Origin of the sequence: Wansuia hejianensis (assembly GCF_014337215.1) — a bacterium.
Lineage (GTDB): Bacteria > Bacillota > Clostridia > Lachnospirales > Lachnospiraceae > Scatomonas > Scatomonas hejianensis.
Genome location: NZ_CP060635.1, coordinates 1,693,319 through 1,808,661, shown reverse-complemented (window position 1 = coordinate 1,808,661; position 115,343 = coordinate 1,693,319). Strand labels below are relative to the sequence as shown.

At 44.9% G+C, this 115,343-nt stretch carries 95 protein-coding genes and 3 pseudogenes (2 of these 98 running past the window's edge); 81 read left to right on the top strand and 17 right to left on the bottom strand.

Annotation, left to right across the window (positions count from 1 at the left end):
• From H9Q79_RS08250 to H9Q79_RS08240, 3 genes are all read left to right on the top strand, one after another.
• A protein-coding gene (locus H9Q79_RS08250; RefSeq protein ID WP_249329610.1) for a peptidoglycan-binding protein crosses the window boundary here: on the top strand, positions 1-742 show its 3' portion. Its footprint begins 26 nt before the window's first position; the window shows 742 of its 768 coding nt (coding positions 27-768); the start codon falls outside the window, past its left edge; it ends in the stop codon at positions 740-742.
• A 197-nt stretch (positions 743-939) separates the two neighbouring features.
• Positions 940-1,281 (top strand): transposase, encoded by a 342-nt coding sequence (locus tag H9Q79_RS08245; RefSeq protein ID WP_118648886.1) that lies wholly within the window; start codon positions 940-942, stop codon positions 1,279-1,281.
• Positions 1,278-2,186 (top strand): IS3 family transposase, encoded by a 909-nt coding sequence (locus H9Q79_RS08240; protein WP_118648884.1) that lies wholly within the window; start codon positions 1,278-1,280, stop codon positions 2,184-2,186. Before H9Q79_RS08245 ends, H9Q79_RS08240 begins: the two co-directional genes overlap by 4 nt.
• A 1,098-nt stretch (positions 2,187-3,284) precedes the next feature.
• Here the strand turns inward: H9Q79_RS08240 and H9Q79_RS08235 are convergent.
• Positions 3,285-4,451, bottom strand: a complete 1,167-nt coding sequence (locus H9Q79_RS08235) for an IS110 family RNA-guided transposase (RefSeq protein ID WP_249329609.1) — start codon at positions 4,449-4,451, stop codon at positions 3,285-3,287.
• 739 nt (positions 4,452-5,190) lie between these two features.
• Here H9Q79_RS08235 and H9Q79_RS08230 point away from each other — a divergent pair.
• The 9 genes from H9Q79_RS08230 to H9Q79_RS08195 all read left to right on the top strand — a co-directional run bounded on the left by H9Q79_RS08230 (position 5,191) and on the right by H9Q79_RS08195 (position 13,831).
• On the top strand, positions 5,191-6,450 hold the full coding sequence (locus tag H9Q79_RS08230) for an LCP family protein (RefSeq protein WP_249329608.1): 1,260 nt from the start codon (positions 5,191-5,193) through the stop codon (positions 6,448-6,450).
• Positions 6,447-6,773 (top strand): glycosyltransferase family 2 protein, encoded by a 327-nt coding sequence (locus H9Q79_RS18370; RefSeq protein WP_330596971.1) that lies wholly within the window; start codon positions 6,447-6,449, stop codon positions 6,771-6,773. Before H9Q79_RS08230 ends, H9Q79_RS18370 begins: the two co-directional genes overlap by 4 nt.
• A 95-nt stretch (positions 6,774-6,868) precedes the next feature.
• Positions 6,869-7,069: a hypothetical protein gene (locus H9Q79_RS18365; RefSeq protein ID WP_330596970.1), complete on the top strand. Its 201-nt coding sequence runs from the start codon at positions 6,869-6,871 to the stop codon at positions 7,067-7,069.
• 178 nt (positions 7,070-7,247) lie between these two features.
• Positions 7,248-7,595, top strand: a complete 348-nt coding sequence (locus H9Q79_RS08220) for a hypothetical protein (protein WP_249329607.1) — start codon at positions 7,248-7,250, stop codon at positions 7,593-7,595.
• Positions 7,596-7,624: 29 nt separating this feature from the next.
• A complete protein-coding gene (locus H9Q79_RS08215; RefSeq protein WP_249329606.1) occupies positions 7,625-8,251 on the top strand; it encodes a hypothetical protein in 627 nt (208 codons plus the stop codon).
• A gap of 82 nt (positions 8,252-8,333) precedes the next feature.
• A complete protein-coding gene (locus H9Q79_RS08210; RefSeq protein WP_249329605.1) occupies positions 8,334-9,284 on the top strand; it encodes a glycosyltransferase family 2 protein in 951 nt (316 codons plus the stop codon).
• A 53-nt stretch (positions 9,285-9,337) separates the two neighbouring features.
• Positions 9,338-11,179 (top strand): thiamine pyrophosphate-binding protein, encoded by a 1,842-nt coding sequence (locus H9Q79_RS08205; RefSeq protein ID WP_249329604.1) that lies wholly within the window; start codon positions 9,338-9,340, stop codon positions 11,177-11,179.
• Between the two features lie 19 nt (positions 11,180-11,198).
• Positions 11,199-12,794, top strand: coding sequence for an aldolase catalytic domain-containing protein (locus tag H9Q79_RS08200; protein ID WP_118646091.1), 1,596 nt, complete (start codon positions 11,199-11,201; stop codon positions 12,792-12,794).
• Positions 12,795-12,808: 14 nt separating this feature from the next.
• Positions 12,809-13,831: a sugar kinase gene (locus H9Q79_RS08195; protein WP_249329603.1), complete on the top strand. Its 1,023-nt coding sequence runs from the start codon at positions 12,809-12,811 to the stop codon at positions 13,829-13,831.
• A gap of 41 nt (positions 13,832-13,872) precedes the next feature.
• Here H9Q79_RS08195 and H9Q79_RS08190 read toward each other — a convergent pair whose 3' ends face one another.
• A complete protein-coding gene (locus H9Q79_RS08190; RefSeq protein WP_118646087.1) occupies positions 13,873-14,778 on the bottom strand; it encodes an NAD-dependent epimerase/dehydratase family protein in 906 nt (301 codons plus the stop codon).
• 194 nt (positions 14,779-14,972) lie between these two features.
• On the opposite strand from H9Q79_RS08190, the gene H9Q79_RS08185 reads away from it, so the two are divergent.
• The 20 genes from H9Q79_RS08185 (at position 14,973) to H9Q79_RS08090 (ending at position 49,964) form a co-directional block, all read left to right on the top strand.
• Positions 14,973-17,168, top strand: coding sequence for a GBS Bsp-like repeat-containing protein (locus H9Q79_RS08185; protein WP_118646085.1), 2,196 nt, complete (start codon positions 14,973-14,975; stop codon positions 17,166-17,168).
• Between the two features lie 59 nt (positions 17,169-17,227).
• Positions 17,228-18,007, top strand: coding sequence for a glucose-1-phosphate cytidylyltransferase (gene rfbF, locus H9Q79_RS08180; protein ID WP_118646083.1), 780 nt, complete (start codon positions 17,228-17,230; stop codon positions 18,005-18,007).
• Between the two features lie 17 nt (positions 18,008-18,024).
• Positions 18,025-19,077, top strand: a complete 1,053-nt coding sequence (gene rfbG / locus H9Q79_RS08175; RefSeq protein ID WP_118646081.1) for a CDP-glucose 4,6-dehydratase — start codon at positions 18,025-18,027, stop codon at positions 19,075-19,077.
• Between the two features lie 13 nt (positions 19,078-19,090).
• On the top strand, positions 19,091-20,428 hold the full coding sequence (gene rfbH, locus H9Q79_RS08170) for a lipopolysaccharide biosynthesis protein RfbH (protein ID WP_249329602.1): 1,338 nt from the start codon (positions 19,091-19,093) through the stop codon (positions 20,426-20,428).
• Between the two features lie 10 nt (positions 20,429-20,438).
• A complete protein-coding gene (locus H9Q79_RS08165) occupies positions 20,439-20,903 on the top strand; it encodes a GtrA family protein (protein ID WP_249329601.1) in 465 nt (154 codons plus the stop codon).
• The gene (locus H9Q79_RS08160; protein ID WP_118646079.1) at positions 20,900-22,720 is read left to right on the top strand and encodes a putative hexosyltransferase; all 1,821 of its coding nucleotides are present in this window, start codon (positions 20,900-20,902) and stop codon (positions 22,718-22,720) included. The genes H9Q79_RS08165 and H9Q79_RS08160 overlap by 4 nt, the downstream gene beginning before the upstream one ends.
• Positions 22,721-22,747: 27 nt before the next feature.
• Positions 22,748-25,855: a GBS Bsp-like repeat-containing protein gene (locus H9Q79_RS08155; protein ID WP_118646077.1), complete on the top strand. Its 3,108-nt coding sequence runs from the start codon at positions 22,748-22,750 to the stop codon at positions 25,853-25,855.
• Between the two features lie 146 nt (positions 25,856-26,001).
• Positions 26,002-29,883 (top strand): GBS Bsp-like repeat-containing protein, encoded by a 3,882-nt coding sequence (locus H9Q79_RS08150; protein ID WP_249329600.1) that lies wholly within the window; start codon positions 26,002-26,004, stop codon positions 29,881-29,883.
• 78 nt (positions 29,884-29,961) lie between these two features.
• Positions 29,962-31,044 (top strand): dTDP-glucose 4,6-dehydratase, encoded by a 1,083-nt coding sequence (gene rfbB / locus H9Q79_RS08145; RefSeq protein WP_118646071.1) that lies wholly within the window; start codon positions 29,962-29,964, stop codon positions 31,042-31,044.
• A 94-nt stretch (positions 31,045-31,138) separates the two neighbouring features.
• Positions 31,139-32,008 carry a glucose-1-phosphate thymidylyltransferase RfbA gene (gene rfbA, locus H9Q79_RS08140; RefSeq protein ID WP_118646069.1) on the top strand — a complete coding sequence of 290 codons (870 nt, stop codon included), beginning with the start codon at positions 31,139-31,141 and terminating at the stop codon, positions 32,006-32,008.
• A 30-nt stretch (positions 32,009-32,038) separates the two neighbouring features.
• A complete protein-coding gene (gene rfbC / locus H9Q79_RS08135) occupies positions 32,039-32,599 on the top strand; it encodes a dTDP-4-dehydrorhamnose 3,5-epimerase (protein WP_118646067.1) in 561 nt (186 codons plus the stop codon).
• A gap of 19 nt (positions 32,600-32,618) precedes the next feature.
• Positions 32,619-34,019 carry an ABC transporter permease gene (locus tag H9Q79_RS08130; protein WP_249329599.1) on the top strand — a complete coding sequence of 467 codons (1,401 nt, stop codon included), beginning with the start codon at positions 32,619-32,621 and terminating at the stop codon, positions 34,017-34,019.
• Between the two features lie 16 nt (positions 34,020-34,035).
• A complete protein-coding gene (locus H9Q79_RS08125; RefSeq protein WP_249329598.1) occupies positions 34,036-35,295 on the top strand; it encodes an ABC transporter ATP-binding protein in 1,260 nt (419 codons plus the stop codon).
• Positions 35,296-35,315: 20 nt separating this feature from the next.
• Positions 35,316-40,913 (top strand): glycosyltransferase, encoded by a 5,598-nt coding sequence (locus H9Q79_RS08120; RefSeq protein WP_249329597.1) that lies wholly within the window; start codon positions 35,316-35,318, stop codon positions 40,911-40,913.
• A 6-nt stretch (positions 40,914-40,919) separates the two neighbouring features.
• On the top strand, positions 40,920-43,361 hold the full coding sequence (locus tag H9Q79_RS08115; RefSeq protein WP_118646059.1) for a glycosyltransferase family 2 protein: 2,442 nt from the start codon (positions 40,920-40,922) through the stop codon (positions 43,359-43,361).
• A 29-nt stretch (positions 43,362-43,390) separates the two neighbouring features.
• Positions 43,391-45,217, top strand: coding sequence for a glutamine--fructose-6-phosphate transaminase (isomerizing) (gene glmS, locus H9Q79_RS08110; RefSeq protein ID WP_249329596.1), 1,827 nt, complete (start codon positions 43,391-43,393; stop codon positions 45,215-45,217).
• A 129-nt stretch (positions 45,218-45,346) separates the two neighbouring features.
• Positions 45,347-47,095: a S1C family serine protease gene (locus tag H9Q79_RS08105; RefSeq protein ID WP_118646057.1), complete on the top strand. Its 1,749-nt coding sequence runs from the start codon at positions 45,347-45,349 to the stop codon at positions 47,093-47,095.
• Positions 47,096-47,333: 238 nt separating this feature from the next.
• The gene (gene clpX, locus H9Q79_RS08100) at positions 47,334-48,764 is read left to right on the top strand and encodes an ATP-dependent Clp protease ATP-binding subunit ClpX (protein ID WP_249329595.1); all 1,431 of its coding nucleotides are present in this window, start codon (positions 47,334-47,336) and stop codon (positions 48,762-48,764) included.
• 16 nt (positions 48,765-48,780) lie between these two features.
• Entirely contained in the window at positions 48,781-49,509 is a 729-nt protein-coding gene (locus H9Q79_RS08095; RefSeq protein WP_249329594.1) for a zinc ribbon domain-containing protein, read from the top strand.
• Positions 49,506-49,964, top strand: a complete 459-nt coding sequence (locus H9Q79_RS08090) for a signal peptidase II (protein WP_118646051.1) — start codon at positions 49,506-49,508, stop codon at positions 49,962-49,964. Before H9Q79_RS08095 ends, H9Q79_RS08090 begins: the two co-directional genes overlap by 4 nt.
• On the opposite strand, the gene H9Q79_RS08085 is transcribed toward H9Q79_RS08090, so the two are convergent.
• Positions 49,961-50,842: a LysR family transcriptional regulator gene (locus tag H9Q79_RS08085; protein ID WP_118646049.1), complete on the bottom strand. Its 882-nt coding sequence runs from the start codon at positions 50,840-50,842 to the stop codon at positions 49,961-49,963. The genes H9Q79_RS08090 and H9Q79_RS08085 overlap by 4 nt on opposite strands.
• Positions 50,843-51,006: 164 nt before the next feature.
• Here H9Q79_RS08085 and pckA point away from each other — a divergent pair, with 164 nt between their 5' ends.
• The 3 genes from pckA to H9Q79_RS08070 all read left to right on the top strand — a co-directional run bounded on the left by pckA (position 51,007) and on the right by H9Q79_RS08070 (position 54,727).
• Positions 51,007-52,605 carry a phosphoenolpyruvate carboxykinase (ATP) gene (gene pckA / locus H9Q79_RS08080; protein ID WP_118646047.1) on the top strand — a complete coding sequence of 533 codons (1,599 nt, stop codon included), beginning with the start codon at positions 51,007-51,009 and terminating at the stop codon, positions 52,603-52,605.
• Between the two features lie 293 nt (positions 52,606-52,898).
• Complete coding sequence (locus H9Q79_RS08075) at positions 52,899-53,510, top strand: TetR/AcrR family transcriptional regulator (protein WP_118646045.1); 612 nt, start codon at positions 52,899-52,901, stop codon at positions 53,508-53,510.
• Positions 53,510-54,727: a cation:proton antiporter gene (locus H9Q79_RS08070; RefSeq protein WP_249329593.1), complete on the top strand. Its 1,218-nt coding sequence runs from the start codon at positions 53,510-53,512 to the stop codon at positions 54,725-54,727. Before H9Q79_RS08075 ends, H9Q79_RS08070 begins: the two co-directional genes overlap by 1 nt.
• Before the next feature lie 55 nt (positions 54,728-54,782).
• Here H9Q79_RS08070 and mscL read toward each other — a convergent pair whose 3' ends face one another.
• The gene (mscL, locus tag H9Q79_RS08065; RefSeq protein WP_118646041.1) at positions 54,783-55,214 is read right to left on the bottom strand and encodes a large conductance mechanosensitive channel protein MscL; all 432 of its coding nucleotides are present in this window, start codon (positions 55,212-55,214) and stop codon (positions 54,783-54,785) included.
• Positions 55,215-55,336: 122 nt separating this feature from the next.
• Between mscL and H9Q79_RS08060 the strand changes: the two genes are divergently transcribed.
• The 6 genes from H9Q79_RS08060 (at position 55,337) to H9Q79_RS08035 (ending at position 65,928) form a co-directional block, all read left to right on the top strand.
• The gene (locus H9Q79_RS08060; protein ID WP_249329592.1) at positions 55,337-56,620 is read left to right on the top strand and encodes a chloride channel protein; all 1,284 of its coding nucleotides are present in this window, start codon (positions 55,337-55,339) and stop codon (positions 56,618-56,620) included.
• Positions 56,621-56,787: 167 nt separating this feature from the next.
• The gene (gene thyA / locus H9Q79_RS08055) at positions 56,788-57,636 is read left to right on the top strand and encodes a thymidylate synthase (RefSeq protein WP_118646039.1); all 849 of its coding nucleotides are present in this window, start codon (positions 56,788-56,790) and stop codon (positions 57,634-57,636) included.
• Between the two features lie 33 nt (positions 57,637-57,669).
• Positions 57,670-58,170 carry a dihydrofolate reductase gene (locus tag H9Q79_RS08050; RefSeq protein WP_118646037.1) on the top strand — a complete coding sequence of 167 codons (501 nt, stop codon included), beginning with the start codon at positions 57,670-57,672 and terminating at the stop codon, positions 58,168-58,170.
• A 174-nt stretch (positions 58,171-58,344) separates the two neighbouring features.
• On the top strand, positions 58,345-59,400 hold the full coding sequence (gene ispG, locus H9Q79_RS08045; RefSeq protein WP_249329591.1) for a flavodoxin-dependent (E)-4-hydroxy-3-methylbut-2-enyl-diphosphate synthase: 1,056 nt from the start codon (positions 58,345-58,347) through the stop codon (positions 59,398-59,400).
• A gap of 36 nt (positions 59,401-59,436) precedes the next feature.
• Positions 59,437-63,942 (top strand): PolC-type DNA polymerase III, encoded by a 4,506-nt coding sequence (locus tag H9Q79_RS08040; RefSeq protein ID WP_249329590.1) that lies wholly within the window; start codon positions 59,437-59,439, stop codon positions 63,940-63,942.
• 33 nt (positions 63,943-63,975) lie between these two features.
• The gene (locus tag H9Q79_RS08035) at positions 63,976-65,928 is read left to right on the top strand and encodes a fructose-1,6-bisphosphatase (RefSeq protein WP_118646035.1); all 1,953 of its coding nucleotides are present in this window, start codon (positions 63,976-63,978) and stop codon (positions 65,926-65,928) included.
• 71 nt (positions 65,929-65,999) lie between these two features.
• On the opposite strand, the gene H9Q79_RS08030 is transcribed toward H9Q79_RS08035, so the two are convergent.
• The 3 genes from H9Q79_RS08030 to H9Q79_RS08020 form a co-directional block, all read right to left on the bottom strand.
• Positions 66,000-66,194 carry a hypothetical protein gene (locus H9Q79_RS08030; protein ID WP_118646033.1) on the bottom strand — a complete coding sequence of 65 codons (195 nt, stop codon included), beginning with the start codon at positions 66,192-66,194 and terminating at the stop codon, positions 66,000-66,002.
• A 42-nt stretch (positions 66,195-66,236) separates the two neighbouring features.
• The gene (locus tag H9Q79_RS08025; protein WP_249329589.1) at positions 66,237-67,538 is read right to left on the bottom strand and encodes an SLC13 family permease; all 1,302 of its coding nucleotides are present in this window, start codon (positions 67,536-67,538) and stop codon (positions 66,237-66,239) included.
• A 264-nt stretch (positions 67,539-67,802) separates the two neighbouring features.
• Positions 67,803-68,531: a GntR family transcriptional regulator gene (locus H9Q79_RS08020; protein WP_118646029.1), complete on the bottom strand. Its 729-nt coding sequence runs from the start codon at positions 68,529-68,531 to the stop codon at positions 67,803-67,805.
• Between the two features lie 413 nt (positions 68,532-68,944).
• On the opposite strand from H9Q79_RS08020, the gene H9Q79_RS08015 reads away from it, so the two are divergent.
• From H9Q79_RS08015 to H9Q79_RS08000, 4 genes are all read left to right on the top strand, one after another.
• The gene (locus H9Q79_RS08015) at positions 68,945-70,018 is read left to right on the top strand and encodes a uroporphyrinogen decarboxylase family protein (protein WP_118646027.1); all 1,074 of its coding nucleotides are present in this window, start codon (positions 68,945-68,947) and stop codon (positions 70,016-70,018) included.
• Positions 70,019-70,073: 55 nt separating this feature from the next.
• Positions 70,074-71,468: an MFS transporter gene (locus H9Q79_RS08010; RefSeq protein ID WP_118646025.1), complete on the top strand. Its 1,395-nt coding sequence runs from the start codon at positions 70,074-70,076 to the stop codon at positions 71,466-71,468.
• A gap of 17 nt (positions 71,469-71,485) precedes the next feature.
• A complete protein-coding gene (locus H9Q79_RS08005; protein ID WP_147371462.1) occupies positions 71,486-72,553 on the top strand; it encodes a uroporphyrinogen decarboxylase family protein in 1,068 nt (355 codons plus the stop codon).
• A 61-nt stretch (positions 72,554-72,614) separates the two neighbouring features.
• Positions 72,615-73,400, top strand: coding sequence for an arylamine N-acetyltransferase family protein (locus H9Q79_RS08000; protein WP_249329588.1), 786 nt, complete (start codon positions 72,615-72,617; stop codon positions 73,398-73,400).
• Between the two features lie 17 nt (positions 73,401-73,417).
• Here H9Q79_RS08000 and H9Q79_RS07995 read toward each other — a convergent pair whose 3' ends face one another.
• Genes H9Q79_RS07995 through H9Q79_RS07980 form a run of 4 tightly spaced genes read right to left on the bottom strand, consistent with a single transcriptional unit; the run spans position 73,418 to position 78,684 of the window.
• Positions 73,418-74,155 (bottom strand): GntR family transcriptional regulator, encoded by a 738-nt coding sequence (locus tag H9Q79_RS07995; RefSeq protein ID WP_118646017.1) that lies wholly within the window; start codon positions 74,153-74,155, stop codon positions 73,418-73,420.
• Between the two features lie 15 nt (positions 74,156-74,170).
• A complete protein-coding gene (locus tag H9Q79_RS07990; protein WP_118646015.1) occupies positions 74,171-75,586 on the bottom strand; it encodes a sensor histidine kinase in 1,416 nt (471 codons plus the stop codon).
• On the bottom strand, positions 75,586-76,290 hold the full coding sequence (locus H9Q79_RS07985) for a response regulator (RefSeq protein ID WP_118646013.1): 705 nt from the start codon (positions 76,288-76,290) through the stop codon (positions 75,586-75,588). Before H9Q79_RS07985 ends, H9Q79_RS07990 begins: the two co-directional genes overlap by 1 nt.
• A gap of 15 nt (positions 76,291-76,305) precedes the next feature.
• Complete coding sequence (locus H9Q79_RS07980) at positions 76,306-78,684, bottom strand: endonuclease MutS2 (RefSeq protein WP_249329587.1); 2,379 nt, start codon at positions 78,682-78,684, stop codon at positions 76,306-76,308.
• Positions 78,685-78,902: 218 nt separating this feature from the next.
• Here H9Q79_RS07980 and H9Q79_RS07975 point away from each other — a divergent pair, with 218 nt between their 5' ends.
• The 3 genes from H9Q79_RS07975 to rlmD all read left to right on the top strand — a co-directional run bounded on the left by H9Q79_RS07975 (position 78,903) and on the right by rlmD (position 83,075).
• Entirely contained in the window at positions 78,903-80,192 is a 1,290-nt protein-coding gene (locus H9Q79_RS07975; protein WP_249329586.1) for a S1C family serine protease, read from the top strand.
• A gap of 20 nt (positions 80,193-80,212) precedes the next feature.
• A complete protein-coding gene (locus H9Q79_RS07970; RefSeq protein ID WP_118646007.1) occupies positions 80,213-81,160 on the top strand; it encodes a 3'-5' exoribonuclease YhaM family protein in 948 nt (315 codons plus the stop codon).
• Between the two features lie 238 nt (positions 81,161-81,398).
• Positions 81,399-83,075 carry a 23S rRNA (uracil(1939)-C(5))-methyltransferase RlmD gene (gene rlmD / locus H9Q79_RS07965; protein WP_118646005.1) on the top strand — a complete coding sequence of 559 codons (1,677 nt, stop codon included), beginning with the start codon at positions 81,399-81,401 and terminating at the stop codon, positions 83,073-83,075.
• Positions 83,076-83,212: 137 nt separating this feature from the next.
• Here the strand turns inward: rlmD and H9Q79_RS07960 are convergent, their stop codons facing one another.
• Entirely contained in the window at positions 83,213-84,121 is a 909-nt protein-coding gene (locus H9Q79_RS07960; RefSeq protein WP_118648884.1) for an IS3 family transposase, read from the bottom strand.
• A complete protein-coding gene (locus H9Q79_RS07955) occupies positions 84,118-84,459 on the bottom strand; it encodes a transposase (RefSeq protein ID WP_118648886.1) in 342 nt (113 codons plus the stop codon). Before H9Q79_RS07955 ends, H9Q79_RS07960 begins: the two co-directional genes overlap by 4 nt.
• A 79-nt stretch (positions 84,460-84,538) precedes the next feature.
• Between H9Q79_RS07955 and H9Q79_RS18485 the strand changes: the two are divergent.
• The 25 genes and pseudogenes from H9Q79_RS18485 to H9Q79_RS07835 all read left to right on the top strand — a co-directional run.
• A pseudogene (locus tag H9Q79_RS18485) lies at positions 84,539-84,676 on the top strand (HNH endonuclease); the annotation flags it as partial.
• Positions 84,677-84,783: 107 nt separating this feature from the next.
• Positions 84,784-85,224, top strand: a pseudogene (locus H9Q79_RS18480) (type IV secretory system conjugative DNA transfer family protein); the annotation flags it as partial.
• Positions 85,225-85,238: 14 nt separating this feature from the next.
• On the top strand, positions 85,239-85,595 hold the full coding sequence (locus tag H9Q79_RS07945; RefSeq protein WP_015560134.1) for a hypothetical protein: 357 nt from the start codon (positions 85,239-85,241) through the stop codon (positions 85,593-85,595).
• A gap of 95 nt (positions 85,596-85,690) precedes the next feature.
• A complete protein-coding gene (locus H9Q79_RS07940; RefSeq protein ID WP_118647774.1) occupies positions 85,691-86,527 on the top strand; it encodes a VirB6/TrbL-like conjugal transfer protein, CD1112 family in 837 nt (278 codons plus the stop codon).
• A gap of 14 nt (positions 86,528-86,541) precedes the next feature.
• A complete protein-coding gene (locus tag H9Q79_RS07935) occupies positions 86,542-86,994 on the top strand; it encodes a PrgI family protein (protein WP_118647772.1) in 453 nt (150 codons plus the stop codon).
• Positions 86,978-89,311 carry a VirB4-like conjugal transfer ATPase, CD1110 family gene (locus tag H9Q79_RS07930; RefSeq protein WP_118647770.1) on the top strand — a complete coding sequence of 778 codons (2,334 nt, stop codon included), beginning with the start codon at positions 86,978-86,980 and terminating at the stop codon, positions 89,309-89,311. Before H9Q79_RS07935 ends, H9Q79_RS07930 begins: the two co-directional genes overlap by 17 nt.
• Positions 89,312-89,326: 15 nt before the next feature.
• On the top strand, positions 89,327-89,731 hold the full coding sequence (locus tag H9Q79_RS07925; protein WP_118647768.1) for a DUF6075 family protein: 405 nt from the start codon (positions 89,327-89,329) through the stop codon (positions 89,729-89,731).
• A 14-nt stretch (positions 89,732-89,745) separates the two neighbouring features.
• Positions 89,746-90,519, top strand: coding sequence for a class B sortase (gene srtB / locus H9Q79_RS07920; RefSeq protein WP_118647766.1), 774 nt, complete (start codon positions 89,746-89,748; stop codon positions 90,517-90,519).
• 35 nt (positions 90,520-90,554) lie between these two features.
• Positions 90,555-92,330 (top strand): lysozyme family protein, encoded by a 1,776-nt coding sequence (locus H9Q79_RS07915; protein ID WP_118647764.1) that lies wholly within the window; start codon positions 90,555-90,557, stop codon positions 92,328-92,330.
• 120 nt (positions 92,331-92,450) lie between these two features.
• Positions 92,451-92,765 carry an ArsR/SmtB family transcription factor gene (locus H9Q79_RS07910; RefSeq protein ID WP_330596968.1) on the top strand — a complete coding sequence of 105 codons (315 nt, stop codon included), beginning with the start codon at positions 92,451-92,453 and terminating at the stop codon, positions 92,763-92,765.
• Positions 92,766-92,854: 89 nt separating this feature from the next.
• On the top strand, positions 92,855-93,868 hold the full coding sequence (locus H9Q79_RS07905) for a permease (RefSeq protein ID WP_249329585.1): 1,014 nt from the start codon (positions 92,855-92,857) through the stop codon (positions 93,866-93,868).
• 18 nt (positions 93,869-93,886) lie between these two features.
• Positions 93,887-94,177: a 4Fe-4S dicluster domain-containing protein gene (locus H9Q79_RS07900; protein ID WP_118647762.1), complete on the top strand. Its 291-nt coding sequence runs from the start codon at positions 93,887-93,889 to the stop codon at positions 94,175-94,177.
• A gap of 90 nt (positions 94,178-94,267) precedes the next feature.
• The gene (locus tag H9Q79_RS07895) at positions 94,268-94,645 is read left to right on the top strand and encodes a thioredoxin family protein (protein ID WP_118647760.1); all 378 of its coding nucleotides are present in this window, start codon (positions 94,268-94,270) and stop codon (positions 94,643-94,645) included.
• Between the two features lie 90 nt (positions 94,646-94,735).
• Entirely contained in the window at positions 94,736-95,092 is a 357-nt protein-coding gene (locus H9Q79_RS07890) for an ArsR/SmtB family transcription factor (protein ID WP_118647758.1), read from the top strand.
• Positions 95,085-96,131 carry an ACR3 family arsenite efflux transporter gene (gene arsB / locus H9Q79_RS07885; RefSeq protein WP_118647756.1) on the top strand — a complete coding sequence of 349 codons (1,047 nt, stop codon included), beginning with the start codon at positions 95,085-95,087 and terminating at the stop codon, positions 96,129-96,131. The genes H9Q79_RS07890 and arsB overlap by 8 nt, the downstream gene beginning before the upstream one ends.
• 27 nt (positions 96,132-96,158) lie before the next feature.
• On the top strand, positions 96,159-96,521 hold the full coding sequence (gene arsD / locus H9Q79_RS07880) for an arsenite efflux transporter metallochaperone ArsD (protein WP_118647754.1): 363 nt from the start codon (positions 96,159-96,161) through the stop codon (positions 96,519-96,521).
• Entirely contained in the window at positions 96,521-98,257 is a 1,737-nt protein-coding gene (gene arsA, locus H9Q79_RS07875) for an arsenical pump-driving ATPase (RefSeq protein WP_118647752.1), read from the top strand. Before arsD ends, arsA begins: the two co-directional genes overlap by 1 nt.
• A gap of 11 nt (positions 98,258-98,268) precedes the next feature.
• Positions 98,269-98,646, top strand: a complete 378-nt coding sequence (locus H9Q79_RS07870; RefSeq protein WP_249329584.1) for an arsenate reductase ArsC — start codon at positions 98,269-98,271, stop codon at positions 98,644-98,646.
• 54 nt (positions 98,647-98,700) lie between these two features.
• Entirely contained in the window at positions 98,701-98,823 is a 123-nt protein-coding gene (locus tag H9Q79_RS07865) for a cysteine-rich KTR domain-containing protein (protein WP_118647776.1), read from the top strand.
• Positions 98,824-99,357: 534 nt separating this feature from the next.
• The gene (locus H9Q79_RS07860) at positions 99,358-99,786 is read left to right on the top strand and encodes an RNA polymerase sigma factor (protein WP_118647748.1); all 429 of its coding nucleotides are present in this window, start codon (positions 99,358-99,360) and stop codon (positions 99,784-99,786) included.
• Positions 99,787-100,366: 580 nt separating this feature from the next.
• Positions 100,367-100,744 (top strand): type II toxin-antitoxin system PemK/MazF family toxin, encoded by a 378-nt coding sequence (locus H9Q79_RS07855; protein WP_118647746.1) that lies wholly within the window; start codon positions 100,367-100,369, stop codon positions 100,742-100,744.
• 91 nt (positions 100,745-100,835) lie between these two features.
• Complete coding sequence (locus H9Q79_RS07850; protein WP_249329583.1) at positions 100,836-100,988, top strand: hypothetical protein; 153 nt, start codon at positions 100,836-100,838, stop codon at positions 100,986-100,988.
• 51 nt (positions 100,989-101,039) lie between these two features.
• Positions 101,040-102,842 carry a recombinase family protein gene (locus H9Q79_RS07845; RefSeq protein WP_249329582.1) on the top strand — a complete coding sequence of 601 codons (1,803 nt, stop codon included), beginning with the start codon at positions 101,040-101,042 and terminating at the stop codon, positions 102,840-102,842.
• A gap of 68 nt (positions 102,843-102,910) precedes the next feature.
• Positions 102,911-103,222 carry a hypothetical protein gene (locus H9Q79_RS07840; RefSeq protein WP_330596967.1) on the top strand — a complete coding sequence of 104 codons (312 nt, stop codon included), beginning with the start codon at positions 102,911-102,913 and terminating at the stop codon, positions 103,220-103,222.
• A 255-nt stretch (positions 103,223-103,477) separates the two neighbouring features.
• On the top strand, positions 103,478-104,587 hold the full coding sequence (locus H9Q79_RS07835) for an HNH endonuclease domain-containing protein (RefSeq protein WP_249329580.1): 1,110 nt from the start codon (positions 103,478-103,480) through the stop codon (positions 104,585-104,587).
• On the opposite strand, the gene H9Q79_RS18640 is transcribed toward H9Q79_RS07835, so the two are convergent.
• Entirely contained in the window at positions 104,498-104,950 is a 453-nt protein-coding gene (locus tag H9Q79_RS18640) for a cation:proton antiporter domain-containing protein (protein ID WP_408646476.1), read from the bottom strand. The genes H9Q79_RS07835 and H9Q79_RS18640 overlap by 90 nt on opposite strands.
• A 607-nt stretch (positions 104,951-105,557) precedes the next feature.
• On the opposite strand from H9Q79_RS18640, the pseudogene H9Q79_RS18475 reads away from it, so the two are divergent.
• The 7 genes and pseudogenes from H9Q79_RS18475 to H9Q79_RS07800 all read left to right on the top strand — a co-directional run.
• Positions 105,558-105,701, top strand: a pseudogene (locus H9Q79_RS18475) (AmmeMemoRadiSam system protein A); the annotation flags it as partial.
• 146 nt (positions 105,702-105,847) lie between these two features.
• On the top strand, positions 105,848-106,513 hold the full coding sequence (locus H9Q79_RS07825) for an AMMECR1 domain-containing protein (RefSeq protein ID WP_330596966.1): 666 nt from the start codon (positions 105,848-105,850) through the stop codon (positions 106,511-106,513).
• Between the two features lie 56 nt (positions 106,514-106,569).
• Complete coding sequence (locus tag H9Q79_RS07820; RefSeq protein ID WP_249329578.1) at positions 106,570-106,887, top strand: hypothetical protein; 318 nt, start codon at positions 106,570-106,572, stop codon at positions 106,885-106,887.
• An 18-nt stretch (positions 106,888-106,905) separates the two neighbouring features.
• Positions 106,906-108,015 (top strand): Gfo/Idh/MocA family protein, encoded by a 1,110-nt coding sequence (locus H9Q79_RS07815; RefSeq protein ID WP_118647732.1) that lies wholly within the window; start codon positions 106,906-106,908, stop codon positions 108,013-108,015.
• A gap of 96 nt (positions 108,016-108,111) precedes the next feature.
• Positions 108,112-108,381 carry a helix-hairpin-helix domain-containing protein gene (locus tag H9Q79_RS07810; protein WP_118647730.1) on the top strand — a complete coding sequence of 90 codons (270 nt, stop codon included), beginning with the start codon at positions 108,112-108,114 and terminating at the stop codon, positions 108,379-108,381.
• Between the two features lie 114 nt (positions 108,382-108,495).
• Positions 108,496-109,152 carry a TetR/AcrR family transcriptional regulator gene (locus tag H9Q79_RS07805; RefSeq protein WP_118647728.1) on the top strand — a complete coding sequence of 219 codons (657 nt, stop codon included), beginning with the start codon at positions 108,496-108,498 and terminating at the stop codon, positions 109,150-109,152.
• 111 nt (positions 109,153-109,263) lie between these two features.
• Positions 109,264-110,523, top strand: a complete 1,260-nt coding sequence (locus tag H9Q79_RS07800; RefSeq protein WP_118647726.1) for an MFS transporter — start codon at positions 109,264-109,266, stop codon at positions 110,521-110,523.
• A gap of 10 nt (positions 110,524-110,533) precedes the next feature.
• Here the strand turns inward: H9Q79_RS07800 and H9Q79_RS07795 are convergent, their stop codons facing one another.
• The 3 genes from H9Q79_RS07795 to H9Q79_RS07785 are packed head-to-tail and all read right to left on the bottom strand — an operon-like array spanning position 110,534 to position 114,241.
• On the bottom strand, positions 110,534-111,853 hold the full coding sequence (locus H9Q79_RS07795; RefSeq protein WP_249329577.1) for an APC family permease: 1,320 nt from the start codon (positions 111,851-111,853) through the stop codon (positions 110,534-110,536).
• A 60-nt stretch (positions 111,854-111,913) separates the two neighbouring features.
• On the bottom strand, positions 111,914-113,119 hold the full coding sequence (locus H9Q79_RS07790) for an MFS transporter (RefSeq protein ID WP_249329576.1): 1,206 nt from the start codon (positions 113,117-113,119) through the stop codon (positions 111,914-111,916).
• 27 nt (positions 113,120-113,146) lie between these two features.
• Entirely contained in the window at positions 113,147-114,241 is a 1,095-nt protein-coding gene (locus H9Q79_RS07785) for a uroporphyrinogen decarboxylase family protein (RefSeq protein WP_118647720.1), read from the bottom strand.
• A gap of 136 nt (positions 114,242-114,377) precedes the next feature.
• On the opposite strand from H9Q79_RS07785, the gene H9Q79_RS07780 reads away from it, so the two are divergent.
• Positions 114,378-115,343, top strand: the 5' portion of a protein-coding gene (locus tag H9Q79_RS07780) for a PucR family transcriptional regulator (protein ID WP_118647718.1). Its footprint extends 276 nt past the window's final position; 966 of the gene's 1,242 nt are visible here — the first part of the coding sequence; its start codon is at positions 114,378-114,380; its stop codon lies beyond the right edge, outside the window.

The following is a 115,343-nucleotide window of genomic DNA, read 5'->3' as shown; positions in this document are numbered from 1 at the left end:
AGATAAACGGTGGGGAAGTTTCATATATGCTGGTGAACCTATGTCTGTTTCAGGATGTGGACCAACAGCATGTGCAGATATTATCGGGGTATTTCCCAATCAAACGGCGTCATGGCTTGCTAATAAAGGATATAGTGTAAATGGGCATGGCACAGAGTGGAACGGGATTGGCAAATGCCTAAACGCTTATGGCTATAATGGAAGACAACTAAATACCAGTAGTTTATATGGAATTGTGGATGGTAATGTTGAAAACGTATGGAAAGCGGCAATGCTAACAGGCAAGTGTTATGCGATATTGTTGATGGGACCAGGTACGTTTACATCTGGAGGCCATTACATATGTGTGACAGAATATGATGGTAGTGGGGCATATGTATATGACCCAGCTTGTGAATCACGTGACGGATGGCATTCATGGAGAGATTTTTCCGGTCAAATCAAAGTGTTTTACCTTATGGATAAAAATGAAAGAGTAGAAAATAATGAAGGCCCGAATAGTGAAGGAGGTGTGTATATGTTTAAAGTAAAACAAATACAAATTGGAGATGAAGGTAACGAAGTATTATTGTTAGAAGAAATATTAATGGCCCGAAAATATTATTCTGGAGGATTAGATAAGAGTTATGGCCCGCTGCTGGATAATGCGGTTAGGCAATATCAGAAGGATAGAAATGGTGCTTGTGGAGAAGTAGATGGGATTGTTGGGCCCAAAACCTGGAATGATCTTATCGCGTTATAAATCTTGAAAAAGTAGCCTGCGGAGATTGTATCTTTTGCAGGCACTTTTATAATTTTTTATTAAATATTAGCTTTTAAACCGAAACCCATTCAGGAAGAGTAATAAAAATTTATGTAAGTCTGATGTCGTATAAATAAAGTTGGCACCTTATTCTCAAAGAATTCATGTATAATAAAGAGAATAAGGAGGAACTCTCAATGTCACGTACTCAACGTAAATACGACCACGAATATAAGATCCAGGCTGTCAAACTTGCCAGAGAAATCGGCGGTGCTAAGGCAGCCAAAGAATTAGGTATTCCAGAAGGAACCATCCATACATGGCTGAAAGCAGTTAGAGCCGGTACATTGGATATTGGCGACGGTGCACATACTCCAGAAAGTGCCATGAGTCTCGCTGAGGAACTTGCTATGCTCCGCAAACGTGTTAAGGATCAGGATAAAGAAATCCGGCGTCTAAAAGAGGAAAATGAATTTCTCGAGGAAGCAAGTGCTTTTTTCGCAGCCAGCCGTCGGAAGTCAGCAAGAACCAAAGAATGATGTTCATTGCCATAAAAACGGAAGACGGCGCGATTAAGGGAAAACTCTCATTCTATTGCCGGATGCTTGGTGTCAGCCGCCAGGGGTTCTACAAATATCTTGCTAATAAAGACCGGCCCTGGAAATATCAGGATCTCGCTGATGCTATGATAGCAATCCATACTGAAGATGAATACAATGATACATATGGGCGCATTCGCATGTATCAGGCACTTCTCCTTAAGAAACCGGAAGGACTCAAGATTCCCAGTGAGCGAACCGTCTACAGGGTCATGGATGAAATAGGCCTTAGTCATCAACCAAAGCGTAAGCCGAATGGTATTACCAAGGCTGATCGGGAAGCTCGTAAGTCAGATGATCTTCTGAAGCGAGATTTCAAATCCGACAAGCCACTTGAAAAATGTGTAACTGACATTACAGAAATCAAGGCTAAAGATGGGAAACTGTATGTTTCAGCTATCTTTGACTGCTTTGATTCCGGTGTCCTTGGTCTGGCAATGGAAACCAACATGAAAGCAACGTTGTGTGAGCATACCCTGGATAATGCCTATCTGGCATATCCTGATCTGCGAGGGGCTATTGTACACTCTGACAGAGGAACACAATATACCAGTGAAACTTATCGTAAGGCTCTTGCTAAATACGGTATTATTCAAAGCATGAACAGTGCTGGTGGCAGGTGCCACGATAATGCCCGATGCGAAAGCATGTGGGCCAGAATGAAAAGTGAGCTTCTCTATGACCGCTACAATACGGAGACTATGACCATAGAGGAACTGAAGGTTCTCATTTGGAGATACTTCATCAGTTACTGGAATAACAGGAGGATCTGCTCTGCCAACGGTGGGCTTCCTCCGATAATTAAGCGACAGAGATACTACCAATCTCTGGAACAGGCTGCATAGGCAGTGATATCTTTGAGATAAATGTGTCAACCAATATTGACAATATCAGTCTTTAGAAAATGCGAGTGTAAAGGCAGCAGGTGTCCATTTATTATGTTAAAAAAGTTTGCGGTTTGAATTCAAGCGGATTACGAAATCTTGTCCAAGTTCATCAAGTTTTAGAAACATCATTGCCACGATCCATAGCAAAGGTTGCATGACCAAGCAGAGCCGTGCTTTGCTGTATACCGTCAAATGTTATGGTATTAGCAGATTTATATCTATCGGATTTTAAAACATCACTGTCATCGATGTAAACCACCGGTTCATCAGGAACCCATTTTTTAATGGTTTAAAGATAGGAAGATGAGGCATGTGAAGGGATGTCAAATCTCTGTCTGCTCCATATAATAATTACCTAGGTTTTTGAAGTGTTGGCAAACCAACTAATTTCAAATCATACTCGTAATAATACCTGGCGGAAATCGCCCGGCAGAACTTATCGAGCCAATGATCATAGTAGACTTCCTGCAGGAAAAGGTAACCTCCGTTAAAGTATCAGGTCAGTGTCTGCACAGAGTTCGATAAGAAATGTCGCATCATCATCTTTTTCAGCGTCATTCATCAAGCGGACTTGTACCTTAGCCCATGCTTTCGGATCTGTGACTCCGTATATCTCACAGATAAACCTGTCTGAACAGAAAGTTTTATGTACAGGCTTGACAGTTCTGTAAGTAGCTGAATTTTTATTTTTCGTCCATCCAAATCTCATTTTAGTTTTCCCTGACCGTTATAGGAAAAAGATTGGATGAGGTGCATCCGGACCATTAAAGATAGAGCAGCCATACTGCCATGTATTCATGTCGTTTTCGATAGCGGAACACAATAAAAACATAATCCTCTCTTGTTACCTTGCCGTGATCACACATACATTTATAAAATTTTTTTACACTTACTGCAGTGCTTTTAATAGTTCCAGTGGTGGACCACATACATTTGTGAATGAAGAAGTCGCACAGGAAATCATCAATGGATTCAGGGCCATATATCACCTTCACGAAGTAGATATGTATTGATATAAAAATCGATATTTGAAAGACTAACTATTAAAAGTCAAGTCTAAAATGAAGATTTTTTGAATGGTGTGGTATAAAAAAGTTGACAGCTTATTCTCAAGGATTTCATAATAAAACCAAGAGAATAAGCTGTCAACTTTTTTATACCACACCAGAGATAGGCAGCAAAGGTTGAATCCCAGTGACAAACATACTTGGTTGCATTGTATAGTGCGTAGCGCAGATAGCGGGAACCACGTTTTTCCATGTGGGAGCCGGATGATTCTAATTGACCTGATTGATAGGTGGACGGTGACATGCCGGCATAGGCAAGTATCTTATCATGCGTATCAAAACGGCTGAAATCACCAATCTCAGCAATCATCATGGTGCCCATGCGGTAACTGATGCCGGGGATACTGAGGATCGGAGATTTGATTTCATCCATCATAGATTGAATCTCATGTTCGATTTCATTCATCTCAGAGGTCAGTTCCTGTATAAGTCTTATGGTATGTTTCAATTCCAAAGATTTTGCAGGCATAGGAGAAGCGATAGAAGCTCTTGCGGCATCCCGAAAGAGGATAGTGGTATCTTTGGAACAGCGGCCTTTAGAAGCTGTTTCCAAAAGATGGGTAAGTCTGGTCAGATGAGCGGTTGCGATTGCTGACGCGCCCGGAAAATCAGAAAGAAGAGCATAAACAGACGCCCTATGGATAGTGGATACCAGCTGCTCGAGTTCTGGAAAAAGGATAGTAACAAGACGGGAGACCGAAGTTTTTAGTTTTGCCCGCTCTTTTACTTTATTAAAACGATAACGGGTGAGTGACTTCAGTTCCTCATTATGGTATAATGTGTCTGAGTAGGACTTTAAGTTCACGTCAGACATAAGCATTGCAGCAATCGTATGGGCATCAACTTTATCCGTTTTCGTCTTTCTAAGGCTTAGACTTTTTCTGTAAAGATTGGTATGTATCGGATTGATAACAAAGGTGGCCAGACCTTTATCAAGAAGATAACCCAGGATGTTATAACTGTAGTGTCCAGTGGCTTCAAGCCCTGCTTTCACTTTGGTTAAATCATCGGTAACGGATGTAATCTTCTGATAAAGATCATCAAAACCATCGCGGTTGTTTTGGATGGTAAATGCCTTAAACAGCACCTCGCCATCGGAGTTAGTAATAAAACAATCGTGCTTATCCTTAGCTACATCAATTCCTGCGTATATCATGGTAAATCTCCTTTAAAAGTATTTGATACTGTTTTAGAACCCACTGGTACTCTCTGCGATTGTAGCCTCGTTCGAAATAAACCGTCACGCGGTATCTAACTGATTAACAAATCTACAAAGAGACTGTGGCTGGAGCCTTTCTGAAACCATCGTGTGGTAGCTGGGGCGGGAACCAATCCACAGTATCTCCGATAGTATAGCATATAGGCATTGGAGAGGGACTATAAACACTACTACTTTATAATACTAGGTGGCGGGTAATAGTTTTTTCTGACAGACCTGATTTTTTCAGGTATTCTGCAAAGAGAGTCAGCATCTTGCTATTGTTTTTTGTATAGTGTCACAATTTTTTTGACATTGTTCAAAATCCATAAATTAGGAGTCTCTTCGTAGTGAATGGGGGCATACATGTTTATAAAACTAACAGGGGACGTTCTGATTCTATCATACAGTATCTTGAGGTAACGTGTAATGCAAAATATTGAAATTGACAAAAAATATAGACTTCATATAGCTGACAAGGATTTTTCTTTTATTTAATTGTCAAACTCCCGAGATGCTGAGGCTTACGCTTCCGGATATGAAGGTGGATATTAACCGGTACATCAGCCGGGACAGACGCACATGGGCTGCTATGTCCCGGCTGAATGTTTATGAAGACCCAGTAAGCGACAGCCTTCGTAGGCGCTGTAAACAGAAATTTGTTGCTCTTTTCCGTGAGATATAGTATTATGTGAGAGTGGGAAAGAAAAAAATCCTGTTTGTAGTTGAGATTATCGTATTGCTATTGTTGTCGTTCGTATTATTTGTATTTATCTGGGCGGCACAAAAGTTTACGCTGGTGAATCATCAGGAGCTGGATAAGGATCGGCTGTTTATGGCTGATGGTGTCAACAGCGGGGCTGCGGCAGGCGATAAGGCAGACGGGCAGCCGCAGGATACAACATCTGCCCTTACGGGAATTGACGTAATCGCACTTGTAGGATTGGATACCCGGGATGAATTGGACGGAAGAAACAGCGATACAATGATCATTGCCTGCATCAATCACAATGAAAAAAGTATTAAACTGGTTTCGTTGTATCGTGATACCTATTTGAATGTAGGCGATGATTATTATGGCAATTCAAATTATTACACAAAAGCCAACGCGGCCTACAACCTGGGCGGACCAGAACAGTTTCTTTCCATGGCCAACCTGAATCTGGATTTGAATATTACCGAATATGTAACCGTAGATTTTTCGGCTCTTTGTACGACAATTGAGCTGCTGGGCGGGCTGGACATCGATATGACCAGGGAAGAGCTGATCCATCTCAATGATTATAATGTGGAGACGTCCGAAGCCTGCAATATGGAATATGAAGAGATCGAGGTTCCTCCGGCAGATGAATTCGATGGGGCAATGACAAGAACCTTCCATTTGAATGGAAGTCAGGCAGTTTCCTATGCAAGGATCCGTTATACGGCCGGCAATGATTTCTGCCGTGCCAGCCGTCAGAGGCTGGTGCTGTCGAAGATCATGGAAAAGGCGAAGACAGTTGATCTGGGAACCCTGGATGCAGTGATGAACGCGGTGCTGCCTCTGGTAACGACTAATTTGGACAATTCAAAAATTGTTTCTATGATTCAGCCGCTGCTCACATACTCCATGCCGGAAGAGAATCAGGACGGTTTTCCGTTTGCACACATGCCGGATGACGGAAGTATTACCGGGAGCGACTGCGTGATTCCGGTAACCTTAGAATATAACGTCACGCGTCTGCATCAGTTCCTGTTTCCGAATGAAGAATATACTTCTTCACCGGTCGTGCAGGGATATAGCTATCAGATTGTCATTGACAGTGGTTATGGAGAAGAAGATATAGATACGGCGCTGGGGATGGATGAGGTGCGGAAATCCCCAAATGGACACAGGAGCTGCAAGACCAGGCGGATGTGGAAGCCAGCGGTTACAGTGATGATTATTAAAAGAATGTTGGGCATTAAGAGATTATGAAAGAGTATACGGTGGATGTTTTGATACCTGTTTATAAGCCAGGCCCGGAGCTGCCAGAGCTGCTTCGGCGCCTGGCTAAACAGGTTTATCCGATTCATAAAGTGCTTATAGTTAATATAGAAGAACAGTACTGGAATATTGCATATGAGAGAGAATATCCGGGCTGTGAAGTGACACATATTCGAAAAGAAGAGTTTGACCATGGAGGTATGTGCCATTGGATGGCAGAGAGGTCTGGTGCAGATATCATGGTTTATATGACCCAGGATGCCCTGCCGGCAGATGAAAAGTTAATTGGAAATTCTTCCGGGAATGGGAATTAAGGCATTTTTCTGTTCTATTATATGTACGGCATACGATAGAAAAACATATGTAGAACTGGGGGGGATTTCCCAGACCAGTAATATTTAATGAAGATATGATTTATGCAGGCAGGGTGATAGAGGCAGAATATACAGTTGCTTATGTTGCTGAAGCGGGGGTGATCCATTCTCAGAATTATACGAACAAACAGCAGTTCTACAGGGACTTTGATCTGGCGGTGTCTCAGGTACAGTATCCAGAATTATTTGTAAAATATCCTTCCGAAGGTGAAGGAATGTTGCTGGTAAAAAAATAGCCAGATATGTCTGCAGAGAGGGAAAACCTTGGTTGATAGCTCCACTGGTTCTCAAAAGTGCCAGTAAGTATGTGGGATATTTTCTGGGGAAGAAATATAAAAAAACACCAAATTGGATGGTGCGGAAATGTACCATGAATTCAAAATATTGGCGGAACAATAGAAGCATAGGAGTAATATGAAATTAAAACTTGTATTTTTATTATCAAGTATTTTATATGTTCTTTCGTTTAATGGGTGTGTGTTTACGGACGATTTGCAGGAAAAAGAGAGGATCGCGACTCTTTGCCAAATTACAGAGCATAAAACCACGGATTCCAAAATTATGGGAGATAAAATTATTTCCACTACAGATGGGCATTTGATTTTATTTAATTTTGATGGCAGTATTTATAAAGAGTATACAGATATTTCCGCAAACTGGATATACACTTGTGATTCTGAGAATGAAAGACTAGTTGCTGTTGGAAATTTTGATTATGAAATACGTATTATAAGCTTTAGTAAAGATTATATGGTTAGTTAAATTATTTAGTTTTTAACCAAGAAAACTTAATGATTGATCCTACCCTCGTAAAACAGGAAGACAATTATTTTCTGACATTTACGGAAATAAAGGGGAATGTGAACAATGGAGATGAGTCACAAACCAATGGATTGTATACGGTACGCTGCTTTATTTCTAAGGATCTGAAAAACTGGCAAAAGTTATCGGACATTGTATCTTATTACAATAACATAGAAGATGGGGATTTGTTTGTTTCAGATGACGGAAAAAACCTTAACTATTTGTTTGAAAAAGAGGAATATGACAAGGGCCCATCTTCCTTGAATGTTATTTCATCCTTGGATCAGGGAAAGACGTGGACAGACGAAAAGGAGATCATTCCAGCCGTTGCTGACAATGAACCTGCGTCAATTATGAAGCATGAAGATGGCTATACTCTTTATTATAGCAGCGACAAAGAACACATGGGAAGCAGTTACAATGAGGCTGCTGTATATCAGGCAGATTTAAATAAAGACTTTTCTGTGAAAAATTCGTATATCCCAGTTGAATTGAAGGAGGAAAAGGGGATCTTATTATATGATGTTTCCACAGAAGGAGGGCTGTTATTTTTGTATTCACAAAATTATTTGACGGATAATAATTTGATTTTGAAAGAAATTAGAGTTGAATGAGTTGACAGTTGGCTTTATTAGATAGGCTATTTTTATAAATTAGACTGTAATAGTATGATAAAGAATAAAAGGATTAGATGATATGGATACAAAGAAAATATCAGTTGTTATACCCTGCTATAATGAAGAGGAAAATGTAGAAGCGATTTATAAAGCGGTAAAAAAAGAGTTAGTAAATAAATGTGCTGTTTATGATTATGAAATATTGTTTATTGACAATAAATCTAAAGATCGTACCAGAGTATTGATAGAAAGAATCTGTGAATCGGACAAACATGTTAAAGCAATTTTTAATGCTAAGAATTTCGGGCAGTTTAATAGTCCATATTACGGGATGCTGCAGGCTACAGGAGATTGTGTTATTTTGTTGGCTGCTGATTTTCAGGATCCTGTAGAAATGATTCCCCAATTTATAGCAGAGTGGGAGAAGGGCTATAAAATCGTTTGTGGAATAAAAACATCGAGTAAGGAAAACGGAGTTGTTTATTTGCTGAGAAGCTTATATTATAAGGCCATTAAAAAAATGAGCAGCGTTGAACAAATTGAACATTTCACTGGATTTGGGCTTTATGACAGTGAATTTATTCAGGTATTAAGAGAATTGAAAGATCCCACCCCATTTTTGCGCGGAATTGTAGCTGAGCTTGGCTTTGAAAGGAAGGAAATTCCGTACAGCCAGCCACGGCGCCGTGCGGGAAAGACACATAATAATTGGTACAGCCTATATGATGCAGCAATGCTATCTTTTACAAGTTATACAAAAGTTGGCCTGCGTATTGCTACATTTTTTGGATTTTTAGCTTCAGGGATTAGTTTCATAATTGCTCTAGTGTATTTGATTATGAAATTGGTTTTTTGGGAACGTTTTATTGCCGGAGCGGCGCCTATGGTCATATTGACGTGTTTCCTTGGAGGAATTCAATTGTTTTTTATTGGGTTGGTTGGGGAATATATTATGAATATGAATGCTAGAATTATGAACCGTCCATTAGTGATAGAAGAAAAACGTTTAAATTTTGAGAATGATAGATAACGCATATTAGAGATTTGCGAGTATGCAATACTGGAGAAAAGGGAGGAAAACAGGTGAAACAGCGTTTAGCAGATTATGTGGCAGATTTTTTAGTGAAAAAAGGTATTAAAAATTGCTTTACTGTAACTGGGGGAGGCGCCATGCATTTAAATGATGCTTTAGGTCATAAAGAGGGCTTAAAGTGCATTTATAACCACCATGAACAGGGGAGCGCTATTGCAGCAGAAGCTTACGCGAGACTTAATAATCAGATGGCGGCGCTGTGTGTGACAACCGGGCCAGGAGGAACTAACGCAATTACTGGAGTTGTCGGAGGATGGTTAGACTCTATACCAATGTTTGTAATATCGGGGCAAGTTCGTTATGACACAACTGCAAGATATAATGGTCAGTTCACCGATGGATTACCATTGAGGGCAGTTGGCGATCAGGAATTTGATATTACAAGATCAGTTGCTTGCATGTGCAAATATGCAGTTATGCTGGAAGATCCACGACAGATTCGATATGTGTTGGAAAAGGGGTACCATCTTGCAGTTACCGGCAGGCCAGGGCCGTCATGGATTGACATACCGGTTAATTATCAAGGGTGTACAGTAGAGACAGATGATCTAGAGGGATATGATCCTGCTGAAGATGATCGATTGCTTCCGCAGCCGGTTTCTAAAGAAACTGTAAGGGAAGTTTTGGAGAAAGTTGCCCATGCGCAGAGGCCAGTTCTTTATGCAGGCAACGGTATCCGCCTGTCTGGTGGATATGATGAATTTCGCAAAGCAGTACAAATGCTGGGGATTCCTGTATGCACTTACTGGGACGCAATTGACTTAATTGAGACAGAGCATCCGTTATATTGTGGACGTGGGGGCAATATGGGAGACCGGCCGGGGAATTTTGCGGTGCAGAATGCAGATCTTATCCTTGCAGTGGGTAATCGTCTGCCAATCCGGGTGGTGGGTTATAACTGGAAAACTTGGGCTCGTGAAGCGGAAGTTATTATGGTAGACATTGATTTGGCAGAGTTGAAAAAACCTACAATTCATGTGGAATTACCAATTCATGCAGACGCCAAAGATTTTTTTGAACAAATTAATTTGGAGCTGAAGGATAAAAAAACACCTGTTTTTGAGAAAAACGAATGGATATCCATTTGCCAGAATTGGAAGAAAGAGTATCCGGTTGTTTTGAAACGCCATTGGGAAGAGAACGATGGCTTTGCTAATGCATATGCCGCTTTTGATTATATTAGCAGGCAATTGCCAGAAAACAGTCTGACTGTGACCAGCAATGGGACTTGCTGTGTAGCTGGACATCAAAGTTGGTATATCAAACCAGGCAGCCGTTTTTTTAATAATAATGCGATTGCCAGTATGGGATATGGTCTTCCGGCAGCAATAGGTGCATGTATGGCAAATGATGGAAAGATGACAGTCTGCCTGGAGGGAGACGGTAGTATTATGATGAATTTGCAGGAATTGCAGACAATAGTGACCAATCAGCTTCCAATAAAGATCTTTTTGATTAATAATGAAGGATATCACTCCATTCGTCAGACTCAGAATAATCTTTTTAAGGAGCATTCTAAGGTGGGAATTGGGCCAGAGAGTCATGATTTAGCGTTTCCTAATTTTGCAAAGCTGTCCGCTGCATTTGGTATTCCTTATTATTGTGCCCATTCAAATGTTGAGATGCGCCAGGTGGTTGATGCGGTTTTGGCGGAAGAGAATTTTGCATTATGTGAAATATTTGTTTCAACACAGCAGATATTTGAACCGAAGAGTGCTACTAAAAGGTTAGAGGATGGTACTTTGGTGAGTCCTCCGTTGGAAGATTTGGCACCCTTTTTAAGCAGGGAAGAGCTTATGAAAAACCTGTATATTGCCCCTATGGAGGAATAAGGGAGATTGGAGAGGGCTTATGAGAAATATTAGTTTGCTGGATTGTACTTTGCGTGACGGTGGCTACGTAAATGACTGGATGTTTGGTGAAGAAACCATTAAAGGCTTTAGTCAGAAGATAGCTGAAACAGGAATTGAAATATTTGAAGTTGGTTTCATTAAGGAAGATACATTTCATAAGGATCGGGCCGTATTTCCTGACATAGCTTCAATCAAAGAAATGATTGCGCCGAAGCGCCCTGGTCTCATGTATGTGGGAATGGCAGATATGAGCTCTCCAGTTCCGATAGAACGGTTTCAGCCGGTAGACCCTGCATCAGTGGACGGAATTAGAGTTATTTTTAAAAAAGAAAAAAGAGATGAGGCATATGAATACTGCAGAAAAATCAAGGACCTGGGTTATATACTGTTTGTGCAGCTGGTTGGAACAGATGCATATACAGATCAGGAGTTTATTGAGACAATAGAAAAATTTAATGCTTTGCAGCCATATGCATTATCTATTGTGGACAGTTTTGGGCTTATTAAGAGAAAACAGTTTCTGCGCTTAGTTTATCTTGCGGATCATAATCTGGATCAGAAAATCGCGCTGGGATATCATGCCCATAATAATTTGCAACAAGCATTTGGTAATGCAGAGGCTTTGGTGGATCTTGGCCTGCAGAGAGATCTTTGCATTGATGCTTGTGTGTTTGGTATGGGTAGGGGAGCCGGCAACTTGAATATGGAATTATTTGCTGAATATATGAACGAGAATCACGGTAAGAATTACCGGATTGAGCCGATGCTTGAGATAATGGATGAGTATTTAGCAGAGATATATAAAAACAAATTTTGGGGGTATTCTCTTCCTCTTTATCTATCGGCGGTGGATGGGTGCCATCCTAATTATGCTATTTATTTGGCGGAAAAAGATACATTGACAGTTAAGTCTTTTAATGAGCTGCTGCGTTCTATTCCTAAAGATGATAAAGCAAAGTTTAGCAAGGAGAATGCTGAAAAATATTATAAAAAATATCAGGAAAATTTCTATGATGATAAGGGAACGGTCAGTCAGTTGTCAGAGACCTTTAAAGATACAATAGTACTCTTACTTGCACCGGGTAAGAGTCTTAGGGATTATCATGATCAAATAAAAAGATGGCAAATAGAGAAATGCGATCAGAATGAGCCTGTCTTAGTGATTGCTGTCAATTTTACAGCAGAGGATTATCGGCCGGATTTTATATTTAGCAGTAATATGCGGCGGTATTCTAAAATTGCAGGTAAAACGGATGCCAAATGTATTATTACATCGAACATGAAAGAAGCAGGGACATTTGAGCATATGGTTAATTTTGCAAGCTATTCGTCCGAATCCCCGGAAATTATTGATAATTCTGGTCTGATGGCATTAAAGCTTCTCTTGGCTATCGGAGTAAAGCATGTATACGTAGCAGGCATGGATGGATATTCTGGTTATCAGGATGAAGATTATTATGACCGGCTGCTGTCATACGATTTTTCATCGGAAGCAGAACGCAGGAATTCGTTAATTGGGAATGAAATTAAAGAATTGGGTAAAAAGATGGATATCCAATTCCTGACCCCTTCCCGTTATCAAAATATTGAATGAGGAAGGAGGAGCGTATGCCCAGAGTGATTACATTAGGCGAGATCATGCTACGCTTGGCGCCACAAGGATACAATAGATTTGTGCAGGCAACTAGCCTGGAAGCTACCTATGGCGGCGCGGAAGCAAATGTTGCAGTCTCGTTGGCTAATTATGGAATTGCATCGTCGTTTATTACAAAATTGCCCAAACATCAGATCGGAGATGCGGCGTTGAACGAGTTGCGCAGATATGGCGTGGATGTGCAGCATATTGTCCGGGGCGGTGATAGGCTTGGGATATACTATCTGGAAAAAGGGGCGAGTCAACGCCCATCACTGGTTATTTATGATCGGGCGGGTTCTTCCATGCAAAAGGCAGAGGTGGAAGATTTTGACTGGGCCCAGATTTTTCAGGATGCGGACTGGTTTCATTTTACTGGTATTTCTCCAGCGTTGGGAGATAATGTGGCGGCGATATGTATGGAAGCATGCCGTGAAGCTAAGAAGAGGGGAATTACAGTCAGCTGTGATTTGAATTACAGAAAAAAGCTTTGGACAAAGGAGAAGGCTGCCCGGGTAATGGGGGAATTAGCTCAATATGTAGATATATGCATTGCGAATGAAGAAGATGCCAACGATATCTTTGGTATTTCCTCAGAGCATTCGGATGTTGTGGGCGGACAATTGAATTATAAAGCATATCAAAAGGTAGCGGCACAACTTTCAGAACAATGCGGTTTTAAAAAGGTGGCAATAACGCTTAGAAGCTCCATCAGCGCTTCAGACAATAAGTGGGCAGCTCTCTTGTATACGGGGCAGCAGAGTTATTTTAGTAAAGAATATAAGATCCATATTGTTGATAGAGTTGGTGGAGGAGATAGTTTTAGTGCAGGACTTATATTTGGAGAATTGATGGATTATGCACCGCAGCAGACTATTGAATTTGCGGTAGCGGCTAGTTGCCTCAAGCATAGTATAGAAGGCGACCTGAATCATGTTTCTGCTGATGAGGTGCGAAAATTAATGGATGGTGATGGATCGGGCAGAGTAAGCCGGTAAAATAACAGGGCAGATGCAAAATAGTGCATTTGCCCTGTATCTTATATATAAGGTAGAATTTGTCGAATGCCATCAGTAAAATCAGTAACTGGTCTCCAGCCAAAATCTTCTATGAGATCTGATATATCTGCTTCCAGATGCATGACTTGCCTGGGAGAGTACGGAATTGCGCCTAACTTGACCGGGGTATCAGCTGATACAATTTTACGCATATCTTCAATATAATCTGCCAGAGGGCGGACTTTGCCGCTGCCCAGAACGTAAGTCTTTCCGTCAAAGCTGCTATCTCCCATCCTGGAAAATGCGCAGGCGGCATCCTGACTAAATAGATAATCCCATAATTGTTCGCCAAGAGTGCATTGCGGGCTGATACCTTGCTTCAGTTGGGAAATGGTGGACATCACTAGACTCTGGGAACCGTCATAAGGGCCGTAAAGGCTGAGGATTCTCACCCATAAATGGCGCAGGCCTTTTTGGTGGGCATACTCCCGTGTCATCATACCGGCGGCAAGCTTTCCAATGCCATAACCGTTATCTGGAAAAGCAGGTGTTTCTGGTGTCAGTTTTCCTTCGAAACGCCCGTATTCAGCCTGTGAGCCAGAACCGATAAAGGTATGACAGCCAAAACGGGAAGCGGCGTCAACAGCATCTAAAGCATATTTTACATTTGAATTTTGTAGATACATGTCATTACGGGCGGCGCCGGTAGTACCTGCCCAGGCAAAATGATAAAATACATCCCAGTTTTGCCCGGTAGGGTTCTGGACTGAGGCCAATTGTTGGAGTGAACAGGGTATTATTGTGATATCGGGATATTGGTCAAGCCTGTTATTGCGGCTAGAATATTCATGTGACAAGACCAGAATCTGAGAGCCTTCTTGTGTTAGCTGCCTGATTAAGGCCATTCCGAGTGCGCCAGTCGCTCCGCTTATAATAACTTTTTTCATCTTAGTTTTACCTTTCTGTCTCGTTTATATTTACAAAGAAGAGACATATATTTTCTGTATATACTAAAAATAGATCTTTGTCAAGAGGCACAGCTTTCTTCAGTATCCATATACCTCCGGAAATTACAGGTTGTTTACTTGGGATTAACCTGTTATAATGTTAGCTGAAACAAAAGAGAAAGGAATAATGTAAAATGGAAGGTGTATGCCAGGGGCAAGTATATAGAGCGTTGCCTAGGTTGCCGGAAGCAAATGGGATTAAAAAAGTATTACTTAAGATTTTAAGTGTTGTATTAACTGTTTTTGCTGTGCTGCTTGGGGCGTTGGCTATCCTTATTTGCCGGAGTGTGTCTTGGGCTTTGAAAACCTGGAGTGATTTAAGTATAGAAGAAATAGTATATCATTTGAAAATGCCGCTAGAAGGTACTAATAGTGATATGATTATGGATTATGTTAAGTATTGTGTGATTCTGTCGATTTGTGTGGCTGTCGGTTTAGCTGTTGCTTTCATTTTGGTGAGAAGAAGAAAGAGAATTTATCATATTACCAGAGTTACAACTGTAGGAACCGCAGTTCTGATTGGATTTTTAGCTGTTCAATATTTTGGGAATACTCTGGATATAGCGGCTTATGTGGAAAATCAAAATACATATTCTTCTTTTATCGATGATAATTATGTGAATCCTGCGGATGTGACTTTGACATTTCCAGAAAAAAAACGAAATCTTATCTATATCTTTTTAGAGTCTATGGAGAATACTTATGCTGACACAGAGAATGGAGGCGCATTTGACGAGAATGTAATCCCTGAATTGACGGAGCTTTCAAAAGAAAATGAGAATTTTTCAGGGGATCAGGATGTTTTAAATGGCGGATATGCGCTGACGGGAGCAACCTGGACTATTGGAGCAATGTTTGCTCAGACGTCTGGACTCCCTCTGACTATTCCACTGGATAAGAACTCTATGGGTACGCAGGAGGGCTTTTTTCCAGGAATGACAGCATTAGGGGATGTTTTGGAACAGGCAGGATATCAGCAAACCCTTTTGATTGGTTCAGATGCAGCATTTGGAGGACGCAAACTATATTTTAAGCAGCATGGAGATTATGAAATAGCCGATTATAATTATGCCGTTGAACATGGAGACATTCCTTCGGATTACTATGTGTGGTGGGGATATGAAGACAAAATATTGTTTGAGAATGCGAAGAATAAATTAAATTTGTTAGCAGCATCTGATGAGCCATTTAACTTGACTATGTTGACGGTTGACACCCATTTTGAAGATGGATATCTGTGTTCTGAGTGTCCAGATTTGTATTCAGATAATCAGTATTCCAATGTTATGGCTTGCTCAAGTAAGCAGGTGACTGAGTTCATAGAGTGGATAAAGGAGCAGCCTTTTTATGAGAATACTACGATTGTAATCTCCGGGGATCATCCCACTATGGATAGTGATTATTGTGAAGCTGTGGATGCAGAGTATAGACGAACCGTATATACCACTTATATTAATTCGGCTACGGAGGTACAGGATGATGTATACAGGGAATACAGTACCTTTGATAATTTTCCCACCACTTTGGCAAGCTTGGGGGTGGAAATACCAGACAATCGTCTGGGGCTGGGAGTAAATTTGTTTTCTGATGAAAAGACTATAATTGAAGAATATGGTCTGGAAGCGGTAAATCAGGGGTTGTCACAGAAATCAGCGTTGATGGAAGGTTTGATAGCAGGGTTAAACCAAACGCTAGTAAACATTGATATAATGCCTTATAATATAGAAACAAAAGAGATAGAGATTACCTTAAGCGATATTCATTGTGGAGAAGGTATGACGGGACTCTTATGTGGAGTATGGTCAGATAAAGAACAGAAAGATATGGTATGGTATGATGCGCAGAAGCAGTCTGACGGAGTTTATACAGTAGCTGTGCCTTTTTCTGATTTTTCTTATAAAAATGGCACATATAATGTACATATCTATGCGAGGATGATTGGGAATACAAATGTGTTTTTGGGATCGCAGACTGTAAAGATGGAAGATACAATATATGAGGAGCAAAAGAATGTAAGCAATAATGCGGCCATTGTTGTGGATATTGAGGTGGAGCCGTATGATTATCATACAGGAAAATTTGATGTGTATATCCGCAACCTAGTGTCGGAGTATGAACCCATGGCATTGCAGTGTGCAGTTTGGTCAGAGGACGGCCAGGAAGATTTGTGTTGGTATGAAGGCGAGCGGGAGGCGGAAGGTTCTTATGTGATTCATGTATATGCACGTGATTTCCAATATAAGGAGGACCAGTATAATGTGCATGTTTATGGGATTGATGATGAGGGAAGCCAGGTATTACTTGGAACAACGGTTGGTGTAATTGATTGATCGAATGGTAGACTCTGTATAAACGACGAGGGTAAAGCAAAGGACGGAGGCGGAATAAAATGAAAGCAGTTATATTGGCAGGAGGGTTTGGGACCAGAATTTCTGAGGAATCGGAATTTAAGCCGAAACCAATGATTGAAATCGGAGGGAAACCGATTCTCTGGCATATTATGAAAGAGTACTCTTATTATGGGGTCAATGAATTTGTGATATGTGCAGGTTATAAGCAATATGTGATAAAAGAGTGGTTTGCTGATTATTTTATCCATAACAGTGATATAACCTTTGATTTTACGCAAGGTAATAAAATGATTGTCCATCGCGAGCATTCGGAACCTTGGAAGGTAACCGTCGTAGATACCGGGTTGAATACCATGACTGGCGGGCGAATCAAGAGAATCAGGGCGTATACCGGGAATGAACCGTTTTTTATGACATATGGCGATGGTGTTTGCGATGTTAATATTATGGATGTACTTACGTTTCATAAAGCTCACGGGAAAATAGCTACGTTAACGTCGGTAAATGTAAATCAGAGATTTGGGGTCTTGGATATTGCCTCTGATAATACCATCCGTGCATTCCGTGAAAAATCTTCAGATGATGGAAGCCAGATAAATGCAGGCTATATGATTTTAAACCCCGAGATATTTGATTATATTGAGGGAGATACAACGGTTTTTGAGCAGGAGCCTTTGCAGCGTTTGGCAGCGGAAGGTGAATTAAAATCTTATTATCATAAGGGATATTGGCAGTGCATGGACACTAAACGGGAAAAGGATAAGCTGGAAGCGATGTGGGCATCGGGGCATGCACCGTGGAAAAAATGGGTCGATTAGTGAGAATAGGAGAATATATGTTGGATTTGGAGTTTTATCGTGGGAAGCGAGTGCTGGTGACAGGCCATACCGGTTTTAAAGGAACGTGGCTATGTAAAATTCTGACCGATATGGGAGCGGAAGTAATTGGTTATGCCTTTGAACCGCCTACACAGCCGAATCTATTTTCTCTTTCCGGTATCGGAGCAAGTATTAATTCGATAAATGGGGATATCAGAGATAGGGAACATTTGCTAAGGGTCTTTGATGAGTATCAGCCAGAAATTGTGTTACATTTGGCAGCACAGCCTATAGTTAGGGAGTCTTACAAAAATCCTGTTTATACATATGAGACAAATGTTATGGGAACAGTGAATGTATGTGAGTGTGTTCGAACTCATGATAAGGTAAGATCATTTTTAAATGTAACAACTGATAAGGTATATGAAAATAAAGAATGGGTTTGGGGTTACCGTGAAAATGAGCCCTTAGACGGTTATGATCCATACTCCAACAGCAAATCTTGTTCAGAACTGGTAACTCACAGTTATGTACATTCCTTCTTCGAAAATCTAGGTGTGGCTGTTTCGACGGCCAGAGCCGGGAATGTAATAGGCGGGGGCGATTTTGCAGTTGATAGAATCATTCCGGATTGTGTGAGGGCGGCACAGGCGGGGAAAAAGATTATTGTACGTAATCCATATTCTATACGGCCTTATCAGCATGTGCTAGAACCTCTGTGCGTTTATCTGACGATAGCAGCCGAACAGTATAAGAATATAAAATATGCTGGCTGTTATAACGTTGGACCGGATGATAAAGATTGTGTAACTACAGGAGAGCTTGTACAGCTGTTTTGTGATAAATGGGGTGAAGGGCTTGAATGGGAAAATCATTATGATGGCGGGCCGCATGAAGCGGCATATCTGAAGCTGGACTGCTCAAAGCTGAAGGGAACCTTTGACTGGAAACCAAGGTGGGGGATTGAAAATGCAGTTGAACAGACAGTTGCATGGACAAAATGCTGGTTAGCGGGAGATCAGTTAGAAAACTGTATGTCAGAGCAATTACATTCTTATTTGATGAGTTAAGTGAGGAGATTTTATGTTTGAAAATAAAACAGAAGCGCAGGCAAGGACAGAAATTCTGCAGATGGTAAGAGCTTATTGTGATCGTTATCACAAGCCTGATCCCTATAAGGAGGGAGACCGGATTTCTTATGCCTCAAGGGTATATGACAGTGATGAAATGTATAATCTGGTAGATAGTTCCCTGGAATTCTGGCTCACATCAGGACGTTATACGGAAGAATTTGAAAAAAAGCTGGGAAATTATCTGGGTGTGAAATATGTAAGTCTGGTAAACAGTGGCTCATCGGCTAATTTACTCGCCTTTATGGCTTTAACGTCTCCGCTGCTGGGTGAGCGTCAGGTGCGTAAAGGCGATGAAATGATTACTGTTGCCTGTGGGTTCCCTACTACAGTAGCACCAGCCATTCAATATGGTGTTAATCCAGTTTTCGTGGATATGACAATTCCTCAGTATAATATAGATGTTTCTCAGTTGGAGAATGCTCTTTCGGATAAAACAAAAGTAGTTATGATTGCTCATACATTAGGGAATCCCTTTGATTTGAAGGCAGTAAAACAATTTTGTACAAAACACGGTCTCTGGCTGATTGAAGATAATTGCGACGCATTGGGGTCCAGGTATAACTTGGATGGAACTGAGAAACTAACCGGTACAATAGGAGATATAGGAACGTCGAGCTTCTATCCCCCGCATCATATGACCATGGGAGAGGGGGGCGCTGTTTATACGAATCATCCATTATTAAATAAATGTATCCGTTCTTTACGCGATTGGGGAAGAGACTGCATTTGTCCTTCTGGACATGACAATTTGTGCGGACATCGTTTTGACCGGCAATATGGAGAATTACCTTTGGGCTATGATCATAAATATGTATATTCACATTTTGGTTATAACTTGAAAGCTACAGATATGCAAGCGGCTATAGGGTGTGCGCAGTTAAACAAATTCCCTGGTTTTGTTGAACGAAGGCGTTATAATTTTGATAGATTGCGTGAAGGGCTTAAATGTTTGGAGTCTGATATTATTTTACCGGAAGCTTGTCCAGGTTCTAGACCGAGCTGGTTTGGATTTTTAATTACATGTAAAGAAAACGTTGATCGGAGTAAGATTGTGTCTTATGTTGAAAAACATGGTGTGCAGACTAGAATGCTATTTGCAGGAAATCTGATCAAGCATCCATGCTTTGATGAAATGAGAACGAATGGTAAGGGGTATCGGACGATTGGAGATCTGGGGAATACAAACCGTATTATGCGAGATACGTTTTGGGTTGGCGTCTATCCGGGGATGAACGATGAAATGATTGATTATATGATTAAAACAATCTGTGCTGCAGTAAAAGCATAAGGAGCAGGGTGTGAATAAATTACTAAAAAGAGTCATCATTTTCTTGCATATACCATTTTCCGAAGAAAAGTTAAAGGTGTTGTGCCAATTTATAAAATTTGGACTGGTAGGGTTAGCAAATACAGCAATTTCATATTTTACGTATGCTGCCTGCGTATATATAGGCCTGCATTATTTTGTGGCTAATGCACTGGGATTCGTTTTAAGCGTGTTGAATTCTTTCTATTGGAATAATAAATATGTATTTGCCTGTGAAGATGGAGAAAAACGTGCATGGTTTCCGTCTTTGATAAAAACATTTGCGGCGTACGGAAGTACGGGCATTGTGTTGTCTTCTGCTTTGCTGTATGTTTGGGTGGACGTATTACATGTGTCGGAATATATTGCGCCGCTGATCAATTTAATCATTACGATTCCACTCAATTTTGTGTTAAATAAACTGTGGGCGTTTAAGAAGGAAGAGAAAAACTTATGAATTTGAGCAAAAGGTTTAAAAGGGCAGAAAATTGGAAAAGTAGGCTTTGCGGCTGGGCAGACAGAGACTGGGATAAATTTGACTTAATCTTTATGGCAGTTGTATTTATGATTTGTTATGTCTCTTTTGTGCAGGGAGATATTATGGTAACGGGGAATCGCAGCTTTTTAATGCATACAAATCCGTTGAATTTTTACGATGCATGCGCTGAATGGACGAATGATTATGGGGCGAATTATTTGCCAAGTACATTTCTGATGTTTGCAATATGGAATTTGCCTCTTCGTTTATTTGGACGTGTCCCTTCAGATGTTATGACAAATTCTCTGCTCAATAATATGTGGTATAAGATGCTGCCAGTTATCTTCTTCTTTGCCAGCGCGGTGCTCATTTATAAAATATGTATCCAGGCCGGATTTGGTGAGAAAAAAGCAAGAATTTGTAAGTATGCATTTTTAATATGTCCGCTGGCTTTATTTAGTCAGATGATTTTCAGTCAATATGACATTTTTACAGTGTTTTTCATCTTGTTAGGGTATTATTACTATCTGAGGAGGGAACATTGGAAATTTGTGCTGTTTTTTGGGATAGCAGTTACCTTTAAATATCAGGCAGTTATTTATTTTTTAGTATTTTTACTTCTAAAGGAAAAAAAGATTTTCAAAATATTGCGAGACGCAGTCTTGGTTGCTTTGCCGACTGTGATTGAAATCTTAATTTATTATCCCTCAGCAAGTTTCAGAAAGTCAGTTCTGGGATTTAGTGCGCTGACGTATGTTGAGACAGGACTTGATTTAGGTGGTTTGCGTCCGATTAATGTTTTTCTTGTAGTGATATTAGTGTTACTTATTGCTGCATACTTGATAAAGATAGAGAACAAGGATAAAATTTTTGATTGGACACTGTTTCTGGCTAATGGAGTATCTTTTGCTTTTTTTGGCATGGTGGCATTTCATCCCCAATGGCTGTTATTAGCCGTACCATTTATGATTCTGGCCATTCAGCAGAATAAAAATTGTAAATTGCTGTGGATTCTGCAGAATATATTGATTATTGCGCTTTATACATTGGTGGTTCAGAACTGGGCTGGAAACGTAGATCAAAATCTGTTTAGATATTCGGTCTTTAAGGGGGTGGCTCCTTCTGGCTGGGCGATTACCATGCAGGATATCCTTAGCTACGATAACCAGATTTATTTATTTACTTGCATTTGGGTGATACTATTGTTGTATTTCGTGTTGAGCTATCCACGTTTTGTACAGAATGACCGCACTGCACTGGAAAAAGATACGTTAGTCAATATACGGATTGCATTTGCAGTCGGATTTTTGGCTTGGGCAGGCCCGGCGTTTATTTGCCTGGCTTCAGCGGCAAAAGGTGAATTTCAAATGATAGACAATATTAGTGAGGCAGAATATACTCCAATTGCGGTGACAGAAAATCAGATAGTCACACAGCAATTCAATAATACAGCAGAAGAGATTTATGATCTGGAACTGTATATTGGTAATTATGACAGGATCAATCACTCTGATTTGGAAATGGAAATTATAGAAGCTGATAGTGAAAAAACTATTTTTGAAACTAGAATACCTGTGAATACAATCAGTGAAAATAATTCCTGGTATACACTGATAAGGGAACCGGTTGATGTGATTCCAGGTAAGATTTATCTGATTAACATAAAAAGCAATGCAAATGTCAATGATTGCATTGCAGTTTATTCAGATGGGATGTATAATTCAGACAGGAGTCTGGAGATTAATGGGGAGATACAGACAGGGACTCTTGCATTTAAGATAAAAGGCAGAAAATAGAGCAGGGAAGGGAGGTAAAGTTGTCATATGACTTTATTAAAGTTGGAAAAACGCAAAACAATTGTTTCTTTAGTCATAATATGCGCACTGTGTGCTGGATTGACATTTCCAGTAGGAGCGGAGACATTTAATGAGGAGACATATTATGAACGGGTAACATCAGATCAGACGAAGAGTCCAAGTTTGCAGGTCAAAAGAGCCGATGAAAAAGGCAGATATTATCAAATACAACTTCAGAATTATACAATACCGGCAGATGGAGTAGGTGTATCCTTTGCCGTCTGGAGTGATGCCGAGGGACAGGATGACCTTGTGTGGTATAATGGTGAAAACTATGAAGCAATGGTCGATATACTGAAGCATAATATGTTGGGTGCCTATTATGTTCACTGCTATTTGGAAAAATCTGACGGGGCAAAAGAATGGGTTGGCGGAACAACTTTTGAAGTAGCAAAGCTTCCGGAATACCAGTCGGTGATCACCTCAGGTTTTACTGATGATTTCAAAACAGAATACCAGATCTGTCTATCAGATCACTATCTTCCGGATAATGCTAATCTACGAGTTGCAGTCTGGAGTGAGGAGAATGGTCAGGATGATCTAAAATGGAATGAATTTCAGGTAACAGGAGAAAATCAGTTTGATTGCAGAGTGAAAGTGGCTGATTATCGTTCGCCCGGTTGTTACTATGCTCATATTTATCAACAGAATTCGGATGGCAGTCAACAGTGGATTGGAGGAGTATCTTTTGAAGTTCCGACCGTGACGGAAGGGCTAATAGAGTTGTCAGAACAGGATTATTCTGCAGGTACAGCAACTTTAAAAATCACTGGGCTAGATTCGCCTTCAGGAATTCGGAAAGTGCTTGTTCCCATATGGAGTGCGTCGGATCAAAGCGATATTGTCTGGTACGAAGCAGAAAAAGGAAGTGTTGGAGAGTATTCTGTTGAGATGAGTATTTCTTCTCATAAAAATAACTGGGCATTGTATTATGCTCATGTTTATGTGACGGATGGAAATGGTTTCCAAAAGTTTGTGGGAGGAGTTTCAGCAGATTTTCGGCCTAAATATCAAACGCTGATGGCAGATGTGGATGCGGAGTTAAATCAGTTTCAGATAAAAATTTCTGGAGTAGAGGCGCCTGGAGAAATTGAAGAAATATCCTGCGCGGTATGGAGTGAAGCTGGTGGGCAGGACGATTTGACTTGGCATGAGCTTCAGTATAAGGCGAGTTCCGATAGTTGGGAAGGTAAAGCTGCTCTTACGGCTATAAAAAGTACAGGAAGATCTTTGGCACACGTATATCTTGTAAAAAAAGGCGGTAACAAAGTATATCTGGGTGGGAAGTCTTTTATGGTACAGGCACCGGAAGTACAGGAAGTATCAGTAACTTCAGACAATGAGGCCGGCACTTTTGAGGTGAGAATAATAGGACTTAACTCAGAGCTAGGAGTGAGTAAGGTAGAGGTGCCGATCTGGAGCCAAAGTGCTCAGCAGGATATTTGCTGGTATACGGCAGACAAACAGTCAAATGGAGAATATTTGGTAAAAGGAACAATAGCAAACCATAAATATAATGTGGGCAACTACAATATTCATGTGTATGTTTCTGATAAAAATGGCATTAAGACAGTAGTGGCCTGTACCAATGTAGCCTTTACTTATGGATGCGATAAACCGGTGACCACAGATCTACATCAGGGTGTAGTGGGTCAGGAAGAGACGGAATATCGTGTGACAATCGATCATGTAGTGGTGCCGGCTGGAGCTAAAAAGATAGAGTTTGCGGTATGGAGTGAATCAGGGGGGCAGGATGATGTAAGATGGTATACAGCTTCTAAAAATGCTGGTGGCGGTTATCAGGCTGATATTTCCATTAAAAATCATAAGACATTGGGAAAATACCTGATTCATACATATGCAACGACTTGGAGCGGAAATAAAATCTATTTAAATGGTAGCAGCGACTTGCAAATCAGCGGAACTGCTAAAGCCACGGTTCAGGTTGTCGAAAAAAATGATGCAGCAGGCATATTTACTGTCAGCATATCCGATTTGGAGGCTGCTTCTGGGATTAGTGGAGTTCGTATAGCGGCCTGGACAACAGCGAATGGAAGTGATGTGGCATGGTATACAGCTGAGCGCCAAAGTAATGGTACCTATCAGGCAGTGGTGAATGTTTCTAATCATAATTATAATTTGGGGACTTATACGATACATGCATATGTTACTATGGGAAACCAGATCCAGGTATTCGGAAATGGAGCGCAATACACGTTTAATCCCAGCAATTTTATTTATGTTCTAAAGGATCAAGGTAGTGGGAAGCGTACAGCGGTTTTGAAGAATGCATCAGGTGGTAACGTTCGGTTCGCGGTATGGAGTGAATTGAATGGACAGGATGATTTTATGTGGTACAGCGGAACGCAGAGTCAGGATGGAAGCTGGAAAACAGTGATTTCTACAATGAATCATAAGAATTCGGGGAATTTTTTGATTCATGCATATTCTGGAAATACGCCGTTGGCAGCTGCAAATTTTGTGTTTGAGGCCAGTGAGTTTTCCAAAAATGGCTGGTATTATGAGAATGGTTATAAGCTTTACTATATTAATGATGTGCTGCAGAAAGATGTGAGCGGAATTATCGGGCCGCAATCATCCTATCGTGCTGACGTGAACAGAACGACCTGTACGGTTACAATATATGCCAAGGATGGAAGTAATGGCTATATTATCCCGGTAAAAGCATTTGCCTGTTCTGTAGGCCTTCCGGGAACAGAAACTCCGTCAGGTACCTATTATACGCAGGCTAGGTATAGGTGGCATGAACTGATGGGGCCTTCGTACGGTCAATATTGTACGAGAATTGTGGGAGGCATACTGTTTCATTCAGTTGCAGGAAGTAATATGACCAGTTACAATTTATCGGCATCTGATTATAATATGCTGGGACAGCCAGCTTCACATGGTTGTGTTAGGCTTTGTGTCAGAGATGCAAAATGGATATATGATAACTGCAATTTAGGGATGGAGGTCAGAATCTATGATAGCTCCTATGCAGGCCCCTTCGGAAAACCGGACACCATAAAGATCCCAGTTGGACAGACCTGGGATCCAACGGACCCCAATATATAGAAAAGCATATTTAGAATCCAGCAAAGCACCGTCTTGTCTTTTGAGGCGGTGCTTTGCTGTGAAAATTATGTTGACCGGAAAAGAGCATCGCGTTACAATAACAACAAGTTAATTAATAAATTTATAGTAAATATGAGGGTGACTTTATGAAAAGAGGTTTACAAAACATTGCGTTAGGAATCCTGACGTGTGCTTTAATAAGTGTTAATTTGACACCGGGATTGGTAGAGGCAGCAGTGACGGACGGAGCTCCAGAAAAGGAAACACAAGTGTTACAGGAAATACAGGGTGCAATGTATGCAATTCCAGGGAAAGAAGAATTTCAGGTAGAAGCAGTAAATTCGGTAGAGGGTGGAACCTTTCAGCTACAGATTTTTCTTTCGGATATCAATAAACGAGATTGGTCGATTATTGATACCATTGTATTTGAAGTGACTGGTAATGGTGAATCCACCAAAAAAAATACATACAAAGCAGAAAAAGCTGAGGAAGGCAAGTATACGGCGGAAGTGAATCCGGATGATTGGGTGGAGAAAAATACCGGATATAAAATTCAGACATATGTTTCTTTTAATGCCGATCTAGGGTTTGAGCCACTACAACTGGACACATATGAGTATACAGTTCCGGCAGAAGGTGTTTTGCCGGATCAGGAACAATCTCAAGAACAATCTAAGGAGCTACAGTCAATTCAGAGCTATGAGTTGCCGACAGAACTGTCGGTTGCCGTTAGTGAAGATGAGAAAACAGTCATTATCCGAACGTCGGAGATAGAGGAGCTTGCAGACGGCAGCAGTCTGAAATTTGCGGTCTGGAGTAATCAGAATGGACAGGATGATCTGGAATGGTATCAAGCAGTTTATGAAGGCGGTACCTATTCAGCCCGCATTATGGTTTCGGATTTAGACAATCCGGGCAGTTATACGATCCACTGCTATGCGTTTTCTGCGGATGGTTCTGGTCAATATATATCGGGGAACAGTTTTATAATCAGTGCACCTTCAGTAGGAACGGTGAATGCAGGCAATTTGGATACTGAAAATGGAGTCTTTGACATTGAAGTGCAGAATCTTGCTGCTAAATCTGGAATCAGCCAGGTTCGGGTGGGGGTCTGGTGCAGGGATGATCAAAGCGATATGTTTTGGTATGAAGCCGAGGAGAACAATGGCGTATATTCTGCAGAGGTGAGTGCAGCAAACCACGGGTTTCATTCAGGTATTTATCAAATTCATGTATATGTTAAGGATGGAAATGGTTTCCTTACATATGTGGGAGGAACCACAAAAATAGTTCAAATCGAGAATTCTAAATTATATATTTCAACATCAAATCAAAAAGAATATAAAATTTCGATTGGGGAGTTAGAGGACTCAGCGAGTGTAACCCAGGTACGTTTTGCAGTGTGGAGCGATATAAACGGTCAGGATGATCTGCAATGGTATGTGGCAGAAACAAAAAATGGTACGTATACCCAGACATTTTTGGTTTCCGACCATAAAAGTATCGGTCGTTATACCATACATTGCTATGCGAAGTATGGTGACGGGAGTCTGCGATTTATTAATGGAGGCAGTTGCCTGGTGGGTGGCCCATCGTTAAACGGGATATCAGTGAGCGTACCAGATGCCGTATCCGGGCAGTTCAATATTCTTCTGGAAGGGCTTTCGTCACCGGCGGGAATAGAAAAAATAGAAGTGGGAGTCTGGAGTGAAAGTAATCAAAGTAATCTCATTTGGTACGAGGTTGCTGGAACAAATAAAACTGAATATCTTATAGCGGCAAATTTGGCAAATCATAAGAATAAATTAGGAACATATAATGTGCATGTATATGTGACTGACGGGAATGGAATTAAAACTTTTGCTGGAGGGACTTCTTATGTGATGCAGCTTTCCTACGACAGTTTGAAAGTATCTTCCAGCAATACAGATTCTAATGTTGTAATTAATCTGGAGGGGATGAGAACACTTGGTATTGTCGAGTCTGTACGGTTTGCTGTTTGGAGTAAAACGGGTGGGCAAAAGGATTTGATATGGTATCAGGCAGTGCGTGAGGGAATGAATTACAGTACGACAGTAGATATTTCCAGCTATTTAGCGGCGGGGGATTTTATCGTTCATGCGTACGGAGTCGATAAAGCTGGAATTATGTATTTTATCGCGGGAACGACGTTCTCTGTCAATGGTGTAGTTACTGTGGGGGCAGCAGCAGGGGGGGGATTTCCAGTAAATATCTCTAATCTAGATGCCAGCATTGTGTTTTCCACCGTACGGGTAGATGTTTGGACAAGCGCGGATAAGGGGGATATAGTGCACTATACTGCAGGACTAAAGAGCGGTAATACATACGTAGCGGATGTCAGGCTTTCTGATTTCAGCTACAATCTAGGGAAATATTACATAGCTGTTTATACGAAAACATCTAGCGGAATACAAAACCTGATTGCGGAGACGGATAAGAGTATAAGTATACAAACAGGTGCATTTGCGGAGATAGCAGCATCATCCAATGGACTTAATTATACAGCTGTGCTGGAGGGAATTGACCTTCTGGGTATCCAGAGAGAGGTGCGTTTTGGAGTTTGGAGTGATGTGAATGGACAGGATGATTTTCAATGGTATACTGCAGCGGAGAATGGTAAGTCATACAGTGTTACAATTCCGATAGGAAATCATTCCGGTGCTGGAGTATATAATGTGCATGCTTACTATGCTCTGCCCAATGGAGAACTCCGTTTTCTGAACGCAGTTACATTTCAGGTTCAGACAGTGCCAACAGGTGCCATTGAATTCTCAAATGTGAATGGTAAGGATGGAACCTTTAAAATTATTGGTGAAATAGGCCAGGTAGGGCTAGAAGTTGCGAAGGTAAAAGTTGGTGTCTGGTGTACGGAAGGAACATATTGGTATGATATGCAGGAACAAGCGGATGGTTCATATACAGCTATGGCAGATGTAAAAGATCATGGATATCGTTTTGGGGTTTATAATGCGCATATTTATGTAGAGAATTCTGAAGGGGCAATGCAATATGCTGCCGGAGGAAGTGTGACAGTGACTGCGGATAATTACATTAAAACCAGTAATCCTTCTAGCAATATTTGTGATATAACGATTTATGGTCCCAATGTGAACGGGCAGACACCAGATACCATTCGTTTCCCGTCTTGGAGTTCAGAGGGCGATCAGGATGATCTGATCTGGTATGACGGTATAAAAAACAGCGATGGCAGCTATTCGGTTAGAATTGACCGAAACGCACATAGGCGGAGTGGCGGATTTATTACGCATATATATATGTATATTGGTTCGTCAGCATATATGTGCGGGAGTGTGGAATACAGCCTGTATCGTTCAGGCGAGTTTGATGATTATGCGCAGGAGGTTATGCATAAGATTATATTTGCCGTTGAGACAGGCGGGCAAATATATGGAAACGCCAGATATGATGATTTTACACAGGCCTATAAAAATTCAGAAAAAGAAACTGCAATTACGATCGGGGCAGGCGCTTGGTTTGCTACGGAAGCAAAGCGCTTATTGAACCTAATCCGCCAGGAAAATCCCGCTGCCTTTGCGGCGTTGGATACAGCGGGAATTGCCTATGATCTGGATCATGCGAACTGGACTACCTATGGCGGCGATGGCAATGGGAATCCTACAATTCTAAAGGGTTCTGCAAAGGCTGTATGTATCCAGGCGATTATTTCAAGTGAGACTGGTATTGCGATTCAGAACCGTTTGGTAGATGAGCAGATGGTAAAATATGTGAATGAAGCAGCAGCGTTGGGTGTGATAGATCTGAAAGCTCAAATGTTCTGTGCGAATATCAGACATCTTGGCGGCTATAGTGCCATGAGTTGGGTGGTTGAATGCTGCCAGGCGGATGGCAAAGCGCTGACCATGGAAAATCTGTGGACATCTATGCGGGATCACACCCCCAACAAGGATGGAAATGGGGTGGGAGCCGATAAATATAAGAGCCGTCATGAGAAAGTTATGATGTGGTTAAATCTGTATATTGATTAATTTGCATTTTTCAGCATGTGATGATATAATAGCACAGATAATAGCCGCAGTGCGGCATGATGATGGAGGAAATAAAAGATGCGTACTTATCTGGTGACCGGTGGGGCTGGATTTATTGGTTCCAACTATATTCACTATATGTTGAAGAAATATGGCAATACTATCCGCATTATTAATGTTGACAAGCTGACTTATGCAGGCAATTTGGAGAATTTGAAGGATGTAGAGAATGAAGAAAATTACACTTTTATAAAAGCTGATATTTGTGATAGCGAGTCGATTAGCAGGATATTTGATGAGAATGATATACGAAGGGTTGTACATTTTGCGGCTGAAAGCCATGTGGACAGAAGTATTCGTAATCCAGAGGTTTTTGTGAAAACTAATGTTCTTGGTACACTAGTAATGTTAAATGCGGCCAAATCTGCATGGGAACTTCCAGATGGCACGTTTAAACCAGATCATAAGTTTTTGCATGTTTCAACAGATGAAGTGTATGGGTCTTTAGATGAGGGAGAAGGCTATTTTTATGAAACCACGCCATATGCTCCCCATAGCCCTTATTCAGCAAGCAAAGCTTCTTCAGACATGCTGGTAAAAGCTTATATGGATACGTATCATTTCCCGGCTAACATCACGAATTGCAGCAATAATTATGGGCCTTACCAGTTTCCGGAAAAATTAATCCCACTGATCATTAATAATGCGTTGCAGGGTAAGCAGCTACCGGTCTATGGAGATGGAAAGAATGTTAGAGACTGGTTGTATGTGGAGGATCACTGTAAGGGCATTGATATGGTTCAAGAAAAGGGTAAGCTGTTTGAGACTTATAATATTGGCGGGCACAATGAGAAGCAGAATATTCAGATTGTAAATATTATATTGAATACGCTGCAGGATATGCTGTCGGATAGCGACCCACGTAAAAATCTGGTCAGTGAAAAGTTGATTACTTATGTGGAGGACAGAAAAGGTCATGACCGTCGTTATGCAATAGCTCCGGATAAGATTAAAGCTGAGGTAGGCTGGTATCCTGAAACGATGTTTGAAGAAGGGATTAAAAAAACAATTGCGTGGTTTTTTGAACATGAGGAATGGATGAGTAATGTTACGAGTGGTGATTATCAGAAATATTATCAGGAGATGTATAACAATAAATAGATTCTAATGGTAACAGGGCAAATTGCAGTGGCTGTGGAGACAACACTGCTTTTTTGCATCTATAGAATACGAAATAGAAAGGAATTATAATCTTATGAAGGGAATTATTTTAGCAGGTGGAGCCGGAACAAGGTTATACCCGTTAACGAAGGCAATTTCTAAGCAGATAATGCCTGTTTATGATAAACCGATGATTTATTATCCATTATCTACGCTGATGCTGGCAGGGATACGGGAGATACTGATAATTTCCACACCCAGAGATTTGCCTGTGTTTCAGGATTTATTCGGTTGCGGTGAGCAGTTGGGGCTTTCGATGTCTTATGCTGTCCAGGAGGTGCCCAGAGGACTGGCGGATGCTTTTATTGTGGGGGAGAAGTTTATAGGAAAGGACAGAGTAGCGCTGGTTCTTGGAGATAATATCTTTTATGGGCAGAGTTTTTCGCGTGTGCTTCAGGCAGCGGCAGCAAGAGAGCAGGGAGCTACTATATTTGGATATTATGTAAAAGATCCAAGAGAGTACGGAGTCGTAGAGTTTGATGCAAATGGAAAGGCATTGTCAATAGAAGAAAAGCCGGCACATCCAAAGTCAAAGTATGCAGTGCCAGGATTGTATTTTTATGATAATGATGTGATCGATATTGCCCAGAATGTAAAACCCTCAGCGCGTGGAGAAATTGAAATTACCAGTGTAAATAACGAGTATTTACGCCGTGGAACTCTTCAGGTAGAGACTTTGGGCAGAGGTTTTGCCTGGCTGGATACAGGAAATCATGATTCTTTACTAGATGCAGCTGATTTTGTGGCTGCTTTCCAGAAAAGGCAGGGACTGTATATTTCATGTATTGAGGAAATCGCTTATAAAAGGGGATTTATTGACCGGAACCAGTTGGTGAAACTGGCTCAACCGCTATTGAAAACGGCATACGGGCAATATCTGATAGATATTGCGGAAGGATTGTAACTTTTAAATGAAGTAAGAAAGAGGAAGAAAATGGGAAGAATTATGGTTGAGACTTGTGGGATTGAAGGACTGAAGGTGATAACACCCACAGTTTTTGGCGATGAGCGCGGATATTTTATGGAAACCTATAACTATAATGATTATAAGGCGGCTGGAATGGATATGGAATTTGTACAGGATAATCAGTCGGCTTCTAAAAAAGGGGTGTTAAGAGGTCTGCATTTTCAGATACAATACCCACAGGATAAGCTGGTTCGGGTTATCAGCGGAGAGGTGTTTGATGTGGCTGTTGATTTAAGGAATGAATCTGCGACATTTGGTAAATGGTTTGGAGTATTACTGTCAGCTGAGAATAAGAAACAGTTTTATATTCCTAAGAATTTCGCGCATGGTTTTATAGTTTTGTCAGATTATGCGGAATTTGCTTATAAATGCACGGATTTTTATCATCCAAATGATGAAGGCGGTCTTTCATGGAATGATCCGGATATTGGAGTTCAGTGGCCGATGCCTTCAGGAATGACGGAGACTGATCTGATTATTTCTGAGAAAGATCATAGATGGGGCGGAATTAAGGGATATTGTAGGTGAGATTGGAGAAAATTTGTATATGTCTAAAAAAAAGAAGATATTATTGACCTTCGTTTGCCTAGCACTTGTATTGCTAAATGTGCTTATATTGAAACATCGCCTGCCTAGCGGTGGAACTATAGAATTTAAAATGGATGTATTGTCTGATGCATCTGATACATTACAAGTTTATTATAGCCCTGAAGATATTTTTAGTGAGGAATCAAGTAGCAAGGTGTATTATGAAAAATCTGAAAATGATGAGTATGCAGAGTTATCCTTTGCTATAGATACTTCTACAAAGTATCTTCGAATAGATTTGGGTACGCAGCCCGGAGAATATACACTTAAAAATTTAAGGGCAACTTATAAAAATACAGAATCAAAGATTGAATTAAAAAATCTGGAGAATGCAATTAAAAATGATGTGCAAAAAGTAGTAGTGAATCAAAATGATAATGGGCAAAAGACAGCAAGGGTAATTGTGGATGGAATGGATGCCTATTTAATATTACAGATTAATCTCCAGGCTGTACAGCAAGAATATGCACAACACGCTGAAAAGGTGAGTATATTGTTGGACGTTCTTATTATTCTTGTGATCGATATAGCGTTTTTGTTCATTTTGAAAAAATGGAATAAAGTGGTTGTTTTACCGATTGAATTAATACAAAATCGCAGGTTGATTTTTACGTTATCTAAAAATGATTTTAAGACTAAGTTTGCTGGTTCTTATTTGGGAATTACATGGGCGTTTGTACAGCCGGTAGTTACTATATTGGTCTACTGGTTTGTGTTTCAGGTAGGGTTTAGAAGCACTGAAGTTAGTGACTTTCCTTTTGTTTTATATCTTACAACTGGAATGGTTCCATGGTTCTTTTTCCAGGATGCTTTAAATGGTGGAACTAATGCATTGATTGAATATAATTATTTGGTTAAAAAAGTGGTTTTTAAGATTAGTATATTACCAATAGTAAAAATAATATCTGCTGCATTTGTCCATGGGTTTTTCTTGTGTTTTGCTATGCTTATTTCTGGGTTATATGGATATTATCCAAGTATATATAGTTTTCAACTGATTTATTACTTTATTTGTAATTTCCTGTTTGTGTTAGGTCTGGTGTATGCTACAAGTGCTATAGTAATATTCTTTCGTGATTTAACCCAGATTATAAGCATAATATTGCAAGTGGGAATTTGGATGACTCCTATTATGTGGGATTTTCAGATGTTAGCAGGTCATCCCTTATTGATGAAGCTTTTCAAATTGAATCCAATGTATTATATCGTTACAGGATACCGGGATTCCATGCTTGCGCAGGTTGCAATAAGTGAACGGTTTCTTTGGGGTGTTTATTTTTGGATATTTACAGGGATTCTATTCTTTGTAGGTTGCACTATATTTAAACGTTTGAAAGTTCACTTTGCAGATGTATTATAATATGGGAGAAAAGCAGATGAGTAATGAGGCAGTTATACAAGTGGAAAATTTAAGCAAAATGTATAAACTCTATAATAAGCCTATGGATCGAATGAAAGAGGCCTTGGGATTGTCAAGAAAAAAGAATTATGTTGAACATTTTGCGCTCAATAATGTTAGCTTTCAAGTGAATAAAGGTGAAACTGTTGGTATTATTGGAACGAATGGTTCAGGAAAATCCACGATTTTGAAGATTATTACAGGCGTTCTAAATCCTACGGCCGGGAGCGTGAAGGTTAAAGGAAGAATATCAGCACTTTTGGAATTGGGAGCAGGATTCAATGGGGAATATTCAGGCATTGAGAATGTTTATTTGAATGGCACAATGATAGGGTTTTCTAGAGAAGAGATAGATGCAAAACTTCAGGACATTTTAGATTTTGCAGATATTGGGGATTTTGTATATCAACCGGTAAAAACCTATTCTAGTGGAATGTTTGTACGGTTAGCTTTTGCTGTTGCAATTAACATAGAACCAGAGATTTTAATTGTGGATGAAGCACTTTCTGTAGGAGATGTTTTTTTTCAGAGCAAATGTTACAGAAAATTTGAAGAATTTAAAAAAAGAGGGAAAACGATTTTGTTTGTTAGCCACGATCTTAGTAGTGTTGGAAAATATTGTGATCGTGTTGTTCTGTTAAATAAAGGAGAGAAACTAGCTGAGGGTGATGCAAAGGAAATGGTCAATTTGTATCGTAGAGTGATGGTTAACCAGTTAGATGATAACCAGTCTCTTAAAGAGACTGAAAAAGAACCGGATGAATCTAGTATGAGTAATAATTTGAATTTAAATCCTGAAGTGCTGGAATATGGGAGCCGTAAGGCAGAGATTACCGATTTTGCAGTATATGATGAGGATGGTATTATCTCAAATGTGATCGAAAAAGGGAAAAAATTTCAAGTTAAAATGCGGGTAGAGTTTAGAGAAGAAGTAAATGATCCTATTTTTGCTTTTACTATAAAAGATTTGAGGGGAACTGAATTAACTGGAACTAATACTATGTATGAGAATTCTCCAGTAACACCGAAAAGGGTAGGCGATGTTCAGGAGATAATCTTTACCCAGAAAATGAGCTTAGAAGCAGGAGAATATATGTTGTGCCTTGGATGTACTGGATATGCGGAGGGTGACTTCACAGTCTTTCACCGATTATACGACATATGTAATATTACGGTTATATCTGACAAAAAAGCTGTTGGGTATTTTGACATGTTTTCTAAAGTTACTTTGGAATAATGAATAATTAGGAGATCTTTATGGCTGATTTAAATCTAAGGTATTATTCGCAACAAGACAAATATTCTGATGGAGATATTGAAGATGTTATGCTGGAAATGGCAAAAAAAGGGATATCATATGAAGATTTACCGGAAGAAGAAGTAAGCTTTCCGTTAATATATCATTTCTCAAAAATCCGGCATAATATAATTAATTGGTATCCAATGCGTGACCATGCTTCTATACTGGAGATTGGGTCAGGCTGTGGAGCAATTACAGGAGCTCTATGTGAAAAATGTGATCGGGTGGTCTCTGTTGAATTGTCAAAAAAGAGAGCCTTAATTAATTATAATCGGCATAAAGAATTTAAAAACCTTCATATCATTGTAGGTAATTTAAATGATATGATTTTTGATGAAAAGTTTGATTATATATTACTTAATGGAGTATTAGAATATGCTGCCTCCTTTACTGAGGGGGAAAAACCATATGTAGAATTTTTGAAGAATATAGCCTGTCTTTTAAAAGAAGATGGCAGAATACTAATTGCGATTGAAAATCGACTGGGATTAAAATATTTTGCAGGCGCGCCAGAAGATCATACGGATTTGTATTTTTTGGGGTTAAATAATTATAAAGACTACTCATCAGTTAGAACGTTCAGTAAGTTGGAAATGGAAAATTTATTAAAAGATAGTGGATTTGCTGGACTGCGTTTTTACTACCCTTATCCAGATTACAAATTCCCCAAAGAGATTTTTACAGATCACACTCTAGTCTCAAATGGGTACGGGAGGCCTTACGAAGATTATAAGAGTGGTAGATTCTTTTTATTTGAGGAAAGTAAAGTTGCCCATTCGTTGGCCATGGAAGGGGTTGCAGCTAATTTCTCTAATTCTTTTCTAGTGGAGGCTGGGAAGAAAGAATTGGAGGATAAGGAAGTTGTTTTGTATGCTAAGATGAATAGTGAGAGACATGAGAAATTCCAAATTGCAACAGTTATATATGATTCGGAATCAGGAAAGAAAGTGATGAAGCAGGCGATGACAGAGTCTGCTAAATCTTTCGTTAATGATATGATCAGAATTGGAAACAGCAGGCAAAATTCTATGTATAAATATCTTCCGTGCGCAGGTGGACAAGGTGTTTTAGAATATCCTTATATTCAGGGAAGTACTGTCTTAGAAGAAATTCGTTATTGTGTAAAACGAAGAGATAAAGAGAAAATAATTAAAATCCTTTTAGGATTTTATAATTCCTATTTTACGAATACCTTTTTGGAAAAAGACCTTTATACTACTGAATTTCAAGAGGTCTTTGGTTCTTTGCGGGGAAAAGAAGAATATTTATGTATTAAACCGGCTAATGTTGATTTAATTTGTGAAAATATATTTTGGGATGATAATAAAGGAATTATAATTGATTATGAGTGGGTGTTTGATTTTTCAGTTCCAGTAGCGTTTATCATGTGGCGGATGATCAATGACATGTATACGCAACTTCCGGAGTTAGAACAGGTGATTAAACGACAGAATATATATGAGATCTTTGAGATCGATTGTATTGATCAAGAAAATTTCTTGGCATGGAGTAAAAATTTTGCTTATGTTTATGTGGGATGCGATAAAATGAGCAAATATGCACAGGAGAGCATAAAGGTTAATTTAAATGAAACGGCCAATTCTTACAAACATAATATGCTTTCTAAATTGTATTTTGATAGAGGTCGAGGCCTTAATGAAGATGACAGCATGGTCGCTCAAGGAAAAATATATAAAAATAGATTTGAAATTTATTTTGATCTTTCTGCAATTACGGATATTGGTTATATGCGTTTAGATATATTGGATAACGCGTGTTGGTGTATTATTGATCGTATAGACTGCAATTGTCAGATGGGATTAATTCCTTATGGTTCACATGTATTTAAGGGGCGAAGGATATATTTTTTATCGGATTCTCCGGGATTCATTGTAGACACGTTTAAACCAGATAAAGTTCAATATATTAGAATAGAAGGGCGGATCGAACAGCTTTCAAAGAATACAATGTTAAGAATACTTAATGAAATGTCAGATGATTTGGCAGAAAAGGAGAAGGTTACCGAGAAAAATAATTTTAAAGAGTGTGAAATACAGGAACAAGATTTAGTGGAAGCAGAGGATGAAAGTATAAAACAATTACTGAAAAAGTTAATAAAAAAATTATGTAGAAAAGAAGAAAAAACGGAGCAAGTAATATTTGCATCGCGGGCGATCGGCAGTGTTGATGTCTTTAACTATGAAAATGCTATATTACATGTTGCTGGATGGGCCTTTGATATGACATATAAAATGGAGAATCCAAGGATTGTATATTACCATGGCGAAGAGGAAATAGCCACACATGGAGTTTTGGTAATTTATAGAAGTGATGTGGCAAAAGCCCTAGGAAAAGCAGAGGCAGAAGAAAGCGGCTTAACTTTCACAGCGCAGGTTTCATGCATGCATAGCTTGAAGGTAGTATTAGAATACGATACACCTAAGGGAAAGGGTGGCTTCGAGTTGGGAATAGTTCCTGGGGATAGGGGAGTCGATGAGACGGTTATAATCCCGTGTATGGACGAACGCCAGATTGGTGATCTTCGTTATTTTTTGACACATAGGGTAGCAAAACAGGTAGAATTGCCACCTGTTCTTTTTGGATACACGATAGATATTATATTACCTGTTTATAATGGTTATCAATACTTTGATGCTTTGTTTTCAAGTCTTGAATTAACAAATATGAAATATAGACTACTGATTGTGAATGACAAAAGTTCTGATGCGAGAGTGCTTCCTTATCTTATAAACTATACCTCGAAGCATTCGGAAGCAGTTTTGATAAACAATGAAAAAAATTTAGGGTTTGTTGGATCAGTAAACTGTGCTTTAAGTAAGGTGGAAAATCATGTTGTTCTTTTGAATACTGATGTTGAAGTGCCCTATCAATGGTTGGAACGTTTGATGCTGCCTATCATATGCTATGAAAGCATAGCATCTACTACCCCGTTTACCAATTGTGGGACGATTTGTAGTTTCCCTAAGTTTTGTGAAGATAATGAATTGTTTGAGAAAATGAAGGTGTGGCAGGTAGATGATGCATTTCGGAATGTGATGCCGCAATATCCTGTTCTACCAACAGGAGTAGGATTTTGCATGGGGATGAACCTAGAAGTAATACAGGAAATAGGATTACTAGATGCGGATACCTTTGGAAAGGGGTATGGTGAAGAAAATGATTGGTGTCAACGCGCAATCAAAAGAGGATATAAAAATGTTCAGGTAGATAATTTATATGTATATCATAAGCATGGGGGTAGTTTTTTAACTGATGAGAAAAGAAAACTGCTTGAGGAAAACTCCAAGGCATTATTAAAAAAACATCCGAACTATGATAAAGATGTAGCACAATATTGCCAGAAAGATCCAATGAAATCTGTAAGGCTATATGTAATGATTCAGCTTTTAAATCAACAATTACATGTGAAGACAACGGTTGCCTTTGATCACAGTTTGGGGGGAGGAGCTACTGAATATCTTGATAAGAAAAAAGTTGAATTAATCCATAGTCAACAAAAATTTATTACTATTCGTTATAATATATATGATAATAAGTATTATGTACTTTATGAGTATAAGATGTATAAAATAGAATTTTTTACTGAACAATTACACACATTATTATTATCATTAGGACGTGTGGATGAAATCTGGATTAATGAATTGGTTACTTATCAGAATGTGTATAAGGTATTAGATAGCATACTAAAATGGAAAAATGAGCAAGGCGCAGAACTAAAAATGCTTATGCATGACTATTTTGCACTTTGTCCAGCAATAAATTTATTGGATGCTCAAGGTAATTATTGCGGTGTAGGTACGATTGGACAATGTAATCATTGCATTCCGCAAAATCAGAGTAATGCTTGCCTTGATTTTGAATGCGCAGAAAAATGGCGTAAAAATTGGGGGGGATTCTTACAAGATTGTGATGAAGTAACGGTATTTTCATTAGACTCTAAGAGGCTGTTAAAAAGGGCATATCCAGAGCTTGAAAATCTGAAATTAGTGCCACATGAGCCACATTATCTCCCGAATGTGAATAGGGAAAAAAAGATAACTAATTCTTTGAATATAGGCTTACTAGGAGTTCTTAGTTATAAAAAGGGTTTACATGTAGTAGAAAAGCTGGCAGACTTAATTGAAGAAAAAAATATAAATGTAAAGTTACGTTTAATAGGCGAAGCTGATGAAGAGATTCAAAGTTCTATATTTTCTCAGACAGGCAAATATAAACGTGAACAATTGCCCAAAATTGTGTTAGAACAAGATATTGATATGTTTTTTTGCCCTTCAATTTGTCCAGAGACCTTTTCGTATACAGTGTCAGAAATTATGTCAATGGGATATCCGATAGCTATATTTGATATTGGAGCCCCTGTAGAGCGTGTACAATTATATGATAAAGGGCTTATAATAAAATATGGAGAAACGCCAGAAAAAATATTAAATAATTTATTGAATTTTATGTTGAATGAACTCAAAATAAAACCTACAGCTACCACAAGGGGAAAAGTATTGTTTGTTGCGGAGGAGATATCCTTTGCGTCACGCTATCGTGTGGAACACTTTCAGGAAACTTTGCTAAAACAGGGGATTTGTTCGGATTATATTCAAATGGATGAAGTGAAGAATTACGATTTTAATGGGTATAATTCAATAGTATTGTACCGTTGTAGTAATGTTAATATTGTAAATGAGATTGTAAAAGAATCTGAGAGATTATCAATACCTGTTTATTATGACATAGATGACTTCATATTTGATTATGACAAAATTGACTATCTGGAGTTTTTACAGAATAAAGAATATAGTCAATTTCGCATAAAGACAGAACAGATTCATCAGTGTATGGAGATGTGTAAAGGGTATATGACTTCAACCAATACACTAGCAGCAGAGATAATGCGGGAATTTCCAAATAAAAAAGTTGTTATAAAAAGAAATGTAGCGAGTATTGCAATGCAAATACTGTCGAATGACGCGTGGAAGAATGCAAACAATAATAATGATAGGATATGGATTGGATATTTTAGTGGTTCAATTACCCATAACAAAGATTTTGCGCAAATAGAAAGTATTCTGAAAGATATTTTGGAGAGATATCCTCAGGTTTACTTAAAATTAGGTGGTGTTATTCAAGAGAATGGTTTAGGTGATTATCGAAACCGTATTGAAAAAGTTGGTTTTACAGAGTGGCAAAATCTTCCAAATATGATTGCGAATGTTGCTATTAATTTAATGCCGTTGGAAGATACATGCTTTCATTCCTGCAAATCCGAAAATAAGTGGATGGAAGCAGCTCTGGTTCATGTGCCGAGCGTTATGAGCTATAATGTTGAACTTGAAAAAGTGATTGTATCAGGGAAGACAGGTTTCTTGTGCGCAAATAAGGAGGAGTGGTATACAAGCTTAAAAATGCTTATCGAAGATGAAAATCTGAGAAGGTCTGTCGGGGATGCGGCTTTTCAAAGGGTAATGGAAAGGTATACAACAAATTATCCGGATACAGAAGCTGTCAAGATGGTGCTGGGGGAACTAAAGGAGAGATAAAGAAATATGCAGCAAGAGTTGTTGGAAGTACAGAGGGAACGTTTTAGCCTTACAGACAACAGTAAATACATCCTACAGGGCATATGGCCGCGAGGTGGCGAGGCAGTTGCAGTTTTGGATGACCAGACAGTAGAGGCAGGATTGGAAAAATGGGAAAACAACAGCGCACTAGAAAGGTTTAAAAAACAGGAGAACTGTCAGTGGGAGCGTATAACCTTAAACGTTCGACTGCCGAAAAATCTTGAAGGAAAACACGAATTGAATATATACGCTGTTTCTAATGGAAAAAGAAAACGTTGGTTCCGTGTTAAAGGTGCTGATTTGTGTGCCAAACGTAAAAAACCACAATTTTATTTAGAGCAGATTTTACGCAGTCCCAAGACAGGAACGTGTTGCGTAAATGGTTGGGTAGCTAGTAGCAAACCTGTAGATATTAAAATAACAGACTTAACTGGCAATGTGTTGCCGTGCAAAATCAACCGTATAACAAGGGTAGATGTTCAGGAAGTGTACAAAGAATGCGCGATTGAAGAAAAATGTGGTTTTACGATTGAAATTAGGAAATTATTTTTGGAGGGGATTCGGGTTGAATTTATAGCAGGGAATGAAAAGACAGAACAGTATATAAGTATGCGCAGGAGAGAAATCTTAAAAGAAAATATTAGGGATTATTTGCAGAAAACGGTTCGTTTTACAAGAACGCACGGGATATTGGCGCTTCCTCAAAAAATATTAGAAAAACTATCGGGTAAGAATAGGGCCGTTCAATATTCAGAATGGATAAAACGTCATTTACCAAATGTAAAAGAACTTGAACAACAGAGTAATACAGTTTTTGTCCAACAGCCTGTTTTTTCAATTGTTGTTCCGCTTTTTAAGACGCCCGAAAAATTGTTGAGAAAATTAGTGGAATCAGTTCAAGCGCAGACTTATTCTCAATGGGAACTTTGTCTTTCAGATGGTAGCGGCGCACCTTCACCACTTGACAATGTGTTGATGGAGTTGGAACAGAGTGATGAGCGAATTCGTATTGTTCATCATGAATCAGCGATGAGAATTTCGGAAAACACAAATTCCGCATTAAAAATAGCGAGAGGAGATTACATTGTTTTTGTGGATCATGATGACGAACTTACGCCAAATGCACTGTTTGAATGTGTAAAAGCTATAAATGGGCGGCCTGAACTTGATATCCTATATTCTGATGAAGATAAAATAACATTGAATAAAAAGAGTTTTTTTCAGCCACATATGAAACCTGATTTTAATTTGGATCTATTACGGACAGTAAATTATATTTGTCATTTACTTGTTGTCAGCCAAAAATTGATTTATAAAGTTGGCATGTTTCGTTCGGAATATGATGGGGCACAAGATTATGATTTCATTTTACGATGTATTGAGGCAAGCGATAAAATATGCCACATACCCAAGATACTTTATCATTGGAGATGTCATGGAACGTCTACCGCTGAAAATCCGGAGAGTAAAATGTATGCGTTTGAGGCAGGAAGGCGAGCGGTGCAGGCTCACTATGATCGGCTTGGGATTCGAGCAAAGGTGATACAGGGAGAGTTTCCGGGGTTATACCGGACAAAATATATCAGGGCGTGCGATCCATTAGTTTCTATTTTAATACCCAATAAAGATCATATTGAGGATTTAGAGAGATGTATTAAGGCCATTGATACAAAGTCTACGTATAAAAATTATGAGTATATAATAATTGAAAATAATAGTGAACAAGAAGAAACATTTCAATATTATACAGAATTGGAAAGTAAAAATCGCAAAGTAAGAGTTGTATACTGGAAGGGAACTTTTAATTATTCTGCAATTAATAATTACGGGGCCAGTTTTGCAAGAGGAGAATATCTGCTTTTGCTGAACAATGATACAGAAATAATTAATAACGATTGTCTTGAAGAACTTTTAGGATATTGTATGCGAGCAGATGTGGGCGCTGTCGGGGCACGGTTGTATTATGAAGATGATACAATTCAGCATGCAGGAGTCGTTGTGGGGTTTGGGGGCATTGCCGGTCATTGTTTTGTTCAGCAGAAGAGGGGGTACACTGGATATTGTCATAGGATTATCTGTGCACAGGATTACAGTGCTGTAACAGCCGCCTGCATGATGGTAGATAAACGGGCATTCGATGAAGTGGGTGGATTGTCTGAGGAACTGGCGGTAGCATTTAATGATATTGATTTTTGCTTAAAACTTCGAGGCGCCGGTTACCTGATTGTTTATAATCCCTATGCGGAATTATATCATTATGAGTCAAAATCCCGTGGCCTGGATGATACGCCAGAGAAGGTTTCGCGTTTCAATAAAGAAATTGAAACGTTTGCCAAACGCTGGCCGGAAATATTGCAAAATGGAGATCCATATTATAATCCGAATCTAACATTGGATAGTCAGGATTTTTCTTTGAGGAGAAATTAATAAATTTTTATAAAGAAAGGAATGTTAACATGTGTGGCATCGTAGGCTATATCGGAATTGACCAGGCGGCTCCAATCTTACTGGATGGCCTGGAGAAACTTGAATACCGTGGTTACGACTCTGCCGGTATCGCAGTCTACAACGGAACCGGCATCCAAATGGTCAAGGCTACCGGCCGTTTAAAAGTATTATACAACCTGACCCAGGGCGGCGCTTCCCTTCCGGGAACCGCCGGTATTGGGCATACCCGGTGGGCCACCCACGGCGAGCCCACGGACGTCAACGCGCATCCCCATTTCAACAAGGATTCTTCAATTGCAGTTGTACATAATGGAATTATTGAAAATTATATGAAGCTGAAAAAGAAACTGGAAGCCCATGGATATGAGTTTCTTTCTCAGACAGATACTGAAGTCATCGTACAGATGCTGGATTATTATTACGACGGCAACCCCCTTGAAACTATCACGAAAGTCATGCACCGCATGGAAGGCTCTTATGCCCTTGGGATCATGTTCCAGGACCATCCGGGTGAGATCTATGCAGTCCGCAAAGACAGCCCTCTGATCGTCGGACAGGGAACAGGAGGCAATTTCATCGCCTCTGATGTACCGGCAATTCTTAAATATACCCGTGAAGTCTATTATATTGAAAATGAAGAAATTGTCCGCCTCACGGACAGCTCGTTAACCTTCTATAACATCGATGAGGAAGAGCTTGAGAAGGCACCTGTCATGATAGAATGGGATATGAATGCTGCTGAAAAGGGCGGCTATGCGCATTTCATGCTGAAAGAAATGCATGAGCAGCCAAAAGCTGTAGCGGATACGCTGAATCCCAGGCTTCGTGACGGCGAGATAGTGATTGAAGAACTGGGGATGAGCGATGATGAAATCCGCCAGATACAGAAGATCTACATCGTTGCCTGCGGTTCGGCCTATCATACCGGCGTGACTGCAAAATATGTTTTTGAGGGGCTGGCCCGGATTCCGGTTGAAGTGGATCTGGCGTCGGAATTCCGCTACCGGAATCCGATTTTCGGTGAAAATACGCTGGTGATCGTTGTCAGCCAGTCGGGCGAAACGGCAGATTCCCTGGCAGCCCTGCGGGAAGCAAAGGCCAATGGGGTCAGGGTCCTGGGCATCGTAAATGTTGTCGGAAGCTCCATCGCGAGAGAGGCGGATAATGTGATGTATACCTGGGCCGGACCTGAAATCGCGGTGGCAACCACGAAGGCATATAGCACCCAGCTGACCGCCCAGTATCTTCTGGCTTTGAAATTTGCCCAGGCAAGGGGGCTTCTGAATGCTGAGGAGATAGCTTGCATGGTTTCCGATCTGAAGCGGCTGCCGGAACAGATTTCGCTTTTGCTCAGCCATAAAGAGAATGTACAGAAATTCGCCAACCGTTATCTGGCGGCTGAACATGTTTTTTTCATTGGAAGAGGGATAGATTATGCCATTTCCCTGGAAGGATCACTGAAATTGAAAGAGATTTCTTATATCCATTCTGAAGCATATGCGGCCGGAGAACTGAAGCATGGCACGATTTCATTGATAGAAGACGGACGTCTGGTAGTGGCTGTACTGACGCAGCCGTCTCTGTACAGGAAGACGATCAGCAACATTGTAGAGGTAAAAAGCCGCGGAGCCTTTGTTATGGCGGTAACAAATGTCGGGAATACTGAGGTGGAAAAGGTAGCCGATTATGTGATTTATATACCGGAAACGAATCCGTATTTCGCTAACTCGCTTGCGGTGATCCCGCTTCAGCTTTTTGGATATTATGTTTCTATCGGAAAGGGACTGGACGTGGATAAACCCAGGAACCTGGCCAAATCTGTTACTGTAGAATAAGCGATTTTACTTTCACCATTTTTTTAATGATTGGTCACATATTCAACACAATTGCCCGGTACAATAACCGTGTAAGATAGAAAAAGGAAGAAATACCACAATATAGATAAAGAAAAGAGGTAAGTGATCATGAGTGAAGAATTCAATAAAGAAGTGAATCGTGAAAATGCGGCAGACGAGACGGTTCATACCGAAACCTCGGAAAGCGTGCAGAAGCAGATGCCGTCTGGTTCGCAGCCAGGCAAGGGGACAACATATAGCTGGGTGAATCCAAAGATCCAGCAGAGTGCGAGCAACAGCAGCAGTGAGGGCACAACCCCCTGGGGAAATGGTTCGGCAAATTCCTGGCAGACAAATACAAGAAATTATGGCTCACAAAGCCAGGGCCAGCAGGCACAGAGGCAGGGGGGCCAGCAGGCGCAAAGCCAGCAGTATTGGCAGGCGCAAAGTCAGGTCAATGGTCCGGCGGCAGGCCAGAATGAACAGAGATATCAGTACTCCACTTATCAGGCAGGACAGGGTCCGGCGCCAGGGCCAGTTGGACGCAAGGCTAAGAAAGTGAAAGCTAAAAAGCCGAAAAAGCCCATGAGCACCGGTAAGAAATGGATGGTAAATGTGGCAATGGCTTTGGCATTCGGATTGATAGCCGGAACCGTATTTTATGGAGTGAACATAGCGGGAGATGAGATCACCGGCCGTTCAAATGCTATAGAAAACACATCCGCACCCACTACGATTGCCAATACGGATACATCAGACAGTTCAAAGGCGACTCCGACCAGCACGAATGCGAACTCGGGGACCGTGTCAACAGTAGCTGCAAATGCAATGCCTTCATTAGTTACAATCTCTACCATGTCGGTAGAAGAGATGCAAAATTTCTTTGGAGGCACCCAGTCCTATCAGGTGGAAGGTGCGGGAACCGGCGTGATTGTAGGACAGAACGAGACAGAATTATTAATTGCGACTAATAATCATGTGGTAAACGGCGCCACCAGCCTTTCGGTGGGATTCATTGATGAGACCAGCGTTGAAGCTCAGATTAAGGGTACTGATGCAAATAATGACCTGGCAGTTGTAGCGGTAAAGCTGGCGGATATCCCGGAAGAGACTATGAATCAGATTAAGGTGGCGACACTGGGGAATTCTGATGATCTGGCTTTGGGCGAGCAGGTGGTGGCAATCGGCAATGCTCTGGGGTATGGACAGTCAGTGACCAGCGGTTACGTCAGTGCATTAAACCGTGATCTGACCTTATCAGACGGAGCAGGCGGCACATTTACATCCACTGGCCTGATTCAGACAGATGCAGCCATTAACTCCGGCAACAGCGGCGGTGCTCTGCTGAATATGAAGGGTGAGCTGGTTGGAATTAATGAAGCGAAGAGCTCTATGACCTCTTCTGGAACAACTGTTGACGGCGTTGGTTTTGCGATTCCGATTTCCAAAGCCGAACCCATTCTGGAAGAGCTGATGAGCCTGACTACCCGTGAGAAGGTCAGTGAAGATCAGGCAGCATATCTGGGGGTAACCTGTGTGGATGTTACCAGTGAAACCTCACAGATGTATAACGTTCCAACAGGCGTATGCTTTAAGACCGTAGTGGAAGGAGGCCCTGCAGATCAAGCCGGCGTGAAAAAAGGCGATGTTTTGACAAAGATGGACGGCAGAGAAATTAGTAATTATGCAAGTCTTAAGGAAGTCTTACAGTATTATGCGGCCGGGGAAGAGGTTGAAATTATTGTGCAGCGCGCCAGTGATGGTGAATACCAGGAGAAAACACTGAGTGTTACTTTGGGATCTGCTGACGATATGCCTCAGCAGAATGAATCAGGCGGCTCCGGCAATGGCCAGCTGTTCCCGAACGGCGGCAACTAACTGAAAATGATAGGAAATGAATTTCCGGCTGAGATTCTATAGTTGAGCATGCCGGGATGCCTGACAGGTGAGACGCGACTGCTGCCTGCCAAACGCATCCTGGCATGATTTTGTATACAGATAAGAACGGCAGCAGGAATAAAAGGGTGGATGGCGTAATTCATAAAAACTTTACTTGTTCCTTCCTCCCTTTTGGCATATAATCATACATATACGGAAAGAGAGGAAAGCAGGATATATGTCGGAAGAAAAAGATACAGGGGAAGAGATTACAGAAGAACTCTCTGTTGAAGATACAGAAAAAGATGATAACGACGAGTATGAAAAAATCTGTTTCATGTGCCGCCGTCCGGAGAGCAAGGCTGGAAAGATGGTAGAACTGCCCGGAAAGATCCATATTTGCATGGGCTGTATGCAGAAAAGCTTTGATACCATGCAGAACAGCAACATTAATTATAATGATCTGATGAAGAACATGCCCCCGAACATCAGCATGATTGATCTGTCGGCGCTGAATAACCAGGTGCCCCCGCAGCAGAAGATCAAGAAGCGGAAGGAAGAGAAAAAGGCGCCCAAAAAAGAATTTACCATGAAAGATGTGCCGCCTCCCCACAGGATTAAGGAACAGCTGGATGAATATGTAATCGGCCAGGAGAAAGCTAAAAAGGTCATGTCTGTTGCTGTTTACAATCATTATAAGAGAATTCTTTCAGAGCCAGGAGATATAGAGATCGAGAAATCCAACATGCTCATGATAGGGCCGACAGGCTCCGGCAAGACATATCTGGTGCAGACACTTGCCAAGCTTCTGAATGTGCCCCTCGCGATCACAGACGCCACATCTCTGACAGAAGCAGGTTATATCGGGGATGACATAGAGAGTGTCGTATCCAAGCTGCTGGCAGCCGCAGATAATGATGTGGAGCGTGCAGAACACGGGATAATCTTTATTGATGAGATTGATAAGATAGCCAAGAAGAAGAATACGAACCAGAGAGACGTCAGCGGGGAAGCGGTGCAGCAGGGTATGCTGAAGCTTCTGGAAGGCAGTGAAGTAGAGGTGCCGGTGGGCGCCAACAGCAAGAATGCCATGGTTCCGCTCACTACGGTGAATACGAAGAATATTCTCTTTATCTGCGGCGGGGCATTCCCGGAATTGCCGGAGATCGTCAAAGAACGCCTGAATAAGAAGTCTTCCATTGGATTCCAGGCAGATCTGAAGGATAAATATGATAAAGACAAGAATATTCTGATGAAGGCAACGGTGGATGATCTGCGGAACTTTGGAATGATTCCGGAATTTCTGGGCAGACTTCCCATTGTATTCTCCCTGGAAAGCCTGACGGAGGATATGCTGGTTAAGATCCTGCAGGAACCGAAAAATGCTATTCTTAAGCAGTACCGGCGTTTGCTGGAACTGGATGAAGTGAAGCTGGTATTTGACAATGGCGCTCTTCATGCGATCGCTAAAAAGGCTTTGGAAAAGGATACCGGAGCGAGGGCGCTGCGGGCGATCATAGAGGAATTTATGCTGGACATCATGTACGAAATACCGAAGGACGATAATATTGGTGAGGTTATAATTACCAAGGAATACATCGAGCACACGGGAGGTCCCAGAATACTGATGCGGGGCCAGGAAATTCCGCTGCTGGACGCGTTAGGCTAAAGGAGGTGCTGTAGACATGGCAAACGCATCAGGGTTTTTCGGAAACCTGGGAAAATCTATTTCTAAAACGGCGGATAAAGTTGCCAAGAAGACAGATGAATTTATCTCGATTCAGAGGATCAGAGGCCAGGTCAGCTCTTTAGAGCAGCAGATGAATGGAGATTTTAAAAGGATTGGAGAAATAATCTATCAGAAGAATGTGAACGGAGAAAGTTTTTCTGTTGAGATCAAAGAACTCTGTCAGGAAATCAGTTCCATTCGGAATGAAATTGCCGCCTGCCGGGAGGAAATAGCCGCAAAAAGGGGAGATAAGCTTTGCCCTGCCTGCGGAGCCAGTGTCCCACAGGATGCCCGTTTCTGTATGCAATGCGGTGAGCCCATTGGCGGAGGAGATACGGCGGAGGCGGAGCCGGATATGTCGGAATATGTCGAACCAGATGCCGGAGACGATGCAGCGTCAGGTACAGAGGGCGGCGGAGACGTGAATAGGAGTGAGCCTTTTGAGGATCAATCTGGCGGCGGAGATACTGACGCCGGCTGGCCGGTGGACGAATGTCAGGCCGGGGAGGCTGTTGGGGCAGGCGCCGGAGAAGAAATGGAGACAGAAGCCCCAAAAGCTGTGGAAACCGTCGGGCAGGATGAAGGGCAGAGTATGACCGGAGCGGCCGGCGTAGCAGATGATGATTCTGTTGATGAAGCAATGGCCAGGGAGAACCCGGAAGAAGCAAAAGAGGATGAATTATGATTTTTATCATTATAATGCTGAGTGTCTTTTTAGGCGATCTGCTGTTGAAAAAATATGTGGAAGCGAATCTTCCGGAAGGTGAGGAAAAATCTGTTCTCGGAGGGAAAATCCTGATCCGGAAGGTACATAACAGTGGTATTGCCATGGGCGGACTGTCAGAGCATCCGCTGCTGATCCGGAGAGGCACTCTGGGTCTGATTGGAGGAATACTGGTATACTTTATCAGCCTATTATTCCGGAAAGGCAATGCGGGGCGTAAGACGGGCTTAAGCTTGCTTCTGGGGGGTGCGATGTGCAACTGGTATGACAGGTTCCACCAGGGGTATGTGACGGATTATTTCAGCTTCCAGGTAAAATGGGAGCGGCTGAAGAGGGTTGTATTTAATCTGTCTGATATCTGTATATTCATTGGCACAGTATTGTTTTGCTTCGGAAAGCATAAAAAGAAGGGCTAGAACAGCATTTCACGAAGCCGCCGCGCCGCCAGGTTGAGAGTGTGCTTTGGGTCTTCCACGAGGCAGATGCTGCGGAGCGGAATTTGGTCGGCGAGATCGATCTGGAAGACTTCTCCCGCCTGGATGGCTGGCGCCGCTGAGCTTTCCGGAAGAAAGCCTATTCCGAAATTATGCTTGACCATGGGAAGAATCAGGTCTGTGGAGGCCGCTTCAATATCGGGAGTTAAAGCCAGGTGATAGGAGGAATAGAGCCGTTCAAAAAAGCTGTAGGATTTGGTGCCTTTGCCGAGGCAGATCAGAGGATATTTTTTCAGCTCTTCCAGATGCCAGGTGCGCCCCTGCAATTCTTTGAATTGATTTCCTGCAATCAGGATATCCTGTAATTGACAGAGTTCTGTTTCGGCCAAAGGCTTGGAAGCGCCGGTCGGTGTCGATACCACAGCGAAATCAATACTGCCGTTTTTCAGGTCATTATTGGATTCCGGAGGGATGCTGTTGGAGATCCGCAGTTTGATATCCGGATACAGTGAATGGAAATGCTCCAGCCTTTCCAGAAGGAATACCTGGAGGGCTGTTTCACTGGTTCCGATGCGGACGACCCCGCCCTGGAGTCCGGAGGTGTTTTTCAGAATTGCTTCACCCGCGAAGATTTCTTCGCAGGCCAGACTGACGTGGTTGTAGAGAGCTTCGCCTTCCGGCGTGAGGCTGACGCCTTTTTTAGTGCGGATGAAGAGCATACAGCCCAGTTCATGCTCCAGGATTTTCATGCATCTGGAGATGGCCGGCTGGCTGGACATGAGGAATGTCGCTGCTTTTGTGAAACTTTTGTATCTGGCGACATAATAAAAGATCCTGTAATATTCAAAATTGGCAGCCATAAGGATGTATCCTTTCTATTATAAAAAAAATGTATGTTAAACATATAATAATATTATTTTATTATATAATCAAGAGATAGTATAATACATTGTGAATAAAGTGACAAGAAATGTCATTTTTATATCAAGCACAGCAATAAAAGAAAACTCAGGAGGTAATACAAATGGAGACTTTTGGTCTGGAAAAATTAGGAATCATCAACCCCACCGCAGTTTATCGCAATCTGAGCCCGGCACAGCTTACTGAAGCTGCACTTCGCCGCGGTGAAGGCACTTTAAGCAACACTGGAGCCCTGGTAGTGACCACCGGCAAATATACCGGACGTTCACCGGAGGACAAGTTTATCGTTGATACCCCGACGATCCACGATTCCATCGCATGGGGAAAAGTGAACCGTCCGATTTCTCAGGATAAATTTAACGCGATCAGAGCGAAGATGGTAGCCTATCTTCAGAATCGTGAAATCTTTATCTTCGACGGTATGGCAGGCGCAGACCCTGCATGCACGACGAAATTCCGCATTGTTAATGAACTGGCCAGCCAGAATCTTTTCATTCATCAGCTCCTGATCCGCCCGACATCTGAAGAGCTTGCAGCATATGGAGAGGCTGATTTTACGATCATCGCGGCTCCGGGCTTTAAATGTGTACCGGATACTGACGGCGTACACAGCGAAGCGGCAATTCTCGTGGATTACGAGCAGAAGCTGGTGCTGATCGCCGGTTCCCAGTATGCAGGAGAGATTAAGAAGAGTGTATTCTCCGTAATGAACTATCTGATGCCGAACCACGGCGTTCTGCCAATGCACTGTTCAGCCAACATGGATCCGGAGACCGGCGATACCGCAGTCTTCTTCGGACTTTCCGGAACCGGTAAGACAACTCTGTCCGCAGATCCGGCAAGGAAGCTGATCGGTGATGATGAGCACGGCTGGTCGGATAACGGCATCTTCAACTTTGAAGGCGGCTGTTATGCGAAATGCATTAATCTGGATCCTGAAGGTGAGCCGGAGATCTACAATGCTATCCGTTTTGGAAGTCTGGTAGAGAATGTGGTTATGGATCCGGAGACCCGCGAGTTTGATTTCTTTGACGGAAGCATCACAGAGAACACCCGTGTAGGATACCCGGTGAATTACATTGATAATGCGGCGATACCGGGCGTGGGCGGAATTCCGAAGGTTGTTATTTTCCTGACCGCTGACGCATTCGGCGTACTGCCTCCGATCGCCAGGCTGGATGAAAATGCTGCGATGTATCACTTTGTTACAGGTTTCACCTCCAAGCTGGCAGGTACCGAGCGAGGTGTTAAGGAGCCGCAGCCTACCTTCTCCACACTGTTTGGCGAGCCTTTCATGCCGATGGACCCGTCAGTATATGCGAATATGCTGGGTGAGAGAATTGAGAAATATAATACAAAGGTATACCTGGTCAATACCGGATGGACCGGCGGCCCCGCATCAGGCGAAGGCAAGCTGGGAAGCCGTATGAAACTGAAATTCACCAGAGCGATGGTTACCGCGGCTCTGAACGGCGAACTGGAAAAAGTAGAGTACAAGCATGATGATACGTTCAATTTGGATGTACCACAGAGCTGCCCGAACGTTCCCAGCGAGATCATGAACCCGAGAGACACATGGGAAGACAAAGCGGCATACGATGTGAGCGCCAAGAAGTTGGCTAAAATGTTCGCGGACAATTTCGCAAAGAAATATCCGAATATGCCGAAGAACATCGCAGAGGCAGGCCCGAAAGGGGAATAAATAGAAATCAGATTAACAGAAGGGAGCCTTGCTTTGCATTATGCAGAGCAAGGCTCTTTTATTAGTGTAAAGAAAGGATGCTCTGCAGCTTCATATCAGCGCATAAAGTGTTCCGGGCGTTTATGATTGGGGAGATTAGGGCTGAAATGAGCATGTCCGTGTGTGTCCGGAGGAACAGACTGAAATTTGGGGATTATAAAGTAAAACTTATTATTGACTGATTGGTCTATTAATAGTATAATGTGAATTACATAAATGGACTGATCGGTCAATAATATGAAGAAGGTGCTGACGTGAAGAAGGAGCAGAAAACAGAACTCACAAAAGAGCGCATTATAAAAGCCGCGGTACAGGAATTTGGAATAAAGGGTTATGCTGGTTTTACACTCAATGCGCTCTGTAATGAATATGGAATTTCAAAAGGATTGCTTTACCATAATTTCGGAGGTAAAGATGAGCTATATTTGATTTGTGTCGAAAAGTGTTTAACTGAGGTTACCGATTATTTGAAGGAACAGGGCGGGCAGATAGATTTGCAGAAGTATATGGAATTCCGCTTTCATTATTTCTCCGGGCATCCTCTTTTTTCACGCATTTTCTTTGAGGCGGTATTACAGCCGCCAGAACAGTTAAAGGACGAAATAAAAAAATTGAAAAGAGAGTTTGATCTGTTTAACAGGAAGGTATATAGCAACGCCATTTCAGGGCTGGTCCTGCGTGAAGGGGTGACCTGCGGCGATGCTATGGAATACTATGAGATCATGCAGGAAATGTTCAACGGCTATTTCAGCAGCCCGGCGTATGCCGGTAAGGATTTTGGGTTCTTGGTGGCTGACCATGAGGCGAAGCTGTCCAAGATGATCGAATTTATGCTTTATGGTGTTGCTGAAAGGAGGGAAATCTGATGGATCTTATGATATTGCGGCTGGCGGCCTCCTTTGCGCTTGCCTTTGCGGCGGGAAAGTTAATTGCTAAGCTGAGGCTGCCGTCAATTTTGGGATGGCTGATTGCAGGTATGATTTTGGGACCGCATGCTCTCGCCTTGATGAGTGACGAACTGATGAGTGCGCTTTGGTACCAGAGTTTTATCCACATACTGGAATGCGCGGTAGGACTGATGATTGGAACAGAGCTTGTCTGGAGAAAAATCCGTAAGTCTGGGAAAGCGATTGTGATAACTACGCTCACCCAATCCCTCTGTACCTTTGCCGTGGTGTCACTCGGGTTTGGAATTGGTTTTTATTTCATGGAGATTCCGGTGTATCTTGCTTTTGTTTTTGGGGGTATTGCATTAGCTACGGCGCCTGCGCCTGCTCTTTCGATTGTAAGAGAGTTTAAGACCAGGGGACCTGTGACCGATACGTTAATTCCTATGGCGGCGCTGGATGATATTGTCGGCTGTGTCGTGTTTTTTTCTACAATTGCGGTAATTGCAGGTAAACTGTCCGCGGGAAAATTACCGGTCTATGTGATTATTCTTGTGGTGGCGCTGCCGTTGATGATCGGTGGTGCTGTGGGAGCTGTGGCGGGATGGGTACTGAAAAAGGACAGAAGACCGGGAACCAGCCTGATTCTTTTGGTAGTGATGATTCTGGCGGCTTCTGGCGCCGGGTTTATAGGGAATAGCCTGCTGCCCAGCCCTGTACTGAACTTTATGCTCTTGGGAATGGCATTTTCGGCTGTTTTTTCCAATATGATCTCAGAAGAAAGGCTGGATATGCTCATGGGAAAATTTAACCCCATACTCGGTGTTTCGCTGATATTTGTCATACTGAATCTGGGAGCGCCGCTGGACTATCATCTGATTCTGGGAGCAGGGGCATTTACGGCGGTGTATATTGCCGCCCGCGCCTGTGGCAAATATTTTGGCGCGTTTGCAGGAGCAGCAGCGACCCGGTCGCCAAGAGCTGTGCGTAATTATCTGGGCCTTACGCTGCTGCCCCATTCAGGCGTTTCGTTGGTATTCACGGGAATTGCAGTGTCGGTGCTGAGCGGTCCGGTGCCGGAGTGTGCGGCGATTGTGCAGGGGACTATTGCCGCCGCAGCCGTAATCAATGAGGTTATCGCTGTTTTCATGGCTAAAAAGGGCTTTGAATGGGCGGGGGAATTGAACAGGGCATAAAAAAATCATGGAGCTCCGCAGCTTATGGCAGCTCCATGATTTTTTTATCCGGTAATTACTGCTCCAAAACGGATGTGCAGTGGGGGCATCGGGTTGCTTCCGGAGATATTTCCGACTTGCAGTAAGGGCAGATCTTGGTTGCGGGTTCAGCCGGAGCCTCAGCTTCCGGTTTGGCTCCCATGGCTCGCAGCTTGTTCAATCCCTTCACAACCATAAAGATCACGAACGCGATGATAATGAAATTCAGGACCTGGGCCAAAAAGGTTCCCAAATTTAAAGAGGGGGGATTTTCGCCTGAAGCCAGCGCAAAATTCCATTCGTCAAAGCTGATTCCGCCTGTGATCATAGAGATCAGAGGCATTACGATGTCATTGACGAGGGAGTTGACGATGCCGGTGAACGCGGCGCCGATAATCATACCGACTGCCAGATCCATGACATTGCCACGGGAAATAAATTCTTTGAATTCGCCGATAAACTTTTTCATCTGTGTCTCTCCTTTATCTTTCGTTTTTTTTAGTATATCATTTTGGTACAGGACAGGCAACATTTCGCTTGAATATTTCACTCTGAACGGGTATCATACAGTTAGTAAAGAGTTTTGAGGGAGTGACGAAAGTGAAGCAGCTGTTTAAAAACATTGGCTTGGAATACCGGGATATTCTGGTGCTGGGAGTTGCCGGAGTGGTGATAGGAGCGGCCGTGGGTGTGCTGGATGCGGTATTCGGAAGAATATTGAATTACTGTACGGAAATCAGGCTGGAGTATTTTTCCTGGCTGATTTTCTTTTTGCCGCTGGCCGGGGCAGCGATTGTAGGGCTGTACCGGAAGCTGGGCAAAAGTGCGGCCAAAGGAATGAATTTGGTATTCCAGGTAGGGCTGGGGGAGGCGCCGGGGCTGCCGGTGAGGATGGTGCCGCTGGCCATGATCTGTACCTGGATTACTCATCTGTTCGGCGGCAGCGCGGGACGGGAAGGGGTAGCTATACAGATCGGCGCCGCCGTTTCGAGCAATGTGGAGAGGTTTGCTGGTAAATGGTGGAATATCAGGGAGAGAAAACAGATCTTTTTGATCACAGGCATGGCCGCCGGATTTTCAGGTCTGTTTCAGACGCCGCTGGCTGCTATATTTTTCTCACTGGAAGTCCTGATTGTGGGCCAGCTGGAGTACAGCGCTCTCTTTCCTGCTTCTGTAGCGGCCTTTACGGCCGGGGCAATATCCGGGCAGCTTGGGATCACGAAATTTCATATGGAGATTGCGCACGGCTATGGGATCAGCCTGAGTTTTATGTTGAAACTGGTGGTTTTGGGGCTGATCTTCGGCATCGTCGGCACATTGTTTGCAGAAGGAATCCGGCAGGTGCGTTCCAGGCTGAACGCGGTGTTCACCGGTCACCCGTTCCGTAAGGTGATCATTGTGGGATGTATATTGGCAGTTCTGATTCTGGCGCTGCACCAGGGCAGATATTCAGGAACGGGTGAGAGCCTGGCGGAGCTATGTTTTTCTGGCGGGGAAATTTACTGGTATGACTGGTTTCTGAAAGGGATATTGACGATTCTGACACTTTCCGCCGGGTTCGTAGGCGGAGAAGTTGCACCGCTGTTTACGATTGGCGCCTGCCTGGGCACTGTGCTGGCTCCCCTATTTGGCCTGCCGGCCCCGCTGGTCCAGGCGCTGGGATATACAGCCGTGTTCGGAAGCGGGACGAACACGCTGATTGCCGCGATACTGGTGGGGTCCGAGGTCTTTGGTTACGGCATGCTGCCCTATCTGGCGGTGACCTGTATCACGGCATACATATTCAACCTGAATAAATCCATATTTTCGGCGCAGAAAAAAAGTATGCTGCAATATCTGAAAGAGAGAATGAAATTAGAAGGCGAAGATGAGTGAAGGAAAATATTTTGTTGTCTTAAAACCATATTTGTAATATGATAGACACATAAGACATTTATTATAAAAGCCCCGGACGGCAGCTGTGAGACGGAGCATGCCCTCATGGGCGGAGGAACAGTTCACGCTGTTCCATAAAGTTTACGAATGGAAAGAGAGGACAATACATGAGCTACGCGGACCAGGTTTTTATTGACATGTGCCGGGATATTATAGAGAACGGCTGCAGCACTGAGGGAGAAAAGGTGCGTCCCCAATGGGAGGACGGTACTTTCGCATATACGGTCAAAAAATTTGGCGTGGTGAACCGGTATGACCTGACGAAGGAGTTTCCTGCGATCACTCTCCGGAGGACGGGGATCAAGAGTGCGTTTGATGAGATCCTCTGGATCTGGCAGAAGAAATCCAACAATATTAGAGATCTGAACAGCCATATCTGGGATGAGTGGGCCGATGGGGATGGATCTATCGGTAAAGCTTACGGATATCAGCTGGGTGTGAAGCATGAGTATAAAGAGGGTATGATGGACCAGGTGGACCGGGTGCTGTATGATTTGGAGAATAATCCTTACAGCCGGAGGATCATGACGAATATATATGTGCATCAGGATTTGCATGAGATGGCTCTGTATCCCTGTGCTTATTCCATGACTTTTAATGTGACGAAGAAGCCGGACAGCCCCCGGCTCACTCTGAATGCGGTTCTGAATCAGCGTTCCCAGGACGTACTGGCTGCGAATAACTGGAATGTCTGCCAGTATGCGCTGCTGCTCATGATGTTTGCCCAGGTCAGCGGAATGGAAGCCGGGGAACTGCTCCATGTGATTGCGGATGCGCATATCTATGACCGGCATATTCCGCTGGTTAAGGAACTGATCAGCCGGGAGACCCATGACGCGCCGGTGGTGAGGCTGAATCCTGAGATCCGGAGTTTTTATGATTTCACCGTAGATGACCTGTCTGTGGAAAATTACGTGACAGGCCCCCAGATCAAAAACATTCCGATCGCTGTGTAAAGAGACGGAATTGAGGTGAGGAGGACTTTAAGCATGAATGCTATCTTATCGGCCGACAGGAATTGGGGGATCGGCTATCAGAATAAGCTTCTGATCAGCATACCTTCCGACATGAAATTTTTCCGTCAGAAAACCTCCGGCCATGTGGTTGTAATGGGAAGGAAGACATTGGAGAGCTTTCCTGGCGGGCTGCCGCTGAAGAATCGTGTGAATATTGTGCTGACCAGGGATGAGAGCTACCAGGCGCCGGGCGCGGTGCTGGTTCACAGCCGGGAGGCGCTTCTGGAAGAAGTAAAACAGTATGACACACAGGATGTCTATGTGATCGGCGGCGGAGCAGTTTATGAAATGCTGCTGCCGTATTGCGATACTGCCTATGTGACCAAGATTGATTTCGCTTATCAGGCGGACACATGGTTTCCCAATCTGGATGAAATGCCTGAGTGGAGACTGGCGGAGGAGAGCGAGGAGCAGACCTGCTTTGACATAGAATTTACATTCAGAAAGTATATCCGCAAGGCAGGCAAGCTGTAATAGCTGACCTGGTGGACAGGGGAGCAGCCCGCACTGTTTCTCAAGGTATCAGCGGGTTGAAATGAGGCTGGACGAAGGCATGTCTGCCGCCAGGATCATAAAATCGGATGATTGGAACAGGCTGGAGGACGGAAGATAGAAAGCGGCTTCCGTCTTTCTTTGAAAGGATTCGGGATGGAGAGGACAAGGACAAAGGTTGTAAAAATAGGGAACAGGCTGATCGGCGGGGGGAATCCCATACTGATCCAGTCTATGACCAATACGAAGACGGAACAGGTAGAGGCTACTGTGGCTCAGATCCGGGCGTTGGAGGCGGCGGGCTGTGATATCATCCGCTGCGCAGTGCCCACCATGGAGGCGGCGGAAGCGCTGAAAGAGATACGGAAGAGAATTTCCATTCCGCTTGTGGCTGATATTCATTTTGACTATAAGCTGGCCCTGGCTGCTATCAGACATGGAGCCGATAAAATCAGGATCAATCCGGGCAATATCGGGAGCCGTGAGAGGGTGCGTGCTGTGACGGAGGCAGCCAAAGAGCGGAATATCCCTATTCGGGTAGGTGTCAACAGCGGATCGCTGGAAAAGGAGCTTCTGGAGAAGTATGGCGGGGTGACAGCGGAAGGGCTAGTGGAAAGCGCCTTGAATCAAGCTGCTTTGATCGAGGATATGGGTTATGACAATCTAGTGATCAGTATCAAAGCCTCAGATGTGATGATGTGCGCCCGTGCCCATGAACTGATTGCCTCCAGGACAGATCACCCGCTTCATGTGGGGATCACGGAGGCGGGGACACTCTATTCCGGCAATATTAAGTCGGCTGTGGGATTGGGTATCATTCTGTATCAGGGGATCGGGGATACGGTCCGGGTGTCTCTGACCGGCGATCCGCTGGAGGAGGTCAAATCCGCCAAGCGGATTCTGAAGACGCTGGGGCTGCGGAAGGGCGGCATTGAGGTGGTTTCCTGTCCGACCTGCGGCAGGACGCAGATAGACCTGATCGGCCTGGCCAACCAGGTGGAAACCATGGTCCAGGAGATCCCGCTGGATATCAAGGTGGCCGTCATGGGCTGCGTGGTTAACGGGCCGGGTGAGGCCAGGGAGGCGGATATCGGAATTGCCGGCGGCAAAGGCGTCGGGCTGCTGATTAAGAAGGGCGAGATTGTCAGGAAAGTCCCGGAGGGCGAGCTTGTGGAAGCCCTGCGGGAAGAGCTGTTGCACTGGCAGAGATAAGCTGCTGTACCGGCAGGGATGAGGTTAAAAGTATTTATGGATGTTACCGGTAAAGATTTTATGGCTGTATTTCCCCGGCTGGAGGCTGAGGGAGAGCTGGCAGAGCTTCTGGGGACGATGCAGGTGGCGCGGGTTTCCATTAACAAAAAGAAAGATCTGCTGAGAGTCTATGTGGTGAGCAGCCAGTGGATTCACAAAAAGTACATATACAGGCTGGAGGAAGAGATCAGAAGCCAGCTTTTTTCAGGTGCGCCGCTGCGGGTAAAGATAATTGAAAAATTCTATCTTTCCAGGCAGTATACACCGGAACGCCTGTTAGAGGTGTACCGTTCAAGCATTTTGCTGGAACTGAAAAATTATAATGTGCTGCTGTTCCATCTCTTTCGTACGGCGCGGATCTCCTTCCCGGCAGAGGATTCCATGGTTTTGGAGCTGAATGATTCCGTCATCGCCCATGAGAAGGAAGACGAGCTGTACCGCATATTGGAAAAGGTGTTTAATGAGCGCTGCGGGCTGCCGCTGAAGATCCGGATGGAATTCTATCAGAGGGAGAACAGCAGGGTATTGCAGGACAGTGAGCTTCAGATGCGGGCGGCTGCCCGCCACGTGGCGGAGCATACGAAGCTGGCGGAGGAGGAACAGCAGGGTAACCAGGGGAAGCAGGAAGAAAAAGAGGCTTCCGGCGGAAGGAAGAATACCAGGACTCATGGAAAAAGCCGGCGGGGAGGCAGTAAGGATGATCTGCCGCTGAAGCGCTCTGCCAGCCCGGATGTGCTGTACGGAAGAGATTTTGAAGATGACAGCGTTCCCATAGACAGTATTGAAGGGGCCATAGGAGATGTGGTCATCCGGGGCGAGATATTGAGCTTTGACAGCCGTGAATTGAGAAATGAGAGAGGAATTTTGATTTTTTCAGTGACGGATGATACGGATACCATCGTGGTTAAGATATTTGTAAAGGCAGAACAGATCAAGGAAATGTCCGGCGTTTTGAAAAAAGGCACCTTTGTCAAAGTGAAGGGCAAGGTCATGACAGACGCTTTTGATCATGAGCTGACAATCACGTCAGTGTGGGGCATCCGGAAAATATCCGGTTTCCGGGAGGGACGCCACGACAACAGCCCGATAAAACGGGTGGAGCTGCACTGCCATACGAAAATGAGCGATATGGACGGCGTGACCGATGCGGCGGCTCTGGTAAAGCGCGCCTACGAATGGGGCCATCCGGCCATTGCGATCACGGATCATGGGGTTGTGCAGGCATTTCCGGAGGCGAATCATGCCATGGAGGACATTGACAATAAGTACCGTGCCAGATATCAGGAAGAGCATCCGGAGGTCACAAAGGATGAACTGAAAAAGATTTCCGCGCCCTTTAAAGTGATTTACGGGATGGAGGCGTACCTGGTGGACGATCTGAAGGGGATTGTGACCGGGAGCAGAGGGCAGAGCCTGGATGATCCTTTTGTGGTCTTTGACATTGAGACGACGGGTTTTTCACCCATGAGCTGTAAGATCATAGAGATAGGAGCTGTGCGGGTGGAGGAGGGGAAAATAACGGAACGTTTTTCTACCTTCGTGAATCCTGAAGTCCCAATTCCTTTCCGGATTGAGAACCTGACAGGGATCAATGACAATATGGTGCTTCCGGCGCCCACCATTGACCGGGTGCTTCCAGATTTCCTGTCCTTCTGCCGTGGGGCCGTGATGGTCGCCCATAATGCGGGCTTTGATATGAGCTTTATCGAGAAGAACTGTGAGGATCTGGGAATCCAGCAGGAGTTCACCGTGGCGGACACGGTGGCCATGGCGCGCTATCTGCTGCCGGGACTGAACCGTTTTAAGCTGGATACGGTGGCTAAGGCGGTAGGCGTGCCCCTGGACAACCACCACCGGGCGGTGGACGATGCCGCCTGTACGGCAGAGATTTTCGTGAAATTCGTACATATGCTGAAGGAGCGGGATATTACAGATCTGGACCGGCTGAATGAAGAGGGAGCCGTCTCAGAGAATACGGTCCGGAAGCTCCCCACTTACCATGCGATTGTTCTGGCCAAGGGTGAGACGGGGCGTGTGAACCTTTACAGGCTGGTATCGGAATCTCATCTGAAGTATTATAACCGCCGCCCCAGGATGCCCAAGAGCCTGTATTTGAAATACCAGGAGGGGCTGATGATCGGATCGGCCTGTGAGGCCGGAGAATTGTATCAGGCTTTGCTTCGGGGAGTGCCTGAGCCGGAAATCGCGAGAATTGTTGATTTCTACGATTATCTGGAAATCCAGCCGGTGGGCAACAATGCGTTTATGATCCGGGACGATAACAATGAGGTCGTAAAAAACGAAAATGATATCAGAGATCTGAACCGGAAAATCGTCAAGCTGGGAGAGCAATTCCGGAAGCCGGTGGTGGCAACCTGTGACGTACATTTCATGGACCCAAGGGATGAGGTCTATCGCCGTATCATCATGTATGGCAAAGGCTTTGACGATGCAGACCAGCAGGCGCCCCTCTATCTGCGGACGACGGAGGAGATGCTGGAGGAATTCTCCTATCTGGGCAGCGAGAAGGCACAGGAAATTGTCATCCACAACCCTCAGATGATCGCAGACCAGTGTGAGAAGATATCTCCGATCCGGAATGGAAAATTCCCCCCTGTTATTGAGAACTCCGACCAGGATCTGAGGGATATCTGTTACAATCGGGCCCATGAATTATATGGGGAGAAGCTTCCCGGGATTGTGGAAGCGCGGCTGGAACGGGAGCTGAATTCGATCATTTCCAACGGCTACGCGGTTATGTACATCATCGCGCAGAAGCTGGTGTGGAAGTCCAATGAGGACGGGTATCTGGTTGGCTCCCGGGGTTCGGTAGGATCTTCTTTTGTGGCTACCATGGCCGGGATCACGGAGGTGAATCCGCTCAGCCCTCACTATCTCTGTGAATCCTGTCATTATGTTGATTTTGATTCGGAAGAGGTCAGGGCATATGCGGGCCGTGCAGGCTGCGATATGCCGGACAAGAACTGTCCCGTCTGCGGGAAGCCGCTGCAGAAGCTGGGATTTGACATTCCCTTTGAGACCTTTCTGGGATTTAAGGGAAATAAAGAGCCGGATATAGACCTGAATTTTTCCGGTGAATACCAGAGTAAGGCCCACAAATATACGGAGGTAATCTTTGGCGCCGGGCAGACCTTCCGGGCGGGAACCATCGGCACGCTGGCGGATAAAACAGCGTTTGGCTATGTGAAGAATTATTACGAGGAGAGGGGGGTCCACAAGAGGAACTGTGAGATTGACCGCATCGTAGGGGGGTGTACCGGAATCCGGAGGACGACCGGGCAGCATCCCGGCGGGATTATCGTGCTTCCCTTCGGTGAGGACATTAATTCCTTTACGCCGGTCCAGCATCCCGCCAATGATAATACGACCGATATCGTGACGACTCATTTTGATTACCATTCTATTGACTCCAATCTGCTGAAGCTGGATATTCTGGGACACGATGACCCTACGATGATCCGTATGCTGGAGGATCTGACGGGGACAGATGCTACGGCGGTGCCACTGGATGAGCAGAGGGTCATGTCACTGTTTAAAAGTACAGAAGCTTTGGGGATACAGCCTTCGGATATCGGCGGCTGTCCCCTGGGATGTCTGGGCATCCCGGAATTCGGCACGGATTTCGTCATTCAGATGCTTCAGGATACGAAGCCTCAGTCTTTTTCCGATCTGATACGGATTTCCGGCCTGTCCCACGGTACCGACGTGTGGCTGGGCAACGCGCAGACTCTGATTGAAGAAGGGAAAGCAACGATATCTACGGCAATCTGTACCCGTGATGATATTATGACCTATCTGATCCAGAAGAATCTGGAAAGTGAGCTGGCTTTTACAATCATGGAGAGTGTCCGCAAGGGCAAGGGCCTGAAACCGGAATGGGAGAAGGAGATGAAGGCCCATGATGTGCCGGACTGGTACATCTGGTCCTGTAAGAAGATTAAATATATGTTCCCGAAGGCTCACGCGGCGGCCTATGTCATGATGGCATACAGGATCGCCTGGTATAAAATCTATCAGCCGCTGGCCTATTACGCAGCTTACTTTTCGATCCGTGCCTCGGCGTTCTCCTACGAGCTGATGTGCATGGGGAGAGAACGTCTGGAATACTACATGGAGGAATACCAGAAGCGCTGGGATACACTGTCGAAGAAGGAGCAGGATACGTATAAAGATATGAAAATCGTGCAGGAGATGTACGCCCGCGGGTATGAGTTCGTACCTGTGGACTTATACGAGGCCAAGGCTCACCGGTTCCAGATCGTGGGCGACAAGCTGATGCCTGCTTTGGATACGATTGAAGGCCTGGGGGATAAGGCGGCTGACGCTGTGGTTCTGGCTGCCAGGGACGGAAAATTCCTGTCGAAGGATGACTTCAGGAACCGGACGAAGGTCAGTAAGACCGTCATTGACCTGATGAGTGATCTGGGAATCTTCGGTGATCTGCCAGAGTCAAACCAGATTTCCCTGTTTGATTTTCAATGAGACAGAAATTACTGAATACGGAGGTAAGGGAGCATGAAAGAACATTTGGAACTGCGTTATCTGCAGAGGCTGGCGGAGCTGTACCCCACCATTGCGAAGGCGTCGACAGAGATCATCAACCTGCAGTCCATACTGAACCTGCCCAAAGGCACGGAGCATTTTATTACAGATATCCACGGAGAATATGAAGCATTTTCCCACGTGCTGAAAAATGGTTCCGGTTCTGTGAAAAAGAAGATAGACGACGTGTTCGGCCACACGCTGAGCGCCGCCGATAAGAATGCGCTGGCGACTCTGATCTATTATCCGAAGGAAAAGATGGATCTGGTGGCTAAAAAGGAAAAGCATATGGACGACTGGTACCGGATTACTCTGTACCGGCTGATTGAGATCTGCAAGACCGTGGCTTCCAAATATACCCGTTCTAAGGTAAGGAAAGCTTTGCCGAAGGATTTTGCCTATGTCATAGAAGAGCTGATAACGGAAAAATCTGAGGTGTTGGACAAGGAGGCTTATTACAACGCGATTGTGGATACCATCATCAACATCGGCCGCGCGGAGGAATTTATCGTGGCTCTCAGCGAGCTGATCCAGCGGCTGGTCATCGACCACTTGCATATCCTGGGCGATATATACGACAGGGGGCCGGGACCGGACAGGATCATGGATAAGCTGTTGAATTATCACACGCTGGACATCCAGTGGGGAAATCACGATATCCTGTGGATGGGCGCCGCTTCGGGCCAGCAGGCGTGTATTGCCACTGTCCTCAGAAACTGTGCGAGATACGGTAATCTGGACATCCTGGAGGACGGATACGGCATTAATATGCTGCCGCTGGCTACGCTGGCCCTGGAGGTATATAAGGATGATCCCTGCACGTTGTTTAAGATTAAAGGAGAGGCCAATTACAACAAGGCGGAAGATGAGCTGAATATGAAGATGCATAAGGCGATTACGATTATTCAGTTTAAGCTGGAAGGCCAGCTGATCGCAAGACGAAAAAGCTTCGCTATGGAAGAGAGGCGATTGCTGGACAAGATCGATTATGAAAAGGGAACCATTCTTCTGGACGGAGAGACATATCCCATGCTGGATACCAATTTTCCCACCATTGACCCGAAGAATCCCTATAAGCTGACGGAGATGGAGAAAAATGTGATTGAAAGGCTTCAGTCAGCCTTTGAGCAGTGTGAGAAGCTGCAGCAGCACATGAACCTGTTGCTGAATAAAGGGAGCCTCTACAAGGTATTCAATAACAATCTCCTGTATCATGGCTGCCTGCCCATGGATGAGAACGGGAAATTCGTGAAGGTCAACATATATGGCAAGAATTACTCGGGAAAGGCTTTGTATGATATTTTGGAGATGTACGTCCGCAAGGCGTTTTTCGCCATTGATGATACGGAGAGGGAAAAGGGCAGGGATATTCTCTGGTTCATCTGGAGCAACCGGAATTCCCCTCTGTTCGGCAAGGACAAAATGGCTACCTTTGAGCGGTATTTTCTGGCGGATCCGGCGACGCATGTGGAGAAAAAGAATCCTTACTATTCCAAGCAGAATGATGAGAAGGTTATGAACCGTATCCTCAGGGAATTTGGCCTGGGCAGTGACGGCCATATCGTCAACGGCCATGTGCCTGTACTTCAATGTGCGGGAGAGAGTCCTGTGAAATGCGGCGGCAAGGTGCTGGTCATCGACGGGGGATTTTCCAAAGCTTACCAGGCTAAAACCGGGATCGCGGGTTATACGCTGATTTATAATTCCTATGGGATGATGCTTGTGGCTCACAAGCCTTTTACCTCCGCGGAAGAAGCAATAGCCAATGAGACGGATATCCATTCGGAGCGGATCATGGTGGAAATGGCTCCCCACCGGATGCATGTGGGGGATACGGATAACGGGAAAGCACTGAAGGAGAGGATTGAAGAGCTGGAAGAGCTGCTGGCGGCGTACCGGAGCGGCCTGATTATTGAAAAACCATGAGCGAGGACAGAGAAAGATCCGCCGGGTAAGAGAAGGCCGGCGGATCTTTCTCTGTATTGTTTTGCATTGAATCATTTTTTCCGCGCGTTGTTGATATAATTGAGCGTCGGCGAGATTCCGATCAGACAAAGCAGAGCGCAGCCCATGGATGCCAGCATGTAAACCATATTGTTTTCAATATTCCGGATAAAAATGGATGCAATGATTCCGCCTGCCACAAGTAACAGTCCGGGTAATACAAAGGGTGCGCGTATATATTTTTTCATCAATAGTTCCTCCTTGAATCATAGACGGCCGGAGCCGGGACTTTACAGTATGCCGTATGCGCCTGTTGCCATCAGGATGACAGGTACAATAAAGAGCAGGCAGGTGAGCAGAAATTGTTTTCCAAAGATCCTGTCGCGTGTTTGGGCGTCCGGTATACAGGAGAGGATGAAGGAACCGGCTGTGGAAAACGGCGAGGTGCAGGTCATGACGGCTCCAATAGTGAGCGCCGATGCCAGTGCCGCCGGTGAGTGTCCTCCTGCGGCCGCAATGGAAAGGACCACCGGGAGAAACAGTGGGACTACTACCGACATGGCCCCGCTGAAGAAGCTCATGAATCCTCCCAGCAGCACCAGGGCGCATCCGATCACTGTCTCGGACAGGTTTACGCTGAGAAGGTCTGTAATAGTATCAAAGACGCCGGTCTGTGTTGTTATGCCCAGCAGCATACATACGCCGCACACTAGGATGATAGTGTTCCATGGAACGGAATGAAGCAGAATCTTTTTCTCATCCCCCAGATTCAGCAGGGCGCAGATCACAGCGCCGACGATAGACAGCATCTGAATATCGAACAGTCCGGCGAATTGGCGGGCGGCATCCAGAGGATGCAGCGTGTTCACAATGGCGGGAAGCAGCACCAGAGCCAGCACAATACCGAGAATTAAAAGGGTTTTCCGCTGTACGGAATTGAATTTTTCGGGTTTTTTAATCTCGCAGGGTATGGCATGGTGACCTTTGAAAATAAAGTATACAATCAGCAGTGCCAAAAATCCGGTGAAGAAGAGATTCAGGCACACCTTCAGGGGAATGGATGCAGCTTCCGACGCAAAAGGAGTGCTTTCGATGATTCCCCGGATGATCAGGCCGCCCTGTCCCCAAGGGACCAGAGAACCGGCGCCGGAGCCAAGGCAAATGAGCACCAGCATGATCAGATAGTGAATTCCTGTGCTCGCGCCGATGATAATGCAGACCGGGGCGAGAAAAGAAGAAATAGCCGGAGCGCTGGCTCCCATGACTGCCAGTCCAAAGGCCAGCAAATACAGGATAAAGGGCAGGAATTTTGTTTTGTTGCGGAAACGGTAGATGATGTGATCGGCGATAATCTGCAACGTACCGTTCTGTATCGCATAACCGTAGAAAAAACATACGGAAAACAACAGGAACAGCATCTTAACCGGAAATTGTGCCACCACGTCTTTAACCGGAAGTCCCATGAGGAAACAGCCGATGAGATAGGCAAAAGCCATAGCAAGGACGCCGGTGTTCAGCTTGCGCCGGTATGAAATTAGAATAGAAATCGCAAAAGCAGCCAGGCAGATGACTGCCATAGCGGTAGAGTTCATAGCTTTACCTCAGCCTTCTGCTTTGGTAAATGGGGATCGGCCGTATTGCTGAGAGAATTATAGCATATTTATAATTAAATGACAAGTTATCTAACTTGTACATAAAATATTTGTGAAAAATACACAAATACAGCTGCATTTGCAAAAAAAAACAATTCTTAAAACTCACCTGGATTTAGGAATTGTTTTTTTATTGCATAGAATGTGTAAAGGAAAGCAGCTCTGCGGCTGACATCTGTGCATGATTTGCCTTAGCCTCTACGCCTAATGGGAGGTGTATCCGGCGTCCACAGCGCTGTTGGCGTATATTTCTTTCGAATGGTTGATTTCATATCGCATATAGAGTTCGGCCTCTTCCGGGCTCCGGCGCTGGATGGCTCCGATAATACACTGGTGCAGAGGAGCGATGAAGTCCGCGTAATTTCCGCGCCGGTCGCTGGAATAGACCAGATCGGATCTTAAAATGCGCATGATATTGCGCAGTTCAACAATTTCCTTATATAGAAACTGGTTTCCGGAAAATTTGGCGATCAGCAGATGAAACTGCATATGAAGATCTCTGACTCCGTAGACATTCAGCTGGTTCGAGGAATCCGGCAGATCTGTGTAGGTGGCGATCGCGTCGTTGATTTCTGTCAATGTAGACAGGTCATCTTCAGAAATGCCCTGACTAGCGGCCAGATAGGCGGCTTTTCCCTCTAGAAATTCAATGAGGAACAACAGGTCTGTCTTTTCTTTCGTGGAATAGTCCTGAATGCCCAGGTTGCTTTTGGTAATATTTTGAAGCAAACCTTCATTACGCAGCCGTGCCAGAGCTACGCGGACTGGAGTGCGGCTGATGCCTAGAGCCTTCGCAATACCTTCCTCGGTGAACTTTTCTCCGGCCGGTACCTGGCCGGAAAAAATGCTGTCCCGGACAATCCGGTAGATCTTTAAATGGGCTGGTTTGAAGTCTTTATACATATCCACAATTTCCTGTGGAAACTGAATCATAAAAACCACCCTCCTTTCTGCAGATTTATTTAAGAAAATAGGAGTGTCTTTTTATATTCTAACATAGTTTATTCATATGTAAATCAATATCTTAAAAAAAAGTATACATATAAAAAAACAAAGGAAGAAAAATAAATTTGTATACATTTAATCCTTTTATGTTCTTTATATATTTTGCTGAAAATAGAAAATGTATACATTTTTGGATTGACAGATTCCGTACAGCAAGATTAAGATAGAGTCAGAAACAGGGATGCAGCTGATGCACGGCAGCTTTTAAAACAACGGACTGTTCTTTACAGCATTAAAAATATGGCTTTGGTGATGGGGATCACCTGTAAAGAACGATCGGGCAGGGAAGGCGCCGTTAGGCAACAGCGGGATTTCTGAGATAAAAGGAGGCATACAGAGGTATGGGTAAAGCTTTTTCTGAGAATGAACTAAAAGTCCGCTATGTAATCCCGGGGGCAAGGGGCAGAATTGATATGCCTGTCTACGACGGTCCGGTAACGGCGGGAGAGAACATGAAAAGGGCGATTTTTGATAAAGCGCCGGTGTATATGCCTAGTTACAGGTATTATCTGAACTTTACGCCGCGGATCATACCGGACAATGAGGCAAGAGGATTTGTCATGGATGGCGGCGATCCCGTCAGGCATCCGGAAGGATTCCGGGATATGTTCGGAATCAACTGGATCTTCGTAGAGGTGGCGGGCGGCTCCATGGTTGAGCCGGGTAATCCGCTGATGCATGACATGAATGACTGGAAAGAGAAGGTAGTATGGCCAGACGTCGACTCTTGGGACTGGAAAGGCCAGGCGGAGCTGAGCAGAGAATTTACCTCCAATCAAGAGCTGGCTCTGGTGCCTACGATTATGACCGGGTATTTTGAACGGATGATTTCCATGATGGACTTCGAAGGGGCGGCAATGGCGCTGATTGACGAAGAGCAACAGGATGCGGTCCATGAGTTTTTAGACCGGCTGGCAGAGTTATACTGCCGGATTATTGATAAATACGTGGAATATTTTCCGATAGACGGCATCTGTGTCCATGACGACTGGGGCAGCCAGCGGGCGCCGTTCTTTTCTCTAGATACTGTCAAAGAAATGCTGGTGCCGCACATCCGGAAGGTCACGGAACATGCGCACTCTAAAGGGCTGTTTTATGATATGCACTGCTGCGGGCAGGTGGAGAACCTGATTCCGGCGATGATTGAAGCAGGTGTGGATTCCTGGTCGGGCCAGCCGATGAATGACAAAGGAAAACTTTACCACCAGTATGGCAGAGAGATCCTGATAGGCGTGGATACGCCGGATATACCGGAGGATATGCCGGAAGAGACAGTGTATGAAATAGCCAGAAAATATGCGGAAGAATTCCTGCAGCCGGGAGCGCCGGCCATGATCGGGTTTAATTCGCAAATCCTGAATCCAGTCTTTTTCGAAGCTGTCTATCGGTATTCGAGGGAAAGGCTGGCTGAATAATCAGCTGTGGAGTTGTCTGCGATTATACTCTGGAGTATAGAGGGAGGTTTATGTAATGGAAAAAAAGAAGAAAACAATGTATAGTGTGATGTCATTCCGATATGGTCTGACAAATGGTTTTTCGACTTTGATTACAACGATAGCTACTACATATTGGGCCATTTTTCTGACGGATGCGGTGGGGTTAGAGACTGGAGTGATGGCGGGGATTTTGGGAGCCGCCAGCATTATAGATATGGTTTCTGTACCGTTTATCGGCATAATCATGCAAAAAGCGAAATTTAAGTCGGGAAAATTCCGGCCCTGGCTGATTCTGGGCGCCGTCACGGCGGCAGTGTTCCGGTGGTTGTCATTTTCTGATCCGGGGCTTACAGGAGTGGGCCAGGCGGTCTGGTTTGGAGGGGCTTACATTTTAACGTATGTGGGTTATAATATCGCATTTACAGCTTTTACCGGGCTTTTACCATTAATGGCTTCAGATCCGGATGAGCGTCAGGCATATGCGGCTGCGAAAAATATCTGTAATTCTACTGGTAAGTTTGTGTTTTCTCTGTTCAGCGTATATCTGATTTCCCTGTTTGGGCAGGGGAATGATGCGATGGGATACTCGATGCTGGCTCTTTTGATCGGCGTTCTTGTTATCCTGGCCTATGTGCAGCTGTTTACAGCTACAAAAAAAATAGATGTCGTGGCTCCGAAAGCAGAGACTGCAAAAGGTGAAGTCAAAAAACCGGTGGAGGATGTCTATAAGGCTTCTCTATGGGAAATGATTAAGTACGCGATTACAAAACCGTTTTTACTGTATCTGGGAGGCGCTTCCTGTAAAGGGTCCACATATTTTATCATCACCGGCCTGGCGGCATATTATTATACCTATGTGGTTGGTGATAAGAACATGCTGACAGTATATCTGTCTCTCAGCACGTTTTTGATGATTGGCGGTTCCTTTATCATGCCGTATGTCAGCCGTCTGGTTAAGGGAGCGAAACAGACCTATATTCTCGGTCTTTCCATCTACGCAGCCTGTTTGGCACTGGCTTATTTCCTGGGCACAAACGCCGTTGTGTTTACAGTGCTAATGAGCGCCGGTTATGTGGGCTATTCAATTGCTCATGCGGCAGAGATCACGATTTATTCATCTGTTGTGGATTACACCCAGTGGAAGAGCGGCAAGGATTTGAAGCCGTTTATGATGTCTCTGTTTAATCTGGTTCCGAAAATCGGAACGACGGTGGGCAGTTTTGTAATGGGCTTTGGTCTGGTGGCTGTGGGTTTTGACAAGACTAACGTAACAGCTGGTGCGATTTCTGGCATTCGTGTGCTGTTCAGCGCACTTCCGAGCCTGCTTTTGGTGGTGGGAATTGTCCTGATGGTGTTGTTTCCGCTCACGGATGATAAGGTACGCAGCATGCAGGCAGAGATCAGAGAGAGGAAAGCAGGCCAGAAATAGAAGGTGAGTGTTTGGATATGAAATTTTCAGAGGATGAAATGAGGGTGCGCTATGTGATCCCCGGAGCACGTGGGAGGATTGATCTCCCGGTCTACGAGGCGCCGGTCACGGCGGGAGAGAATATGCTGCGGGCAATTTTTGACAAAGCACCTGTGTTCATGCCAAACTACCGCTATTTTCTGGGATTTAACCCGAGAATATTCCCAGACGCGGAAGCCAGGGCTTCCATCCGTGACGGCGGGGAACCGAAGGTTCATCCGGAAGGGTTTCCGGATATGTTCGGGATCACCTGGGTGTTCGTGGAGGTAGCGGGAGGTTCTATGGTAAAGCCAGGTGCGCCGCTGCTATCCACCATGAATGAGTGGAAGGAAAAAGTTGTTTGGCCGGATATTGATTCATGGGACTGGGAAGGGCAGAAGGCTCTCAGCCGGGAATTCGTCGCTGATCCGGAGCTGGCCGTCATGCCTACCATATATACCGGGTATTTTGAACGGATGATTTCCATGATGGATTTTGAGGGGGCGGCCATGGCGCTGATTGATGAAGATCAGCAGAAGGCTGTTCATGAATTCCTCGATAAACTGGCTGATCTGTATTGCCGGATGATTGATAAATTTGTTGAACACTTCTCCATCAGGGGAATCTGTGTTCATGACGACTGGGGCAGCCAGCGGTCACCGTTTTTCTCCCTGGAGACGGCCAGGAATATGTTTGTTCCTCATTTGCGGACGGTGGTGGATCATGCGCATGCGAAAGGGCTGTTTTACGACATGCACAGCTGCGGCCATATAGAATCCATATTTCCGGCAATCGTAGAAGCAGGTGTGGACAGCTGGGCAGGGCAGGAGATGAATGACAAAGCGGCCATGTACCGGGAATACGGTAAGGATATCCTTATTGGCGTGGAGACTCCGGATATATCAGAGGATATGCCCAGGGATGAAGTGCGTAGGGTTGCGAAAGAATATGTGGATGCCTATATGGTGCCGGGAGCGCCGGCCATGGTCGGGTATAGCTCCAAAATCTTAAATCCCTGTTTCTTTGAGGATATTTACCGTTTTTCCAGACAGAAAGTGAACGGATAGGAATTATAAGAAAGGCCTCTGCTGGTATACAAGACGCAGAGGTCTTTTTGAAAGGAGGATTATGTACGAAGAATTATATGCTCACATACCTGAACCGGAGGCATATCTAGAGCGTCTGGGAATTCCGGCTCCGTTAAAGCCCAACAGGGAATTTCTTGACAGGCTGGTCTATGCGCACCAATGCGCCGTTCCTTTTGAAAACCTGGATATCTGTGATTACCACATGCCTGTATCCCTGGCGATACCTGCGCTGTATGATAAAATAGTCCTCCGGAAGAGGGGAGGATATTGTTTCGAACTGAATGGCCTGTTTACGCAGCTTCTAAAGGATCTGGGCTATCGCGCATGGTCCTGTATGTGCCGGATTGTACGCGGGAGAGATTACCTGCCGCCAATCATGCACAGAGGCGTGGTGGCAGAGGTGGAAGGGGAACTGTACTACTGTGACGTGGGGTTTGGCGGACCAGCTCCTTCCGGCGCCGTGAAGATATCGGAAGGCGGTACGACAGAATGCCGCGGAGAATTGTTCCACACGGTAAGACTGGATGACATCTGGTGGGCCCTGGACCGGACCACATCGGACGGAAGCATCGAACACGTGTTCCGGTTCTACACCATGCCGCAGGAAAATGTGGATTTTATTGCGCTGAACAATTATTGTTCCACAAGCCCTGATTCAAATTTTACCAAAAGGCGCTCAATGAATCTGAAGACGCCGGAAGGGAATTATAATCTGATGGGCAGTTTATTTACTGAAGTGAAAAATGGAAAGGCTGCGGCCCGGAATGTAGGAACTCAGACTGAATTTCTGCAGATCGCAGAGCAGTATTTCCATTTGAAGCTGTGAAGAAGCCGCGAAGAGGTTTAACGCCCGATCAGATAAGGGTTTTTGTAGCTGTTAAAATATTTGGATCTGGAACGGATGACATCTGTATACATCCATGCCCGCGCGCTTTCAGGCTCACGGTTTTCGATGGCGCTGATGATTTCCTCGTGACAGGGGACAATGATCGTGCGGTAGTAGCTGCTGGGAGTCTGGTCTCTGGGGAATGATTCCAGGGACGAGTATTGGCGCAGCTTTGTTCGAAGTTTAGCCACTGTCTGATAGAGATATTTGTTCCGGGACATCCGGGCGATCATCAGATGAAACTGGAGATGAGTGTCACGGACGCCGATCAGGTCTTTTTCAAATGCGCTGTCATATCGGAACGATTCATCTACGTTGCGCAGAATTCTGTTCAAATCTTTCAGAATCTCCAGATTTTCAGTGGAAACACCGTTTCTGGCAGCCAGGTATGCCGCGTGAGATTCCAGAAGCACGTCCAGGTCGATTATACTGTTCATGTCCTTTTTGGGAAGGTGAGGGGAATTGGCGGCAGACTTTGCGTGTTCCAGGTAGCCTTCCCTTTTTAAGTCGTCCAGAGCTCTTCGCAGAGGCGTCCGGCTGGTACCCAATTGCAGGGCGAGGGCCTCTTCCGGCATTTTTTCTTCGGCAGACAGCTCCCCGGATAAAAGTGCTTGGCGGAGTGTCAGATAAATCCGCTTGTAGGCTGGTTTGATGCTGCTGTACCGCTGTATGGTCTCTTCTGATAGGTGAAACATAACTTACCTCCTACTTTATTGCTGCTTTGTCTTATCCAGTGAAAATATAAATTCCGTCCCCGCGCCTACCGTGCTGACCACATTGATATTCTGATTGTGGGCGCTGATAATCTCTTTTACGATCGCAAGGCCCAGTCCCGTGCCCTTGCGGTCTTTTCCGCGGGAAGCGTCTATCTTGTAGAAACGGTCCCAGATCTTGGAAATGAAGGATCTGGGGATTCCGACCCCGTGATCCTTAACGGAGACAAACACTTTTCCATGCTTTTCGGTAGTTTCTACCTGAATGGTGGAATTGTTGTCGCTGAATTTGATCGCATTGTCGATCAGATTGTATAATACCTGCTGGATCTTGCCAAAATCGGCGGAAACATACAGCGTCTCGGCGGCCAGCAGCAGCTCGATGGAAATTCGTTTAGCCGTGCAGGTGCCTTCAAAGGAGGCAGCTGTGTCTTTAATCACCGCGTTAATGTCAAAGCTGGTGATGTCCAGAAAATGTCCCTTGGTATCGATATTATTCAGCGTCAGCATGCTCTTTGTCAGCTTGTTCAGACGGTCGGTCTCGAACAGTACAATGTTCAGATAGCGCTCCTGCATCTCCTGAGGGATCGTTCCGTCAAGAATGGCCTCCACGTATCCCTTGATGGAGGTCAGCGGTGAACGGAAATCGTGGGAGACATTTGCGACAAATTTACGCTGATACTCGCCCGTTTTATTCAGCTCATCAGACATATAGTTCAGCGTGCTGGCCAGATAGCCCATTTCGTCATTGGAGGGGACGTTAATATTGTAGGTCAGGTTGCCGGAGGCATATTCCTGGGCGCCGCGTATGATCCGCTTCAATGGGCGGTTAACTACGAAAGCCAGTAGGACCAGCACAGACAGGAAAATCAGGAAAAGTACGAGAAACAGCAGGTAGACTTGCGCGAGCAGGGCTTCCCGTTCCTGATAGACATCGGTCATGGGCATGTGGATGGCCACGTAGCCACGGATGTTCAGATTAGAAGTGACAGGCACCATGACGCTGAGCATGTCTGAGTCAAAATGTTGGAAAAAGCGGCCTACGGTATAATAATCTGATCCCAAGGCGATGGGATCAAAATTTTCCAGAGTCTCCGCCTGTTCACTCTCCAGATCGGCCTCTGTATTCAGAAAAATCTCTCCGTCGGTGCTGATGAGCCATATCTCCGAATTCTGAAAGTCGGAGAGGGCGGCCAGGTTGTTGTAGGTATCTTCCAGGGTGATGCCGCGGGTATAATAGCGGGCGGCCTGGTAAGAGGCAATTCTGGAGGCTTCTTTATAGAGGCTCATGCTGTGAGAATCCACCAGCTCTTTTTCCAGCAGCCGGGAACCGGCCGTGGAGATCAGTATGAAGCTTGTGATCCCGATCAGGATGTAGGCGATCAGGAATTTCCAGAATAGTTTTTTCTTCATTATGATTTGACCTCGAATTTATAGCCGATTCCCCACACGGTGCTGATGGACCAGTTGGCGTGATCCTTGATCTTTTCCCGGAGCCGCTTGATATGTACGTCCACAGTCCGGGTGTCTCCTATGTATTCATAGCCCCATATGTGGTCCAGAAGCTGTTCCCGGGTGAAGACTTGGTTGGGGGAGGAAGCCAGGAAGTAGAGAAGCTCCAGCTCCTTCGGCGGCATATCCACGGTCTCCCCCTTGTACAGAACGGAGTAGTTGGTCTGGTTGATGATCAGATCGGGATATTCAACATATTTTCCGTTGGTCTGGGAAACCGTCTGGCTGGGAGCGGGCTGAAAACGGCGGAGTACCGCCTTAACCCGCGCGACCAGCTCTTTGGAGTCAAAGGGCTTAATAATGTAATCATCCGCGCCCAGCTCCAGCCCCAGCACCTTATCAAAAATCTCTCCCTTGGCGGAAAGCATGATGATCGGTGTGTTGGACTTATGGCGGACCTCCCGGCAGACCTGGTAGCCGTCCATGCCCGGAAGCATCAGATCCAGCAGGATCAGGTTGGGCTGGAAGGTGCCAAGGACGCTGAGGGCTTCTTCGCCGTCGTTGACGATCATGCATTCAAAGCATTCTTTTGTCAGGTAAAGAGAAATGAGTTCTGCTATATTGTTATCATCATCTACGATGAGAATTTTCTGTTTGGCAACCATTCATAAAACCTCCTCTTATTTTTTAAACGTTACGATGGTGACTCCGGCATCTCCCTCGCCGAATTCGGCCAGGTGATAGTCTGAGATGTGCTTCTGAGTCCTTAAATACGCGTGAACCCCCTTGCGGAGAGCGCCCGTGCCCTTGCCATGCACGATGCGGACGCTGGGGAGATGAGCGAGATAGGCGTCGTCCAGATATTTGTCTAGTTCTGCAACGGCTTCGTCCACAGTCTTGCCCAGCAGGTTGAGCTCCGTCTTTACAGAGCTGGATTTGGACATTTTAATCTTACCGGAGCCGGTGCGGCTCATTCCGCCGCCGGTGATGACGGGTTCGTCGATCAGCTGCAGGTCGGAAATGTTCACTTTGGAACGGATGATGCCCATCTGAACGAAAAGGTTGCCCTTTGCATCCGGGCGCGTGCTGACGGTGCCCTTTACATTCATGCTCAGCACTTTTACGGAGTCACCGATTGACAGGTCCTTGGGCTTCAGGTTGGAAACCGGGCGCGGATCAGGCTTCACAGAGATTTTCTTACCTGTCTGGTCTAGCTTTTCCCGGAGGTCGGAGCGCCGTTTTTCCATCTCTTTGACGGAGATCCCGGCCTTGCCGAATTTCTGGAAATCCCGCATGGTCTGGTCGGCATATTCTTTTGCTTCCCGCAGGATGGCGTGAGCCTCTTCATTAGCCTTTTGGAGAATGCGGTCCCTCTGGGAGGTGAGTTTTTCCTGCTTTTCGGAAATCTGGCTCTTCAGGGCTTCGACCTCCGCACGGGTCTTCTCCAGCTCCTGTTGTTCCCGTTCCATGGCGATCCGGTTCTGCTCCAGGGTGGTCAGAACGTCTTCAAAGGATTCATCCTGCTCACTGATCTGTTCCCTGGCTGCCTTTATGATGTAGTCCGGCAGGCCCAGTTTGCCGGAGATGGCAAATGCGTTGCTTTTTCCTGGAACGCCGACCAGCAGACGGTAGGTGGGACGCAGTGTCTCCACGTCAAATTCACAGCAGGCGTTCTCGACTCCTTCTGTGGAAAGGGCGTAGATTTTTAATTCGCTGTAGTGAGTGGTGGCCATCGTCCGGATTCCCTGCTGGTGCAGGTGGGAGAGGATGGCGATTGCGAGGGCGGCGCCTTCCGTGGGGTCGGTTCCGGCTCCCAGCTCGTCAAAAAGTACCAGGGACTGCCGGTCTGCCTTTTCCAGGAACGAAACCACATTGGTCATGTGGGAGGAAAAGGTGCTCAGTGATTGTTCAATGCTCTGTTCATCCCCGATATCCGCGTAAATTTCCGTAAAAATGGACAGCCGGGAGCGGTCCAGAGCCGGTATGTGAAGGCCGGACTGGCCCATCAGGGACAAAAGCCCCACAGTCTTCAGTGAAACGGTTTTTCCACCGGTGTTGGGGCCTGTGACGATTAAAAGGTCAAAGGCTTCTCCAAGAGTGAGATCAATAGGGACCACCTGGCGCCTTTCAATGAGCGGATGTCTCGCTTTCCGCAGGCTGATGATCCCGTCGGTATTAAACAGCGGTTCAGTGGCGTTCATTTCCATAGCCAGGCCGGCCCGTGCGAATATGAAATCCAGTTCGACCATATTTTCCAGGTCGTACTGAAGAAGCTCTGTGTATTGGGCGGCCTGTTGGCTGAGCGTGGCCAGGATGATTTCGATCTCTTTTTCTTCCTTTAATTCCAGCTCCCGGATATCGTTGTTCAGTTTCACGATAGCCATAGGCTCCACGAAGATCGTTGAGCCTGTGGAGGACTGGTCGTGAATCATGCCGGGTACCTGGGAACGGTATTCTGATTTAACAGGGATGCAGTACCGGCCGTTCCGCATGGTAACGACGGCGTCCTGCAGGTAAGTGCGCAGGGAGCCGTTGATCAGGTTGTTCAGCTGGGTATGAATCCGGTCGCCGCTGGCCTTGATAGAACGGCGGACCTGGCGCAGGCCGGGGCTGGCGTCATCGCTGATCTCATCCTCCGCCAGGATGCAGCGGCGGATCTCTGCAGAGAGAGGGGTCAGCGGCTCCAGCGAGTCAAACAGAGGGTCCAGACTGTCGCCGGCCGTGTCAGCATTTTCATGACGTCCGTAAGATTTTACCCGGGCGGTATTTTCCAGAAGAGAGGCAATGGACAGAAGCTCTGACTGGTTCAGAGAGCTGCCGATGGCCAGGCGCTTCAGAGAGGGCCGGATGTCCCTGGCGCTGCCGAAAGAAATATGGCCCTTGCGGAACAGGCGGCTCAGCGCATCATGGGTCTGGCGCTGCATGCCCCGGACCACATTCAGGTCATCGGAGGGTGTCAGCTGCCGGCAGAGCTCCTGGCCCATGGGGGAGGAGGCGTGCTGAAGCAGCATATTGATAATTTTATGGTATTCCAGTGTTTTTAACGCTTTTTGGTTCATAATCATTTCCTTTACATTTTCTAATGTCTATTGTACTCTAAAAAACCCCAATAGAAAAGGGATTTTTGTGAGAAATTATTCATAGATTGTTCATATGTTTCTGATAAAATATTTCAGGAATATCCAGGTTTTAATAATGGGAGAAGCGCCCTGCCCCGCCTCTTCAGGCGCCGGCGCCGGGATTGCTTCCGGTATTCTTAAAATGGGGGACTTTACTGATGGAAAACAAAGAGGATAACCAGGAGAAAAAACCCTACAGTTTTATGAAAGAGATTATTAAAAAGAAACCGCTGGACAAACGGGCGCTGCTGCTGAAGATCGCGGGAGTGGCGGCTGCAGCTGTAGCTGCGGGCATTATCGCCGCTTTTGTGTTCGTGAAAATGGTTCCGGTTGCAGAGCAGGTTCTGGGCACCAGCGAGGAACCACCCAAAGTGAATATTCCCGCGGATGAGGAGCCGACGGCCACAGCGACGCCTGAAGCCACCCCCACCCCGACGGTTGTGGATACGCCGCAGGCCACGCCGGAACCGGTTCCGGCCATCGGGCTGACAGAATATAAGCAGCTGTATAAGGACATGCTGGCTGTGGCGGAGAAGCCGAAGCATGCGCTGGTGACTGTGATTGGCATCACGAACCAGATGGATTATTTTAACCAGAACTATGAGAACCAGCAGCAGATTTCGGGCCTCGTGGTTGCAGATAACGGCCAGGATCTGTTCATCCTGACGGAGTACAGGATTGTGGAAAATGTGGAACGGATACAGGTGACGTTCTATGACGGAACTATGACAGATGCTATTTTCCAGAAGCATGACGCCAATACGGGACTGGCGATCCTGCGGGTCGCTCTGGCGGATATCAGCGCGGACACGCAGGAGAATCTGGAGGTCGCACCGCTGGGAAGCTCTTACAGCGTCTCACAGGGCGAGCCGATACTGGCGCTGGGAAGCCCTATCGGATACAGTAATTCTGTGGCATATGGGGTCATCACTTCAGTGAATAATAAGATTTCCACGCTGGATACTGAATATAACCTGCTGACCACAGACATTTTGGGCAGCAAGGAGGGCAGCGGCGTGCTGGTGAATCTGGACGGGGAGATTGTGGGAATTATCGCCCAGAGCTACAGCTCAGAGGATAAGAATATCATTACAGGGCTGGCGATTTCCCAGATCAAGGAGCTGATCGAACGGTTGTCCAATAACGAGAGCCAGGCGTACATCGGCATCAAGGGCCAGGACGTGACCGCACAGATCGCGGAGAAGACGGGAATCCCGAAAGGGGTGCTGGTGACTGCCGTACAGGCGGATTCGCCTGCCATGCTTTCCGGGATCAAGGAGTATGACGTTATTGTGAAGGTCGGAGAGGAGAAGATAAGCACTATTAAGCAGTATCACGACAGCCTTACAAAGCTGGCGCCCGGACAGGCGGTGAAGGTGACCGTCATGCGCAAGGGGGCGGAAGGCTACGTCGAAATGGAGATCGATGTGACAGCCGGCGAGATATAGAGAGAAAGAGGAGAATTATTATGAAATATATCAGGGAACTGCATGAGGGAACGAGAATTGCGGGGATTTATCTGTGTAAATTCAGGCAGTCTGCCGTGACCAAGAATGGCAAACCTTATGAAAATGTGATTTTGCAGGACAAGACAGGGACGATCGATGGCAAGATCTGGGAGCCGAACTCCTTTGGGATCGATGAATTCGACATCCTGGATTACATAGAAGTGATGGGCGATGTGACCAGCTTTGCGGGAGCGCTGCAGGTGTCCATCAAGCGGGTGCGCAGGGCTGCTGAGGGCGAGTATAACCCGGCAGATTATCTGCCCGCCAGCAAATATGATGTGGAACAGATGTACCAGGAGCTGCTTTCTTATGTGGAGAGTGTGCAGAACCCTTATCTGTCTGCGCTTCTCAAACGGTATTATGTGGAGGACCAGGGATTTATCAAGCGGTTTAAAGGCAGTTCTGCTGCGAAGAGCGTCCACCACGGATTTATCGGGGGGCTGCTGGAGCATACCCTGAGCGTGACACGGCTGTGTCAGTATTACACGAAGGCGTATCCGGTCCTGAACAGAGATTTGCTGATTACCGCGGCGATCTTTCATGATATCGGCAAGACGAAGGAATTATCGGCGTTTCCGCAGAATGATTATACGGACGACGGACAGCTCCTGGGACATATTATGATCGGGGCGGAAATGGTACATGACGGGGCTGCCGGGATTCCTGGATTTCCAGAACAGCTGGAGAACGAACTGAAGCACTGTATACTGGCCCATCACGGGGAGCTGGAATACGGTTCGCCGAAAAAACCGGCATTGGCAGAGGCGCTGGCGCTGAACCTGGCGGATAATACAGACGCGCGGATGGAGACTCTGACAGAGGTGCTGGCGGCCGCGGATGATTCCGGCGAATGGCTGGGGTATAACAGGATCTTTGAGTCAAATATCCGGAAGACGGGAGAGATTTGAAGCTATAGGGTTATGATGGAAGGACGAGGCGGGGTGTTCCGGCCGCGTCCTTTTTTAAGGGAAGAAATTTAGTGTTGAAAAATTAATCCGGGCGGCGGGGAGAAGACGGTGGCAGCGGGGCATTCAGGCAGATGTATTAGATGGATGTATACCTGCAGAGGATGAGTGATGGGGCGTCCTGCTGTAAGCTACGCCCAGAGGCAGATAGCGGCGGAACAGAGAAAGAGGGATGGGAAAGATGAAGTTTCAAAAAAATGATGTGGTGATAATCCGAATTGAGGATATGAGCCAGACGGGAGAGGGTATCGGGAAGGCAGACGGGTATACGTTGTTTGTCAAGGATACGGTGATCGGTGATCTGGCAGAGGTGAAGATTGTCAAGGCGAAAAAAAATTACGGGTTTGGCAGGCTGATGAGGATTGTGGAGCCTTCCGGGAAACGGGTGGTACCGGTGTGCCCGATTGCCCGGCAGTGCGGAGGATGTCAGTTGCAGATGCTGGATTATGGGGAGCAGCTTCGGTTTAAGGAGGATAAGGTCAGGAACGATCTGATGCGGATCGGAGGATTTGAGGATGTGCCGATGGAGCCGATCATTGGTATGGAGCAGCCGTTTCGGTACAGGAATAAGGCTCAGTTTCCGGTGGGATGCGACAGAGAAGGAAAAGCAGTGGCCGGATTTTATGCAGGCCGTACCCATACGATCATTCCCTGCAGGGACTGCGTGCTGGGAGCAGAGGCCAATGGAGAGATTTTGTCCGGGATTCTGGGCTGGATGGAAGAAAATCACATACCGGCCTATGATGAGATGAGTGGCGAAGGGCTGGTAAGGCATGTGCTGATCCGGTATGGATTTACGACCGGTGAATTCATGGTGTGCCTGGTGATAAACGGGGCGGGACTTCCGGCCAAAAAAGCGCTGATTGATAAGCTCTGCGGAATCGAGGGGATGAGAGGCATCACCTTCAGCAGCAATACCAGGCGGACAAATGTGATTATGGGCGATAAGGACCAGAAGGTGTGGGGAGATGGATATATAACGGATCATATCGGGAAAGTAAAGTATCAGATTTCGCCGCTTTCCTTTTATCAAGTCAATCCGGTGCAGACGAAAAAACTATATGAGACGGCGTTGGAATACGCGGGCTTGACAGGAGAAGAGACTGTATGGGATTTGTATTGTGGGATAGGGACGATTTCACTGTTCCTGGCGCAAAGGGCGAAACAGGTGTATGGGGTGGAAATCGTGCCCCAGGCGGTCGAAGACGCCAGACGAAACGCAGAACTAAATGGGATTGAGAATGCGGAATTCTACGTGGGGAAAGCAGAGGAAATTCTGCCGGAATTGTATGAGAAAGAGAAAGTAAGAGCTGATGTGATCGTAGTGGACCCGCCCAGGAAAGGGTGCGAGGAGAGTCTGCTGGAGACGATGGTGCAGATGAAGCCTGAGAGGATCGTGTATGTAAGCTGTGATCCGGCCACATTGGCAAGGGATTTGAAATATTTGTGCGGGGAAGGGTATGAGATGGTGAGGGTGCGGGGGGTGGATCAATTTCCGATGACGGTACATGTTGAGACGGTAGTACTGCTTTCCCACAAAAAGCCAGACGGACATATCAACGTAAAAGTTGAGTTTGGCGAGGGTGAGGGAAAAGTTCCGCTTGATAATATCGCTAAAAGAGCCGAAGAATACAAGCCCAAGGAACGAGTGACCTACAAAATGATAAAGGAGTACATAGAAGCTAAATATGGCTTCAAGGTACATACCGCATATATCGCAGAGGTAAAGAGAGATTTGGGCTTGCCGATGTATGATGCTCCTAATGCGGTAGAAGAATTGAAACAGCCGAGGAAGCATCCGACAGCAGAGAAGGTGGAAGCGATAAAGGATGCGTTGAAGCATTTTGAAGTGATTTAATGAGGATAGGCGTATCATTAGAAATAGTGGTACGCTTATTTTTTTACATAGTTGTCTTTTCGTTGACCAATATTTTATTTGGTTATAAATGATATTGTCAATATTGGTTGACACATTTATCTCAAAGATATCACTGCCTATGCAGCCTGTTCCAGAGATTGGTAGTATCTCTGTCGCTTAATTATCGGAGGAAGCCCACCGTTGGCAGAGCAGATCCTCCTGTTATTCCAGTAACTGATGAAGTATCTCCAAATGAGAACCTTCAGTTCCTCTATGGTCATAGTCTCCGTATTGTAGCGGTCATAGAGAAGCTCACTTTTCATTCTGGCCCACATGCTTTCGCATCGGGCATTATCGTGGCACCTGCCACCAGCACTGTTCATGCTTTGAATAATACCGTATTTAGCAAGAGCCTTACGATAAGTTTCACTGGTATATTGTGTTCCTCTGTCAGAGTGTACAATAGCCCCTCGCAGATCAGGATATGCCAGATAGGCATTATCCAGGGTATGCTCACACAACGTTGCTTTCATGTTGGTTTCCATTGCCAGACCAAGGACACCGGAATCAAAGCAGTCAAAGATAGCTGAAACATACAGTTTCCCATCTTTAGCCTTGATTTCTGTAATGTCAGTTACACATTTTTCAAGTGGCTTGTCGGATTTGAAATCTCGCTTCAGAAGATCATCTGACTTACGAGCTTCCCGATCAGCCTTGGTAATACCATTCGGCTTACGCTTTGGTTGATGACTAAGGCCTATTTCATCCATGACCCTGTAGACGGTTCGCTCACTGGGAATCTTGAGTCCTTCCGGTTTCTTAAGGAGAAGTGCCTGATACATGCGAATGCGCCCATATGTATCATTGTATTCATCTTCAGTATGGATTGCTATCATAGCATCAGCGAGATCCTGATATTTCCAGGGCCGGTCTTTATTAGCAAGATATTTGTAGAACCCCTGGCGGCTGACACCAAGCATCCGGCAATAGAATGAGAGTTTTCCCTTAATCGCGCCGTCTTCCGTTTTTATGGCAATGAACATCATTCTTTGGTTCTTGCTGACTTCCGACGGCTGGCTGCGAAAAAAGCACTTGCTTCCTCGAGAAATTCATTTTCCTCTTTTAGACGCCGGATTTCTTTATCCTGATCCTTAACACGTTTGCGGAGCATAGCAAGTTCCTCAGCGAGACTCATGGCACTTTCTGGAGTATGTGCACCGTCGCCAATATCCAATGTACCGGCTCTAACTGCTTTCAGCCATGTATGGATGGTTCCTTCTGGAATACCTAATTCTTTGGCTGCCTTAGCACCGCCGATTTCTCTGGCAAGTTTGACAGCCTGGATCTTATATTCGTGGTCGTATTTACGTTGAGTACGTGACATTGAGAGTTCCTCCTTATTCTCTTTATTATACATGAATTCTTTGAGAATAAGGTGCCAACTTTATTTATACGACATCAATTGCAGAAATCTGGAAATTCATCAAGTAAAGAAACTAAAAGACTTAAAGGGCAATGCGGAGTGGGTACTCCTTATGCGCAAAAGGAGACGGAAAACTCTTGTGGTATGCCCCGAATGTCATAAACTGATTCATTCTTAATACCGCAAATATAATAAGCGGAAAGCCGTATACATCGAGAGGTGTACGTGCGGTTTGGGAGGGAGGGGATGCAAGTCCTGTAAAGGACAAGCTGAACCTTACCTCATGATGAGTTTCTGTATCTGGGCGGCAACGAGCAAAGCACCCACAAATATGTGTCAGAGCTTTTGGGCAAGGAAACCATTGATACCAACACCTACGGGAAAAGCTCTGGGCGAAGTGGTAACTATTCAACAAATTATCAGATTTCGGGGCGTGAGCTGATGACCCCAGACGAAGTGCGTATGCTTGATAACCGTTACGCACTTCTTTTTGTGCGTGGAGAACGCCCCGTTATGGACCTCAAGTATGACATCTTGAAGCACCCGAATGTGAAGCTGACGGCTGACGGAGGGCAACCGCCGTATATCCACGGAGAGCCTACGCAGGCTGTTGCAACCCTTGTGTTTGACAGTGATATTCCAGATAACGCCGTGAGCGTGAAATCTGTCAGCACTTCCTATGAGCTTCTGTCCGATGAGGACTTGGAAGAAATATTCAATTTATAAGGAGGATTTACCCTATGAAACTTTTTAAGAAGAACGAGAACAAGAAAACCACGAAGCTGCCGATGACTGGAAAGGTTAAGAAAGGCTTCCGCTATTACTGTATGGCTGTTATGGCAATGACATTTGTGCTTGGTACTTCCGTAACCGCCTTTGCTGCCAATGACCCTATTCAGGTAGTCAACAATCTGTCCGATTTCATTTTCGGTCTGGTGAGGGCTGTCGGTATGATTATGCTCGGCTTTGGTATCGTGCAGATTGGTCTTTCCCTCAAATCCCACGACCCGTCCCAGAGAGCTAACGGCTTTTTGACCCTTGCAGGCGGCGTTGTCATTACCTTCGCAAAAGAAATCTTGACTCTTATCACAGGCTAAGATAACAGACTGACACAAGACGAAAGATAACGGGAGCAGATCCGCTGAGTGCGGAACTCGCTCCCGTTATCTAATATCATCAAGGAGGTGGTCAAATGTCTGATAACTGGGTGGTACAGAATTTAGAGAACGCCCTAAACACTTGGAATGAGAAATTAGCCGAGATATGGCAGCTCATTACCCAATCCCCAGAGAATTTTAAGGGCGGCACGATATGGAATGTCATCGTGGATATTCACGGTGCGATGCAGGCTATCGGACTTGCCCTGCTCGTGCTGTTCTTTGTTGTGGGTGTAATGCGTACCTGCGGAAATTTTGCAGAAGTCAAGCGACCAGAGCAGGCGTTGAAGCTGTTTATCCGCTTTGCCATTGCCAAAGGTGCAGTGACCTATGGATTAGAACTGATGATGGCACTGTTTAAGATTGTGCAGGGTATGATTTCCACGATTATGAATGCCGCAGGCTTTGGCTCGGCACAGCAGACGGTGTTGCCGCAGGAAATCGTGACAGCAGTTGAAGACTGCGGATTTTTTGAGAGTATCCCGCTATGGGCGGTCACGCTAATAGGCGGACTGTTTATTACGGTGCTGTCATTCATAATGATTATGTCGGTATACGGCAGGTTTTTCAAGCTGTATATCTATACTGCCATAGCACCCGTACCCCTTTCCGCTTTTGCGGGAGAGCCGAGCCAGAGCGTCGGCAAGAGCTTCATTAAGAGCTATGCCGCTGTATGCCTTGAAGGTGCGGTTATCGTGCTTGCCTGCATTATCTTTTCCCTGTTTGCTTCTTCTCCGCCCGTAGTCAATCCCGATGCGGCTGCGGTATCTATGGTGTGGAGCTATATCGGGGAGCTTGTGTTCAATATGCTCGTCCTTGTCGGTGCGGTCAAAATGGCAGACCGTGTTGTAAGAGAAATGATGGGCTTGTAAGGGAGGTGCTATGATTGGAAGTCAAGATAAATAAGGAAATCCGTAATTATACGGAGAGTATGTTTTTTGGACTGTCCCTCAGACAGTTCATTTTTTCTGTCCTTGCCTGCGGCGTGGCGGTGGGTTTGTATTTCCTTCTCCGTCCACGGTTTGGTACGGAAACCCTCAGTTGGGTTTGTATCTTAGGTGCGTTCCCCTTTGCGGCTATGGGATTTATCAAATACAACGGTATGACCGCAGAGCAGTTTGTCTGGGCGTGGATTAAATCAGAATTTCTGATGCCGAAAAAGCTGATGTTCCTGCCAGATAATCTCTATTATGAAACGATGAAGCCAACCATTGAAGCCTATGAAAAAGGGTTGACGACAGTACGGAAAAAGCAGAAAGGCAGGACGCCAAAACCAAAGAAATCGAAAAAGAAAAAAGCGAAACGCAGCAAGGAGGTAAACAATGCTGAAAACTCTTAAAAATCTGTTCAAGCAGGACAGGGAAAAGTTTGTCGTGCCGAAGTCGGTACAGAATGTTATCCCGATTAAGACAATCTGGGAGGACGGCATTTTCCTTGTCGGCAGGAACAAGTACGCAAAGACCTTTAAGTTTGAGGATATAAACTATGCCGTGGCAAGCCGTGAGGATAAGGAAGCGATGTTCCTTGAATACTCGGAGCTTCTAAATTCCCTTGACAGCGGTGCGACCACAAAGCTCACTATCAACAACCGTCGCTTGAACAAAGCTGATTTTGAACAGACCATCTTAATTCCGATGGCTGATGACGGTCTGGATAAGTACCGTAAGGAATACAACAAAATGCTTCTGGATAAGGCGACAGGGGCTAATTCCATCGTACAGGATAAGTATGTAACCGTATCTGTCTGCAAGAAGAATATCGAGGAAGCACGAAACTACTTCGCCCGTGTGGGTGCTGACCTTATCGCCCACTTTAACCGTCTGGGGTCGAAGTGTGTGGAACTGGACGCAGGCGACAAGCTGCGTATCTTCCACGACTTCTATCGTACAGGAGAAGAAACAGCGTTCCACTTCGATATTACCCAGACGATGCGGAAAGGTCACGATTTCAAGGATTTTATCTGCCCCGATACCTTTGAATTTGAGAGCGACTACTTCCGTATGGGCGATAGATACGGGCGTGTGATTTTCCTCAGAGAATACGCCGCCTATATCAAGGACAGTATGGTGGCGGAGCTTTGTGAGCTGAACAGGAATATGATGTTGTCTGTTGACATTATACCCGTTCCCACGGACGAAGCCGTGCGGGAGGTGGAAAACCGTCTGCTTGGTGTGGAAACCAATATCACGAATTGGCAGAGGAAGCAGAACCAGAACAACAATTTTTCTGCCGTTATCCCCTATGATTTGGAACAGCAGCGAAAAGAAAGCAAGGAATTTCTGGACGATTTGACGACCCGTGACCAGAGAATGATGTTTGCCGTGCTGACTATGGTGCATACAGCAGATACCAAGGAGCAGCTCGACAATGATACAGAAGCTCTCTTAACTACCGCAAGAAAGCACTTGTGCCAGTTTGCGGTGCTGAAATATCAGCAGATGGACGGATTGAATACAGCTCTGCCATTTGGTGTACGGAAGATAGATGCCCTGCGTACCCTCACAACAGAGAGCCTTGCAGTGTTTATCCCGTTCCGTGTGCAGGAAATTTACCACGAAAACGGTGTGTATTACGGTCATAATGTCATCAGCAAAAATATGATTATCGCCAACCGCAGGCAGCTCCTTAACGGCAATTCCTTTATTCTTGGTGTGTCGGGTGCAGGTAAATCCTTTACCGCAAAGGAAGAAATGACGAATATCATTCTGACCGACCCTAATGCCGATATAATCATCATTGACCCAGAGCGTGAATATTCCCCGCTTGTTAAAGCAATGCAGGGAGAGGTCATTCATATCTCTGCGACAAGTGAAAATCACATCAATGCTATGGATATGAACTCCGATTACGGTGACGGTGCAAACCCCGTCATTTTGAAATCGGAGTTTATTTTATCCCTTTGCGAACAGCTCATCGGCGGCACGAACTTGGGAGCAAAGCAGAAATCCATCATTGACCGCTGTACGGCAAGTGTGTACCGCTACTATCAGCAGGGCAACTATATGGGAACGCCGCCCACCTTGCAGGACTTCCGTGAGGAGCTGTTAAAGCAGAATGAGCCAGAAGCACAGGAAATCGCCCTTGCGATAGAGCTGTTTACGGACGGGTCGCTTAATACCTTTGCAAAGCACACGAATGTTGATACCCACAGCCGTCTTATCTGCTATGACATTCTGGATTTGGGCAAGCAGTTACAGCCTATCGGTATGCTTGTCGTGCTTGACATCATCTTAAACCGTATAACGCAGAACAGAGCCAAAGGCAGAAACACTTTTATTTTCATTGACGAGATTTATCTGCTGTTCCAGCATGAATACTCTGCAAACTTCCTCTTTACCCTCTGGAAGCGTGTGCGTAAGTACGGTGCGTACTGTACGGGTATCACCCAGAATGTGGACGACCTATTGCAGAGCCATACGGCGAGGACGATGCTTGCGAACTCCGAGTTTATCATTATGCTCAACCAAGCGTCCACGGACAGGCTTGAGCTTGCCAAGCTCCTTAACATTTCCGACCTTCAGATGAGCTATATCACGAATGTCGGTGCAGGTCAGGGGCTTTTGAAAGTTGGCAGCTCCCTTGTGCCGTTTGTCAATAAGTTTCCACGCAATACCGAGCTTTATAAATTGATGACAACCAAGTTCGGGGAGGTCTAAGAAAGGAGGTCTTTTATGGCTGAGATTAAATTCCGTGATACAGCCCATCGGGATTTTTTTCTGGAAAATATGATGAAATGCAGTGTGAACGACTGCTATCACAGGGCGTTTTTCTATGTAATGGGTATCGCTTCGGAAACGAGGGCGAATATCAACCAGATGTTTAATTTCAAGGAGGACTGCATCGAGCCAGAGGGTATGCACGGCGGCTGGCAGACAAGCGGCACAGTCAAGGTATGCCACCTTGCTTTTAATCTCTGGAACGGGTACGCAGAGGAAGGACGGGAACGGTATTTCACGCCAGAGGAATTGTTCTGCTGTGAGTTTACTCCCTACTTTATGGAGGGTATCAAGGTCAGATACCCCGAATATTGCAGGGAGCTTTCTGCTCCCAGAAAGCAGACGGAAATTTCAAGATAAGAAAGGAAAAGCCTATGAAGAATTATAAATCTATTATCTGTGTTGCCGCCGCAGTGTGCATGTTAGGTATGGCGGCTTTTTGCGGCTTCCGTATTTGTCATCACTATGCACAGGTGGACGAGCAGACGGAAGCCTTTGAAGAGATTGCCGAAATGGTAGAGCAGGCTCCCACGGAGGAAATCGTACCAGACGATGCCCCTGCCAGCGAGGGAGACGATGTGCTTGCCAAGTATCAGGAATTGTATATGCAGAATGAGGATATGGTCGGTTGGATTTCCATTGCCGGCACAACAATCAACTATCCCGTGATGCAAAGCAAGAATAACCCGAATTTTTATCTGAAGCACAATTTTGAAAAGGAATACAGTGATTTAGGTACGCCTTATGTGCAGGAGAATTGCGATATTGCCACAAGCGACAATCTGGTTATATACGGTCATCACATCAAGGGTGGAAAGATGTTCGGTGCTTTGGAGAATTACAAATCCAAAAGCCTTTATGAGGAACACAAGACCATTCAGTTTGATACTCTCACAGAGCAGGCAGAATATGAAATCGTCGCCGTGTTCAAGACCGTGGCGTACAGCTCTGAGGGCTACCGTTACTATGATTTTGTTGATGCGGAGAATGAGGAAGAATTTGATGCCTATGTCGGGAAGTGCAAGGAACTTGCCTTGTATGACACAGGCGTGACCGCCGAATACGGCGACAGGCTCATTACCCTTTCCACCTGTGAATACTCCGCACAGAACGGCAGGCTCGTCGTGGTGGCAAAAAAGGTAGGCTGATTTGAACGCAAATCCTCTGGGAAAGGAGGTTTTCTATGGCTGATATTAAAACCAGAGATGCGGTCAGAGGCACGATTAAGACCATAGACAAAGCCGCCATTGCTTCAGAGCGAATGAAAACCGCTTATGCCAAGACAAAGGACAAGGCGGAACAGAGCTGTTATGCTGATGAAAACTCTGCCACGGAGTATGCTGCGGACAGGATTTCTTATGCCGCAGACCGTGCAAAGGACGAGGGCATCCATCAATTTAACAAACAGGGTCAGAAAGGTGTTAAGACCACGCAGGAGAATATCGTCAAAGCAAAGGATAAGATAGCCGATTTCAAGCAAAAACGGGCCGCCAAAGCCGCAGAGCACAAAGCGGCGCAGAATATGGCAGAACAACACGGCTTGCAGATCCGACACGGGGCTGCAAGTCGTTCCTCTGCTCCCGATGTTTCCCAGACGGCAAAATCGCAGTTGATAAAAACCCGACAGCAGGGGCAAAAGACGATTAAGACGACAGCCCGAAATGTAGAAAAAACGGTAAAAACAACCGCTAAAGGAACGGTCAAGATTACTGAAAAAGGGATTAAAACCGCAGAGGCGACCTCTAAGGCGGCAATTAAAACGACGGAAACATCAGTAAAGACGGCACAGGCAGCGGCAAAGGCTTCTGCCAAAGCCACTCAACAGGCAACACAGGCAGCAAAAGCTACCGCAAAGGCAACAGCCGAAGCAACGAAAGCCACGGTCAGAGCCACCATTACGGCAGTCAAGGCGATTATTGCAGGAACAAAAGCTCTGATTTCTGCTTTAATTGCAGGCGGTTGGATTGCGGTTGTGATTATCCTCATTGTTGTCCTGCTCGGCTGTGCCGTTTCCCTGTTTGGCGGTGGCAGCGGCAGCAACGCCTATACTCCTGTCAGTGCTCAGGTGGAAGCCTATGAGCCATTGATACAACAGTACGCCAAACAGCACGGTATCCCCGAATATGTGGAGCTTATCAAGGCGGTTATGATGCAGGAGTCTGGCGGACAAGGCAGCGACCCTATGCAGGCATCGGAGTGTGGTTACAACACCCGTTATCCGAATACGCCAAACGGCATTACCGACCCAGAGTATTCCATCAATGTGGGCATTCAGAATTTAGCGGCATGCCTAAACGCTGCCGAAGTGGAAAATCCCATTGATATGGAGCATATCAAGCTCGCTTTGCAGGGATACAACTTCGGGAATGGCTATATTTCATGGGCTAAGAGTAATTACGGCGGCTATTCTTATGCAAATGCGGTGGAGTTTTCTACAACGCAGGCGGCACGGTTAGGTTGGGATAGCTACGGCGATACGCAGTATGTCGCTCATGTGCTACGGTATTATCCATACGGACGGGCGTTCACAAGCGGAGGAAACCAAGCCATTGTTGAGGTTGCCTTAACACAGCTCGGAAATGAGGGTGGTCAGCCTTATTGGAGTTGGTACGGCTTTGACGGGCGTGTGGAATGGTGTGCCTGCTTTGTGTCGTGGTGTGCCGACCAATGCGGATATATCGAAAGCGGGCTTATCCCGAAATTTGCAGGCTGCGTGGACGGTGCAAACTGGTTCAAGTCAAACGGACAATGGCAAGACCGTAGCTATGAGCCGTCGGCAGGCGATATTATCTTTTTCGATTGGGAGGGCGACGGAGAAACCGACCATGTGGGTATTGTGGAGCGTGTCGAAAATGGCACGGTCTATACCGTGGAAGGCAACTCTGGCGATGCCTGCAGGCAAAACCAATATACAGTTGGAAGTAGCTCGATTTATGGTTATGGGACACCTTCCTATTAAGTCACGGAGAGTTACGCTCTCCGTACATAAATATCTGAAAAATTTTCAAGAACTTATTGACAAACATCTATCTGTTGCATATAATAACATATAGACATTCATCTATGGGAGGTGATCTTGTTGAATATTGATGAAAAGAGAACAGCAACAATTTTTAAAGCATTTTGTGATGAAAATCGTATTCGCATTATCAAACTCTTGAGTACAGGAGAAAAATGTGCTTGTAAAATTCTTGAGGAAATCAATGTTACACAACCCACACTATCACATCATATGAAAATACTTTGTGACTCTGGAATTGTAATAGGTAGAAAAGAAGGCAAATGGATGCACTACTCTATTTCATTAGAAGGTACAGAGTATGCAGTAAAATGCTTACGGGAATTGACAAGTATAAGTAATACTTGTAGCGATAAGTCGTGTTATGAAAAGTAAGGGAATTTCCAAAATCTTTTCTGCACGACTTATAAAAAAGCAGACAAATAGAAACTTTTCAATTTATCTATTTATGGAGGGAGTTTTATATGGAAGCGTTTAAAACAGCGTGGGATTTCTTTCAAAACGAAATCCTCGGTATGCAATGGCTAAATCGGCTCATAGGCACGATTTTGAACGCTTGCGGTTTAGATACCACAAGCAGGATTGGCAGCAGTGTTCAGTTTTTTGTCTATGATACAATTAAAATAATTGTTCTGCTGTGCGTTTTAATTTTGATTATCTCGTATATTCAAAGCTACTTCCCACCAGAGAGAACCAAAAAGATACTTGGCAGATTTCACGGAATATGGGCAAATATTATTGCTGCTCTGCTTGGTACGGTAACACCGTTTTGTTCCTGTTCGTCAATTCCTCTGTTTATAGGATTTACAAGTGCTGGTTTACCGCTTGGCGTAACCTTTTCGTTCCTCATTTCCTCTCCGATGGTTGACCTTGGAAGTCTTGTACTGCTGATGAGCATTTTCGGATGGAAAGTTGCAATTATCTATGTGGTACTTGGACTTATAATAGCTGTCACAGGTGGCACACTGATTGAAAAATTACACCTTGAAAATCAAGTGGAGGAATTTATCCGTAACGGTCGGTCGCTTGATGTACCACAGGAAGAATTGCGTTTCAAAGACCGTCTGAAATATGCGTGGGAACAGGTTGTTGCCACCGCCAAAAAGGTAATACCTTATATTCTGATTGGTGTTGGTATCGGAGCGATTATTCACAACTGGATACCCGAAGAATTTATTGTGAAGGTACTTGGCGATAATAATCCATTTGGTGTTATTCTTGCAACGATTGCAGGCGTTCCAATGTATGCGGATATTTTCGGAACAATCCCGATTGCGGAAGCTTTGCTTGCAAAGGGAGCTTTACTCGGCGTTGTTCTGTCCTTTATGATGGCAGTTACCACTTTGTCTTTGCCGTCTATGATTATGCTTCGCAAGGCAGTCAAACCGAAATTGCTTGGTATCTTCATTGCAATTTGTACGGTAGGAATTATCATTGTCGGCTACTTCTTTAATCTGATACAGCCAATGATTATATAGAAAACGGAGGAAATAAAAATGGCAAATAAATGGTATCCCGTAGTGGATGTTCTATCTTGTATTGAATGCGGAACTTGCGTAAATAACTGTCCTCATTCAGTATATGACAAGTCGAAAGCACCATCCTCGGTGGTTACAAATCCCGATAGCTGTGTGGTTCACTGTCATTATTGCGGAGAAAACTGCCCAGTAGGTGCGATTACTTATGTAGGTGATGATACCGGCTGGGTACCACCTGTTCTTCGTGAAAAAGGCGGTATGACAGATGTTACGCCAAACTGCGGCTGTGTGTGTTGCTGTGGGGGGTGATGGCAGATGAAAAATTTGTTCATTGGATTGTATATGTTTTGATTCGAATTTTAATATTTTAATTTAATTAAATCTTGGAGGTAATTGATTATGGCACTGTTTAACTTTGGTAAGAAAGAGGGAGAAGAAAAGAAAACCCCCACTTGCGCTTGCAACTGCGGCTGTCCTACAAGTGAGGTAAGTGAAATCACAAATGACTGCTGTGCAGAAGCGAAAGACGGAATATGCTGCATTAAGGTCTTGGGGGCAGGTTGCAAATCCTGCCACGATCAATATGAAAATGCAAAAGAAGCTGTGAAAGCAATGGGATTATCTGTGGAAGTCGAATATATCACCGATATGCAGAAGGTAATGAAATACGGCGTTATGAGCATGCCTGCTCTCGTTGTAAACGAAAAGGTTGTATCTATGGGCAAGGTGCTGAAAGCCGCCGATGTTGAAAAGCTGTTAAATAAACTTGGGTTCTGAAATAATAAAAAAGCTGAGTCGTTGTAACAAACGGCAGCTTTTCAGCATAGTATATGAGTGAATGAGCATATACGAATAAGAGGTGATGATATGACAGATATATTTAAAGCACTTGCAGAGGAAAGCAGGCTGCGAATTCTCTCCTTGCTGATAGAGAGGGAATTGTGCGTCTGTGAAATTGAGGCGACATTGAATCTGACGCAATCCAATGTATCACGGCATCTAACGATACTGAAAAAGTGCGGTATTGTAAGCAGCCAAAAAGATGCACAATGGACTTATTACAGCATTAGTTCTGAATTCAAGCAAGACCACAGCACATTATGGCAGTATTTGACCGAACACTTGCCGGAGCTTTCGACCTACTTAGCGGATCAAGAAGCCTGCAAGAAATGTAAGGAAAAAAAGCTGTGTTACCAAACCGAAAGGAGTAAAAACGATGAATAAAGATAAAAGCGGAATCAGTATCTTTCAAAAATATTTGACATTATGGGTTATCTTCTGCATGATAGTCGGCGTGCTGATCGGTCAGTTTTTGCCGCAGATACCCGATTTTCTGAATCAGTTTGAATATGCCAAAGTATCTATTCCGATGGCAATACTCATTTGGCTAATGATTTATCCGATGATGATGAAGGTAGACTTCAGAAGCATTAAGAATGTCGGAAAAAATCCAAAGGGATTGTTTGTGACTTGGGTTACAAACTGGCTAGTCAAACCGTTTACGATGTATGGTATTGCAAGCCTGTTCTTCTTCGTAATTTTCAAGGCGTTCATCACGCCCGACCTTGCTACGGAATATCTTGCCGGAGCAGTATTGCTCGGTGCCGCTCCGTGTACGGCGATGGTGTTTGTGTGGAGCAGCTTGACAAAGGGCGATCCTGCCTACACCGTGGTGCAAGTGGCAACGAATGATTTGATTATTCTCGTCGCCTTTGTGCCAATCGTAAAATTCCTGCTGGGTGTTTCCAATGTATCCGTTCCGTGGGATACGCTGATTTTATCGGTCGTTCTGTTCGTTGTCATTCCTTTGGCGGGCGGTATGCTAACAAGGTATTTTGTTTTGAAAAGGAAAGGCACAGATTATTTTGAAAACACCTTTGTTAAGAAGTTTGACGGTATTACCACCATCGGACTTCTGCTGACGCTGATTATGATTTTCTCATTCCAAGGCAATGTGATCTTGGAAAATCCGCTGCATATCGTTCTGATTGCCGTACCGCTGATTTTGCAGACATTCCTGATCTTTGCGATAGCTTATGTGGCTTGCAGACTTTTGAAACTGCCCTACAAAATTGCGGCTCCAGCCGGAATGATCGGTGCATCAAATTTCTTTGAACTGGCTGTAGCAGTAGCGATTGCTCTCTTTGGAACAACTTCACCAGCTGCTTTGGCAACAACTGTCGGTGTTTTAACCGAGGTTCCCGTAATGCTGTTCTTGGTCAAAATTGCGAACAAGACGCAGAAATGGTTTCCCGTTAAATAATAAAAAATTAAGAAAGAGGTAACTACTATGAAAAACATTGAAATCTTTGAACCCGCTATGTGTTGCTCAACCGGACTTTGCGGCGTAAGCGTCGATCCCGAATTGCTTCGTATCTCCACCGTTCTCAACACCTTGAAGCAAAAAGGCATTACCGTAAAACGGTTTAACCTTTCCAATGCTCCGATGGTTTTTATCAACAATAAGATTGTCAACGATTTCGTACAGTTATACGGTGCTGATAAGTTGCCCGTAACAATAGTAGATGGCGAACTTGCTATCTCCGGTCGCTATCCGACCAACGACGAATTTACACAGTGGCTTGAATTGCCGAAAGGTTCTTTGGGTGAACAAAAATCCGGCGGATGCTGCTGTGAAGGAGGCTGTTGTTGATGGAAAGATTTGATCTGAAAAAAATTGACCTGACACAGTATCTGTTCTTTACGGGTAAAGGCGGCGTGGGTAAAACCTCGACCGCCTGCGCTACGGCGGTATCCCTTGCGGATGCAGGAAAAAAGGTTCTGTTGGTTAGTACTGATCCGGCATCCAATTTGCAGGATGTTTTTTCGATGGAACTGAACAATAAAGGTGTTCCGATTCCGGATGTACCGAAACTTGTCGTGGCGAATTTAAATCCGATTGAAGCGGCGGCGGAGTATCGGGAAAGTGTAATTGCTCCCTACCGTGGTAAACTGCCGGATTCGGTTATCGTCAATATGGAGGAACAGTTGTCCGGTTCCTGTACCATAGAAATTGCTGCGTTTAATGAGTTTTCCAATTTCATCACAGATGATGAAGTGCAACTGAAATATGATTATATCATCTTTGACACAGCGCCGACAGGACACACACTCCGTATGTTGCAGTTGCCTTCCGCTTGGAGCAATTTTATCAGTGAGAGCACACACGGAGCGTCCTGCCTTGGACAGTTGTCAGGTCTTGAAAGCAGAAAAGCCGTCTACAAAGAGGCGGTGGAAACCCTTGCCGACGGTTCAAAGACTACACTGATTCTCGTAACAAGACCGGAAGCTGCTCCATTAAAGGAAGCATACAGAGCATCGGCTGAACTGAAAGAACTTGGCGTTTGTAATCAGGTTTTGGTTATTAACGGTGTGCTGACACAGTTTGATGATGAAGTATCTTCGGAACTTCATCACAAGCAGCAGATCGCACTTTCCGAAATGCCGGAAGAACTAAAATCAATGCAGCAGTATGAAATCCCCTTGCGTGCTTACAACATTACCGGAATAGACAATGTTCGGGCAATGCTGACCGAGGATCGCCATATTCTGCGTGATGAAAAGATCAACGCCGAACATCTTCATTCTCTGACGGATATTGTAGATGAACTCAACGCACAAAATAAAAAGGTTATCTTCACAATGGGAAAAGGGGGCGTAGGAAAGACTACTGTTGCGGCAGCGATTGCTTTGGGACTTTCTAAATGCGGAAAAAAGGTGCATTTAACGACCACCGACCCGGCTGCTCATCTTAAATTTGTACTGGAAGAACAAAATGGTATTACCATGAGTCATATTGATGAAGCGGCTGAACTGAAAAAATACCAAAATGAAGTGCTTGCGAAAGCACAGGAAAACAATATGTCAGATGAAGATATTGCCTATATTGAAGAAGATCTTCGTTCTCCCTGTACACAGGAAATCGCTGTGTTCCGGGCATTTGCTGAAATCGTAGAAAAAGCTGATGATGAAATAGTCGTTATAGACACGGCTCCCACCGGGCATACCCTGCTTCTGTTGGAATCTACGGAAAGCTATGATAAGGAAATTCAGCGCACAAAGGGCGAAACGCCAGAATCCGTTAAACGCCTGCTGCCCCGTCTGAAAGGCACAGAAACCGAAGTAATCATTGTCACACTTCCCGAAGCAACGCCCGTATATGAAGCCCTCCGTTTGGAATATGACCTGAAACGAGCGCAAATTGCGACAAAGTGGTGGGTTATCAATCAATCGCTCTATCAGACGGGAAGCACGAATCAAATGCTTTCTGTTAAGGCAAGTAATGAAGTGGAATGGATCAAAAAAGTAGATTCACACGCAAACGGAAAGGTTGCTCTGATTGCTTGGAGTGCGGAAGAAGTTAAAGGCGATATGCTTCTATCACTATAATGGAGGTCAACATGAAAAAAATTGCATTTATTTGTGTTCACAATTCCTGCCGCAGTCAGATTGCGGAGGCGCTGGGTAAACATTTTGCTGGAGATAAGTTTGACTTCTATTCCGCAGGCACGGAAACCAAACCGCAGATCAACCAAGACGCGGTACGGCTGATAAAACAGCTTTACGGTATTGATATGGAGCAAACACAGTACAGCAAGACAATCGACCAAATTCCCACGCCTGATGTTGCTATCTCTATGGGCTGCGATGTAGGCTGCCCTTATATCGGCCGAGCATTTGATGATAATTGGGGATTGCCTGATCCGACAGGACAGAGCGATGAGGCGTTCATAGAGGTTATTGAGCAAATCAAACGCAACATCCTTATGCTAAAATAAAAAAATAAGACTTGAGAGAAGAGATATCAAGATGGAAGATGCAGAAGGGATAAAATTCCGGTTTGTGGAAATAAAACTCGTGACAAAATCCGAAGGGACACAGTAATCAAAAAATTTCCTCTCTACTGCCCGAAATGTAAGCAAGAAACAGTTATTGATGTCCAAGATCAAAAATAACAGTCATCAAAGAGCCAGACGCATAGGCGCAGAGCCGATGAAACACTCTCACAGATCATCGGCTCTTTCTCTTTCAAAACAGCGTATGGCAAAATAAAGCTATACGCTGTTTTTCTAAATACTTTGGGCAAGCCCACCAAATAAAAAAAACGGTGCTTTGGTGGGCGGTTTCGCTATGCCCAGATGAATTGTTGATACCCTTCAAACCCGTTTTGAGTTTGGAGGGATTTTCTATGTGCTGGTCATATACGACAACCGTGCTGCTTATCCGAAGCAGCAGCTATCTACATAGCATCGATAATTCATTAAAAAAATCCTTGTGTGTGCGTGGCACTCTTATACCCTTGAAGTAGAAGCTAAATCTCTATACAACAGAATTAAATATGCTTATATCCGCTTAGGTGTGACAGCCTTTGCGGATTTTTTTGTGTTGCTTTTTGTCAGAATACAGGACAAGCCTGTTTTTGGCGTAGGCTGCCGTTCGCCACCTGCCAATCTGGATTTTCAAAAAATTCAGATTGGAGGTGCACGGCTATGGCTTACAACAAAGCCAAAGAAGAAAAGAAATGGCGGCTCTGGAAAGAAGCCGAAGAAAAGAAACTGCGTGAGTTGGGAGTCAGCGAGGATACCATAGAACGGCTCCGTATTCACGATTGGGCAATATTTAATTCCGACAGACGGTACTATGAGAAATTGCAGGAAGCAGGTACATATCTGGAAGAAGTTGCCGAGAGTGACCCACCATCCGAGGTAAAGACGGTTGATGATTTTCTGGACAGTATCGAAAATGAGCGTCTTTATCAGATTTTGATTGAGGTTGACAGTCTTACCCTACAAGCTGTGCTGTTAAAGATACAAGGTTTTAGTTACCGTGAAATCGCTTTGCGGCTTGGTGTGACGGTGAAGTCTGTTTACAGGCGAATGGACAGGCTCAAAGAAAAAATTAAAAAATTTTTGAGTTAGAGGGGAATTTCATGGTTTCCCATCGGCTACTGGGTGAGAGGAAAATCCTCTCACCCAGTTTTCCTTTGTGTGGCGAAAACGGGATTGTTCCTTGACAACCGAATACTCATTCGTCAAATACTTCCTCTTTGTGATTGTGATGAGCATAAGCGTGTGCAGCGGTACGCCATGACCTGCCGACAAGCAGAATAGCGATGAAAGGTGGTGAGCGGATTAATACCGACTCAAAATATCGGGCAGCTCCCGATTTCGCCATGACCCACAAAGAGAATAATGGTACTCCCGTCCAGTCATAGTCCGAGCGTGATTAAACCGTCGCAGGCAATGAGGGCGGCTCTGTCAGAACGACAGTTGGGGTGGAACTCCCGTGGCGTCAGTTAGCTGCTGACCGTTTGGCGACTTCCCATAGCATTTCGGGGTGTCGAGGACAAATTGAAATGCTCTTATCATAAAGCCAGATGCAGGGCGGTCTATGGAAACAGAGTTTGGTTTATGCTCTCCCGACCTTAAATACTTCCTTGTATCTGGCTGTTACATAGGCAGGTTACGCCTGCCTTTTCCAGATAGGAGGTCAAACACTATGGAAAGAATAATAAGGCGTGGAGATGTTTTCTACGCAGAACTTAATCCCGTTGTCGGTTCAGAGCAGGGAGGCACAAGACCTGTGCTTATTATCTCCAACAATACTGGGAACAAACACAGCCCGACAGTTATTATTGCAGCGATTACGAGCCGAGTACACACAAAAGCAAAATTACCAACACATACTTCAGTAACAGATTTTGAGGGGCTTGATAAGGACTCCGTTATCCTGCTTGAGCAGATACGGACGCTTGATAAGCAGCGGTTAAAACAGTATATGGGAATGATGCCCGATAACATAATGGCAAGAGTTGATAAGGCTCTTGCCATTAGTATTTCACTCAATAACAGACCTGAAAAGAAATGTGCAAAGTAGCAAAAACGGAGGAATTTGCACATTGGTCAGACAGCGGCTGTATCTCTATAATTTAGGGTACACAGCCGCTTTATTTTGCGGAGGTAGCCAGATGGAAAATGTTAAAACATCCCCAGATGCAGAACAGCCGCACGATAGCATGGTTGATGAAGCGAAAAATTTTGATGCATTTATCAAAGCTATGGTGCAGGTGGTTGAAAAATACGGAAGATTTGTTTTGCAGGAACTGGATAGCGTTGCGTAGGTTTACGCAACCTTACATATCACATTTTCCTAAATTATCGGAGGTGGTACAATGAACAGAGAAGGAAAGAAATGTGTCCTGTATCCGAGAGTAAGTACTGAAATGCAGGTGGATGGATATAGTCTTGAGGGGCAGAAAAATAGCTTAAAACGATTTGCTGACCGAGAAGAAATGGATATTGTCGGCATTTATGAAGATGCAGGTAAATCGGGAAAATCTATTGAGGGACGCCCCGCATTTAAGAAGATGCTTTCCGATATAAAGAACGGATTGGAGATAGATTATATTCTGGTTTATAAGCTTTCACGCTTTGGAAGAAACGCAGCAGATATTCTAAATTCGTTGGAGTTTGTTCAATCATACGGAATAAATCTTATTTGCATTGAGGAAGGTATTGATTCATCCCAGACAAGCGGAAAACTTTTAATTTCTGTATTATCTGCGGTCGCAGAAATTGAGAGAGAAAATATCATTGAGCAGACGATGAACGGACGCAGGGAAAAAGCTCGGCAGGGTGGCTGGAACGGCGGCTTTGCACCGTATGGATATTATCTAAAAGATAACCAGCTTTTAATAGAAGAAACTGAAGCTGACGCAATCCGAATTATATTTGATAAGTTTGCCAGTTCAGACATAGGGCTTGGCGGAGTAGCAAAATATCTTAATTTACAAGGGATAAAGAAGATACCCCGTCAGAATGGGAAGTTGGAAACATGGAGTAATCATTTAATACGGCAGATATTAGACAACCCTGTTTATTGTGGGAAAATTGCTTATGGCAGAAGGACACGGGAAAAGGTAAAAGGGACAAAAAATGAATACAAGCAAGTCCATACGGATGATTATATTTTAGAGGATGGGCAGCATGAGGGAATTGTCAGCGAGGAACTCTGGCAGAAAGTCCATGCGAAACGGGCATTGACGGGAATCAAGCAGCCGTCAAAAATTGGCAAGGACAGGTCACATCTTTTAACGGGAATATTAAAGTGTCCTCTTTGTGGAAGCTCAATGTATACGAATAAACACGCATGGACGAATAAAGATGGCACATACAAAGAAGTTTACTATTATATCTGCGGTAGAAACAAGCAAGAGAGAGGACATCATTGTGATTACAAGGCATCTCTTAGAAAAACAGACATTGAACCACTTGTAATTGAGGCTGTTAAGGAATTGGTAAGTGATAAATATTTTGCTAAAGAGATAGAAAAGCGTATTGGTGTACAGACTGATACTACTGCCATTGATAAGGAACTTGCTAATTATGAGAGTAAGCTGAAAGAAGTGGATTTGAACAAAGCTCGTCTGGAGAGAGAGATTGATAATCTGCCTATTGATGCTCGTTTCAGAGAAAGAAAAATCCATGATATGACATTAAGGCTTGATGGTTTGTATGATACGATTGTGGAGCTGGAAGAACGGATTGAAGATGTAAAGCTCAGAAGAAGTTCCATTGAAATGGAAGCAATCACTCTGGACAATATTTACAAGCTTATGCTGAATTTCGGAAAGCTCTATGATATAATAAGCGATGAAGAAAAGAAAAGCCTTATCACTTACCTCATAAAGGAAATTCAAATATATCCAAATGGAGAGTCAGAGAACCCTTTGAAGTCAATAGAGTTTAACTTCCCTATATATAAGGATGGTCAAGAAGTAAGGCGACTTTTGTGGGAGAAAGGTAATACCGTTGAATCCATTGTACTTTTGTCCCACAAATCACCAGATAGTACGATAAATGTGAAGGTGGAATTTGGAGAAGGAGTTACTATGTTTGAGAATGTTTATGATATTATTGCAGGAGGAGATATTGGTATTAAACACAGGACTTTGAAAATGAAATTATTTCATTGACGGATATAACTCGATATAAAAGTGATGACCCAACAGCGGTTATACAAAATTGGATGAGAAATCGAGATGTGATAGAATTATTGGGATTATGGGAAAAGCTTCATAATCCAGATTTTAAACCCCTCGAATTCGAGGGGCTTAAAAAGCAGGCAGGAGCAAACGCATTTACAATGTCACCAAAGAAGTGGATAGAAGCTACTTCCAAACTGAATTACAGGATACATACAGATGCAATTAAGGACAATTTGAATCCATCGGAATTAACACCCGCGCAGGTGGCGTATAAATTTCAAATGGTTATTCACGATGAAGGCAAATGGAAAAACAGAGTATTTTTATTCGGGAGAAAAGTTCCGGGAGATTGTGTTAAACAGATATAGCACATATTAAGTCTGCTGAATTTTACTGCCGGGAAGAGATTGCAACAACTTTTCAGATACTTCAAGCCGAAGGAGCAAGGTAAGTAAATCGAGGGATTATCTATAGTAACCTTCCGATAATACTTATAGCTGTCTTAGGGCAACAAAAGCCAGGCGGTGTGCTTTCACATATAATGAAGTCAGATTGTCAAGTATTATGCCGGCCAAAGCTGGACAATGGGCAAATAATATACAGTATAAAAAGGAGGAATCCCCATGCATCTCCCATACGCAGAAGATCTGGAAATCAGATACTTAAGCCGTTTGTTTGACAACACCAGTGAATGCTACAAATTTTTCTGGTTCCAGGCGATTGTGTCTAAAATCCTGGAAGGAAAAAGGAGAATCTCCTTCGAAGAGCTGATTGATGAAATGATAGCCGACGCATGGTACATGGTTACCGAGTACCATTTAAATCTGGGTCCTAAGGATAACCTGGAGGCTTTGGTCAATTACATACAGACGGTTACGCAGATGAGGCCTTCTGAGAAAAAATCCAATATCGTCAGCTTTCTGAAACGCAGCACTGACAAAGAACTGATCAATAGGAAACAGATTCTTAAGAGAAATGTCCCATACCGCCTCCAGGCTCCTTTTATGAAGACGATGAAGGGAACCGCCTGGAAGGTTTCAGAAAGGGATTTGATTGAAAGAATCAATCAGGAACCAAATCTGCTTTATTATTTTGACTGCTTCAACGGGCTGCAGACAACCATACGCATAGAGGATGACTGGTTTACCTATATCCATGAGAACCAGGCGATTATCAAGGGCTGGCTGCAGTATCACATGATCTGTTATCTTCAGAAACGCAATCCGAGCGTTCCAGGTATTGCAGATAAGCTATATCCTCCCCAGGAACGGAAACTGGAAAAGGTAAAAAAATACTGGAAGCTCTTACTGAGCATCCGTCCTGTTCAGGACATCTACGGCCAGGTGCAGTTAACGGGCAGAGATATTTCTATTGATCATTTTGTGCCATGGTCTTATGTGGCGCATGATGAACTCTGGAACCTGAGTCCCACAACCAGGAGTATTAACAGCAGCAAGAGCAATTACCTGCCTGACTGGGACACATATTTTCCAAAGCTGGCAGGTCAGGAATTCTTCTCCTATAAAATGATGTGGAAATACGATACGGTAAGGGATGCATTTGAAAAATGTGCCAGAGAGCATCTGAATAGTGATGACGTCCGGCAACGGATTTACAGGCAGGGCCTTTCCTGTGTAGAATTTTCAAAGGCGCTGGCGGAGGTCATTCAGCCAGTCTATCAGTCGGCGAAAAATTGTGGATTTAAGAACTGGATATACTCCTGTGAAATTTAGTAATAAGAGGGGGCTGCGTCTGGCGTGAGATTTAAACAGCGCCCAGGCACAGAGGCATCCGGCGGCGATTGCCAGAATGTTGTACAGGATGGGCAACCCGATTGCCTGGATAGAAAATGCGCCGTTGACGTTGGAAGAAACTATGGCAGACGCGAAGCTGAAGGCGAGGAGGCATACAGCGTCGTCCAATGCGACGATCTGGAGCAAAAGGCGCACGAATTCACCGCGCGCATGGTATTGCTTGATTGTCATAATTGTACTGGCCGGGGCCGTCGCAGTTGCCACTGCGCCCAGGAGAAGAGAGAAGTCCCAGGAAGTGCGGAATATACAGTATGTGAACAGAGTGACAAAAATACCTGCAATGAATGACTCTGCCAGCGTAATCAGGAAGATTTCTTTACCGGTCTTGCGCAGTTCTTACAGCTTAAAATATTTCCCAACGCCAAATGCAATACATGCCAATGCGATATCACTGACAAAATCCATGTGGATGAAGAATTGTGAGGTGATTAACCCCAGCACATCCGGTCCTATCAATATTCCGACCAGAATATAGCCAGTTACACGGGGAAGACGGAAAAAACTGGTTATTTTAGCAAAAAGTAGTCCGGCAAACAGGATAATGCATAAAGCCAGCAGAATTCCGGCAGTAGCTTCCTGCTCCAATGGCTGAATAAATTGCACAGCCATCATCTCTTTTTCATTATAAAACGCATTAATATTATCAGTTGTATAGTATACCACTTTTCTGGAATGGTGTACACGGCTGATGCGATCACGGGCTGTATATCTCTGACCGGTCATAAGGAATGCATAGATTTATAGAAAATATAATACGGGTATCTGTGCGCGCACGGGATTCTGTGCTATTGTATAAGTATCATAAGTATAGCCTGTTTTGCGGCCGCTGCGGTTCAGATATTTTGGCGGAGACTGTGAAAATTCTCTGCCGGTGAAAGGAGAGATTGCCATGTCAGTTACAGCCGGATTTATGGTACCACATCCCCCGTTGATTATCCCTGAAGTGGGAAGGGGCGAACAGAGAGAGATTGCGGAAACAATAGAAGCGTACCATCGTGTGGGAAAGGAGACCGCGAGAATAAAGCCGGATACCATTGTGGTGATCTCGCCCCATTCAATTCTCTGCCGGGATTATTTCCATATCCGTCCAGATAACAGGCTTACCGGGGATTTCAGCCGTTTTCAGGCCGGACAGGTGAGTGTTGGAGCGGATTGTGACGCAAAATTTGTGGAAGCCCTGTGCCGCACCGGGGAGGAAAAGGAAATGCCCTGGGGAACTTTGGGCGGAGGAGAAGAGGAGAATTTCCTGAGGATTTCTGCAGCAGGGCCGGGGAATGTGGGCACAGATCCTTTACGATACTGGCAGGGGCGCTGGACCGGAAGAAAGTGCGGGCGGAGAAGCTGTCGTATCAGGGGAATTTCGGAGTTGGTTATGGGATCTGTATGTACATGGTCACTGGCAAAGACTCTGACAGAAATTTCCTGGAGCAGTATAAAAAGGCGACCGAGGATCCCTATACTGCGCTGGCGAGGGCAGCACTGGAGCATTATGTGAAATCAGGCAAACGCCTGGAGATACCTGACGGCCTGCCGGAAGAGATGGTCCGGGAACAGGCAGGGGCTTTTGTTTCCCTGCATAAAGGAGGGCATCTGCGGGGGTGTATTGGAAGCATAGCTCCTTTTTGTGAGTGTATCGCCGGAGAAATCATTGATCATGCGGTGAGCGCCGGCACCAGAGATCCCAGGTTTCCGCCGGTGTCGCCGGAAGAGCTGTCAGAGCTGGAAGGAGTGGAATCGCCGGAACATCAAGTGGCGATCGCAAAAGAGAAAGCCGGCATCCGTCAGGAGGACCGGGATGTGATGCTGGAACGTTTTCAGGTGATCCGTCACGGGGAAAAAGCATGAGAGCCGCCCGCAGAGTCTGCCCTCGTCATTGTCTCCTGAAGGAAGGAGAGACGGGTTTGTGCAGAGCCAGAAAAAATGTGGGAGGCCAGATTGTATCGCTCATCTATATTTCTGGATATGCAGCAATGCATGAAAGCGTCAGACAGGAGAATGAACAGCGCTTTCCGGCAGGATGCGGGAAAATTACAGGCCTGGCGCTGGATCGTTGGTGTGAGAGTGAGAAAAGGGTGCCGGAGCTGGACCGCCGGTGTGAGAGTGAGAAAAGGGTGCCGGAGCTGGACCGCTGGTGTGAATGTAAGAAAAGGGTGCCGGAGCTGGACCGCTGGTATGAAAGTGAGAAAAGGGTACCGGCGCTGAAAAGCTGGTGTGTATGAGTACAGGGGGCAGGAAGTATGGTACGGATCGGGATTGCCGGGATCGGTTATATTGCGGAAGAATATATAAAATTAATTGTAAAACAGAGAATTACAGGCTGCAGCCTGTGCGCTGTGTCCAGCAGGAATTTGCAGCATATGGAAACGGTGCGGAAGAAATACGGGCTGGAACAGACCGCTTTATTTACAGATTATCAGGAGATGCTGGACAGTGGATGTATAGACGCTGTTTTGATCTGTACGCCTCATTTCTTCCATATAGCTATGGCTGAGGCAGCTCTGGCAGCCGGAGTTCACGTGTTGATTGAAAAGCCGGCAGGCGTATTCACTGAGGAAGGAGAGCGTATCGTACAGTCAGTGAAATCACATCCGGAACTAACGGCAGGAGTGCTGTATTGCAGGAGAACAAGCAAGGCTTACCGCAGGGTGCAGAGCATGGTCGCTTCCCGGGATCTGGGAAAGATTAAGCGTGCGAGCTGGCTGCTGACAAACTTATACCGTACCCCGGCATACTATAACGCCCAGGAGTGGAAAGGCACCTGGAAAGGAGAAGGCGGCGGCCTTCTTCTGACGCAGGCTTCCCATCAGCTGGATGTGCTTGTGTGGCTGCTGGGAATGCCGGAAGAGCTCCAGGCGTTCTGCAGCTATGGCGTGGAGCGGCAGATTGAAGTGGAGAATGAAGCGGTGATCCAGATGTGGTATCCGGGCGGCGCAACCGTTCAATTTATTGCATCAGCACGGGAATGTCCGGGCACAAACCGGTTGGAAATCAGCGGGAGCAGGGGGCAGATTATCCTGGAAAATGACCGACATATGATCTGGAGGCGGCTGGAACAGGACGAACGGGAATATGCGGAGAGTTCTCGGGAGGTATATGGAACGGTTCCGTATACGGAAAGGACCCTGGAATTTGACGGTGCGGAGAACACCGTCCAGCAGGCCGCCATTGTCAATAATTTCATCCGGGCTGTTCAGGGGAAGGAGCAAATTCTCTGTCCCGCAGAAGAGGCTCTTCAATCCCTTCAGATGATTAATGGGGCATACTTGTCTTCCTGGCGCGGAGAGAAGATCAGATTCCCAATTGACGCCACAGAGTACCGGAAGGAATGGGAAAGGCATTGCGGATAACAAGGAGATGAACATGACATACAGATGACATGTCTGTTGTGATATCATGAAAATATAATATTGTTTCTTTTATAAAAAGGGAGAAAGGAAAACAGAATGGAAGATGACTTGCTGAAAATACCGGGTGTCGGGAAGAACATAGCCCAGGATCTCAGAAATATCGGTATTCATACGATAGAGGAGCTGAAAGGAAGGGACCCTGAGGAAATATACCGCTTGGATTGCCTGAAAAAAGGGTATCTGGAAGACAGATGCCAGCTCTATGTGTTCCGGTGCGCCGTTTACTACGCGGACCACAGCAGCCATGAGTCAGAAAAATTAAAATGGTGGTACTGGAAAGACAAAGAGTACCCGGAACATTTATAGAGAGGCGTATCATGCGGAAGGGGCGGAGAGGACTGAATAAAAAATCCTTGACAGCGTCAAAAACCGGTGCTATGATCTAAACATACCAATGGTATGTAAAAAGGGGATGAAGGAATGTCAAGGAACAAATATCCGGAAGAAACGGTGAAACGGATCCTGGATGTGGCTCAGCGGCTATTTCTCGAAAAAGGTTATGAAAATACTTCTATACAAGACATTATCGACGGACTGGGCGGACTGTCCAAGGGGGCAGTTTATCACCACTTCAGGTCAAAGGAGGACATTTTCAACGCAGTCGGGGATCGTTATAATGAGCGCGTAGTCGAAGAGCTGCGGGAGGTACGGGATGACAAGACCCTTTCCGGCTATGGGAAGCTGAAAAAGATGTTCCAGCTGTCACTTGCCACTGCCGACAGGGATGTCATGTTCACGGTTGCGCCGGATATGATCGACAATCCAAGGCTGTTGGCCATTCAGATGCGTGAGATATTCAGCGAGGTTGCGCCAAAGTATATATTTCCTGTGATAAAGCAGGGGATACGTGACGGCTCGATTGTGACGGAATATCCGCGGGAATTGTCAGAAGTCATAGTTTTGCTGGCCAACATCTGGCTGAATCCACTGGTGATAAGGGCGGATCTTAGCGAAATGGAGGGCCGGGTGCGCTTTTTTAATGAGCTGCTCTGCGGCATGGGACTGGATCTTCTGGATGATGAGATGCTGGAAAGCTATATCCGTTATTGCAGGCTCTCCCGGAAAGAAACGCCATAGGCGGCCGGGACATTTTAAGGTACACAGCATTTTCTGCCCATGACAGGGCAGATTATTTTTATAATAATACATACCAACGGTTGGTATGTAAAAAGAAAGGATACATAGTATATGAAAGACAAGCTGTTTCAACGAGATTTTACAATGGTAGTGATCGGTCAGATAATTTCACTGTTTGGAAATAATATTCTGCGGTATGCGCTGCCGCTGTATTTACTGAACAAAACGGGGTCCGCGGCGCTGTACGGGATGGTGTTGGCACTTTCCTTTCTGCCGATGGTGATTCTTTCACCGGTTGGAGGCATTATAGCGGACAGGGTGAATAAGCGCAATATTATGGTTTGCCTGGATTTCTGCACTGCCGGCCTGATGGCTTTTTACGCTGCGGCTAACAATACCTTCCAGCTTGTGCCGCTGCTGGTGGCGGTGCTGATGCTCCTATACGGCATTCAGGGAGCTTATCAGCCGGCTGTCCAGGCTTCGCTTCCGGTGCTGGTGTCTTCAGAAAACCTGATGGCAGGCAATGCGGTTGTCAATGCGGTGAATTCACTGGCAGGGGTGATCGGTCCGGTATTGGGAGGGATGGTGTTTGGTTTCTGGGGGCTGCAGCCAATCATTTATATAAGTATTCTATGCTTTTGCATATCTGCAGTGATGGAAATTTTCATCCATATTCCGTATGAAAAGCAGCCCTCAGAAAAAAGTGCGTTTGCTATTGCAGCTTCAGATATGAAGGAAAGCTTCCGTTTCATCCGCAGGGTCAGGCCGGAGATCGGCAGGGTCGGAGTGCTGCTGGCACTGGTAAATCTGATATTTTCTGCACTGATCATCATAGGCCTTCCGGTTGTAATCAACACACAGCTGGGATTTAGCCAGAGCCTTGGCAACAGACTGTACGGTTACGCACAGGGGATGCTGGCAGCGGGAGGGCTGGCCGGCGCTCTGTTATCCGGAAGTATTGGAAGAAAAATGGATATCCGCCATTCAGCCCGCGTTATCTTTCTCTGTACGCTGGCGCTGCTGCCCACAGGGTTCGTACTTTTGGCGGGCGCCGGGGGAATGACAGGGTTTGCGGTCATTGCCGTTTCCTGCATGATCATGATGATTTTATCCACGATTCTCAGTATACAGATGATTACCTACGCGCAGAAGGTAACTCCCGTGAACCTGACCGGGAAAGTCATGGCGTTGGTGAGTTGTATCGTCATGTGCGCGAACCCTATGGGGCAGGCGGTCTACGGCGTGCTGTTTGAACGTTTTTCCGGAAAGGCGTATCTGATCTATTTCGGGGCGTTTATCGTGTGCCTGATTCTCTGCTGGAGGTCGCACAGAACCTTCCGTACAATCGATCATCGGGTGATGACAGAGTGACAGATAGCTGTTATCTCAGGTCATCTTCCGTGTAATTCAGGTGCACATGCTTCGAGCGTGCCAGCGCACAGCAGGAAAAAATCCCCATGGTAACAAGCGCCGTAATCAGTGTTGGCATTCCCATGTCCAGGCCGCTGATGATAACTGTTGCCACCTGCATGGCAGAGCAAATCGCAATTATAATATAATACAGCAGATTTGGAATATGCATGCTGGACTGCTTCCATAAATTCGGATACTTGGCAGGCAGCCGGAATGCCCCGGCTAAAATCAAAATCTTATTGACATAGATTACAAACAGCATTAAATTGGTAGCATTTACGATGGTAAAACCTAATAAAACAGGTATGGAAGCCACAAGATACAGGAGGAGCAGGAACCAATAAGGAGCGCCAAAACGGTTCAGCTTTTTCGTAAACTCCGGAAACCACCCATCCTCTGCGGCCGCGTGCATCGTCCATGCAACTGACGGGAAAATTCCGTTGAAGGTGCTGCAGATCGCCAGCATGGGACCGCAGATCATGAAAAAGAGATAAACCGGTCCGGGCAAAATTGCTCTTGCCGCCACAACTAATGTTTTACCGGCCACTTCTGAAGCGGGCAGGACATTGGAAGCCACAAAGCCCACAAGGCCAAAGATAAAGAATATAATGCAGCTTGTGATAACCAGAGCCTTTGGAAGTGTCTTTCTTGCGTTACTCGCGGCGCCGCCCAGGCCAAACATCAGCTGATGTGATGTGGTAGAAGAGGAAAGCAAAACAACTGCAGAGATAAAGCCGCTGACACCTCCCGTAAAATACAGATCGGAGCTTAATGTAAAAGAACCCGGTCTGAGGTTTGGCAAGCCGAACACTATGAATACAATCAATGCACTCAGCAGAAGGATAACCAGAATATTCTGGATCCTGCTCATTGCCTTGAGGCCAAACAAATTGATGACAAAGAACAATGAGACCGTGGCAAACGCCGCTGCGTTGACGGGTATCTGCGGAAAAATGGCATTCACATAATTTCCCATCGCTAAACTGGTCATGGACAGTGCCACCTGTGTCACAATAAAATTCCATACAAAAATACCAGATAATTTCGTCCCCATCAGAGCCTGTACCATCCGGTATTCGCCGCCTTTGACGCGGATCGTGCTTGCGATAAAGATACCCGGAAGGATTAGAATCAATCCTAAAATGACAGCGCCCGCATAGGCAATGCCTGCAGAACGCCCCGTCATGGCGATGGCAGGACCAATCAGCGATACTACGCCTGAGCCAATCACCATTCCGATGGCGATCATGATCAGCGATGATAAACGAATTCCTTTTTCTTCTTTCATAAGCTTTTCCCCATTCATGTTTTAGCCAGGTATTCACAGCAGCAGAAGGCCAGGGCAATCTTAATCTGCAGAAAGCTTTTTGTTCCTGGTAAGAAGAATCCAGACAACAGAGATCACTGTTAACAAGCCAAAGGCTGCACCCACAAACAGCAGCGCGGTACGGCTGCTGCCATCCCAGATGGAAGCTACCAGATTCAACAGCGGGGTCGTGCAGACTTGCCCGATATATGTAGCCAGCGTTACGATCGTAATCGCCGTCGTTATTCTTTCACGTGGAGCCGTGAAGGTTACCCTTGCGATATTATATGCCATTACAATTCCAATGGAAAAACCGCAGATGACCGCACCGGATAGACAGAGCACCACAACATTGTTTCCGTTGGCGAAGACGAAATAAGCGCCGGTACTGATTGCCAGAGCCAGGGGATACAGCCATCTGCCAAGAAGCTGCTGAAGCCTCCCGAAGAACATGCCGCATATGATAATGCCGACGGTATTGGCGGCGCTCACGTAGCCTGCAACATCCGAACCGCCCAGTCCCAGCTCCTGTACGAATGTACTCGTTTTAATCTGTATAACTGCTCCGATCAGGAAACAGTAGAACCCGCAGAAAACCATCGCCCAGGTGGCGATTCCGAGGGGGCGTTTTTTTCCCGCTGTCTGTGATCGGGCAGGGGCCTCCGGCGGGAGATTGGGAATAAACAAAAGCGCCAGCACTATAAATATAACAGAAAATGCAAGATAGAAGAACATGGTATATCTCCAGTTAATCAGGCCGACCTGGCCAAACAGAATAGATATAATCACGGAAATAATTCCGCCTCCCATAGAAATATAACCCATCACATTGTTGCGGTCGTTTCCCTCATACAGACGGGACGGAATTGCTTTGGAAGAAGGCTGGGACAGGCCGATGGCAAACCCCATGACGGCCCGCATGACCAAAATGCCCATTGTGGTATGCATAAAATAAATACCAGCGCCCGACAGACCGAAAATTGCCCATCCGAGTATCATGATATTGCGCATGCTCATGACTCTGGTGAGCAGGCCGCTGAGCAGCACGCCCGGTATCATGAGAAGACTGGTTATAGAAATTAACCAGCCAATCTGTGTCGGAAGCATGTCGACCTGCATCATTTCCCCGGCTACGGAAGAAACCAGCGTAGTAAAAGAAGACGTATTAGCATTGTACATCAGCGCAATACATACAACAGCGAGAATGATACTGAATTTCATATAATTATTTTTAGCTTTTTCTGCCATACTACTCACTACTCCTCTCATTTACAGTTAGATTTTCATTGAATATGCTTTTCTGCCATATTCATACATGTATTTGTATAAAACATCGCTGAAGCCGTAATTGATATAGGCCACAGGTCCATCGCCATAGGTTTCGTAGAATTCCTTTGCTATTTTTTGTGATAATTCTTCTTCGTCCGGCATCCCGGGAGCAACGACAGGGACGTACACGCCGAATAAAAGGCCCTGGTTTCTGTATTTACTCACAAGCTCGGGCACATGATTCATATTCTGAGGAATCCAGAGATCGATGCCGATTTCAATCATTTCCGGCACAAAGGCTTCCGCCATACCACAGCAGTGAAGTTCAAAGCGCATCCCCAGATCATGAATCGTTCTTACAATTCTTTTAAAATGTGGAAGCAGCCGTTCGTCAAAGGTGTCTCTGGAAAAAAACGGGCCTCTCTGGTGCCCCCAGTCATCGTGCATCAAAATGATATCCGGGTCATAAAATTTTTTCACCCGGTGCATCATATCTACATACAGATCTGTCAGCTTTGTAAAAAATGCATTGCAGGCTTCCCGGTCATCATCTTCAATCATCATCACGGCGGCATTTGAAACATCTAAGATGGACATGACTCTTTCCCAATAGGTAGTCGGTATGCAAAACTCAATCGGAAGCTCCGAAGAAAGATACCGTTGATTGGCCTGCGCGTTCCCTTCCCAGTCTAATTGACTGAGATCCGGCCAGGTCAGTTTTTCCCAGTCCTGGATGCTGTGTATTTTTTCAGTGCCTGGCTCAATCATTGCGCCTCCGACCTGATCCACGTAGCGCCATTTCGTGTCAAACCAGCCTTCCTGAACTTTTCCGATCCGGTCCCATTCCATAGGAGCCTCACCGTCCATGGCATCATGTGCCACGAAAAGGTCAGGAAACATTCTGGGACGGAACGGTTTATAATCTCCGCCTGCCATCCCCACCATAGGATACCAGAAGGGCCGTTTTCCATTTAGCGCCAGCATGGTATTCTCTTTTACAGTGACGGGAGAATCAAGCTTTGGCACTCCGTCTTTTCCTGGCCTGATGGATTCATAATGCCCCAAAACGTTTAATTCTTGTTTGTCAAAAGCAATACCCATTTCATCACCTCCGTTTCAGTATTTGTTGACCATTCATTTATTTGTTGATAAAATAATTATAAATTTACTTTTGAGTAATTGCATTGGATTCAATTCCAATATTCGAAACTTCTTTTTAGAAAAAGGAGAGAAAAGCATGGGACTTTCAGAAAAGAAAATGCTTCTTGTAGATGCACTTTTAAGTCAGAAGGGGTTGCAGGAATTATTAAATATAGCCTCCCGCATCATGGGAAACCCAATGTTTGTGACGGACAGAAGCAATCATGCGATAGCTGTCAGCGACACAAAATATGTGGAAGATATCGGTTGGAACATGATGAAAATCTCAGTGCCGGACCAGGGGCTGGGGGTCCGGGACGCCTGTCTGGAAGAAATCGTAAGCAGCGGAGCCCTGGAGGCCACCTTTCGCTCAGAGCATCCTTATATCCAGCAGTTTTCCTTCAGCACCTTCCGCTATGTCTCATGCCGGATTATTCTGCAAACCCTCGTAATCGGTCAGTTGGTAATGATTGAATGCTTTAACGCCTATACGGACGAAGAGGAGGAGCTTTTGATGTTCGTCGCCCGCATTTTATCGGAGGAAATGCGGCATTACGGGAACCCCCGGATGCAGGCCGTTCCGTATTACGGAATAATTACCGAGTTACTGGAACGAAATCATAAAATCAGTGAGAACCAGCTGATTTCCAGAACGGCGACTCTGGGAATTAAGTTCCCTCTTGTCAGCCGGTTAATCTTGATTCAGCCTGTTCTCAGCGAAATGGAAATGCAGCTCTTTTATCTGCGTAATCTTTTTTTGCAGCGTTTCCCGGATAGTCTGGCCATCACCAAAGATGCGTATATTGTAATGATTGTTGACAACCGCCAGGATATAGGAACCATCTGCAGAAAACTGGAGTTTGAGATAAAAAGGTATCGCGTACAGGCGGGCGTCAGCTCCCTGTGCTACTCGCCGCTGAATCTCAGCACATCATTTCTGCAGGCTCAGGCAGCGATTAACACCGGCAGGAAATTTTCTCCGGATGACCGGATATACTGCTATGCAGATTGGGCCACCCTGCATATGGTAGACTGTGCCTGTCAAAATTGCCCGCCGGAGACA

Excerpts from the sequence above, each read along its gene's own strand:
- H9Q79_RS08115 (WP_118646059.1), top strand. The coding sequence starts at position 40,920 with ATGCAGCAAGAGTTGTTGGAAGTACAGAGGGAACGTTTTAGCCTTACA.
- H9Q79_RS07855 (WP_118647746.1), top strand. The coding sequence starts at position 100,367 with ATGGAAAGAATAATAAGGCGTGGAGATGTTTTCTACGCAGAACTTAAT.
- H9Q79_RS08120 (WP_249329597.1), top strand. The coding sequence starts at position 35,316 with ATGGCTGATTTAAATCTAAGGTATTATTCGCAACAAGACAAATATTCT.
- H9Q79_RS07860 (WP_118647748.1), top strand. The coding sequence starts at position 99,358 with ATGGCTTACAACAAAGCCAAAGAAGAAAAGAAATGGCGGCTCTGGAAA.
- H9Q79_RS07900 (WP_118647762.1), top strand. The coding sequence starts at position 93,887 with ATGGCAAATAAATGGTATCCCGTAGTGGATGTTCTATCTTGTATTGAA.
- H9Q79_RS08010 (WP_118646025.1), top strand. The coding sequence starts at position 70,074 with ATGGAAAAAAAGAAGAAAACAATGTATAGTGTGATGTCATTCCGATAT.
- H9Q79_RS08025 (WP_249329589.1), bottom strand. The coding sequence starts at position 67,538 with ATGAACTCTACCGCTATGGCAGTCATCTGCCTGGCTGCTTTTGCGATT.
- H9Q79_RS07970 (WP_118646007.1), top strand. The coding sequence starts at position 80,213 with ATGAAATATATCAGGGAACTGCATGAGGGAACGAGAATTGCGGGGATT.
- H9Q79_RS07800 (WP_118647726.1), top strand. The coding sequence starts at position 109,264 with ATGAAAGACAAGCTGTTTCAACGAGATTTTACAATGGTAGTGATCGGT.
- H9Q79_RS08040 (WP_249329590.1), top strand. The coding sequence starts at position 59,437 with ATGGATGTTACCGGTAAAGATTTTATGGCTGTATTTCCCCGGCTGGAG.
- H9Q79_RS07870 (WP_249329584.1), top strand. The coding sequence starts at position 98,269 with ATGAAAAAAATTGCATTTATTTGTGTTCACAATTCCTGCCGCAGTCAG.
- H9Q79_RS07985 (WP_118646013.1), bottom strand. The coding sequence starts at position 76,290 with ATGGTTGCCAAACAGAAAATTCTCATCGTAGATGATGATAACAATATA.
- H9Q79_RS08160 (WP_118646079.1), top strand. The coding sequence starts at position 20,900 with ATGAATTTGAGCAAAAGGTTTAAAAGGGCAGAAAATTGGAAAAGTAGG.
- H9Q79_RS08240 (WP_118648884.1), top strand. The coding sequence starts at position 1,278 with ATGATGTTCATTGCCATAAAAACGGAAGACGGCGCGATTAAGGGAAAA.
- H9Q79_RS08235 (WP_249329609.1), bottom strand. The coding sequence starts at position 4,451 with ATGATATACGCAGGAATTGATGTAGCTAAGGATAAGCACGATTGTTTT.
- H9Q79_RS07940 (WP_118647774.1), top strand. The coding sequence starts at position 85,691 with ATGTCTGATAACTGGGTGGTACAGAATTTAGAGAACGCCCTAAACACT.
- H9Q79_RS07810 (WP_118647730.1), top strand. The coding sequence starts at position 108,112 with ATGGAAGATGACTTGCTGAAAATACCGGGTGTCGGGAAGAACATAGCC.
- H9Q79_RS08035 (WP_118646035.1), top strand. The coding sequence starts at position 63,976 with ATGAAAGAACATTTGGAACTGCGTTATCTGCAGAGGCTGGCGGAGCTG.
- H9Q79_RS07845 (WP_249329582.1), top strand. The coding sequence starts at position 101,040 with ATGAACAGAGAAGGAAAGAAATGTGTCCTGTATCCGAGAGTAAGTACT.
- H9Q79_RS08150 (WP_249329600.1), top strand. The coding sequence starts at position 26,002 with ATGAAAAGAGGTTTACAAAACATTGCGTTAGGAATCCTGACGTGTGCT.
- H9Q79_RS07905 (WP_249329585.1), top strand. The coding sequence starts at position 92,855 with ATGGAAGCGTTTAAAACAGCGTGGGATTTCTTTCAAAACGAAATCCTC.
- ispG (WP_249329591.1), top strand. The coding sequence starts at position 58,345 with ATGGAGAGGACAAGGACAAAGGTTGTAAAAATAGGGAACAGGCTGATC.
- H9Q79_RS07945 (WP_015560134.1), top strand. The coding sequence starts at position 85,239 with ATGAAACTTTTTAAGAAGAACGAGAACAAGAAAACCACGAAGCTGCCG.
- glmS (WP_249329596.1), top strand. The coding sequence starts at position 43,391 with ATGTGTGGCATCGTAGGCTATATCGGAATTGACCAGGCGGCTCCAATC.
- H9Q79_RS08090 (WP_118646051.1), top strand. The coding sequence starts at position 49,506 with ATGATTTTTATCATTATAATGCTGAGTGTCTTTTTAGGCGATCTGCTG.
- H9Q79_RS07805 (WP_118647728.1), top strand. The coding sequence starts at position 108,496 with ATGTCAAGGAACAAATATCCGGAAGAAACGGTGAAACGGATCCTGGAT.
- pckA (WP_118646047.1), top strand. The coding sequence starts at position 51,007 with ATGGAGACTTTTGGTCTGGAAAAATTAGGAATCATCAACCCCACCGCA.
- H9Q79_RS08215 (WP_249329606.1), top strand. The coding sequence starts at position 7,625 with ATGATTGATCCTACCCTCGTAAAACAGGAAGACAATTATTTTCTGACA.
- H9Q79_RS08195 (WP_249329603.1), top strand. The coding sequence starts at position 12,809 with ATGCCCAGAGTGATTACATTAGGCGAGATCATGCTACGCTTGGCGCCA.
- H9Q79_RS07930 (WP_118647770.1), top strand. The coding sequence starts at position 86,978 with ATGCTGAAAACTCTTAAAAATCTGTTCAAGCAGGACAGGGAAAAGTTT.
- arsA (WP_118647752.1), top strand. The coding sequence starts at position 96,521 with ATGGAAAGATTTGATCTGAAAAAAATTGACCTGACACAGTATCTGTTC.
- H9Q79_RS07925 (WP_118647768.1), top strand. The coding sequence starts at position 89,327 with ATGGCTGAGATTAAATTCCGTGATACAGCCCATCGGGATTTTTTTCTG.
- clpX (WP_249329595.1), top strand. The coding sequence starts at position 47,334 with ATGTCGGAAGAAAAAGATACAGGGGAAGAGATTACAGAAGAACTCTCT.
- H9Q79_RS08085 (WP_118646049.1), bottom strand. The coding sequence starts at position 50,842 with ATGGCTGCCAATTTTGAATATTACAGGATCTTTTATTATGTCGCCAGA.
- H9Q79_RS08070 (WP_249329593.1), top strand. The coding sequence starts at position 53,510 with ATGGATCTTATGATATTGCGGCTGGCGGCCTCCTTTGCGCTTGCCTTT.
- H9Q79_RS18370 (WP_330596971.1), top strand. The coding sequence starts at position 6,447 with ATGAAAGAGTATACGGTGGATGTTTTGATACCTGTTTATAAGCCAGGC.
- H9Q79_RS07835 (WP_249329580.1), top strand. The coding sequence starts at position 103,478 with ATGCATCTCCCATACGCAGAAGATCTGGAAATCAGATACTTAAGCCGT.
- rfbG (WP_118646081.1), top strand. The coding sequence starts at position 18,025 with ATGTTGGATTTGGAGTTTTATCGTGGGAAGCGAGTGCTGGTGACAGGC.
- H9Q79_RS08245 (WP_118648886.1), top strand. The coding sequence starts at position 940 with ATGTCACGTACTCAACGTAAATACGACCACGAATATAAGATCCAGGCT.
- H9Q79_RS08200 (WP_118646091.1), top strand. The coding sequence starts at position 11,199 with ATGAGAAATATTAGTTTGCTGGATTGTACTTTGCGTGACGGTGGCTAC.
- H9Q79_RS07890 (WP_118647758.1), top strand. The coding sequence starts at position 94,736 with ATGACAGATATATTTAAAGCACTTGCAGAGGAAAGCAGGCTGCGAATT.
- H9Q79_RS08005 (WP_147371462.1), top strand. The coding sequence starts at position 71,486 with ATGAAATTTTCAGAGGATGAAATGAGGGTGCGCTATGTGATCCCCGGA.
- H9Q79_RS07795 (WP_249329577.1), bottom strand. The coding sequence starts at position 111,853 with ATGAAAGAAGAAAAAGGAATTCGTTTATCATCGCTGATCATGATCGCC.
- H9Q79_RS08095 (WP_249329594.1), top strand. The coding sequence starts at position 48,781 with ATGGCAAACGCATCAGGGTTTTTCGGAAACCTGGGAAAATCTATTTCT.
- H9Q79_RS07895 (WP_118647760.1), top strand. The coding sequence starts at position 94,268 with ATGGCACTGTTTAACTTTGGTAAGAAAGAGGGAGAAGAAAAGAAAACC.
- rfbH (WP_249329602.1), top strand. The coding sequence starts at position 19,091 with ATGTTTGAAAATAAAACAGAAGCGCAGGCAAGGACAGAAATTCTGCAG.
- H9Q79_RS08130 (WP_249329599.1), top strand. The coding sequence starts at position 32,619 with ATGTCTAAAAAAAAGAAGATATTATTGACCTTCGTTTGCCTAGCACTT.
- H9Q79_RS08000 (WP_249329588.1), top strand. The coding sequence starts at position 72,615 with ATGTACGAAGAATTATATGCTCACATACCTGAACCGGAGGCATATCTA.
- H9Q79_RS08220 (WP_249329607.1), top strand. The coding sequence starts at position 7,248 with ATGAAATTAAAACTTGTATTTTTATTATCAAGTATTTTATATGTTCTT.
- H9Q79_RS08020 (WP_118646029.1), bottom strand. The coding sequence starts at position 68,531 with ATGATTCAGTTTCCACAGGAAATTGTGGATATGTATAAAGACTTCAAA.
- H9Q79_RS07785 (WP_118647720.1), bottom strand. The coding sequence starts at position 114,241 with ATGGGTATTGCTTTTGACAAACAAGAATTAAACGTTTTGGGGCATTAT.
- H9Q79_RS08185 (WP_118646085.1), top strand. The coding sequence starts at position 14,973 with ATGGAAGGTGTATGCCAGGGGCAAGTATATAGAGCGTTGCCTAGGTTG.
- srtB (WP_118647766.1), top strand. The coding sequence starts at position 89,746 with ATGAAGAATTATAAATCTATTATCTGTGTTGCCGCCGCAGTGTGCATG.
- arsD (WP_118647754.1), top strand. The coding sequence starts at position 96,159 with ATGAAAAACATTGAAATCTTTGAACCCGCTATGTGTTGCTCAACCGGA.
- rfbC (WP_118646067.1), top strand. The coding sequence starts at position 32,039 with ATGGGAAGAATTATGGTTGAGACTTGTGGGATTGAAGGACTGAAGGTG.
- rfbB (WP_118646071.1), top strand. The coding sequence starts at position 29,962 with ATGCGTACTTATCTGGTGACCGGTGGGGCTGGATTTATTGGTTCCAAC.
- H9Q79_RS07960 (WP_118648884.1), bottom strand. The coding sequence starts at position 84,121 with ATGATGTTCATTGCCATAAAAACGGAAGACGGCGCGATTAAGGGAAAA.
- H9Q79_RS08050 (WP_118646037.1), top strand. The coding sequence starts at position 57,670 with ATGAATGCTATCTTATCGGCCGACAGGAATTGGGGGATCGGCTATCAG.
- H9Q79_RS08015 (WP_118646027.1), top strand. The coding sequence starts at position 68,945 with ATGGGTAAAGCTTTTTCTGAGAATGAACTAAAAGTCCGCTATGTAATC.
- H9Q79_RS07990 (WP_118646015.1), bottom strand. The coding sequence starts at position 75,586 with ATGAAGAAAAAACTATTCTGGAAATTCCTGATCGCCTACATCCTGATC.
- rfbA (WP_118646069.1), top strand. The coding sequence starts at position 31,139 with ATGAAGGGAATTATTTTAGCAGGTGGAGCCGGAACAAGGTTATACCCG.
- mscL (WP_118646041.1), bottom strand. The coding sequence starts at position 55,214 with ATGAAAAAGTTTATCGGCGAATTCAAAGAATTTATTTCCCGTGGCAAT.
- H9Q79_RS07915 (WP_118647764.1), top strand. The coding sequence starts at position 90,555 with ATGGCTGATATTAAAACCAGAGATGCGGTCAGAGGCACGATTAAGACC.
- H9Q79_RS18365 (WP_330596970.1), top strand. The coding sequence starts at position 6,869 with ATGATTTATGCAGGCAGGGTGATAGAGGCAGAATATACAGTTGCTTAT.
- arsB (WP_118647756.1), top strand. The coding sequence starts at position 95,085 with ATGAATAAAGATAAAAGCGGAATCAGTATCTTTCAAAAATATTTGACA.
- rlmD (WP_118646005.1), top strand. The coding sequence starts at position 81,399 with ATGAAGTTTCAAAAAAATGATGTGGTGATAATCCGAATTGAGGATATG.
- H9Q79_RS07975 (WP_249329586.1), top strand. The coding sequence starts at position 78,903 with ATGGAAAACAAAGAGGATAACCAGGAGAAAAAACCCTACAGTTTTATG.
- H9Q79_RS08155 (WP_118646077.1), top strand. The coding sequence starts at position 22,748 with ATGACTTTATTAAAGTTGGAAAAACGCAAAACAATTGTTTCTTTAGTC.
- rfbF (WP_118646083.1), top strand. The coding sequence starts at position 17,228 with ATGAAAGCAGTTATATTGGCAGGAGGGTTTGGGACCAGAATTTCTGAG.
- H9Q79_RS08030 (WP_118646033.1), bottom strand. The coding sequence starts at position 66,194 with ATGAAAAAATATATACGCGCACCCTTTGTATTACCCGGACTGTTACTT.
- H9Q79_RS07815 (WP_118647732.1), top strand. The coding sequence starts at position 106,906 with ATGGTACGGATCGGGATTGCCGGGATCGGTTATATTGCGGAAGAATAT.
- H9Q79_RS07995 (WP_118646017.1), bottom strand. The coding sequence starts at position 74,155 with ATGTTTCACCTATCAGAAGAGACCATACAGCGGTACAGCAGCATCAAA.
- H9Q79_RS07850 (WP_249329583.1), top strand. The coding sequence starts at position 100,836 with ATGGAAAATGTTAAAACATCCCCAGATGCAGAACAGCCGCACGATAGC.
- H9Q79_RS08105 (WP_118646057.1), top strand. The coding sequence starts at position 45,347 with ATGAGTGAAGAATTCAATAAAGAAGTGAATCGTGAAAATGCGGCAGAC.
- thyA (WP_118646039.1), top strand. The coding sequence starts at position 56,788 with ATGAGCTACGCGGACCAGGTTTTTATTGACATGTGCCGGGATATTATA.
- H9Q79_RS08190 (WP_118646087.1), bottom strand. The coding sequence starts at position 14,778 with ATGAAAAAAGTTATTATAAGCGGAGCGACTGGCGCACTCGGAATGGCC.
- H9Q79_RS07955 (WP_118648886.1), bottom strand. The coding sequence starts at position 84,459 with ATGTCACGTACTCAACGTAAATACGACCACGAATATAAGATCCAGGCT.
- H9Q79_RS07790 (WP_249329576.1), bottom strand. The coding sequence starts at position 113,119 with ATGGCAGAAAAAGCTAAAAATAATTATATGAAATTCAGTATCATTCTC.
- H9Q79_RS07980 (WP_249329587.1), bottom strand. The coding sequence starts at position 78,684 with ATGAACCAAAAAGCGTTAAAAACACTGGAATACCATAAAATTATCAAT.
- H9Q79_RS08210 (WP_249329605.1), top strand. The coding sequence starts at position 8,334 with ATGGATACAAAGAAAATATCAGTTGTTATACCCTGCTATAATGAAGAG.
- H9Q79_RS08125 (WP_249329598.1), top strand. The coding sequence starts at position 34,036 with ATGAGTAATGAGGCAGTTATACAAGTGGAAAATTTAAGCAAAATGTAT.